Consider the following 115,343-nt stretch of genomic DNA (forward strand, 5'->3'; position numbering starts at 1 on the left):
GGACAGCCGCGGCCACCGGCGCGTTCGCCTGCCTCGTGCCGGGTGACTGGGAAGGCTTCCCCCGCCGCCACGAACTCACCCTGCTCGACACGAAGGACCCGGTCAGCCGCTAACCTCCGGATTTCCTGCCGCCTGCTCCCGGCGAAGACGTGGAGTGCCTTCGCCATCCGCAAAAACAGAGGCAGCCTGCCCTTAGCCACGAGCCACACCCCAACCAGAGGCGAAGCCAGTATGAATGAACCCCAGCACCGCAGCGGCACAAAATTCTTCGTGGGAGCCTATGCCGCCGCCCCCAGCCTGCAGGGCTGGAACCCGGCCTCCGAAGGCAAGTTCCTGGCAGACGTGCTCGCGCTGGACGGTGTCGCCGGGCTGGAAATACCGTTCACCGGTGCGCTCCACAAAAACGATGAACCGTGGTTCCTGCAGCAGCTTCCCGCCACTGCCGAATATATCGTGACCACGATTCCCGGAACGGCGGCCCGGCTCCAAGCCGACCCGGCCTTCGGCCTTGCCTCGACATCCGCCGCGGGGCGCAAAGCCGCCGTGGAGTTCGCAGGCGAGGCGCTCGACGCCGCACACCGGCTCAGCGCCCATACCGGCGGGTCCGGAGTTCGAGCCCTGGAACTTCATGCGGCCCCAGTCGCGGACGGCGGCCGGACCTCTGTGTCCGCGCTGGCAGACTCGCTCACGGAGATCTCGGCCTGGGACTGGCAGGGCGTACAAATCGTCCTTGAACACTGCGACGCCTTCACTCCCGGCCGTCCTTTTGCCAAGGGATTCATGACACTGGAAGCTGAAGTCGAAGCCGTCAGCCGGGCCAACGATCTGACCGGGCGCTCCGTGAGGCTGGGCATCAATTGGGGCCGTTCGGTCATTGAACAGCGGAGAGCCGGCGCCGCCGTCGAACACATCAGGTTCCTCCGACGGGCTGGCCTGCTCGGCGGCCTCGTCCTGTCAGGCTGCTCCGACGCCGAGACCCGGTTCGGGCCCGCCTGGGCAGACGTACACGTGCCGCCTGCTCCGCCCCAAACGGGCGGGAGTGAACCCGGCGCCTACGCTTTGTCCGGGGTCCTCGAACCCGCCTCGCTGATGACCGCTGACAGCATCAGGGAGTGCCTGGCGGCGGCCGGGACGGACCATCGAACGGGCGTCCGCGGCATCAAAGTCGCTGCCCCGCCGCACGCCACCGTGGACGAACGGGTCGACGTCATCGCCCAGACGCTGGCCATCGCCCGCCAGTGCGCATGAACATGCCATCCAGCGATTAGGGACAGCGACCAGACTTACGCTTGGCCACCGGCCTTACGCTTGGCCACCGGCGAAAATCGCGGATCTGGTCTAATGGCACGTGAGAATCTGCGATGCTGTAGCCATGGGGACTGCAGCATGAAACGCCTGGACACGGCCGGCGCGGCCGACTTCGGTTCCTGGCGCCCGGGCTCACAGCCATGACGGTGAACGAAATAGTACGGGACGCAGTACTCGCAGGGGCCGGGCTTCCAATCCCTTCGGGGCCGGACGCGCGAATTATGGTCCCGATTCCATCGGAAAGGTTGCAAAACCTGGTGGAGCTGGCCCGGACAGTCTGCGGGCAGCCCGTGACGGCGATCAACATCATCACCGAGGATCTGCAGTATCAGGTCGCGACAGCAGGCATTGACCCGCACATGTGTGCCCGCGAAGACTCGATGTGCGCGGTCGGCTTTCTCAGCGGGGCACCGACCGTTCTCGAAGACGCCTCCCTTGACCCCCGGTACAGCGGCAATCCCTACGTTGACGGCCGGCGTGGCCGGGTCAGGTTTTACGCGTCCATACCGCTGATAACGGATGACGGGTTTGTCCTGGGCACGTTGTGCGCCGGTTCCCGCGAAACCGGCCGGATCAGTGACGAACAACTCCGCGGCCTCGAAATTCTGGCAGCCCAAGTAGTTGACGTCCTGCACCTGGAACACCGGGCCCGGCAGCTCGCCGGCGCGCTGGCCGAGGCCGAACGCAGCAACGGTCTACTCGCGGAGTTCGCCGGCCGGATCAGCCATGACCTGCGCAACCCCCTGACCACCATCCTCGGATACGTGGAACTGGCCGAGATGGACGCCGAAGCCGGCCACGACGGACATTCGTCCGACTACCTGGGCATTGTCGGCAACACCGGACGCAGAATGCTGTCCATGGTCGAGGACGTCCTCGCGTTCGCAACTATCGGCGGCGATCTGCACCCGGCACTCGTCTCACTTCCCGAACTTGTCCAGGACGTCGTGGAAGACCTGGCCGCCATTCTGGAGGAGTCCGGAGCGTCAATCGACTGCGGGGAACTAACATTCACCGCGGATCCCGGCCAGACGCGGGTGCTGCTGCAGAACCTGATCCACAACGCCGTCGCCTATCGCCGACCGCGCGTCCCGCCGGTGATTCACATCACCGGGCACCGCGGCGAGGAGGGTGCAGTCTTGCGGGTGATCGACAACGGAAAAGGCATCGGCCTGGCCGACCGTGAACGCGTTCTGGATCCCCTGGTGCGCCTGCACCGCGAGGGCGACCCGCCCGGATCCGGGTTGGGCCTTGCGACCTGCGCCCGAGTAGCCGCCGCGGCCGGCGGAAGACTCGAGATAGGTCCGATCCCCGACGTCGGGACCATCGTGACTGTCCACCTCGGGCCCCACAGCTAACACCGAATGTCGCGGGCCAGAACAGTCGTGCCCGCCCACTCAGTGCCGGTGGTGTATTTCAGCCCGATGTTCGGGCACCTGCTCGGCTACATGCCGCCCGGGTTTCCGGGCGCGGCCTGGATCCCGCCAGTCCTGGGCACGGTGATCTTTGTCTACGGCGGTATGCCGTTCCTGAGGGGCGGACTGCATGAGCTGAAAGCCCGGCAGCCGGGGATGATGCTGCTGATCGGCGTGGCCATCAGCGTCGCATTCGCCGCTTCCTGGGTCACCAGCCTGGGGATCGGCGGGTTCGACCTGGACTTCTGGTGGGAGCTGGCCCTGCTGGTGGCCATCATGCTGCTGGGCCACTGGATCGAAATGCGCGCCCTTGGCTCCGCCCGGGGAGCCCTCGATGCCCTCGCGGCACTGCTGCCCGACGAAGCGGAACGCATCACCGAAGCAGGCACCGAAACCGTTGGCGTCACCGAAGCCGACAGTGAACACCCGGTCGCTCGCGCCGTCGTCCGGGCGGCCCGGCAGCAGGAACTGCAGATCCCCCATGCCACGGCTTTTGATTCCATTACAGGCCGGGGCGTCCGCGCCACTGTGGGTGGGCGAACCGTCCTTGTAGGCGGCCCTGCCCTTCTGCGGGAAGCCGGAATCACCGAACCCGACGATCTGGCTGCTTCCACGCGGGCTTGGAAGGACCGCGGCACGGCTGTGCTGCACGTCATCGAGGGGAGTCGGATCCTTGGCGCGGTCAGCCTGGAGGACGCCATCCGCGAGGAATCGCGGATGGCCGTGGCCGCCCTGCAGCACCGAGGCATCAAGGTCGCCGTGATCACGGGCGATGCCCGCCAGGTCGCCCGGGCCGTGGCCTTGGAGCTGAACATCGACGAGGTCTTCGCCGAAGTTCTCCCAGCGGACAAGGACAAGAAAGTCGCGGAGCTCCAGGCCCGCGGGCTGAAGGTCGCCATGGTCGGCGACGGCGTCAACGACTCACCGGCGCTGGCAAGAGCGGAGGTCGGCATTGCGCTCGGCGCCGGCACCGACGTCGCCATTGAATCAGCCGGGTTATCCTTGCCGGTAACGACCCCCGGGCCGTGCTCTCCATGGTTGACCTTTCCCGCGCCAGTTACCGGAAGATGTGGCAGAACCTCGTGTGGGCCACCGGCTACAACATCATTTCCGTCCCGCTGGCCGCCGGCGTGCTCGCCTTCGCGGGGGTCGCGCTGTCCCCGGCCGCCGGGGCTGTGCTGATGTCGGCCTCGACCATCGTCGTCGCACTGAACGCCCAGCTACTTCGCCGCGTGAAACTGAATCCGGCCCGGATTGATTGAACCGGGAGGCAGCGACGTGGGATTGAGTAGACCGGTGCCGGCAACAGACTGGCATGTTGCGACGGAGTTCCTGTGCCGCGCGGGACGGCTCGCCGCGATTATGGGCCTGATCGCCGGGATCCTCGGCATGCACGTGCTCACCGTCAGCCATTCGATGCACTCCCCAGCCGACGCAATGGCATTACCCGCAGGCGCCGCCAACGTATCATCTGCTGTTGATGCCCCCGCCGGGCACCGGGCGTCTGACGGACATTCACACCCGGTGTTCGTCCAGGACACGACCGGGCAACCCTCGGATCCATGCCCGGGCAGCTGCCACAGCATCCAGGCAACGACGGCGTGCTGCGCGCTGTCAGCAAAGGCCGGCTCCCTGACGGCTCCGCTCCCCGGCACCACGATGTTCGGCGCCGTTCCCGCCGCCGATCCCCCAGGCTCGATCCCGCCGCGATATTCCTACCTTCCCGGAAGCCCGTCGCCGGGTGAGTTGTCCGTCAGTCGGACGTAAACCGGAGCGCCCTGAGGATTCGACGCGCGCATGACCACACGCCCCAATCCGGGTGCGTCCGCCGCATCCAAATGATGCACACTCTCTGCCGGCGGTGCCTTGCGGCCCCCTGATATTTTTCGAAGGAACGGTTTTTCATGATCAAGAAGTTTCTGCCCCTTTCGGCCACCGCGATCGCTGCGGCAATCGCGCTGGCCGGCTGCACCACCGGAACCGGACCCGGTTCCTCCGGCACGTCCATGCCAAACATGGATCACGGTAGCTCCAGCGCCGCCCCGGCCAGGAGCACTCCGGCGTCTGCCGCGGATCACAACGCCGCCGACGTTATGTTCGCCCGGATGATGATCCCCCACCACGCCCAGGCGGTGGAGATGAGCGACGTGATGCTGGCCAAGAAAGACATCCCCGCGGACGTGACTGCCCTCGCCACCAGGATCAAGGCCGCGCAGGGACCGGAGATCGATACGATGACCGGCTGGCTCAAGAGCTGGAACGAGTCCATACAGGAACCCAACGCCCATGACATGTCCACCCATAGCGCCGGCGGCATGGAAGGCATGATGAGCGACGCGGACATGACCAAGCTCGACGCCGCCCAAGGCAGCGAAGCGGCCAGGCTCTTCCTGAACCAGATGATCGTCCACCACGAAGGCGCCATCATCATGGCCAAAACCGAAAGCACCGCCGGGAAAAACCCCGAGGCCGTTAAACTCGGCCAGGCCATCGTCACCGCACAGGAAGCAGAAATACAGGAAATGCAGGCCATGCTGGCCAAGCTCTGACGTCACCAGGCTTCCCCCGCCCGGCACCGTTGCCCTACGGTGCCGGCCGTCCTGTCCCTGCGCAAGAAATGCGGGCTTCCCCGTTCACGGTCAGTAACAGCAGTATCGTTCCAAAAGTTGTGGGACTAACCTAATGCCAGATGGCCCGCTCAGCGGCCCGTCACGTCTCTACCTTGGAGTTCCGCCATGCCGCTGCGCAGCTTCTCCCGCCGCACCCGTTCATTCCCCGATCACACACAGTCCCGTCAGAAACGACGAGGGCGACGACTCCGGGCAGCGGGCATTGCCGCGCTGACAATACTCGGGTTGGTGCTTGGGTCAACCTCGGCAAACCTCATCATGGAAAGTGTTGAACGCTCCAAGACCGTGCCGTATGGGGAGAAAATCCAGATCGCCCAAGGGACCATCAACGTCGCCCGAACCGGAAAGACCGGCCCGACCCTGGTGCTGCTCAGCGGATTAGGCACGCCGGCGCCGGCGCTGGACTTTGCCCCGCTGATCAGGGAATTGGCCGGATACCAGGTCGTCGTTGTAGAGGGGGTCGGCTACGGCTTCAGCGATATGACCGCCAGACCGCGGACCATCGAGAACATCTCCGAGGAACTGCATGAGGTGCTCGCCAAACTCGCCATCGGTGGTCCCTACGTCCTTGTCGGTCACTCGATCGCAGGCTTCACCACTCTTCACTACGCCAACAAATACCCGGAAGAAGTATCCGGGGTTATCGGGATCGACCCCACGGTACCCGCCGCCAAGACTGCCGCGGCCGAAGCTCCTGCACCCGCCGACATGCCCATGTCAGGCAACTTCTGGGAACGGATTCCTTCGACCACCGGCTTGGTCCGCTGGGCCGGCGCTCTTGGTCTCGCAGACCCGGCAGGCGACGGCTATACGACGACGGAACGCGACGAAATGCGTAAGTTACTGAGCTGGAACTTTGGCAACGCGGCACTGACCGACGAAACGAACCGAATCGGGGAGAACGCCCAGAAGCTCCAGAACCTCAGCTACCCCGAGGCTCTTCCCGTGCTGGAGTTTCTGTCCCAGGAAACCATGAACCAGCAACCGGAATGGCTCCCGGCGCATGAACGCCGACTGCTCAAGGTCAAGCACCATGAGCTGGTCATTCTGGACGGCCCGCACTACCTGCACTGGACCCAGTCCAGGGCCATGGCGGAAAAGATCCATGCGTTCCTGAACGCCGGCGGCAGTGGGCCCTAGCTTCGGAGACCCGGCTGAGCACACCAGGCTCAGCTACCGCTTTGGACGAAGACCTCAACCGCCACAACATGCGCTTCGGTCAGGCCTTCAGCCGGCAGGGGCCGCACCAGCAGTACCTGCCGCCGGAATCCGCGCGCCCACTCGCGGGCGTCCGGTCCAAGGACGTCATCAATCCACACGACCGAGTCCCAGGTGGCCTCGCCCGAAAGTTCCATCCTGGCCAGCCACCGGGTCACCGGCCGGAGCTTCGGTGTAGGTGACTCGGATTCGTTCAGGGCACGTGCGGGCAATGGCACTCGTAACGCTTCGTTCCCCAGCCGCAACTGAGACTCGAGCCCGGCGGTCTGCTCGGCCGGCCACGTCGATACCCAAGCGATCCTGCCGAACACCGCGAGCCTATTGACCAAGGCAACTTTCGCGTCCGAGAGCACGAGTTCCAGTGAGCCGTCGGGGCTTGCCACCCGGGCACGTGGGTTGAGGACCCCGTCAATGTCGAGAAGGATCAACGGCTTCATAGTCGCGTCAGGCATCACCCGATGGTCGCTGCTTCCTCCAGCGTATGCGGTTCGAAATGCTCCAGCATTTCCCGCATGGCCTCGTATCCCTGGACGAACGCGGCTGAGGCCCGCCAGCGTTCAATCTGCTCGATCGACTCCCACGGTCCGGTGCTGATGAACCTGTTGGGAACGTCGCGATCGCGCATCAGAACTGCCTTTGCCCCGGGAAATTCTTCTTGGGTCTTGTCAGCAAGGCTGCGCCAGGCCTGCACAAAATCGTCCTCCCTGCCGGGTTTAACCAACCAGATTCCGAGCGTGTAAACAGACATCGCCAACGCCTCCAATCACGTACGGGTGGGATAGTCCCGATTATCGTCCGGTTGAGCGAAGCAGGGTAGGGCCGATGGTCATGGGGCCTGCTCCCCTGCGCCCATCCGGCCCCCATCCGGCCCTCTCTCGGCTCCCCGGACGGTCAGGAACCGTCAGGAACCGTCAGGAACCGTCATAGGCGGCCTGGAGTTCTGCGATCTCGAGCTTCCTCATGCCCAGCATCGCCTGCATGGCCCGCTGCGCCCCCTCCTGGTCCGGACCTCCCAGCAATTGGCTCAGGACGGAGGGCACAACCTGCCACGAAACCCCGAACTTGTCCTTGAGCCAGCCGCATTGGCTCTCCGAGCCACCCGCCGTCAGCGCCGACCAGTAGCGGTCCACTTCCTCCTGCGAGGAGCAGTCGATCACGAAGGAAACCGCCTCGCTGAAGGAGAAAGCCGGGCCACCGTTAAGCGCAAGGAACTTCCGGCCCTCAATCTCGAATTCGACCGTCATGACCTGTCCCGCGGGTCCGGGGCCGTCGTCGCCATAGCGAGCCTCGTTGAGAATTTTGGAGCCGTCAAAAACCGAGATGTAGAAGTTGGCGGCTTCCTCGGCCTGGGTGTCGAACCACAGGCAGGTGGTGATCTTTTGGCTCACGTTGGTCCCTCATCTCACTGGCTGCGCCGGAAACGGCTCCCGACGGCGTTCCTTTGGTTGCGCTTGCGAGCCTAGCCGGGCGTGATTCCCGACACAATGGCGCGGCCGCGGCATCCGGTGCCACGTCGCTGCCGCCTGCCCGGCGGGAAGGGGACCCAGGCCTGATTATCATCGAGTATGTCCGTCCCTGAAGCCCTTCTCCAGTTCGCCATGGTCGCCGCCCTGCTGACCGTGATTCCCGGGCTCGACACCGTGCTGGTTCTCCGCACGGCGATCAGCCGGGGGCGCGGTCCGGCTTTTGCGACGGCGGCGGGAATCTGCACCGGCACGGTGGCGTGGGGCGTTGCGGCCGCGCTGGGTGCGTCCGCGCTCCTGGCTGCCTCTGAAACGGCCTTCACGGTGCTGAAGATCGCGGGCGCCTGCTACATGGCATTTCTCGGAATCTCGATGTTCATCAGGACCTTCAGAAGAGGACCGGCAATGCCCACGGAACTGGTGGCTGCCGGAAGCGCACGTGCGCCCTTTCTGACAGGTGTGACCACGAGTCTGCTGAATCCCAAAGTGGGCGTTTTCTACATGGCCATGATCCCGCAGTTCCTGCCGCAGGATGTTCCGCCCCTCTTAATGGGGGTGCTGCTGCCTCTCGTGCACAACGTGGAGGGCATGCTCTGGTTCGCGGGAATCATCGTGGCCACCCACTATGCCCGGCGCTGGCTGCAGTCCCCGGCGGTGGGCAAAGCCACGGACCGTATTGCCGGCGTCGTACTTGTGGCCTTTGCCGCGAAGATCGCGGCAAGCAAGGCCTGACTCCTAGCGCGGCAACTGGCTGACGAGGCCCACGGTGTTGCCCTCGCTGTCACGGATGAATGCCATCCATTCATCCGTCCCTTCCGGGCCCAGGCGGTCATGTGTGTGGCTGAAGATCACCTGTGGTTCGGCCACGATCTCCACTCCCCTGTTCCGGAGCTCGGTCACGGATTCCCTGACGTCGGGAACTGCCAGGTAGACCAGGGACGACGGCGCCCCTGACTCCAGCAGCAGCCGGACGCCGTCCAGGTCAAAGAACAGGAGCCCGGGCGGGTCGAACACGGCCAGGGCCTCGGTGCCGAGCAGCGCGGTGTAGAACCCTGCAGCCCGCTGCAGGTCACTGGCATGTTGCGCGATCTGGACAAGTCTCATGCTGCCGTCCGGGGTGTAGTAACGGGAACGCGATGTGCCGGGGAACGGCCCGGTCACAGTGTACGGCCGCTGCGGGCAATCGCGTCAGGCGGTCATGCCAGGTCGTAGCAACGAAAATCCTTTACTAGTCTGGAGGCATGCCTTCCCGCACCGACACCGCCTCTGTCCGCGCAGCCGCCAGGAGTTCCGTGGCCGTTGCCGCCCTCGCCGACGCGGCGCTGATCCTTACCTTCGCCGCCATCGGCCGTGACGCACACCAGCGCGGGGATGTGATCGCCGGGGTCCTCCTGACAGCCTGGCCGTTCCTGGCAGGAGCGGCAATAGCCTGGCTTGGGCTGCGGGTGTGGCGGGCGCCGTTGCGCGTCTGGCCGGCAGGGGTCTGCGTGTGGATTGGAGCCGTGGCCCTGGGCATGCTGCTCCGTGCATTGACCGGCCAGACGGTGGTAGTACCGTTCGTCATTGTGGCATTGCTCAGCCTGGGCGTGTTCCTCCTCGGCTACCGGCTCATCGTGGCCGGATTCCGGCGGCTGGCGGGGCGCCGGCAGCGCCGCTGAAGCACCCTGATGTACTAGGCTGACAACACACAGCAACGCCTGCCGTTTCCGCAACGGCGCACCCGATCCGAAAGGTCAAGAGTGATCACCGCATTCGTCCTGATCAAGACAGACGCCTCGCGCATTCCGGAAACGGCAGAGGAGATTTCGGCGATTCCGGGCATCAGCGAGGTCTACTCCGTAACCGGGGAATGGGACCTGATTGCTGTTGCGCGGGTGGCGAAGCATGATGAGCTGGCCGACGTCATCGCGGACAAGCTGTCCAAGGTCCCTGCCGTTGTGCACACCACAACGCACATCGCCTTCCGCGCTTACTCCCAGCACGACCTCGATGCGGCCTTCGCCCTCGGTTTCGAGCAGTAAGGCCGGGCACACCGCCTAGCCCTGGGTCAGGGCCACCCACTTTTCCAGAACGGCAGCTGCGGCGCCGGAGTCAATGGACTCTTCGGCGCGCTTCAACGCTGCCGCCATGCGGTCCGTCAACGGACCCTCGGCCCGGATATCGAACGCCACCAGTCCTGCGGCGGCGTTCAGCAGGACGGCGTCGCGGGCCGCTCCGGCCGCTCCGGCCAGAACCTCACGCACGACGGCGGCATTCGCTGCGGCGTCACCGCCACGAAGCTCCTCCACCGTCGCCGGACGGATGCCCAGCGCCTGCGGATCAAAGGCCTGTTCGCTGACTTCCCCGTCCCTGATCTCCCAGACCGTGGACGGCCCGGTCGTTGTCAGCTCGTCCAGTCCGTCGCTTCCCCTGAAGACCAGTCCGCGGCTTCCGCGCTTGGCAAGCACTCCGGCAACCAGGGGCGCCATTCGTGCGTTGGCAACACCAACTGCTGAGGCCTGCACCCGGGCGGGGTTGGTCAGCGGTCCGAGGAAGTTGAACGCCGTGGGTATGGCAAGTTCGCGGCGGGGCACGGCGGTGTGCCGGAAGGAGGGGTGGAACACCTGGGCGAAACAGAAGGTGATTCCGGCCTCTTCGGCGTTCCATGCGACCCGATCGATGGGGAGGTCCAGCCGGACGCCCAGGGCTTCCAGGACGTCCGCTGAGCCCGATGACGACGAGGATGCCCGGTTACCGTGCTTGACCACCTTCGCACCGGCTCCCGCACAGACAAGCGCCGCCATGGTGGAGATGTTAACCGTATTGAGCTGGTCGCCGCCGGTGCCCACGATGTCCAGCTTCTCGCCGCCGATGTCCACGGGGTTTGCGTGGGCCAGCATCGCTTCGACAAGGCCGGCAATCTCATCCACCGTCTCGCCCTTCGCGCGCAGCGCCACGAGGAATCCGGCAATCTGGGCGGGGGTGGCTTCGCCGGACATGATCGTGTCCATCGCCCACTCCGTATTGTCAGCCGTGAGGTCCGTGCCGTTGATCAGAGCCGAAATGAGCCGCGGCCAGGTGTTGCCGGCCGGCTGTGCTGATGCCTGTGAAGTCACCTCCCGATGCTATCGAGGCACCCGCCCTGATGACCAATGTGAACCGGCCCGGGAACTTTTCCGCGCGAATTCGCGTCTTTGTAGAAAAAGTCCCCGCAAAAGGCGGTTTGCATTGGGCAGGAGGAACTTTTACAGACATAATGTCTATGTGACATCTGCGACCCATGCCCCCAGTACCCCGGCGCACCCGACGCTGAACCGCCCGAATATGGTTTCCGTAGGAACCGTTGTTTGGCTGTCCAGTGAGTTGATGTTCTTCGCCGGTCTCTTCGCCATGTACTTCACACTCCGTTCGACTTCCGGACAGATGTGGGCTGAAGAGACAGCAAAGCTCAACTTCCCCTTTGCGCTCGTAAACACGATCGTCCTCGTGGCAAGTTCATTCACTTGCCAGATGGGCGTCTTCGCCGCTGAGCGGCTCCAGCCGCGCCGCGCCGGCGGCCCCCTTGCATTCACTCGTTGGGGGATGAACGAATGGTTCACCCTGACGTTCATCATGGGTGCCTTCTTCGTTGCCGGCCAGGCAACTGAATACGCCATGCTCGTTTCGGAGCATGTGTCGCTTTCGTCGAATGCGTACGGCTCGGCCTTCTACATGACCACCGGGTTCCACGGCCTGCACGTCATCGGCGGCCTCATCGCCTTCCTCTTTATCATCGGCCGTTCGTTCGCCGCCAAGAAGTTTGGTCACTTCGAAGCCACGTCCGCGATTGTCACCTCGTACTACTGGCACTTCGTCGACGTCGTGTGGATCGGCCTCTTCCTGGTCATCTACGTCCTCAGGTAGCCCTGACTTGACTCTTTTTCTACAAGAGGCAGAATTTCAAGAAGCGGCTCCCGGAGCCGACGCACGATCGAATAAAGGAACCACCACGTGAAGGCACTCTCGCAGAAGCGACGTCACCCCCTGGCAGCCATTGCGCTGCTGCTGATGGGCCTCCTCCTCACTGGTGGGCTGTACGCCGTTGCCACCACCGTCAACGAGGCCAAGGCTTCCACCACCAGCTTCAGTGCGAACGACACTGAAGAGGGCGGGAAGCTTTTCGCCGCCAACTGCGCCACCTGCCACGGCATGGGTGCGAGCGGAACCCAGGACGGACCCTCACTTGTAGGCGTCGGTGCTGCCGCCGTTGACTTCCAGGTAGGCACCGGGCGTATGCCCATGCAGATGAATGGCCCGCAGGCTTACAAGAAGCCCGCACAGTTCAACGACGAACAGACCCACCAGTTGTCCGCTTACGTCGCTTCGCTCGGGCCCGGCCCGTCCATCCCCGAAGAGCACCTTCTGGACGCACAGGGCAACGCCGCGGAAGGCGGCGAGCTCTTCCGCGTGAACTGCGCCATGTGCCACAACGCAGCAGCTGCCGGCGGCGCACTGACCCGGGGCAAGTTTGCTCCCGCCCTCGCGGACGTTTCCGAGAAGCACATCTACGAAGCAATGGCCACCGGACCGCAGAACATGCCCGTCTTCAACGACGCCAATGTCTCTCCCGAAGGCAAGCGCGACATCATTACCTTCCTCAAGCAGATCGAAGCCAACGGCTCACCCGGCGGAGCCGATCTCGGCGCGCTGGGCCCGGTTTCTGAAGGCCTGTTTGTCTGGATCGCCGGCCTGGGCGTCATCATCGCCTTCACCATCTGGCTGACCTCCCGGACGTCCTAGCAGCGTCCGCAACTGTAAGAACTCCTGCTGACGAGTCAGCAGTATGGAATTGAAAACTAACCCGGCACTGGCCGGGACGAGAGAAGGATGAGGCGAATTATGGGCAACCATAGTGACGGCAGTCCGAACCACTCGGGCACCGTAGCTACGGCTGGTCAGAATGAGGTGGAGAAGTTCCAGGATCCTGGAATCCCTCCGCATCGTTTGCGCCTGGCTGACACGGACCCGAAGGCCGCAAAGCGCGCAGAACGGCAGGTTGCCGTTCTCTTCGGCAGCTCCGTTGTGGGCACCGTGATCTTCCTGGTGGCGTACTTCGCCATCGATCTTGGACCCGACTCCACGATCGCCACCATCCGGCTGCAGAATGCCCTGCTGGGCATCGGCACTGCCTTTGCCATGCTCGGCATCGGCACCGGCATCGTCCACTGGGCCAAGGCCCTGATGCCGGACCACGAGGTTTCGGAAGAACGCCACGCAGTCCGCACCGAGGACGACCGCCAGGCGGCAGTCCGCATCGTTGACGACATCGTCGAGGAAACCGGCATCAAGCGCCGGCCGCTGATCCGCAACACCCTTCTTGGCGCCGTCGCTCTGGCACCGCTGCCTGCACTGGCCGTCTTCGGTGACCTCGGTCCCCGTCCGGACGACACACTGGCCCACACCATGTGGGCTCCGCAGGAGGGCAAGCTCAAGCGCCTCACCCGTGACCCCGACGGCACGCCCATCAGGGCTTCGGACGTGACCATCGGCTCTGCCTTCCACGTGATTCCGGAAGGCCTGAACGAACTGCATGAAGGAAAGCTGAACGAAAAGGCCAAGGCCGTCGTCCTGCTCATGCGCCTCAACCCCGAGTCCCTCAAGCCCTCCGCGGGCCGCGAGGACTGGAGCTACAACGGCATCGTTGCCTACTCGAAGATCTGCACCCACGTTGGTTGCCCTGTTGCCCTGTACGAGCAGCAGACCCACCACCTGCTGTGCCCGTGCCACCAGTCGACCTTTGACCTGACCCAGGAATGCAAGGTTATCTTTGGCCCGGCCAGCCGGCCTCTCCCCCAGCTGCCCATCGCAGTTGACGCCGAGGGCTACCTGGTCGCTACCAGCGACTTCAAAGAACCCGTAGGACCGAGTTATTGGGAGCGTGATGAGCATGAGCGCAAATTCAACAGCTAATGCCCCCGCCTTCGTCGCCAAAACCAAGGGCGGCCGCATTACCGACTTCGTTGACCAGCGTGTTGGCGGTTCGGGGATGCTGCGCGAGTTCGGCCGGAAGGTCTTCCCGGATCACTGGTCCTTCATGTTCGGCGAAGTTGCCCTGTACTCCTTCGTCATCCTGCTGCTCTCCGGCACGTTCCTGACGTTCTTCTTCGATCCGTCCATGGCGGAGACGCACTACAACGGCTCGTACACGCCGCTGAAGAACGTCGAAATGTCCGTGGCCTACAGCTCCTCGCTGGACATCTCCTTTGATGTCCGCGGCGGCCTGTTCATGCGCCAGGTGCACCACTGGGCCGCGCTGCTGTTCGTGGCTTCCGTTTCCGTGCACATGCTGCGCGTCTTCTTCACCGGTGCGTTCCGCAAGCCCCGCGAACTGAACTGGGTGGTGGGCGGTGTCCTGCTCATCCTCTCCATGGCCGCAGGCTTCACCGGCTACTCACTCCCCGATGACCTGCTCTCCGGCAACGGCCTGCGCATCATCGACGGCGTCATCAAGTCGATCCCCGTCATCGGTACCTACATCTCGTTCTTCCTCTTCGGCGGCGAGTTCCCGGGTACTCTCATCATCAGCCGGCTGTATATGCTGCACATCCTCCTGGTACCGGCCCTGATCCTGCTGATGATCGTGATCCACCTGTTCATGGTGGTCGTGCACAAGCACACTCAGTACCCCGGCCCGGGACGCAACGACGGCAACGTCGTCGGCTACCCCCTCGGCCCGGTCTACGCGGCCAAGGCCGGCGGCTTCTTCTTCATCGTGTTCGGTGTCATCGCCCTCATGGCGGCGTTCTTCACCATCAACCCGATCTGGAACTACGGCCCCTACGACCCCTCACCCGTTTCGGCAGGCACGCAGCCTGACTGGTACATCGGCTGGGTCGACGGAGCTCTGCGCCTCATGCCGGGTGTCATCGGAGACTTCCACTTCGAGTACGTCATCTTCGGCTATGTCCTGACACTGAACGTGCTGCTGCCCGCCCTGGTGCCGGCTGGCCTCGTGTTCACCGTGCTGTTCATGTACCCGTGGATCGAACGCTGGATCACCAAGGACGACCGCGAGCACCACGTCCTGGACCGCCCGCGCAACGCACCCACCCGTACCGCCATCGGTATGGCCGGCTTCACGTTCTACTGCGTGATGTGGGCCGCGGCAAGCTCCGACCTCATTGCAACGCACTTCCACGTGGCGCTGAACGACGTGACCTACTGGCTGCGCGCACTGTTCTTCATTGGCCCGATCATCGCGTTCGTCGTGACCAAGCGTGTGGCCCTCGCCCTCCAGCGCAAGGACCGCGAAATTGCCCTGCACGGCCGCGAAACCGGCCGCATCGTGCGCCTGCCGCACGGTGAGTTCATCGAGGTCCATGCACCGCTGGATGACTACAAGCGCTACAAGCTGGTCGGCTTTGAGTCGCCGGTCCCGCTGCCTGCAGTCCCCAACGAACACGGCATCGTGACGCGTAAGGAAAAGCGCCGCGCCGCGCTCTCGCAGTGGTTCTTCGAAGACCGCGTTGCACCTGCTTCGCCCGCTGAACTTGAGGCGGCCCATGGCCACCACGGCCAGCATGAAGCCGTCGAATCGGCTGAGTCCCAGAAGACGCTCAGCCACTAGTTCGAGCATTACCGCAACAAGCAAAAGAGGCCCCGTCCGACAGGACGGGGCCTCTTCGTTGTTCCTACGGGTTTCGGTAGCCTGAGGCGTAGTTGCGCGTCGGCCTGACGCCGGGACGCTGCAGCGGGACCCACAGCTTGTAGCGGTCCGCGCGGTAGTAGGACACCGAGTAGTCCACCATGGACCGGGCCACAAAAGCGTGCCGCTGGATCTTGAGCAGCGGCGATCCGACTTCAACGTTGAGAAGGCGTGCCGTGGACGGTGAGGCTGCGGTGGCCTCGATCATGTCCTCCCCCCACTCCATGACCAGGCCGAACCGTTCGCTCAGGACGTTGTACAGGGATGTCGGAGGTTCGCCGTCGAGCAGCCCGGGAACCCGGTGTGCGGGGATGAAGTTTTCATCCACACTCATGGGCTCGTTATCTGCCAGGAGAAGACGCCTGAAGCGCACCAGGGGCGTGCCCTCGTCGAGCTGGAGCTCACGGGCCAGGAATGCACTGGCGCCGATCTGCTCGAAACTCAGCACCTTGGCTGCCGGAACCATTCCGCGGCGCTGCATTTCCTCACTGTACGAGGTGAGCTTCACCTGCAGGTCGAGTTTTGGCTTGCGGACGAACGTTCCGAGGCCCACGACCCGTTCGATGACTTCCTCGCCCACGAGGGCGTCGATGGCCTGCCGGACCGTCATACGGGCCAGGCCAAACCTTTCGGCGAGGTCCCGTTCCGAGGGCAGCGAGGAACCGGGCGGGCACGAGGCCGCAATGTGGGCCCGCAGGAGTTCCCTCAGCTGGACGTAGATGGGGACGCCGCTTTCGCGGTCGATCTCCCCCACCATTTTGTTTGCGTCAGAGGCCGCCATGGCAATGCTCCAGATTAACTTTCATGGTTTAAGCGTAGGGCACCGGCGCTGCAGGTCTAGACCACCCGTGCAACAGTTGCAGCGTCGGGTCACGCCGCGGCTACGCTTGATCAGGAATGCAGTCATGACGGCCGAGTCCCGTCGGAACAAAGGAGTCCCGTTGCCAGTGCGTAAGGCAATTGTTCAATCACCCATCGGCCTGCACGCCCGGCCGGCCGCTATCTTTGTTCGGGCTGTCACGGAGTCCGGTCTGCCGGTCAGAATAGGCAAGGACGGGGTTCCACCCGTCGATGCGAGGTCCCTGCTCGAGGTGATGACGGCTGATTTCTACTGTGGCTGCGAAGTGGAACTCTCCGTGGACTCCGAGGCGCTGCCCGCCCGCTACAGCGTTGAATCAGCCGAAGCGGCACTGGAGGGCCTGACGCTGCTGCTGGAGGCCGGCGCGGCCGCCTAAGGGTTCCTGCCGGCCGCAGCGGGCGCTCCCGGCCCGCCTCGATTTCAACCCGCCCTCAGGGCCCCCTTGAAGCAACGAAGACGAACACAAAACAAACGACGGCGGGCCCCACCAAATGGTGGGGCCCGCCGTCGTTGTCAGTAGAGCAGGTAAGGCTAGTGGGCGTGATCGCCGCGGCTGTACTCGAAGACCCAGCCAACGAGGGCTATGGTCGCGAGTCCGGCCGCAATGTACACAATCCAGAACCCTACAGCCAGGCCGAGGAAGCCTGCTGCGCAGGAAAGGCCCAGGACCAGCGGCCACCAGCTCCAGGGGCTGAAGTGTCCCTGCTCACCGGCGCCTTCGTGGACCTCGGCGTCACTGCGGTCTTCGGGGCGCAGTCCCACGCGCTTGCCGGTGAAGCCGAGGTAGGCGCCAATCATGCCGGCGAGTCCGCCTACGAGCAGGATGCCAAGGATGCCGACCCATTCAGACCAGTGGGTCAGGAATCCGTAAACCACGGAGACCGGTACGAAGAAGAAGACTCCGGCTCCAAAAATCCATGATTCGATCTTCACTTGGCGGTGTCCTTCTGATCGGCGTTGCCGAGCACGGCTGCTGCCGGTGCCGGTGACTCAACGGTGTGCGACTGGGCGAGCTCCGGGTGGTGGAGGTCCAGGGCCGGGCGCTCCGAACGGATACGCGGCAGCGACGTGAAGTTGTGGCGCGGCGGCGGGCAGGACGTGGCCCACTCCAGCGAAGCACCAAAGCCCCAGGGATCGTCCACCTCGACCTTTTCGTTGCTGCGCCAGGTGATGTAGACGTTCCAGAAGAACGGGATCAGCGATGCACCCAGGACGAACGAGGAGATCGTGGAGAACTGGTTCATCCAGGTGAAGTTGTCCTGCGGCATGTAGTCGGCGTAGCGGCGGGGCATGCCCTCGACGCCGAGCCAGTGCTGGATCAGGAAGGTTCCGTGGAATCCGAGGAACAGCAGCCAGAAGTGGATCTTGCCGAGGCGCTCGTTGAGCATCTTGCCGGTCCACTTCGGCCACCAGAAGTAGAAGCCGGCGAACATGGCGAACACCACGGTGCCAAACACCACGTAGTGGAAGTGGGCCACCACGAAGTAGGAGTCCGAGACGTGGAAGTCCAGCGGCGGGGAGGCCAGGATGATGCCGGTCAGGCCGCCGAAGAGGAAGGTCGCGAGGAAGCCGATGCTCCACAGCATGGGGGTCTCAAAGGTGATGGAACCCCGCCACATGGTGCCGATCCAGTTGAAGAACTTCACACCGGTCGGGACCGCGATCAGCATCGTCATGAAGGAGAAGAACGGCAGCAGGACCGAGCCGGTCACGTACATGTGGTGTGCCCATACGGTCACGGACAGCGCCGCGATGGCGATCGTCGCGTAGACGAGGCCCTTGTAGCCGAAGATCGGCTTGCGGCTGAAGACCGGGAAGATCTCCGAGACGATGCCGAAGAACGGCAGCGCGATGATGTACACCTCGGGGTGGCCGAAGAACCAGAACAGGTGCTGCCAGAGGACGGCGCCGCCGTTCTCGGGGTCGAAGATGTGCGCACCGAAGCGGCGGTCGGCGCCGAGGGCGAACAGCGCTGCTGCCAGCGGCGGGAAGGCCATCAGGACCAGGATGGCGGTAACCAGCGTGTTCCAGGTGAAGATCGGCATGCGCCACATGGTCATGCCCGGGGCGCGCATGCAGATGATGGTGGTGATGAAGTTGACCGCACCAAGGATGGTGCCGAAGCCGGACAGCGCCAGGCCGAAGACCCACAGGTCACCGCCCACGCCGGGGCTGAAGGTGGTGTTGGACAGCGGCGCATAGGCAAACCAGCCGAACGACGCGGCACCCTGCGGGGTGATGAAGCCGGAGACGGCGATCGTGGAACCGAACAGGAAGAACCAGAAGGCCAGCGCGTTCAGTCGCGGGAAGGCGACGTCGGGGGCACCGATCTGCAGCGGCATGATGACGTTGGCAAAGCCCGCGAACAGCGGGGTGGCGAACATCAGCAGCATCACCGTGCCGTGCATGGTGAACAGCTGGTTGTACTGTTCCTTGGTCTGCAGGATCTGCATGCCGGGCTCGAAGAGCTCGGCGCGGATCAGCAGGGCCATAACGCCGCCGAAGCAGAAGAACACGAAGGACGCGATCAGGTACATGTACCCGATGGTCTTGTGGTCGGTCGAAGTGATCCAGTTGACGACGATGCGTCCCTTGGATTTTGGTACTACGGGCGCCCCGAGGGTCCCGACAGGTGCGGATTGAGTGTAAGTAGCCACGTCGCTCCCCTTACTTAATTTCGTTCAGGTTCGGGTTGCGGTCGTACTCTTCGCCGAGCAGTCCGGTGTTACCGTCCTGGCGCAGCTGGTCCATGTGGGCCTGGAACTCCGACTCGGAGACAACCTTCACGCGGAACAGCATTTCGGAGTGGTATTCGCCGCAGAGTTCGGCGCACTTGCCGTCATACGTTCCCTCTTTGGTGGGGGTGAACCTGATGTAGTTCGTCTTGCCGGGGATCATGTCGCGCTTCTGCAGGAAGGCGGGAACCCAGAAGGAGTGGATGACGTCGCGCGAGTTCAGTTCCAGGTCAACTGACTTGTTGACGGGGAGGTACAGAGTGGGCAGCTTTTCCTTGTCCACATCAGCACCGGTGAGGTGCGCCTGCACGCCGGCTTCGTGGACATCCTCGGTGATGACCTCGCCCTGCTTGTAGTTGAAGTCCCAGGCCCACTGCTTGCCGCGGACATCTACAACGACGTCGGCCGGCTCGGAGCGGTTGTCAATCGCCTGCTGGTCGCGGTCGGTGAAGTAAAAGAACACCAGCACCATGAACAGCGGGATGGTCAGATAGAAGACCTCGAGGGGAAGGTTGAAGCTGGTCTGCCGCGGGAATCCCACCGTGCCCTTACGACGGCGGTAGGCGACAATGCACCAGACCAGGAGTCCCCAGGTAATGATGCCCACGACCAGTGCGGCAATCCATGAGTTGACCCAGAGGTCCATGATGCGGTCAGTGTGATTGGTGGTGCCACGCTCGGTGGGCAACCAGCCTTTCTGTACCTCTGGTGAACATCCAGTCAAAGCCAACGCGCCGGCTAGTGCCAAGCCAGTGATCGTAGTGATCTGTTTGCGTCGGCTGCCGGTTCGGTTCTGCGAACTCACAGACGGCCCTTCCTACTTGTTGCTGTTGCCCGGGCCGTAGATGGCTCCCCGGGCACACTAAAAGTTTTACTACTCGATGTAGAGCTTACCGCTCCCCGGGGGTTTTCGCCCACATGTCGGCACCGTGCGTCGGCACCGGTTAAAACCGGTGCCGAATGCAAGCTGTCACGGGGCAGACAGCCAGGTTAGTGGAATGAATCTCCGCATGCGCAGGAACCGCCGGCGTTGGGGTTGTCGATGGTGAATCCCTGCTTCGAGATGGTGTCCTCGAAGTCAATGCTGGCGCCGCTCAGGTACGGAACGCTCATTTTGTCCACTACGACCTCGACGCCGTCATAGTCGCGCACGGCGTCTCCGTCGAGCAGCCGCTCGTCGAAGTAGAGCTGGTAGATCAGCCCGGAGCAACCGCCCGGCTGGACAGCAACGCGCAGACGAAGGTCGGTACGGCCTTCCTGCTCCAGCAGGCTGCGAACCTTGCCGGCGGCGACGTCGGTCAGCTTGACCTCGTGCGTGGCCAGATCCTCGCTTGCGGTGCCGGTGGCTGCGTTGCTGTTTTCATTGGTTGTAGTGCTCATTGGCCTACCTTCTTACGACGGTGGTGGCGACTCGGCTTTCGCGTTGCCCGCCCCTACGGAAACGGTATGGGCTATAGCTACATGCTACGTCGATCCTGCGTGTAGCTCTAACTCCTGACGTAACCGTGGCCATACCCTGAATGTTCCCTGACGAATTCGGAACGGACCCGCCGGGGAACAGCCGACTGCCGCCCCGGAGGTCCAGGTATCAGCCAAGGCCCTCATGGTTTAGCCGCGCCAGCAGGAGCGCTTCGGCCACGACGGCATTGCGGAAGTCCTCCAGATGAAGTGACTCGTTGGCGCTGTGGGCCCTGGAATCCGGGTCCTCAACACCGGTTACCAGGATCTGCACTTCCGGGTAGGCCTCCGTGAGGTCCGCAATAAAGGGAATTGAACCGCCAATGCCCATTTCCACGGCAGGAACGCCCCAGGCCTCCCCCAGCGCCCACATTGCCATCCCGGCAGCCACAGAATCCGTGTCAGTCAGGAACGGGTTTCCGCTCTCCCCCGGCGTAAACACCACCTTGGCGCCGAACGGCGCATTGGCCTCTACGTGCTTCCGCATGGCGGCCATCGCGTCGGCCGGGTCCTGTCCCGGGGCCAGCCGCAGGCTGAACTTGGCCCGTGCCCGCGGCAGCAGGGTATTGGAGGCCATGTCCACGGCGGGAGCGTCGAAGCCGATGATGGAGAGGGCCGGCTTGGTCCAGAGCCGTGAGGCAATGGTCCCGGTACCGGCCAGTCGGACGCCGTCGAGCACTGATGCGTCGGCCCGGTATTCAGCTTCCGTCAGGTCGACGGCAACATCGTCCCTGCTGACCAGGCCCTGGACCGCGACGTTGCCGTCGTCGTCGTGGAGCGTGGCGATGAGGCGGGACAGCAGCGTCGGAGCGTCAAGCACTGCCCCGCCGAACATCCCGGAGTGAACGGCGTGCTCGAGGACCTGGACCTCGATCGTCCCGTCGACCAGGCCGCGGAGGCTGGTGGTCAGGGCTGGGATGCCGACCTTCCAGTTACTGGAGTCCGCCACGACAATGACGTCGGCGCGCAGCAGTTCGCGGTGGGTGTCGAGGAAGGTGCGGAACGTCGGCGAGCCGGCCTCTTCCTCGCCTTCGAAGAAGAACGTCACCCCCAGGCCCAGTTCGTCGGCAAGCACGTCGGTGACGGCGGCATAGGCGGCAATGTGGGCCATGATGCCTGCTTTGTCATCGGCCGCGCCCCGCCCGTAAAGCCGGCCGTCACGTTCGACGGCGGTGAACGGTTCGGTCTCCCACAGCGCCAGGTCTCCGGTCGGCTGGACGTCGTGATGGGCGTACAGCAGGATCGTTGGCTTTCCCGCGGCCGCGGTCCGGCGCGCCACGACGGCCGGCCCGCCCGGGGTGCCGTCCTCTTTGTTGCACCGCAGGATCCGGACATCCTCGATTCCCGCAGCCCGCACCAGCTCGGCCACAGCCTCGGCGCTGCGGTCCAGCGGGGCAGGATCGAAGCTTGGCCAGGCGATTCCGGGGAGCTTAACAAGGTCCTTCAGGTGTCCAACTGTGGTGTCAAAGGACGCGTGTACGGCTCGGCGCAGGGCATCGACGTCGATCTCGCCGGATCCTGCGCTGAATTTTTGCGGGGTCCCCGCCGGTGATGAAGTCATGGCCAAAACCCTACCTGTGTCGGGGACCACAGGAAACACTCCGGATGCCTCCCGCCGGCTCCCCCGTTCCGTCGCCGGCGGGGCAGTGTGACGCAGGACTTTTCGCAGGCGGGTGCAAGGTATTCTGTAGGGGTGTTTGGACGTAAAAAGGAAGCGCCGGCGGCGCAGGACGTAGTTGACCAGCAGGCGGCCGAGGCTTTGGCCCGGCAGGATGCAGCCCTTGGCAAGGGCGCGCCCACGCCCAAGCGCAAGGCCCAGGAAGCGGCGCGGAAGCGTCCCCTGGTGCCGGAGGATCGGAAGGCCTCCAAAGCAGCAGAACGGGCGGCAGTCCAGGAACAGCGGATTAAGATGCGCCAGGCCTTGGACACCGGCGACGAGAAGTTCCTGCCCCTTCGGGACAAGGGTCCGCAGAAGCGCTACGCGCGCGACTATGTGGATGCCCGCTTCAGCCTGGGCGAGTATCTGATGTTCGGAGCCCTGGTGTTCGTCATCGTCTCGCTTCTGGTGCCGTCCACCAGCGAGTCAATGATCTATGTCCTGGGCGGGTTCTGGGTCATGTTCCTTGCTGTGTTCGTTGACGTGTTCATCCTGTCGCGGAAGCTCCGGAAGCGGCTGACCGAGAGGTTCGGCGAGGTGGAACGCGGCACCGTCTGGTACGGATCCATGCGCTCGCTCCAGTTCCGTAAGCTGCGGCTTCCCAAGCCGCTCGTAAAGCGCGGAGAATTCCCCGCCTGATACAGGCCGCAAAAGCCCCCGGCAGTCCGACTGCCGGGGGCTTTTCTGTCGTCTGGCGCCGTTCGCCGACGTTCGGGCTTAGCGCCGGACGGGGTGCTTGGCCAGTTGCCGGTTGATGCGCGCTGCCCAGAAGGGTCCTTCGTAGAGGAACGCCGTGTAGCCCTGCACCAGCGTGGCCCCGGCATCGAGCCTTTCCTGGACATCCTTGGCAGTCTCCACGCCGCCCACGGACACCAAGGTGAGTGAACCGCCGGTTGCTTCCCTGAGGCGGCGCAGGACTTGCAGGGACCGTTCCTTCAGGGGGGCGCCGGACAGGCCGCCGGCTCCGCAGTCCTGGATTTTTGCCGGGTCGGCGGTGAGCCACTCGCGGCCGATCGTCGTGTTCGTGGCGATGATTCCGTCCAGCATCAGGTCCAGGGCCAGCCGCGCGACGTCGTCGATGTCCTCGTCCGTCAGGTCCGGGGCGATCTTCACCAGCAGGGGGACGTGCCTTCCGGCGGCCTTGTCTGCCTCCTCCCCTACTGCCTTGAGCAGGGGCCGGAGGGTTTCCACGTTCTGAAGCAGGCGGAGCCCCGGCGTGTTGGGAGAACTGACGTTGACCACCAGATAGTCGGCTGCGGGCGCAAGGTTCCGGGCGCTGATGAGGTAATCGCCGACGGCGTCTTCGAGCTCCACCACCTTGCTCTTGCCGATGTTGACGCCAATCACCGGACGGACGGCAGAGTGCCGGCGCTGCAAGGCAGCCCTCGCGGACTTGAGCCGTGGGGCGACGGACGTGGCGCCGTCGTTGTTGAACCCCATCCGGTTGATGACTGCCTTGTCCTCGACGAGGCGGAACAGCCGGGGCTTTTCATTGCCAGGCTGGGCCTGTCCCGTGATGGTACCGACCTCCACATGGCCGAAGCCAAGCTCGGTCAGCGCCTCGATGCCGTGCCCCTCCTTGTCAAAGCCCGCGGCGAGGCCGAACGGCGAGGGGAACGTCAGGCCGAAAGCGGAGGTCTGCAGCGACGGCGCGGGGGCCGTGAACTTCGCCAGAACCTTGCCCGCCCCTGAGGTGTGGGCCAGCCTGATGGCCCGAAAGCCGATCTTGTGGGCGCGTTCGGCGTCCATCCATGAAAAGGCCAAGCGGAAGAAGGTGGGATATACGCGCATGACTCCAGTTTTCCGGTTCCGGCTGCGCAGACCAAACCGGCGCGCAGGTCCGGCCGCGGTGTGACGCATCCTGCAGGCACTGTGGTTGCTCGCTGCTGCCGCGTGCGTTGTCTAGGCTGGGCAGATGAAGTGGCACACAGATATCCTGGGGGATGATTTCGAAGCCTTGACCTACCAGGCGACGGGCGCCGACAGCGTGGAGCGCACGGCAACCCTGGTGCGGCACGTGCCAAAAGGCGGAACGGACCGTCAAGGTCAAGGCCACACGGTTCCCCGGCCGCTCCCCCGCCGGTCCATCCTGTTCCTGCACGGTTGGAGCGACTACTTCTTCAATGTGGAGCTGGCCGAGTTCTGGACAAACAAGGGCTTTGAGTTTTTTGCGCTGGACATGCACAATCACGGGCGGAGCCTGCAGCCTGATACCCACGGCGGCTTCGTGGCCGATCTCGATGACTATGACGCAGAGATCAGCAAGGCGATCGGACTCATCAGCTCCCTCTGGCCGGAGGAAGCCGGCAGGCCGTCGCTGACCCTGATGGGCCACTCGACCGGAGGGCTTGTCGCCGCCCTGTGGGTCAGCCGCCATCCGGGCGTTGCCGCCCAGCTGGTCCTTAACAGCCCGTGGCTCGAAATGCACGGCAGCTCGCTGGTCCGGCGGGCAGCCCGGTCAATGGTCGGCCCGCTGGCGCATTACCGGCCGGAAGCGGTGCTGCGCCTGCCGGAGCGCGGATTTTATTGGCGGAGCATCAGCAGCGAGGCTGAGGGAGAGTGGACGCTGGACGCCAAGTACCGGCCACCCATGGCTTTTCCCGTGCGGGCCGGTTGGCTTAGGGCCGTGCTGGCCGGGCATTCCAGGGTGGCCCGCGGGCTCCGGATCGACATCCCCATCCTGGTGCTCCTGTCCGGGGCCAGCGAAACCGGAATGTTCTGGACCGAAGCGATGCGCAGGACTGACGCCGTGCTGGATGTGAACACCATCGCCATCCGGGCCATGGCCCTGGGCCGGTCGGTCACGCTGGAACGGATCGACGGCGCACTCCACGACGTCTTCCTGTCTCCGGCCCACGTCCGGGCCGATGCCTACGCCCGGCTGAGCCGCTGGATCCGGGGATACATCCCGGACGATGGCGGCACGGAATGAACGGGGCCGTGCCGAACCCGCCGGCGTGGCGGCCTGACCAGCTCGGTGACGGGTTCGACCGCGCGGAGCTTCCGTTGGCCGACGATGACGAAGGCGCCGTGTGTGCCACGCTGGTGCGGTACGTGCCCGCCGCCCCGCCGGGTCCGCCGGCCTTCCTCGCCGCCCTGCGCAAGAACATGTTCCACAACCTGGAATGGCCGGGATCGGAAGCGCGGACACACAACGGATCCGCACGCCCCGTAGCCGTCCTCTACCTGCATGGCTGGGCGGACTACTTCCTGCAAGCAGAACTTGCAAAGCACGTCGGCGCACACGGGCTCCATTTCTATGCCCTCGACCTGCGGAAGTTTGGCCGCAGCCTGCGGAGCTGGCAGACACCCGGCTACACCACCGACCTGGGCGTCTATGACGAAGACATTGCGGCCGCGATGGCAGCGATTAGGGCGGACGTGGCACTGCGTACCGGTTTGGCTACGGACCCTGCCGTCCACATGCTGGCGCATTCACTGGGCGGGCTGATCGGTGCGCTCTGGGCCGACCGCCATCCCGGCGCCCTGGGGACACTCATCCTGAATGCTCCCTGGCTGGAGCTCCAGGGCAGCAGCCTGATACGGAACATCGCCATGCACCTCGTGGAGCCGTTCGCGCGCACGGATCCCAAGAGGCCCTTCCGTTTCCCGGAAATGCCGGGCTATTGGCAGAGCGTCAGCGACCAGGCGCACGGGGAATGGTTCCTTGATCCGCAGTGGCGCCCGACGGCGTCGTTCCCCGTCCGGGCCGGCTGGACCCGGGCAGTCCTTGCCGGACACTCCACCGTCGAACGGCGGCTGGACATCGGTGCGCCGGTCCTGGTGATGCTCTCGGACCGCACCAGGATCCAGGCCGAGTGGTCCGAGGAGCTGATGCGGGTGGACGCCGTGATTGACGTCGAGCAGACCGCCCGCCGCGCCCTGGGCCTCGGCCGGCGCACGGCCGTCTTCCGCTACCCGGGGGCCATCCACGACATCTTCCTCTCGCGCCGCGAGGTGCGGCAGGAAGCGTACCGCGACCTGGTCGCCTGGCTGCATTCCTATCCGGGCTGACCGCCTGCCGGTGCCGCGGCATCCACGGCACCGCCGTACCGGCGGTCACGCCGGGCATAGACTTCGACGGCGTCCCACAGGGTCCGGCGGTCGACGTCGGGCCAGAGCGTGTCCATAAAGACGAACTCCGCATAGGCGGACTGCCACAGCATGAAGTTGGAGAGCCGCTGCTCGCCGGAGCTCCGGAGGAAGAGGTCGACGTCGGGAAGGTCGGGTTCGTCCAGGTACTTCTGAATGGTCCGCTCCGTGATGGCACCCGGTTTGAGCCGGCCGGCCGCCACGTCTTCGGCAATCGCCGTGACCGCATCCGCGATTTCGGCGCGGCCGCCGTAATTAACACACATGGTCAACGTGCACGTGGTGTTGCCCCGGGTGTAATCCTCGGCCTCTTCCAGTTCCCGGATCACCGAGCCCCACAGCCTGGGCCGACGCCCCGACCAGCGGATGCGCACGCCCCACTCATCCAGCTGGTTCCGCTGGCGTCGTAGCACATCCTTGTTAAAACCCATCAGGAAGCGAACTTCCTCCGGGGACCGCCGCCAGTTCTCCGTGGAGAACGCGTACACGGTGACGTACTTGATGCCCAGTTCAATGGCGCCGGCAACAACGTCCAGGAGCGCCGGCTCACCGGCCTTGTGGCCCTCGATCCGGGGCAGCCCCCGCTGGTTGGCCCAGCGGCCGTTGCCGTCCATTACGATCGCCACATGCTGGGGAATGAACTCGTCGGGAATGGACGGCGGCACGGCCCCGGAACTGTGCCGGTACGGTGCGGTCACCGGCGTGGTCCGCTGCCGGACGGGAGTTTTCTTCTTTCCAAGGGCCACTGTCAGCTACGCTCCACATGTTTGAGGGATTTCAGCACACGTTCAAGATGCCATTGCAGGTAGCTGGCCACCAAACCGGCAGCTTCCCGCCGGTGGACTGCCACGGAGGCGTCCGCCGTCGTCCAGTCCCCTGTCAGCAGTGCCCCGAGAAGGAAGACTGTTTCGGCTGCGGGTGCGGGCGATCCCGGCGGACGGCAGTTGGCGCATACCATGCCGCCCAATGGCGCCGAAAACGCCGTGTGCGGTCCCGGCGCGCCGCAGCGGGCGCACGACGTGAAGCTTGGCGCCCACCCCCCGGTGGCCAGGGCACGCAGCAGATATGAATCAAGGATGAGTTCCGGGGTGTGCTCGCCCCTGCTCAGCGAAGCCAGAGCCCCTACCAGGAGGTTGTACTGCGCGGTGCCGGACTCGCCGTCCACGTCCGTCAGCTTCTCGGCTGTCTCGGTCATGGCGGCCGCAACCGTGTAGCGGCCGTAGTCCGCCGCGATGCTGCCCCCGTAGGCGCCCTTGGCTACGGCCTGGGTGACGATGTCCAGTGTCCGGCCCGAAATCAGCTGAAGGTCCGCCACCATAAAGGGTTCTAGCCGGGCGCCGAAGCGGCTGCTGGTGCGGCGCACGCCCTTGGCCACGGCACGGACCTGTCCGTGGTGTTTGGTGAGGAGCGTGATGATCCGGTCGGCTTCGCCCAGCTTATGGGTGCGCAGCACGACGGCATCATCCCGGTACGCGCGCGCAGAAAAAGAGGATTGTTGGGCCACAGTTAATCTTCGCACTGACCTTCCGGATAACGCGGCTGCTGCGCCCCCGGATTGAACGGGTGCGCAGCAGGTCAGCGGAACGGGTGATGGGTTTAGGCCTGCGCGTCCCGGACCGCGCGGTTGACGGCCGAAATGACGGCCTTCAGCGAGGACGTGGTGGTGTTGGAGTCGATGCCAACGCCCCACAGGACCCGCTCGCCGACTGCGCACTCAACGTACGCCGCGGCACGGGCGTTGCCGCCTTCCGAGAGAGCGTGCTCGCTGTAGTCCAGGACCCGGACATCCACGCCGTCCTGGCCCAGGATCGCCAGCAGCGCCGCGATCGGGCCGTTGCCGGAGCCGGTTCGGCGGACCTGGACGCCGTCCACGGTGACCGTCGCGTGCAACGTCATGGCGCCGTCGTCGTCCGTTTCCGTGCTGAACGATCCCAGCGAATAGCGGCCCCACTGGCCGTCCTCCTTGCTGGAGGGCAGGTACTCGTCCTGGAACGTCTGCCAGAGCTGGGCGCCGCTGACCTCGCCGCCCACGGTGTCCGTCCGCGTCTGGATCACGCCGGAGAACTCGATCTGCGCACGGCGCGGCAGGTCCAGGCTGTGCTCGTTCTTCAGCAGGTAGGCCACGCCGCCCTTGCCGGACTGCGAGTTGACCCGGATGACGGCTTCGTAGCTGCGGCCCAGGTCCTTGGGGTCCACCGGCAGGTACGGAACCTGCCAGGTGTAGTCGGCCACATCCTTGCCGGCGGCAGCGGCGTCCTTCTCGAGGGCTTCGAGGCCCTTCTTGATGGCGTCCTGGTGCGAGCCGGAGAACGCCGTGAAGACGAGGTCGCCGCCGTACGGCGAACGCTCCGCCACCGGCAGCTGGTTGCAGTACTCCACGGTGCGGCGGACGTCGTCGATATCGGAGAAGTCGATCATGGGATCGATACCCTGGACGAACATGTTCAGGCCCAGGGTGACCAGGTCCACGTTGCCGGTCCGCTCGCCGTTTCCGAACAGGCAGCCTTCAATCCGGTCCGCGCCGGCGAGGTAGCCCAGCTCCGCGGCGGCAACGCCGGTGCCGCGGTCATTGTGCGGGTGCAGGGAGAGGATGATGCCCTCGCGGGGGTGCAGGTGGCGGCTCATCCACTCGATGGAGTCGGCGTAGACATTGGGGGTGGCCATTTCGACCGTCGCCGGCAGGTTGATGATGACCTGGCTGTCGGCGGAGGCCTCGAAGACGTCAGCCACGGCGTTGCAGACGCGGACGGCGTATTCGAGTTCCGTTCCGGTGAAGGACTCCGGCGAGTACTCGTACGTGATGTGCGTGTCCGCCAGCGTTTCCTCGTACTTCTTGCACAGGCGGGCGCCCTGGAGCGCGATGTCCAGGATGCCGTCCTCGTCCTGGTTGAAGACGACGCGGCGCTGCAGGACCGATGTCGAGTTGTACAGGTGGACGATGGCCTGCTTGGCGCCGACCAGGGACTCGTAGGTCCGCTCGATCAGGTGCTCGCGGGCCTGCGTCAGCACCTGGATGGTGACGTCGTCCGGAATGTGGTTGCCCTCAATCAGCTGGCGGACGAAGTCGAAGTCAGTCTGCGAGGCGGACGGGAAACCGACCTCGATCTCCTTGTAACCCATGCGGACCAGCAGGTCGAACATCTTCATCTTGCGGGCCGGGCTCATGGGGTCGATCAGGGCCTGGTTGCCGTCCCTGAGGTCGACGGCGCACCAGCGCGGGGCCTTGGTGATGACTTTGTCCGGCCAGGTCCGGTCCGGCAGTTCAACGTTGATCTGGTCCTGGAACGGGACATAGCGGTGGACCGGCATTCCTGAGGGCTTCTGTGCGTTTCGCATTACAATCGGGGCCTTTTCTGTGGTTCCTGTTTGAAAGGTGGCCGGGCAACACTAACTCCGCGACGAGGATGGGCCTTGCGCTAGATCGCGTCTGAGGCCTCGCCGCGGCAGCTAAGAAGAAGCAGTTCTGCGCGCACCATTTCACAGTAACACGGGTGCGTAAGATGAAGGAGCAACACCTCCAGCAACGTCCACTATGCAGACGCTGCCACCGGTGCCAGCGCCGGAGGCAGCCCTCACCTGAAGGAGCACTTGTGCCAAACTCGGGGATCGACCTGTCCAATATCGACCACACCGTGCGGCCGCAGGATGACCTGTACCAGCACATCAACGGCGCGTGGCTGAAGAGCACGACCATCCCGGACGACCGCCCCCTGGAAGGCACCTTCACGGCCTTGCGGGACGGCTCCGAGCTGGCGGTCAGGGAAATCATCGAAGAAGCCGCAGGGCGCGGCGATGACGCCAGCGGCATCGAGCGCAAGGTCGGCGATCTCTACAGCAGCTTCATGGATGAAGCCACCGTGGAAGCGAAGGGCATGGACCCCATCCGGGAACGGCTTGCGGCAGTCTTCGCCACCGCCTCCGCCCGGGATGTCATCGAACTCGCCGGAAGGCTGTTCCGCTCCGACGTGTCCGGGCTTTTCTACATCTACCCGGCCCCCGACGCAGGCAACCCGGACCGGATCCTGCTGTACACCGGGCAGGGCGGCCTCGGCCTGCCGGACGAGTCGTACTACCGCGAAGAGAAGTTCGCCCCCATGGTCAAGGCCTACGGCGAACATGTGCGGACCATGCTCAGCCTCGCGGGGACTGCCGATCCCGACGGCGCCGCGGAGCGCGTGGTCGGGCTGGAGACGGCCCTGGCCGCCCACCACTGGGACAACGTCACACTGCGGGATCCGCAGAAAACGTACAACCTGAAATCCGCGGCAGAGGCCGTGGAGCTTTTCCCCCTGATGAACGCCTGGTTCGAGGCCGCCGGAATCACCCCGGAAAAACGCGAAGAGGTAGTAGTCAGCACCCCTGATTTCTTCGCCGGAGCTGCCGGTCTGCTCGAATCCGAACCGCTGGCAGCGTGGCAGGACTGGCTGGCCATGCGGGTTGTCAGCTCCGCAGCGCCTTACCTCTCCTCCGGATTCGTGGACGCGAACTTCGCCTTTTACGGCACCACCATCAGCGGAACGCCGCGCAACAAGGACCGGTGGAAGCGGGGAGTCGCCGTCGTCGAAGCCTCCCTGGGCGAGGCCGTCGGCCAGATCTACGTCTCCCGGCACTTTCCCGAAACGCACAAGGCGCACATGCAGACGCTGGTGGCCAACCTCATCGAGGCGTACCGGCAGAGCATCACCGGACTCGCCTGGATGGGCGAGGACACCAAGCTGGAGGCCCTGAAGAAACTCGACGCGTTCCGCGCCAAAATCGGCTACCCGGATGAGTGGATCGACTACTCCGCAGTGGAGATCGACCCCTCGGACCTCCTGGGGAACGTCGAGCGCGCCCACAATGCCGACGTCGACCGTCACCTCGACGAGGTCGGCAAGCCGGTTGACCGAAACAAGTGGCTGATGACGCCGCAGACGGTCAACGCGTATTACCACCCGCTGCTCAACGAGATCGTGTTCCCGGCGGCAATCCTCCAGGCGCCGTTCTTCACGGCGGATGCCGACGACGCCGTCAATTACGGCGGAATCGGCGCCGTGATCGGGCACGAGATCGGCCACGGCTTCGATGACCAGGGCTCGCAGTTCGACGGCGGGGGTACGCTCCGCAACTGGTGGACCGAGGATGACCGGACGGCATTTGAGGCACTGACGTCCAAGCTGGTGGCCCAGTTCGACGCATTGTCGCCCACCGCGGCGCCGGGCCACCATGTCAACGGCAAGCTCACGCTCGGCGAAAACATCGGCGACCTGGGCGGGCTCACCATTGCGTACAAGGCGTATCTGATCAGTCTGGACGGCGCCGAACCGCAGGTGCTGGACGGCCTGACCGGGCAGCAGCGGTTCTTTGCCTCCTGGGCGGCCGGCTGGCGGCAGGTGATCCGGAACGAGGAGGCCATCCGCAGGCTCGCTACGGACCCGCACTCCCCCAACGAGTTCCGCACCAACGCCATCGCCCGCAACCTGGATGCCTTCCACGAAGCATTCGGCGTCGCGGAGAACGACGGGATGTGGCTGACCGCCGAACAGCGCGTCAGCATCTGGTAGAGGCCGGCTGCGAATAAGGCCTGCGGGGCCGGCCAGGAAAAGTGGCCGGCCCCGCAGGCCTTCAGTTTTTGCCGACGCGCTAGCGGGTGATCAGCTCCGGGTTGGCCTGCTGGCACACAGTGTCCCCGGCCGTCTGGTTCACGATGTCGGTCGGGAGGGCCACGCCCATCTTGGTGCCGGACATGAAGTCCGTACCCAGGTAGACCTGAACGCCGCTAACGCCGGCCGCGGGAAGGACCTGCGTGGCCGGAATATCCATCAACGCCGCGACGTCCGCCGCCACGTCCTCAAAGCCTGGCCCGTAGTAGACCGCCGTCTTTTCGATCGGCTGCGCCACGAGTTCAGCCGCCTGGGTGAAGCCGCCGGCAATGATCGCCTGGGTGATTTCCTGGGCCCGTGCCGGAACGCCCGTTCCGTTTGCAACGGTCACTGGCTGCAGCGCCTTATCGTAGGCGGGCGGCGCGGTCTCCGCCGGTGTCGAAGGCGAGGGCGCGGGGGCTGACTCGCTCGGTTCGGCCGTGGGCGTCGGGGGTGCCGTCGGGTCGGTCAGGTCAATGTCCTTGCGCAGCGCGGCGAAGAGCTGGGATGCGGCCGGTTCGGCAACGGCCAGCCTGTTGGGGTCGGTGGGCGCCGGGGTGGTCGGCACGGCCGCAAACGCGACCTTGCTGATGTCGATGTTCTTTAGCCGGTTGCCGATGGTCAGCAGCGACGGAACCGACGCCAATCCATCGTCAACGGTGAGGTTCTGCGTCACGACGTCGGCAATTTTCAGCATCTTCTGGGGATCGGACAACGTGCCGTCATCCTTGATCTTCCGGGTCAGCGACGACAGGAAGCCCTGCTGCGCCTTGATGCGGCCCAGGTCGCCGCCGTCCGCGAAGGCATGCCTGGTCCTCAGGAATGCCAGCGCCTGTTCACCCTGCACCTGCGAATTCCCGGCGGGGAGGCGGAGCCTGGAGTCGGGGTCGTAAACCGCGTCGCTGATGCAGACTTCCACGCCGCCCACCGCGTTGGAGAGCTCCTTGACCGCGTTGAAATCCGCCATCATGAAGTGGTCGATTTCCAGTCCCGTAATTTTGTTCACCGTATCCACGGCACAGCCGATGCCGGCCTGCTTCATGGCTTCGTTGATCATCACACCGCTCTGGGCAGGGAACACCTGTTTGGTCTTCTGGTCGGTGCACTCCGGAATGTCCACCAGCAGGTCACGCGGGAAGCTGATCACGTTGACCCGCTTGTTATCCGCTGAGATGTCCATCATCATCATGACGTCCGACTGGCCATAGCCCGTGGAATCCTCAGAGGTGCCGTAGTCCGAGTTCTTGCCGTCGCGGGTATCCGAGCCGAGGATCAGGATCTGCATCCGGTCCTTGGAGTCGTTGACCGGCTCCTCCGTCCGGTTGCTTCCGGCCCCCAGCGGTGCCTTGCTGATGTTCATCTGGAAACGGACCACCCAGAAGGCGGCAAAGGCCAGGCCGCCCACCAGGACGAGGGCAAGGAGGGCAGTTGCCACCTTGAACCAGGCAGGCCGGCCGCGCATGGCGCCCAGGTGCCGGGCGGGGCCCATGGCCTTGTTATCCGAGTGCCGGGCGGCGGCGTCGGACACCGGCGAACCAGCGCCTTGTCCGGGTGTGTCTCGGCGTCGCACCACGTGGTGTTACCTTCCTCTAAAAAATGGGGTTCGGTCCATTTTAGTGGCCGAGACTGGGAGAATGCCCGATGCACCGGAACGGCAGCCCTGCAGGGCAGGCCGCCGGCGGTGGACCGGCGGGCTGCCGGGAACCGCCGTCGGTGCTAGAAACCGAGCTTTACCAGCTGCTTTGGATCCCGCTGCCAGTCCTTGGCTACCTTGACGTGCAGGTCGAGGTAGATCCTCGTTCCGAGCAGCGCTTCGATCCCTTTGCGGGCGGTGGTGCCGACCTCCCTCAGCCGGGCGCCGCCCTTGCCGATGATGATGGCTTTCTGGGACGGCCGCTCGACGTAGAGGTTCACCCGGACGTCAAGGAACGGGCTGTCTTCCGGCCGGCCCTCGCGGGGCACGATCTCCTCCACCACTACGGCCAGGGAGTGCGGAAGTTCGTCGCGGACGCCCTCAAGGGCGGCTTCACGGATGAGCTCGGCCACCATAACGGCTTCGGGCTCGTCCGTCAGGTGCCCGTCCGGGTACAGGGGCTGCGACGGCGGCATGTGGCTGATGAGGACATCCGCCACTGTGCCCACCTGGAAACCGTCCGTGGCGGACACCGGAACAATGTCCTTCCAACCGTCCTCGCCGAGGACTTCGCGGCCGAGGGCTGCTACCGCAAGCAGTTGCTCGGTGAGTGCCTGCCGGTCCACAAGGTCGGCCTTGGTGACGATGGCGATGATGGGCTTGTTACCGACGGCGGCCAACTGGGCGGCAATAAAACGGTCACCGGGGCCGATCTTTTCGTTGGCAGGCAGGCAGAAGCCGATGGCGTCCACTTCGGACAACGTGTCGGCAACAAGATCGTTAAGGCGTTTGCCGAGCAGCGTCCTGGGCCGGTGCAGGCCCGGGGTGTCGACCAGGATCAGTTGGGCGTCATCCCGGTGGACGATCCCCCTGATGGTGTGGCGCGTGGTCTGCGGCTTCGCCGACGTGATGGCCACTTTTTTGCCCACCAGGGCGTTCGTCAGTGTGGACTTTCCGGCGTTGGGCCTGCCCACGAGGATCGAAAATCCGGCACGGAAGCCGCCAAAGGCCTCGCCGCCGTCCGCTTTATTCTGCTTGCTCACGTGGAACTCCCTGTTGCGTTGTTTCGGCCTCGTCGAGTAGGTCTTCAAGGTCAGTTTCTTCTGGAACGGCGCCCTTTGCAACGGGCGCTGCGATGATATGGCTGACCCTGTTGCGGCGGCCTTCCAGGCGCTCCGCGCGCAACGAGACCCCGTGAACCTCAACGGTGCTCCCTACGATGGGAACCCTGCCGAGGGCTTTGGCCAGCAGGCCGCCAACGGTGTCCACTTCGTCGTCGTCGAGTTCCATATCAAAAAGCTCACCGAGGTCATCGATGCTCATCCGTGCACTGACGCGGTAGCTGCCGTCACCAAGGGCAACGGCCTCGGCGCTTTCCGTGTCGTATTCATCCACGATCTCGCCGACGATTTCCTCGATGAGGTCCTCGAGCGTGACCAGGCCCGCCGTTCCGCCGTATTCGTCGATCACGATGGCCACGTGCGTGGATTCCTTCTGCAGTTCGCGGAGCAGTTCACTGACCTGCTTGGACTCCGGCACGTAGCGGACTTCGCGGGCAAGTTCGTCCACAAGGGGCGGTTCCTCACCCGGGCCGAGGCTGTGCAGGGCCGCGGCAACATCCTTGAGGTACACGATGCCCAGGATCTGGTCCGTGTTGTCGCCGATGACGGGGATCCGGGAGTACCCCGACCGCAGGAAAAGGGACATGGCGCGGTGCAGGCTCGAACCGGCGTCAATGCTGAGGATGTCCGTCCGGGGCACCATCACGGCCCGGACCAGGGTGTCGCCGAAGTCGAACACCGACTGGATCAGTTCCGCCTCGTTGTCTTCGATCATGTCCGATTCCGTGGCGCGGTCCACCAGTTCGCGGAACTCCTCTTCACTGAAGGCAGCCTCATCGCCGCCGCCGGCGCCCGGAGCCACCACACTTCCCAGGGCGACAAGCCACCCCGGAATGGGGCCCAGCACCCAGCACAGGAAGCGGATGACCGGTGCGGTGAACCCGGCGACGCCGGATGCATGGGCGCGGCCCAGCTGCCGCGGTGAAACCCCCACAATCACGAAGCCCACCAGGGCCATGATGCCGGTGGCGGCAAGCCCGGCGAGCCACACACTGTCCAACAGGCTGTGCAGGAGGACGGCGACTGCCACTGCCGAGGCCATTTCGAACCAGATCCGCCAGAACCTCAGGGAACGCATGTGCGCCACGGGCTGGTCCAGAATACGTTTCAGTGCTTGGCCGTTGCCTCGGAGAATGGCTTCTTCGGCGTCGTGCCGGGGCAAAAAGTTAAAAGCGGACTCGGCCGCGGTCAGCAGGGCTGCGAAACTTAGGAAAACCAGCGCCATGCCAACAAGGATCAGTGGGGTCACTGAATCGTCTCAGACGGGGCTTCTTTACCGGTGAAGCCCTCAAGCAGTTCCCGCTGGAGGCCGAACATCTCTTCTTTTTCCTCGGGGTCGGCGTGGTCATAACCCAGCAGATGCAGAATTCCATGCGTGGTCAGCAGCAGCATCTCGTCCTGGGTGGAATGGCCGGCGTTCTTAGCCTGGACCTCAGCCACCTGCGGGCAGACGGCAATGTCGCCAAGCATGCCCTGGGGAGTCGGCTTGTCCGGTGTGCCCGGTGTCAGTTCGTCCATGGGAACAGACAGAACGTCCGTGGCTCCGGGTTCGTCCATCAGTTCAATGTGGAGCTTTTCCATGGCAGGTTCGTCCACCAGCAGGATGGACAGCTCGGCCTGGGGATGGATGTACAGGCGTTCGAAAACGAACCGGGCCAAGGCAACCAGCTGGGCTTCATCAACCTGGACGCCGGATTCGTTGTTTACTTCGATGCTCATGCGTGCTCTCCCCGCTTCTCCCGGGTCACGGAATGCTTCACCCGGTTCCTCTGTGCCTCGTCCCAAATGCCGTAGGCATTGACAATGTCGCCGACGAGCCGGTGGCGGACCACGTCCGAGGCATCCAGGACGCTGAAGTTCACGTCGTCGATGCCCTGAAGGATTTCCTCCACGATCCGGAGCCCTGAACGGGTGCCGAAGGGCAGGTCCACCTGGGTGACGTCCCCGGTGACCACCATTTTGGAGCCGAACCCGAGCCTCGTCAGGAACATCTTCATTTGTTCCGGCGTCGTGTTCTGGGCCTCATCGAGGATGATGAAGGCATCGTTAAGGGTGCGCCCGCGCATGTACGCCAGGGGGGCCACTTCGATGGTGCCTGCCGCCATCAGCCGGGGAATGGACTCGGGATCCATCATGTCGTGGAGGGCGTCGTAAAGCGGCCGCAGGTAGGGGTCGATCTTGTCACTGAGGGTCCCGGGCAGGAAGCCCAGCCGTTCGCCGGCCTCGACAGCGGGCCGGGTGAGGATAATGCGGCTGACTTCCTTCTGCTGCAGGGCCTGGACAGCTTTGGCCATGGCAAGGAAGGTCTTTCCGGTACCGGCGGGGCCGATTCCAAAGATCACTGTGTTGGCGTCGATCGCGTCCACGTAGTTCTTCTGGTTCAGCGTCTTCGGCCTGATCGTCTTGCCGCGGCTGGACAGGATGTTGTAGGTCAGCACCTCAACCGGGTTTTGGAGCGACTGGCTCCGGAGCAGGGTCGCAAGCTGTTGGAGGACTGCCGGCGTGATGACCGTTCCCCGGTCTACGAGCCCCCGCACTTCGTGGAGGAGGCGCATGATCCGGGGAACGTCCGCGGAGGGGCCGCTGATGGCCAGTTCGTTGCCGCGGACATGGAAGTCGACTGCCGGGAACTGTTCCTCAATGAAACGGAGGGCCTCGTCGTGGCTGCCCAGGGACTGAACCATCTGTTCGGAGTTGTCAAAAATGACCACCTCCGTCCGGACACCGGGAAGACTATGGGGAAATTCACCTGTGGTGCGCTCACCGGAGCTGAACCGGGGCCTTCCGTTTGTTGCTTCAGTCATGGTGCCGGCCTGCGGGCCTCTGGTCCCCTCCAGTTAGGAAATTTGTCGCTCTGCCTCATCAGTTCGCCTTCGCTGCGTCAGCGTCGGGCTCCGTGCCGGGCCGAGTCCTTCCATCTTACGCCAGTACACCGCGCGGGGACCGCGGACCAGTGCCGTCCGGCGTGCGGCCTGCAACCGTTTCGTTGCAGGTTCCCGTAATTAGGTATCAACTTCGTATCGGCCTCATATCGTTCCCGTTGCAGTTCGGCCGACCGTCCGTAAACGCCGCGGAGGGCCGGAGACTCCATGTAATGCTGGAATCCATTGCAGAGTGCGACACAAAAACGTTTACACGGACAGGGCGGAGGAACCCGGAAGCACCATGGAGATCTGGAATCCACGACGCCGGAACACAGCGGGAGGCAGTCGGGCACGTTCCGCAGCGCTCCTGTTTGTGCTGCCCGCCGCCATGGTGCTCTCCGGCTGTGTGGCCACTCCGCAGCCGCCCGAAACGACCGCGGCCAGCACGCCCCAGGCCATGACCGGGTCCGCCACGGCCGGCGTTCCCAGCACGAGTGCTCCGCTGGAGACCACGCAGGCTTCGAACAAGGCTCCTGTGTACTGGATCGGCCGCAGCAACGAAAACGTCTTCCTTTACCGTGAATTCCGGGAGGTCCCCGAGCAGGAAAACCCTGTCACGCGGGCGCTGCGTTCGATGATGTCGCAGAAGCCGCTGGATCCGGATTTCTTCACCCCGTGGCAGAACCCGAAGAAGCTTGCCACCTCAATCTCCGGCAAGAACGTGATCACGGTGGATGTCTCGCCGGATGCCTTCAACAGCAATCTCGACGAAGACATGGCAAAGCGGGCCATCCAGCAGCTGGTGTACACAGCGACGGCTGCCGGTGCGAGCTCGGGGCTAGTGGACTCCGGCCAGCAGATCCAGGTGGTGATCCTCGTCGACGGCCACACTGATTACCTCGCGTTCAACCACGTCAGGCTGGGTGCGCCTACTCCACGCGGCGCAGGCATGGTGGCGCCGGTCTGGATCATTGATCCACAGGAAGGTGTGGGCGTTGCTGACGGCAGCGTCAAAATCAGCGGACGAAGCACGCTCCCCGGGGCCAAGCTCCGGTGGAAGATCCTGAAGGTCGAAGGCAGCACCGACAAGGCGGCCTATCTGAGCGGAGACGTCACGGCCTCGGCCGAGGCGACGCAGTCCGGGCTCTTCTCCCTGAACGTCAACCTCGCACCGGGAAACTATGAAGTCCGCGTTTCCCAGATCGACCCCGGGACGCCCGACCGCGAAATGAACGTGGACACGCGCGGCTTCACGGTTGAGTAGCAGCTGAGCGTTTCAGGGCAACACGCCTGATTCAGCGGACGCCGTTACCAGCGTCCCAGGATATCGCTGGCGAGTACCGTGGCGGCCGGTCCCGCAGTGGAAGACCTGAGTACGTGGTGGCCCAGCAGCGCCGTCACCGCACCGGCGCTGCACAGCTTGGTGACCTCCCGCGGACTGATTCCGCCTTCCGGCCCGACGATGAGCAGGATTTCACGCGGCCCCGGACCGCCCGTCATGCTGTCGCCGTCGCGCCAGGACTCCAGAACCGCGCGGAGCGGCCGTACGGCATCCTCATGGAGGATGATGGCCAGGTCCGCCGCGGAGACGGCGGCCTGCAAACCTGCACCGTCGACGGCGGCACGGACCTCGGGAATCCAGGCCCGGCGCGCCTGTTTGGCCGCTGCAGTCACCACGGACTGCCACTTGGCATGCGCCTTGGCGGCCCGCTCACCTTTCCACCGGACGATGGAGCGTTCCGATTGCCACGGGATGACCGCATCGATTCCCAGTTCGGTGGCGGTCTCAGCGGCAAGTTCGTCGCGGTCGCCCTTGGCCAGCGCCTGAACCAGGACGAGGCGCAGGTCCGGGCGCTCTTCGGTTTCGAGCGCCGCGCACTCCACGGTCAGCTCGCCCTGGCCGACGGCGGCGACGGTCCCGGTCAGCCTTTTGCCGGCGCCGTCGGCTATGTCAACGGATTCCCCTACGGAAATCCGCTTGACGGTGACGGCATGCCGGGCTTCGGCGCCCTGAAGGACGTACTGCGACCCGGGAACCTGCTGGTCCAGTGCTCCTGGGGTTGCGAAAAAGACCGGGTTGCTCACCGCTACAGGTTACCGAACCGGTCCCGCAGCTTGGCGAACACACCGCCGCTGGCGGTGAGTTTCCCCTCGGTGTACTGCTCGCCCCGGAGTTTGGCCAGCTGCCGAAGGAGGTCTTCCTGTGCGGCATCAAGCTTGGCCGGGGTCTCGACCTGCAGGTGGACCTTCAAGTCGCCGCGGCCGTAGCCCCGGAGATGGGTGACGCCGAGCCCGCGCAGGGTGATGACCTCACCGGACTGGGTGCCCGCCTTGACGTCGATTTCCTGCTGTCCGTCGAACGTGTCCAGGCTGAGTTCGGTGCCCAGGGCTGCGGCGGTCATCGGGATGTGCAGGGTGGCGTGAAGGTCGTCGCCGTCACGCACGTAGGTGGCGTCATTGTTGACCCGGATCTCCACGTACAGGTCGCCGGAGGGGCCGCCGGCAGGCCCGGCTTCGCCCTGGCCGCCCAGCTGGATGCGGGTTCCGGTGGCTACGCCGGCAGGGACCTTGACCGTCAGCGAACGGCGGCTGCGGATGCGGCCCTGCCCGTTGCACTCGTTGCAGGGATCCTTGATGACGGTTCCGAAGCCTTCGCAGGAGCCGCAGGGGGCGGCCGTCATGACCTGGCCCAGGATGGAGCGGACCGCCCGCTGTACCTGGCCGCTGCCGCCGCAGATGTCGCAGCGCTCGGGGTGGGTTCCGGGCTGGCAGCAGGAACCCTCGCAGGTGGGGCACGTTACGGCAGTGTCGACCTCAAGCTTCTTGTTGACGCCGAAGACGGCGTCGCGAAGGTCGATGCGGACACTGATGAGGGCGTCCTGGCCGCGGCGGACGCGCGAAGCGGGCCCGGCTGAGCCGCCCGCTCCGAAGAACGTGTCGAAGATGTCCTGGAAGGCGAAGCCCTGGCCCGAGTAGCCGGCACCGCCGAAGCCGTTGTCCGTGCCGTTCTCGTTGCCGGTGGTGTCGTAGACACGGCGTTTCTGCGGGTCGGACAGCACTTCATAGGCGTGCGTGACAGCCTTGAAGCGGTCCGAGGCATCCTCGCCGGGGTTAACGTCCGGGTGCAGGGTTCGCGCAAGCTTTCGGTAGGCTTTCTTGATCTCTTCGCCCGTCGCTTCGGGTGAGACTCCAAGAACGTCGTAGTGGCTGCTCAAAGTTCGTATCTCTTCCTGGTTGTACTGCCTGTGATGCTGCTGCCGCACCCCGCAAGACGGGACACGGAGGCCTGGTTGGCTGATGAAGGACCGGTCAAGGTCCGAGGATCCTGGAAAGGTAGCGTGCCACGGCACGGACCGCGGCCATGGTGGTGGGATAGTCCATCCGGGTGGGGCCAAGGACGCCAACCTTGGCACTGGAGCCTGGGCCGTAGCCGGTAGCCACCACCGAGGCTTCGGCGAGTCCGTCGTACGGATTCTCGCGGCCGATGCTGACGGTGACGCCGCGGGGGTCCTCCGCCATTTCGCTGAGCAGGCGGAGCATGACCACCTGTTCTTCGAGTGCCTCGAGGACCGGGCCGATGCTCAGCGGGAAGTCAACATTGGATCGTGCGAGGTTGGCGGTTCCGGCCATGACCATCCGCTCCTCGCGGGTGCTGTTGGCCAGGGCGTCCAGGCCTCGCGCCAGCGCCTGGGCGGCATGCCGGCGTGACGGTTCACACGCGGCGACGACGGCGGGCAGCGCCTGCGGGAGAAGGCTCAGCGGTGTGCCGGAAAGGCTCTTCAGGAACCGTGTGCGAAGGCCGCCGAGGGCGTCATCGCCGAGGTCCTGCCCGACGTCTATGACCCGCTGTTCGACTTTTCCGGTGTCCGCAATCAGCACGATCAGGACCTGCCGCGGTGCCAGCAGCACGAACTCGATGTGCCGCACCATGGCACGGCTAAGGTGTGGATACTGCACCACGGCCACCTGGTTGGTCAGCTGCGACAGCAGCCGCACAGTGCGTTCCAGGACATCGTCCAGGTCGTCCGACCCTTCCAGCAGGGTCTGGATGGCCCGCCGTTCTGCCTGCGACAGCGGCTTGACCGCGGAGATCTGGTCAACGAAGAGCCGGTAGCCCTTGTCCGTGGGGATGCGGCCGGCGCTGGTATGCGGCGCCGTGATCAGGCCCTCGTCCTCCAACGCTGCCATGTCGTTGCGGATGGTGGCACTGGAGACACCCAGATGGTGCCTTTCCACCAGCGCCTTGGAGCCCACGGGTTCGCGGGAATGGACGTAGTCCTCCACGATGGCGCGCAGTACTTCAAGCTTGCGTGGTTCGCTCATTCTCCACCTCCGATCGGCTTTCCCGGGCCACGGCCCGGCATTGCGCCAGGCGCATATCCCGTCACTGGTTAGCACTCGTCATGTCTAAGTGCTAACCAGTCTAATATGAGTCGCCGCGTTGTTAGCATTGGTACCGCTCCGGGCGAAACTCCGGCGCGGAACCGGACGTGCAGATAAATGAAGGCACGGCCGCCCTGGTTCCCTCCTCCAAGTGCAAGGCAGTGTGTATCGGATGTCGTACCAGAACTGGGGCCCGCAGGACATCACGGCGCCCCGGAAATCCGAGCTTCCCGAAGTTCCGGTTGAACGTGGCATGGTGCTCGAAGACGTGCAGTCCGGCTGGGTGGGCGCTGTCACGAGGGTGGAGAAGTCGGGCGGCATGCATGTTGTGGCCCTGGAGGACCGGCGCGGCAAGTCGCGCACCTTCCGCCTCGGCTACGGGTTCCTCCTGGAGGGTCTGCCCATCCGGCTGATGCCGCCCGCTCCCCGCGCGCAGGCATCCCCTGCCGGATCCAACCGGACGGCCTCCGGGTCGGTGCGGGTGGCCGGCCAGCGCGCGCAGGTGGCCAAGGCAAGCCGCATCTGGGTGGAAGGCAAGCACGACGCCGAACTCGTGGAAAAGGTCTGGGGTGACGACCTCCGCGTGGAGGGCATCGTCGTCGAGCCTTTGCACGGCATCGACGACCTCACGGCGGCGGTTGCCGCGTTCCGGCCGGGACCCGGCCGGCGGCTGGGTGTGCTGGTGGACCACCTCGTTGCCAACTCTAAGGAGTCGCGGATCGCCGACGCCGTCATGGCGTCCCCCGGCGCCGCGGGCAACGTGCTGATCGTCGGCCACCCCTACGTGGATGTGTGGCAGGCGATCCGGCCCGCCGTGCTCGGCATTGACGCCTGGCCGGTTGTTCCGCGGGGCATCGACTGGAAAACCGGAATCCTGACGGCTTTCGGCTGGCCCCACGAGACAAAGGAAGACATTGGCCTGGGCTGGCAGAAGCTGCTGGGGGCCGTCCGCAGCTACGCAGACCTGGAACCGTCCCTGCTGGGCCGGGTGGAAGAGGTCATCGACTTCCTCACCGTGCCGTAAGGGGCTGTTGGACTCTCCGAATGCACCCCGGACCCAGTATTCTTGATACGGCGGTTGTTGCTGTTGTGGCAGCGTCCGCTTTCCGGGAACCACCGCACCACTGCAATCCGAAGGACGAAACCGTGGCAGAAGACGCACGTGAACAAAGGGACAACCAGGCCGGCCATGGCCAGCCCCAGTATCATGGTGTCCCCGCCAACGCACTGCCGCTGACGGCCAACGAGGACCGGCAGTGGGCAACGCTCGCCCACTTCGGCGGCATTCTTGGATGTATCCCGTCGCTGCTGATCTACCTGATCTTCAAGGAGCGCGGGCCGTTCACGGCGCAGGAGTCCAAGGAAGCACTGAATTTCACCCTGCCTCCCACCATCGCGGCGGTCCTCTGCAACATCCTCGTGATGCTTCCGGTCGTGGGAAACATCTTCGCGGTGCTGGCCACACTGATCTGGATCGCCGTGACCTGCTTCTCGGTCGCGGCCGGCATCCATGTAAACCGGGGCCAGCCGCACCGGTACGACTTCAACCTGCGCTGGATCAAGTAACCGGCTGAGGCCGGGCCGGACGGGGCGAAGCCGGTTCAGTCCGGGAGGATCCTTCTGACCACGGCGTCGGCGAGGAGCCTGCCCTTGAGGGTGAGGACGAGCCGGCCCTTGAACGCCAGGACGGGGTCTACCAGGCCATCGGCGATCAGCCCCGCGACGGCGTGCCGTCCCGACGTGCCCAGCCCGGCAACCTCGAGTCCGCTACTCAGCCTGGCCTCCAGCATGACCCGTTCAACGTTCCGGGTTTCGGCGTCGAGCGTTTCCCTGCCGGCTGCCGGCGACGCGCCGCCGGCGAGCCTACCCGCGTAGGCAGTGGGGTGCTTGACGTTCCACCAGCGGACGCCTCCGACGTGCGAATGCGCGCCGGGGCCGATCCCCCACCAGTCGTCCCCGCGCCAGTACGCCAGGTTGTGCCGGCAGGCCTGTTCCGGCGTGCGCGACCAGTTGCTTACCTCATACCAGCCGAGGCCGGCGGCGCTGATGATTTCGTCCGCGAGTTCGTACTTGTCGGCGTGGTCGTCGTCGTCAATTCCGGGAACTTCGCCGCGGCGGATCTGGGCGGCCAGCTTGGTGCCGTCCTCGACGATGAGCGCGTAGGCGCTGATGTGGTCCGGCCCGTAGGACAAGGCGGTTTCGAGTGAGTACCGCCAGTCCTCCAGGGACTCGCCCGGGGTGCCGTAGATCAGATCCAGGCTGACCGCGAGGCCGGCGTCCCGTGCCCACTGCACCACCTGCGGCACGCGGCTGGGCGTGTGGGTGCGGTCGAGTACCTTCAGCACATGCGGGACTGCGGACTGCATGCCGAAGGACACACGCCTGAAGCCTGCGTCAGCCAGCAGCTGGAGGGACTCCGGGGTGACTGAATCCGGGTTTGCTTCGGTGGTGACTTCGGCGCCGGGCTCCAGCCCCCATTCCGCAACAGCAGCGGTGAGGATGCGGGCCAGGTCCTCCGCGGGCAGCAGCGTGGGCGTGCCGCCGCCGAAAAAGACCGTGCCCAGCCGGCGGTCAGGCAGTCCGCTGGCCTGCAAGGCCTTGGCGGCAAACTCCACTTCGGCGATAGCCGTGGAGGCATAGGCGTCCTGGGACGCCCCGCCGCCGAGTTCCGTGGCAGTGTAGGTGTTGAAGTCGCAGTATCCGCAGCGGACGGCACAGAAGGGGATGTGGACGTACAGCCCGAATCCCCGCCCGGCAGCGCCGTCGGCGGCCTGCGCGGGAAGCAGGCCGTCCGACGGCGCGGGGTCGCCGAGTGGGAGAATGCTAGGCATTGCGGGGGCGTCCGGTGTTGCCGGCCACTGTCGTCACTACTTCTTGGCCTTGTCCTTGGACTCGTCGGTGGTCAGCGCGGCGATGAAGGCTTCCTGGGGAACCTCAACGCGGCCCACCATCTTCATGCGCTTCTTGCCTTCCTTCTGCTTTTCCAGAAGTTTGCGCTTACGGGAAATATCGCCGCCGTAGCATTTGGCCAGTACGTCCTTGCGGATGGCGCGGATGCTTTCGCGGGCGATGATCCGGGACCCGATGGCGGCCTGGATGGGAACCTCGAACTGCTGGCGAGGGATGAGCTCGCGCAGCTTGCCGGTCATCATCACACCGTAGGCGTAGGCCTTGTCCCGGTGGGTGATGGCGCTGAAGGCGTCCACCTGTTCGCCTTGGAGCATGATGTCAACCTTCACGAGGTCGGCAACCTGGTCGCCGTCCGCTTTCCAGTCAAGCGAGCCGTAGCCGCGGGTCTTGGACTTGAGGATGTCGAAGAAGTCGAAGACGATTTCAGCCAGCGGCAGGCGGTACCGGATTTCCACCCGGTCCTCGGACAGGTAGTCCATGCCGCCCATGATGCCACGGCGGCTCTGGCACAGTTCCATGATGGCTCCGACAAAGTCATTCGGCGCCAGGATGGTGGCGGACACCATCGGCTCCCGGACCTCAGCGACCTTGCCGGTGGGGTATTCACTGGGGTTGGTGACGTGGACAACCTTCTTGTCCTCCAGCGTCACCTCGTACTCGACGTTGGGTGCTGTGGAGATCAGGTCCAGGTTGTACTCGCGTTCGAGCCGTTCACGGGTGATTTCCAGGTGCAGAAGCCCCAAGAAGCCCACCCGGAAGCCGAAGCCCAGGGCGGCCGAGGTTTCCGGCTCGTAGATCAGGGCGGCGTCGTTGAGCATCAGCTTCTCCAACGCATCGCGGAGCACCGGATAGTCGGTGCCATCCAGCGGGTAGAGGCCGGAGAAGACCATCGGCTTGGCGTCGGCATAGCCGGGCAGCGACTGCGCGGCCGGCTTGGCCAGGTTGGTGACGGTGTCGCCCACCTTGGACTGGCGGACGTCCTTCACACCGGTGATCAGGTAACCCACTTCGCCGACGCCCAGGCCCTTCGAAGGCGTGGGTTCCGGGGAGCTCACGCCGATTTCGAGGAGTTCGTGCGTGGCGCGGGTCGACATCATCTGGATCCGCTCACGCGGGTGCAGCATGCCGTCAACAACGCGGACGTAGGTGACCACGCCGCGGTAGGTGTCGTACACGGAGTCGAAGATCATGGCACGGGCGGGGGCATTGGGATCGCCCACCGGGGCCGGCAGGTCGCGCACGATCTTGTCCAGGAGGACCTCGACGCCCGCGCCGGTCTTGCCGGAGACCCGCAGCACCTCGTCCGGGTCGCCGCCGATCAGGCTGGCGAGCTCAGCCGCGTACTTCTCGGGCTGGGCCGCGGGAAGGTCGATCTTGTTCAGGACCGGAATGATGGTGAGGTTGTTCTCCATCGCCAGGTACAGGTTGGCGAGGGTCTGGGCCTCGATGCCCTGGGCCGCGTCAACAAGCAGAACCGCGCCCTCGCAGGCGGCCAGCGAACGGGAGACCTCATAGGTGAAGTCGACGTGGCCGGGGGTGTCGATCATGTTCAGGGCGTAGCTGGTGCCGTCAACTTCCCAGGGCATGCGGACAGCCTGGGACTTGATGGTGATGCCGCGCTCACGTTCGATATCCATACGGTCCAGATACTGGGCCTTCATGTCGCGGGACTTAACGACGCCGGTGTACTGCAGCATGCGGTCGGCCAGAGTGGATTTACCGTGGTCAATGTGCGCAATGATGCAGAAGTTCCGGATGATGGCCGGCTCTGTTGCGGCGGGCACCGGGGCGGTGCGGGCCATGGGAGACACGCAGGGTCCTTACTGTTGGCATTTCGCGGCTGTGATCAGGAAGGCCGAAGCCATCGCGGGACCTGCCGCACGTGAACTTATAGTGTCCCACGTCCGGCCGCCAGTCGGTGCATTGTTTGCGTGCCCGGCCTGCGGCACCGCTCAGCGTCCGTCCCGGCAGTCGCAGTATCGTTGCAGCATGGCACTGAACCTACGCTCCCTCGGCAAGGCCGTACGCGCCGCAATTCGCTTCCTGGAAGGGCGCCCGGCCAAAGACCGTCCGGGCGGGCAACCGCACGTCCGCGCGCCGCGGGCCAGCGCTACGCCGCGCGGAGCTGCCGGCGGAATAAGCGGAAAGTATCCCGGCGACTTCAAGGGCGTCGCGAGCGTGAAGTACGCACCCTCCCCCAACGGCAAGCCGGAACCGGGTGAGGTGGTGTGGACCTGGGTCCCGTATGAGGAGGACCACTCCCAGGGCAAGGACCGGCCCGTGCTGCTAATCGGGAGCCGCGGGCGGTACCTGCTGGGACTCATGCTTACCAGCAAGGACCACGACCAGGACCGCCGAAATGACGACAGCTACGTGGACATCGGCACAGGCAGCTGGGATCGGCAGCGCCGGCCCAGCGAAGCGAAGTTGGACCGCATCCTCCAGATCAGCCCTGCTGACATCCGCAGGGAGGGCGCCGTCCTTGACCGGAAGCGCTTTGACAGTGTTTCGTCGGCACTCCGTGAGCTGCACGGCTGGAGCTGACGGAAACCCCTCCGGAAGACCACGGGAACAACCGGAGGACCAGCAGCAGTGCCGTGTGTCTGCTATCATTGACAGCTGTGTGTCCGTGCAGGTCGACGGCCACTGATGGTTGGCCGCCATAGGTATCCCCACGCCGCTCAGTCAATGGCCAATCTGAAAGCCCTCTAGACCATTTTCCGCTTTAAAAAGAGAGTTCACACGTGGCTAATATCAAGTCCCAGAAGAAGCGCATCCTCACCAACGAGAAGGCTCGCCTGCGTAACAACGCAGTCAAGTCCGAGCTGAAGACGGCCATCCGCGCCGTCAACACCGCCGTTGAGTCCACCGACAAGGATGCCGCTGCTGCTGCGCTGGTTGCTGCAGGCCGTAAGCTGGATAAGGCTGTCAGCAAGGGCGTTCTTCACAAGAACAACGCTGCAAACCGCAAGTCGGCGATCTCCAAGAAGGTCAACGCACTCTAAGGTTTTCCAGTTCAACTGAACTGATGATCGTGGCCGGCACCCCTCGGGGTGCCGGCCACATCCATTTAACGACTGCGTGCGCCTCTCGCGATGCGGCTCTGCACACTAGCCGCGGCGGACCGACGTTGCGATGACGGTGACGGCGTGCTCCACGGCGTACACGGGATCGCGGGAGAGGCCCTTGACCTGGGCGTCCGCCTCGGCCGTCACCTGGATGGAGCGGACCAGGCCCTCGGGCGTCCAGCGCCGGACGTCACGCTGCGCCTGTTCCACCAACCACGGCTGCATGCCGAGCTGCCGGGCGATCTGGGCCGAGGAGCCCTGCGCCCCGGCCACTTTGGCGACAGTCCGAAGTTTGGCGGCCAGCGCGGCCACTAGGGGCACGGGGTCCGCTCCCGTGGCGAGGGCGTGGCGAAGGGTGGAAAGTGCGAGTGGGCCGTTGCCGGCCAACGCGGCATCAGCGACTTTGAACGCCGTTGCCTCGATCCTGCCGCCGTAATACCGGTCCACCATGTCCGTATCCACGGCCGTGGCTGCGTCCGCGATGAGCTGGCTGCAGGCGGCAGCGAGTTCCGAAAGACTGGCGCCCACCGCATTGACCAGGGCGTGGACGGCCTCCGGCTCGATCCGTCGTGAGGCGGCCTTGAACTCCGCTGCAACGAACGCCGACTTGTCTGCGTCCTTTTTGAGGGGCTGGCAATCGACCACCGGCCAGCCGGCGGCTTTGATGGCATCAAGCAGCTTCTTGCCCCGGACCCCGCCGCCGTGACGGACCACCAGGACAGCGTCTGGTTCGGGGTTCGCCAGGTATTTGAGGGCGTCTGCCAGGAAAGCGTCATTCATTGCTTCCGCGGACTCGATTTCGATGAGCTTCGATTCCCCGAACAGGGAAGGGCTCACGTTCATGGCGAGCGACCCGGGTTCGTAGCTGCCGGCGTTGAGCCTGGTGATTTCCACATCCGGTTCGGCTGCGCGGACCTGTGACCTGACCCGGTCCATGGCACGGATGCCCAGGTATTCTTCGGGCCCACCGATGAGCACGACACGGGCGGGGGTCACATCGCGCCAGGTGGCCGTCGCTGACGTCGCCGGCTTGGATCGGGCTTTTTGCGCAGCGGCCACTCTTTGTTCCTCCCGGAAATTGGATTATTACCTCTAAGATTCCCACGGCGGCGGCGCTCATCCAAACCAGTAAACCGGGGCCAAAGCTCCAGCAGATCCACGGTCCGTCGATGCGCCGCCAGGACCAGTGCCCACACGGCCCGCGGGTGCAGAATGAGCCACATGGCAAGAATGGTGCAGGCGGACAGCACCACCATCGTCGCCGCGCCGAACGGTCCCTCCGGCCACGGCAGGGCCGCGCCGGGCAGGGCAGAGAAGAACCTGGCAACGCCCGCCACACCGGCGGCGCAGGCCCCCGCTACCGCCATAGGAACGATAGCTGCCCACGGGGCCAGGGGCACCAATGGGACGGCTGCGGTGCCGAGGATGGTTACCGGCGCCACGAGCGGCGCCGCCACCATGTTCGCCAGCAGCGCGAAGGACGAAAACTGGGGCTGCAGCAGGACAATCACCGGCCCGCAGAACAGCTGGGCCGAAAGGGGAACCGCGAGTCCGGCGGCCAGCCAGCGCGGAACGGCAGGCGGAAGCCACTCCATGATCCGCGGGCCGGCCACCACGATGCCCAGCGTTGCCAGCACGGACAGGAGGAAACTGAAGCTGGTCCCGAGTGCGGGATCCGCCATGAGCAGTCCAATCACCGCAAGCGAGAGGAAGCTGAGTCCGCGCCCGGTCCGGCCTCCGGACAGGGATACCAGCCCGATCGCCCCCATGAGCGCGGCCCGAAGGACGCTGGCGTCCGGGCCGACCATCAGCACGAACAGTGCCAGTCCCGCCAGTGCAGCCGCTGCAGCGGGCGCCCGGGGCAGGCGTAGAGATCGGGCAGCCAATAACAGTGCCCCCAGGATAAGGCTGCAGTTCGCGCCGCTGACTGCGGTCAGGTGGGTCATTCCGACTGTCTTCATGGCGGTTTGAAGCTGTTCATCCAGAAAGCCGGTGTCACCCGTCACCATTCCAGGCAACAGGCCCCTGGCATCTCCGCCGATCCAATCCGCGGCGGCGGCAAACCCGCCGCGCAGCGCGGCCGGCCCCTCCTGCCATCCCGAGGGGGCAACGATGGTGGTCGGGCCGGTACTGGCGGACAGGATTCCTGCCTGCGCTTGGCCGTCGTCGGGAGGCCTCAGCTTGCCGGTTGTCCGGATCCGCTGGCCGGGGACCACACGCTGCCAATCAGCACCGCCCATGATCAGCAACTGGGCCTCCCCGCGGATCAGGTTACCCCTGGCGATGATCGTAGACGCGGTGGCCGGGACTGCCCAGCGGTCCGCCCCGGCACGGCCAGGCGACTTGAGCTGTCGCGGCGGTCCCGCAATCTCCAGTTCAATCACGACGGCGGACCGCGAGGAGACTGCCTCGGCCACGGCCCCGCCGTGCTTCTGCGATGTGGCTACCGCTGAGTGGGAGGCGACGGCTGCCGCCAGCACGAGTGCAACGATGAGGGTGGTCAGGAAGCTCCGAGGCACAGGTCCTGCCCGTTTCCTGGACCGGCGGCGGATCGCGGCAAGCAGTACAGCCGCACCCAGGAGCAGGCCGCCTATCACCAGGCCCAGCGCCGGCAGCTGCAGCCATACGCCGGCGACCGCGGCGGCCCAGACGAGGAGGGCGGGCGGCGCCAGGCGCAGGTCGGTCCGGCGCCGCGGCCTGTCCCCGGTTCCGGTTCCGGTTCCGGTTCCGGCCGAAGCCTGCTTGCCCGCTGCCTGTGGCCTGGCCGCGGGGGCAGGAAGGAGGCGGGCCACCAGCAGCGCCTGCAGGCCTCTCGCCATGCGCGGCACAATACCGCGGACGCCCGTGGAGTGGACGTCCGGGTTGGTGCGCACACCGGACGGCGGTCCTGCAGGGGCCGGCGCCGGCACCTGAGGGCTATCCCGTACAGCCGAATCGACAAAGCGTTGCCACGGGCTGGGCCTGCCCATCTCAGGACACCCGCACGAGTGGCAGCAGCGTTTCCAGCATCTTGGGTCCAACACCGTCCACGGCGTCGAGTTCCTCAACTGTGCTGAACCGCCCGTGCTCTTTGCGCCAGTCGACAATCCGCTGGGCCAGGACCGGACCCACCCGCGGCAGTGCCCCCAGCTCCTCTGCCGTGGCGGAGTTCAAGTCGATCCTGGCGCCGGCCGCCGGTCCGCCGGAGGCTGCTTCGCCGGCTGAAGGACCGGCGGGCGGGACCCCGGCCGCCTCATCCACAACCTCGCCATGCGCTGGAACGTGGATCTTTTGGCCATCGATGAGGACAGCGGCCAGGTTCAGACGGTTCAGGTCCGCTTCCGCCGTGCTGCCCTCAGCCGCCGCGATGGCCTCGTGGACGCGGCTTCCCTGCGGCAGCTCGACCACGCCGGCCCTATTGACGGCGCCTGCGACATGCACCACGATTTTCGCGCCGCGTGTGCCGCCCGTGGCCGGGCCTCCGCCGGCCGGCCCACCGGGGCCTTCCACCGGAGCACCAGTGCCGTCGTCCCGCTGCGCGCTGCCTTCCGTGCTGCGGACGTCGCCCAGGGGAGTTACTTGGGGACTGCCGGCGGCAACGTCCCACCAGAACCAGCCCCCAAGGAGAAGACCCAGTATCCCCACCACTACGGCCACACGCACTCCGGTGCGCCACCTGAATCTCGAGGGTCCGTGCGCCGCGCCACCGGAAGGCGAGTCGACCTCGTCACGGGCCGGCTGCGCACCGCCGTCGTACCTAAACGGCTCCCCGCCCGCCGCCGCGTTGCCGTGCCCCAAAAGGCCCGGACCTGATACCGCACCGCCGGTCCCGTGCCCGCCGGTGCCATCACCGCCCCCGGCCGGTCCCAGCGAAGCAGTCAGGCGGCGCCTTGCACGGCTGGCCGCGGCAGGTTCTCCCGCTTCCGCGTTCCGGCGTGACATACCCCCACGCTAGGAGAACGGGCGTGGAACAGACAGCGCGAAGGAGCGTATGTGGATAGCGGGCTGGCGGCAAGGCCCCGCGGCAGGCTACTTCTGGTAAGTGATGTACGCCTCGTACTGGACCCGCCAGGCCTCCGGCGCCTTGGGATCCGGAACCGTCGTGGTCAGGAACTGGACGCTCGTCACCTGGCCCTTGAGATACTTCAACCAGTTGGTCACTTCTTCCGACACGTCCTTGTCGAACTGCGCAACGTGGTGGACCTGCATTGACATGGGAGCCTCCTTGCCCGGTGGAGAGACTGTACTACCAGCGCCGGGATTGAACCAGTGGTGGCTGGCGGCCGGCCCCTGCGGAACGGGTCAGCCGGAGCCGCCCACCGGATCCCTCGCCGGCGTGCTGCTCTCCCCCACGATGACGGCAAGCACTCCCAGTCCCGCGTGTGCCGCGAGCACCGCAGGGAGCGAACTGATCTGCGCCGGCGGTGCCTCGGGGAGCGAGGCGGCCAGACGGCCAGCGAGTTCCGCGGCTTCGGCCGGGTTGCCGAAGTGGTGGACCGCCAGCCGGGCCTGGCCCGAAGGCCGCGCCGCGGCGTCCGCGACCACGATTTCCTCGAGGCGTGCCACCGCCCGCGCCGCCGACCTGACTTTTTCCAGCGGGACGATCTTCCCGTCGTCCACGGCAAGGATCGGCTTGATGGCAAACACAGTTCCCCACAGGGAAGCCGCTGCTCCGATCCGGCCGCCGCGGCGCAGCTGCTCGAGGCTGGGAACGTAGAAATACACTTTGGTGCGGGCCAGCCGCTCCTCGGCAAAAGCGCGCACTTCCGCTGCCGGGCGTCCGTCCGCGGCGGCCACTACCGCGCTCTGCACCGCCATGCCCAGCGCCATGCCCACGGTTTTCGAATCAACCACTTCCACGGGGATGCCGACACGGGATGCCGCGAGCCTGGCGGAGTCGGCAGTGCCGGACAGCGCTCCGGAGATATGCACGGAGACCACGGCTTCGTAGCCGTGGCGCAGCGCCGCCAGATAGGCCTGCTCGAACTGGCCGGGCGACGGCCGTGATGTCTTGACCGGCCTCCCGGTGGCCAACGCCACCGCGATCGTGTCGGTGATGTCGTCTTCGCCTTCGCCGTAGATCTCCTCCCCCACCATCACGGGCATGGGAACCACGGTCAGCCGCCCGTCGGCGGTGAAGTCCCTGACCCAGTCGGCGGGAAGTGCGGCTGCGGAGTCGGTAACCACCGCGGTGCGTACGACGGCGCCCGTCACCACTGCTTCCGGAGCAGCTCCCTGCCGGGTGGCCTGCCGTAGGCGGACCAGCCGCTCCCTCAGCCACGGCCAGCCGGCCGGCTCCCGGTCGTTCACGGCATCCCCCTGCTGTTCCGGTTAAACATCATGGCCGGCCGCCGGCAGTACCGGCGGCCGGTGCCCCGGCTAGGCCGGGACGATGTTGACCAGTTTAGGGGCACGCACGATGACCGTGCGGATACCGCGCCCGTCAAGGGCGCGCTGCACATTCTCGGACGCGAGTGCCAGTTCCCGCAGCTCGTCCTCGCCGATCCCGGGAGAGACCTCGAGGCGGTCGCGGACCTTGCCTTGGACCTGGACCACTGCAGTCACCGTCTCCTGCACCAGGAGCGCTTCGTCATGCCCGGGCCAGCCGGCGTTGGCCACCGACGCGGGGTGCCCCAGCACGTTCCACATGTCCTCGGCCGTGTAGGGCGCGAAGAGGCTCAGGATGACGGCCACGGCTTCGGCTGCTTCACGGACGGCGGGATCCGACCCGCCGGCCCCGGAGGCTGCATCGATGGTTTTGCGGGTTGCGTTGACCAGCTCCATCAGCTTGGCCACCACCACGTTGAACTTGTTGCTGTCCAGCAGCGCGGCGGCGTCCACGATGGTCCGGTGCGTGACTGAGCGCAGCGCCCGGTCTCCCAGGGCGGCGTCCGTTCCGGGCGCGCTGGTGACGTCCTGCGCCAGCCGCCACGCACGGGCCAGGAACTTCGCGGAGCCCGACGGCGAAACATCCGCCCAGTCGACGTCGTCCTCCGGCGGGGAAGCGAAGATCATGGTCAGGCGCACGGCGTCCACACCGAACTTGTCCAGCTGCTCGCCGAGGTCAACACCGTTGCCCAGCGACTTGCTCATGGCCTTGCCCCCGTTGAGGACCTGGCCCTGGTTGAGCAGGGCGCTGAACGGCTCGTCGGCGTCGATCATGCCCAGGTCGTGGATGACCTTGGTGAAGAACCGTGCGTACAGCAGGTGCAGGATGGCGTGCTCCACGCCGCCCACATACTGCCCCACCGGCATCCAGTCGTTGATCTTCTCGGGGTCGAACGGGCCGCCGGTGTACTGCGGGGAGACGAAGCGCAGGAAGTACCAGGACGAGTCAACGAAGGTGTCCATGGTGTCGGTGTCCCGCTTGGCGGGGCCGTGGCAGTTGGGGCACTCAACGTTGACCCACGCCTCGGCGGCAGCCAGCGGCGAGGTGCCCTTCGGGGACAGGTCTTCGCCGCGCAGGTCAGCCGGCAGCCTGACAGGCAGCTGCTCGTCCGGGACGGGAACTTCACCGCAGGCCGGGCAGTGGATGATGGGGATCGGGGTTCCCCAGAACCGCTGGCGGCTGAGCAGCCAGTCGCGCAGCCGGAAGTTGACGAACTTTTCGCCCGTGCCCTGCTTCTCCAGGATTTCGATCGCGGCCGGGATGGCTTCCGCCTTGGGCAGTCCGTCGAGCACGCCGGAGTTGATCAGGGTGCCCTCGCCCGCCGTGGCCGTTCCGGTCACAGCGGGGTCGTCTTCTCCCGTGTCCAGCACAGCGCGGACGGGCAGGTCGAAGGTCTTGGCGAAGTCGAGGTCGCGCTGGTCGTGGGCAGGGACGGCCATGATGGCGCCTGTGCCGTAGTCCGCCAGCACGTAGTCCGCCGCCCAGACCGGGAGCTTCTCGCCGTTCAGGGGGTTGACTGCGTACCGGCCGGTGAAGACGCCCGTCTTCTCCCGTTCAGTGGACTGGCGTTCGATTTCGGAGAGCGCCTTAACCTGTTCGCGGTAGGCGTCCAAGGCTGCCGCGTGCTCGTCCGTGACCAGCTCCACTGCCAGCGGCGCGTCAGCAGCCACCACGAAGAAGGTGGCGCCGTACAGGGTGTCCGGCCGCGTGGTGAAGACGGTGACGTCCTTGGCGGGCCGGCTGCCGTCGGCCTCGATGACGAAGTTGACGTGGGCGCCTTCGGACCGGCCGATCCAGTTCTTCTGCATGGCCAGGACGCGCTCGGGCCAGTGGCCGCGCAGTTCGTCCATGTCATCCAGCAGGCGGTCGGCGTATTCGGTGATCTTGAAGTACCACTGGTTCAGGGACTTCTTGGTCACGGGCGTGCCGCAGCGTTCGCACGCACCGTTGACTACCTGTTCGTTGGCCAGCACGGTCTGGTCCTTGGGGCACCAGTTGACCGGGGAATCCTTGCGGTACGCCAGCCCGCGCTCGTAGAAGCGCTTGAACAGCCACTGCGTCCAGCGGTAGTACTCCGGGTCCGAAGTGTGCACGCGCCGTGACCAGTCAGCCGAGATGGCGTAGCGCTTGAAGGACGCCGCCTGGGTCTCGATGTTGGCGTACGTCCACTCGCTGGGGTGCGCGTTGCGCTTGATGGCGGCGTTCTCCGCAGGCAGGCCGAAGGAGTCCCAGCCGATCGGGTGCAGGACGTCGTAGCCCTTCTGGCGCAGGTACCGCGCGACGACGTCGCCCATGGCAAACGCCTCCGCGTGGCCCATGTGCAGGTCGCCTGAAGGGTAGGGGAACATGTCGAGGACATAGCGGCGCTCGCGCGAGCCGTCGTCGACGGGGGTGAACACCTTGAGGTCTTCCCACACCTGCGGCCATTTGGCCTCCATCGCGGCGAAGCTGTAGGTGCCCTCCTCCGGGCCGTCCGTCGCGACTGTTGCTGTTCCGGTCTCTGTCTCCGGCTGAACGCTCACTGCTGCCCTCTTCTGTTCTGTACCGCTTTTCGTACGGCCCTGGCGTCCTGTCCCGCCCAGGCCCCCTGATCCCCTGCTTGCGGCCGGGAGATAACCCCAGACACACAAAAGCCCCTCGACATGGAGGGGCGGCCGCTCGGCAATCCGTATTTGGTCGGGATACCGGGCGGCTAGCTAAGCAGAAGGATCGCACGCATAGAACTACTTTAGCGCACCCGCACGTTCACCTAAACGTAAGTCGCCACGAGCGGCTGAATAGCTGACGGATGAGTTGATGGCAGCCGCGCCTCGCCCGGGTGTGGTGGGCACCGCGAAGCGGGCGGGGCAGGTGCGGCTGCCATCAACGACAGGTCAGACTACTTCACGTCCTCGTCGACCCAGTCCATGGCCTTCGTGACAGCCTTCTTCCAGAGGCGCATCTGGCGGTCCCGCTCATCCTGTTCCATCTGCGGTTCCCAGCGCTTGTCCTCGGACCAGTTGGCCGAGCATTCCCCCAGGTCCTTCCAGAACCCGACGGCCAGGCCGGCAGCATAGGCCGCACCCAAAGCGGTGGTCTCCACAACCTTGGGCCGGATCACAGGCACGCCCAGGATGTCCGCCTGGAACTGCATCAGCGCGTCATTGGCAACCATGCCGCCGTCGACCTTCAACTCCGTCAACGGAACTCCGGAGTCCGCGTTGACGGCGTCGAGGACCTCACGGGTCTGGAAAGCGGTGGCTTCCAGCGCCGCGCGGGCAATGTGGTTCTTGTTCACGAAGCGGGTCAGGCCCACAATCGCGCCGCGGGCGTCCGAACGCCAGTACGGTGCGAACAGTCCGGAGAACGCCGGCACGATGTAGACGCCGCCGTTGTCCTTGACCGAGGCGGCGAGCGTCTCCACCTCCGGGGCGCTGCTGATCAGGCCGAGGTTGTCCCGCAGCCACTGGATGAGGGATCCCGTGACGGCGATCGAGCCCTCCAGCGCGTAGTGCGGGGCGGCGTCCCCCAGCTTGTAGCCCACCGTGGTGAGGAGCCCGTTCTTGGAGTGGACGATTTCCTCGCCGGTGTTGAAGATCAGGAAGCAGCCCGTTCCGTACGTGTTCTTGGCTTCGCCGGCCTCAAACGCCGCCTGGCCGAACGTCGCTGCCTGCTGGTCGCCGAGTATGCCGGCAACCGGCACTTCCCGGAGCAACTGGGAGGTGTGGACGGTGCCGTAGACCTCGGAGGAGGACTTGATGGCGGGCATCATCGAAGCAGGGACGCCGAAGGCATCCAGGATCTCCTGGTCCCAGGACAGCGTTTCGAGGTCCATGAACATGGTCCTGGAGGCGTTGGTGACGTCGGTGACGTGCACTCCGCCGTCCACTCCGCCGGTGAGGTTCCACAGCACCCAGCAGTCCGTGTTGCCAAAGACCAGGTCGCCGGCCTCGGCCTTGGCCCGCGCGCCCTCCACGTTGTCCAGGATCCACTTGATCTTCGTGCCGGAGAAGTACGTGGCCAGCGGCAGGCCCACCTTCTGCTTGAAGCGTTCCGGGCCGCCGTCCTTCGCCAGTTCATCCACAATGTCCTGGGTCCGGGTGTCCTGCCAGACGATGGCGTTGTAGACAGCCTTGCCCGTGGTCTTGTCCCACACGACGGCGGTTTCGCGCTGGTTGGTGATGCCGACGGCGGCAATGTCGTGCCGGGTCAGGTTCGCCTTGGACAGGGCCGAGGCGATGACCTCGCGGGTGTTGTCCCAGATTTCGGCGGGGTCGTGCTCCACCCAGCCGGCCTGCGGGAAAATCTGCTCGTGTTCCATCTGGCCGGAGGAGACAATGCTGCCGCTGTGGTCGAAGACGATGGCGCGCGTGCTGGTGGTGCCCTGGTCGATGGCGATTACGTACTGGTTCATGTTGACGTCCTTGTCTGTTGTGTGAAGGGCTTGGTCAGTGTGTTGGTGCGGGGCGGGGATCAGGAAGCTGCCGTGACGATGATCGGCACTACTGCCGCGACGACGCCGGCCAGGGTACCGCCAACAAGCGGCCCGACAACCGGGATCCAGGAGTAGCTCCAGTCGCTGGAACCCTTGCCCTTGATGGGGAGCAGCGCGTGCGCGATGCGGGGGCCAAGGTCACGGGCGGGGTTGATGGCGTATCCGGTGGGACCGCCGAGGGATACGCCGATGCCGACAACCAGCAGGGCCACTGCCAGCGGGCCGAGGCCGGAAGGGGTGCCGCCGAACGTCAGGATGACGAAGACGAGCACGAACGTGCCGATGATCTCGGTGATCAGGTTCCACGGGGTGGAACGGATGGCCGGGCCGGTGGAGAACACGGCGAGCTTGCTGGCGGGCTCCGGTTCGGCGTCAAAGTGCTGCTTGTGGGCAAGCCACATGACTACTGCGCCCAGGAATGCGCCCAGGAGTTCACCGCCGAAGTATGTCAGCGTGGAGGCGAAGTCGACACTGACGCCGGGAGCATACTCCGCTTTTCCGTTGATCAGCAGGCCCAGGGTTACGGCGGGGTTCAGGTGCGCGCCGGACCGGGCGGCGACATAGACGCCGGCGAAGACTGCGATGCCCCACCCCCATGTGACCATTAGGAATCCGCCGTTGTTGCCCTTGGTGCCCTTGAGCGCGACGTTTGCCACCACGCCGCAACCCAACAAGGTCAGCATCCCGGTTCCGAATACTTCGGAAAGAAAAACAATTCCAAGAGACATCTTTGACTCCTCTATTTTCTGTTGTCAGCCCTTCGCGAGTTTGAAGGGCTGTTGGGCCGGCAATGTTGTTGAAATGCCGGCCGGCTGCTGCGCCGGCTGCTGCTCCAGCGGAACCGCGCAGCCCTTGCGCCCGGGCATCACTGCCCGGGCACGCAAGCCTGCTAAGCGACCAGGCTGTGGACCTGGACGCCGTGGAAGCGTTCAAGCACCTCCTGGGCATTGTGGATTTCGGCGGCACGGGTCGCGACGTCCCAGTCCAGCGGACCAGCGAGGACGTCGGCCACCTCGTTGAGGAGTTCGCCCGTCACCAGGCCGCGGAAGGCCAAGGAAGTGCGCCGGATCAGCACGTCAATAAGGTGTCCCACCTGTTCGTGCCGGGCCATGAATTCCACTTCGCGGACACTGAGTTCCCGGGTGGAGTGCAGGAGCCGGTCCGGGCCGGCGTCGAGGAAGCGCAGGACCTCTTCGGCGCGGGTTCCATAGCGGGTCAGCAATCCGGAAATTCGGTCGGCATCGCGGCCTGCGGACATATGGGCCTTGATCCACTGCTGAACACCGGCCTGCGTGTCCGGGAAGCCGGCACCGCCGCCGATGGCGAGTTTCGCCGTCGAGATTTTGCGTTCCATCCCCAGCTCCCTGAGCACGTCATTCGTCAGGTGTTCGGCCAGCGCACGGAACGTGGTCCACTTACCGCCGACAAGGCTGAGTACGACGGCGCCGCTGCCGCCCGCGGCCGCTTCCTGCCCGCCGGCCCAGCGTTCGATCCGGTAGTCCCTGCTGACGAAGCCAGGCTGGGTGGCATCGTGTTTGGGCAGAGGACGGACACCGGAAAAGGTGTAGACAATCTGGTCCCGGTCCACGCTGACGTCCGGGAACACGTGGCCGATCAGGTCGAAGAAGTAGTCGATCTCAGCGTCGGTGCACACGGCGTCCTCGGCCATGTCAGCATCGACGTCGGTGGTTCCCACGAGGACGCGGTCGCCCATCGGGTAGATGAGGACGATCCGCCCGTCGGTGTGTTCGAAGAAGATCTCACGGCCGTTGCAGGCTTCGAGGAGTTCGGGGTGGTCCAGCACGATGTGCGAGCCCTTGGTGCCGCCCATAAAGGTGGACGCTGCGCCCATGGCCCCGTTGGTCAGGTCGACCCAGGCACCTGTGGTGTTGACGATGACGTCAGCCGTGAAGTCGAAGACCCCGCCGCTGAGTTCATCGCGCAACTGGACTGTGCTGCCGCCGGTGGAGCCGGTACGGGTCCCGGCCGCTCCACCCATGGAGACGAGCGAAAGGTAGTTGCTGGCCCGCGCATCGCTGGGGCCGGCCGTGCCCGCCTTCTCTCCGTCCTGCAGCACATCCAGGGTGAGCCGCTCCGGGTTGTGGACCGAGGCATCGAAGTAGGTGGCCGCGTACTTGATGCCCGGGTGCAGCCGCGGCAGCTCGGCCAGGGCGCGCTTCCGGCCGCGGAACTGGTGGCGCGGAACGGTGCCGCCGTCGCGAGAGAAGAAGTCGTACATGCTCAGGCCGAGCTTGATGAGGAAGGCTCCGCGTTCCTTCGGTTTGCCCTGCTGCTTGTGGGTCAGGAACCGCAGCGGCGCCGAGAGTACTCCGGAGAAGGTGCTGAAGATGGGGATGGTGGTCTGGAGCGGCTTGACGTAGTGGGGTGCGATGCGCAGGAGCCTGTTGCGTTCGACGACGGACTCCTGGACCAGCCGGAACTCACCGTTTTCCAGGTACCGGATTCCGCCGTGGATCATGTGCGACGATGCACCGCTGGCTCCTTGGCAGTAGTCGCCCCGTTCGACGAGCGCGACGTCCACACCCTGCAGTGCCAGATCGCGGAATGTACCTACTCCGTTGATCCCGCCGCCGATGATCAGGACTTGGGCGCGGGGACGCCGGCGCAGGCTTTGCACTGATGTCCGCGGGATGCTGGTGGCCGGATGGCCGGATGAATCCTTGGTTCCCAAAACTGCTCCTTTGGGGTTTGGTCCTGTGCGGCGCGCCTCACAGCGCGGCGCCGTTCACCACTATTGTTTGGAGTAATGGAAAATGGAGTCAAGCACTATGCACAAACGTGCAGGATGGGACCGGAATGCCTCGCTCACGCCACTCAGAAGCCCTCAGAGCTGCACAACTGTATTACCTGCAGGACCTCACGATGGACGCCATAGCCAGGGAACTCCGGACCTCCAGATCCACGGTTTCACGGCTACTTTCGGCTGCCCGGGAGACCGGGCTGGTCCAGATCCAGATCCGCAATCCGCTCGACACCGGGCCGGAACTGGAGCACATGATCCGTGCCCAATATCGGGTGGATGTCCACGTCGTTCCGGTCGTCGACACCCTGAATGAGGCGGAGACACTTGACAGAGTGGCCATGCAGGCTGCACGAACCATCGGACCGCTGGTTGACTCAAACGCCATCATCGGCGTCGCCTGGGGATCCACGCTCAGCGCCGTCAGCCGGCACCTCACCCGCAAGATCACCCATGACAGCGTGATCGTCCAGCTCAACGGCGCCGGCAACATGCAGACCACCGGCATCACCTACGCGAGTGACATCATGCGCAGGTTCGGCAGCGCCTATGGCGCACGCGTTGAACAGTTTCCGGTTCCGGCCTTCTTCGACCACGCCGCCACCAAAACAGCCATGTGGAATGAGCGCAGCGTCCAGCGCATCCTTGAGCTCCAGTCACGCATGAGCATCGCCATCTTCGGCGTCGGTTCGGTGGACGCCGACTACCCCAGCCACGTCTATGCCGGCGGCTACCTCGACGAGAGCGACCTGAACATTTTGGCCACCTCGGACGTGGTGGGTGACGTCGCGACCGTGTTTTTCCGCGGCGACGGGTCATCCGACGGCATCACGCTGAACGAAAGGTCCACCGGTCCCGCGCTGGCTCAGCTGCGGCAGGTCCGGCGCCGCATCTGCGTCGTCTCGGGGGCCTCAAAGATCAAAGGACTGCGCGGCGCGCTCGCCGCCGGGCTGGCCACGGACCTGATCCTCGATGAAGCCATGGCGCGGCGCCTGGTCAGCTTTGACGGACTGTCCTGACGCCTCCGACGACCGCCCGACGGCCTGTCCCCGGGAGCGCGCGGCGCCGAGTCGGTAGAGTCAGTGCTATGAAAACCTCGCCGCGGCTAAGCCTCAACAACGGTGTGCTGATCGACCAGCTGGGCTTCGGGCTCTACAAGGTCCCCTCGGCCGACGCGGCCGGGCTGGTGACCATGGCCCTCGAAGCCGGCTACCGGCACTTCGACACCGCGTCCATGTATGGAAATGAAACCGGAGTAGGCAAGGCCATTGGCGCGCTGTCCGGGTTCGCGGGCAGCGGTGCCGGCGGAGGCTCCGGCGAGGCATCCCCGTCCCTCTCCCGCGAGGACCTGTTTGTCACCACGAAGGTGTGGAACGACGACCATGGCTACGACGCCACGATGCGCGCCTTCGACACGTCCATGTCCAACCTGGGCATGGAGTACGTCGACATGTACCTCATCCACTGGCCATGCGCCGGCCGCGGACTCTTCACCGAAAGCTACCGGGCCATGGAAACCCTTTACCGCGAGGGCAGGATCCGGGCGATCGGCGTGTCCAACTTCCAGCCCGCCCACCTGGAGCGCCTGCTCGAGACCGCTGAAGTGGTCCCCGCCGTGAACCAGATAGAACTCCACCCTTGGCTCCAGCAGGACGAACTCCGCCGGCTGCACGACCGGCTTGGCATCCGCACCGAGGCGTGGAGCCCGCTGGGCCGGGGCCAGGTGCTTGAGGACCCGGTGGTTCTGGAGCTCGCAGCGGCGCACCGCCGGACCGCGGCGCAGATCATCCTGAGATGGCACCTGCAACTGGGGAACGTAGTGATCCCGAAAGCCAGCTCCTACGTCCGGATCCGGGAGAACCTGAACGTCTTCGGGTTCACCCTGGACGCCGCAGACATGGCCGCCCTTGCCGGCCTGGAACGCGGCCACCGCACAGGCTCCCACCCGGACAACGTCAACTAGGATTCGAAACCATGGAACAAGTGGACACGGGACCGGCACAGGCCCCGCCCCTCTTCAGCGGGCAACTCGACGCCAGGACGCGGGCCGGCAGCGTGGACCTGCAGGGCAGCAATGTCGACTACTGGGTGTACGAGCCTGTGCGGGTGACTCCCGAAACCAGGACCATCCTGGTGATCCACGGCTTCCGCGGCGACCACCACGGCCTGCTCAGGATTGCGGACCAGCTGCCCGAAATGCGCCTCATCATGCCCGACCTCCCGGGCTTCGGCAGCTCGGATGCCTTTGCTGACGGTGAGCACAGCGTGATGCGGTACGGACAGTTCATCAGCGACTTCATGGCTGCCCTTGGCCTTGGGCCGGAAACGGTGCTGCTGGGACACTCCTTCGGATCGATCATTGCCAGCCATTTCGTGGCGGCCAACCCCCGTGCCGTGTTCCCCCTTGTCCTCATCAACCCGATCGCAGCACCGGCCCTCGAGGGCCCCAAGGGCATCATGACCAAACTGGCCGTCCTCTACTACGAGGCCTCCGCCAGGCTCCCCCGCGCCCTGGGGCTGTTCCTGCTGCGCAGCCGGCTCATCGTCAGGGTCATGAGCGTGGCAATGGCAAAGACCCGGGACAAGCAGCTCCTGCGGTTCATCCACGGGCAGCACAACGCCTATTTCTCCGCCTTCGCCAACCGGGACAGCCTGCTTGAATCCTTCAAGGCATCCGTCGGCAGCAACGTCTCCGAGGTTGCCCGGGACCTCACCCTGCCGGTGCTTCTGGTGGCCGGGGAAAAGGACGAAATCGCGATGCTCCCGGACCAGCACAAACTGGCGGCGCTCCTGCCTGACGGCACCCTCCATGTCATTCCCGGCGTCGGCCACCTCATCCACTACGAGACGCCCGAACCGGCCGCCGGCTTCATCAGACGCTTCCTGAAGGACCATCCCGCGTGAAAATCATTATCGATGCCCGCTTCACCCGCCTGGACCACCACGACGGCATCAGCAGGTACGGCGCCAGCCTGATCGCGGCCACGGCCAGGATTGCGGACGTCTCGATGCTCATTAGCGACCCCCGGCAGCTTGCCTTGCTGCCGGACGTCCCCTACACGCTGATCAACAGCCCGCTCTCCCCCGCAGAACTGTTTGTGGCTGCCAAGGTCAACAAGCTCGGCGCCGACGTGGTGGTGTGCCCGATGCAGACGATGGGGACGCTTGGCCGGAAATACGGCCTGGTCCTGACCCTTCACGACCTGATCTACTACGAGCACCCCGCGCCGCCAGGATTCCTGCCGGGTCCCGTCCGGGTGCTGTGGCGCCTCTACCACAAGGCCTACTGGCCGCAACGGATGCTCCTGAACCGGGCCGACGTGGTGGCCACGATCAGCCACACCACTGAGGCGCTGATCGCGAAACACAGCCTCACCAAACGGCCCGTCCGGATTGTGGGCAACGCACCGCAGCACGGCCACACGCCCCGCGATCCCGGGGCGGGCGCGGACAAAACCCTTCTCTACATGGGTTCCTTCATGCCGTACAAGAACGTCGAAACCATGGTCCGGGGAATGGCCGAACTGCCGGACATGACTCTTCACCTCCTCAGTCGCATCACTCCGCAGCGCAGGGCGGAGCTCGAGGCCCTGGTCCCGGACGGCGCCAACATCGTCTTCCACAACGGCGTGACGGACGCGGAGTACGAGGAGCTGCTGGCCCGGACTACCGCGTTGATCAGCCTGTCCCGCGCGGAGGGCTACGGCCTGCCCCTCGTGGAGGCGATGTCCCACGGCACGCCCGTCATCGCCAGCGACATTCCGATTTTCCGCGAAGTGGGCCATAACGCCGTGAGCTATGTCCATCCGGATTCCCCGTCGGAGTTCGCCGAGGCCGTCCGGCGGCTGGAGCAGCCGGACGTGTGGAAGGCGCAGTCACGGCGTTCCGTGGAACGCGCGGCGGAATTCAGCTGGGCGCACTCCGCACGGCAACTGGTCCAGCTGGCCGAAGAGGCTGCCCGGATCAACAGGCGCTAAGGCCAGCCCCGCGGGCGCACGTCAGTTGGGCGCACGTCAGTTGGTGCACGTCGCTAGAGCACATCCACGCCGTCGAGCCTCAGCTGCACGGGATCATCGCTGCGCCTGGCCGCTGCGGCTGCCTTGACGGCCCTCATCACCCGGGTGGCTTCGGCCGCCCGGGCATACGGAATGAACAGCAGGGTCCGGACGTCCTCGCCGGACTCCCGCTGGCCGGGACGTGCGTCCGACAGCAGCAACGGCGCCGGACCCGCTGTGCGCAGGGAAATGTCCTGCCTGGCCAGCTGCTTTTCAATCGCCTCGGTAAAGTGCCCGACGGCGGTCCGGCCGCCGGTCACGGAGGCAATCCGGACTGCCGGTGGCAAGTGGAGCTCTTGGCGCAGGGAGAGTTCGCGGCGTGCATATCCCCCGGCGTCCCAGCGAAGCAGTGCGCCGACCCCCGCCGTGTCATCGGCGGTGATGACAACAAGGCCGCCCTCGCGGGCAGGTTTTACCAGCGCCGCGGCGTTGAACCAGCGCCGGACGGCGTCCTCCCCCGCGCGGAGGTTTTCACGACGCAGCAAGGAGTCCCCGTCCAACAGCAGTGCGGCGGCATACCCGCCGGCTGCTACGGGCTCCGCTCCCACGGTGGCCACCACGAGGGCCTTGGTGTCCGGGACTGTGGCCTTGACGTGGTCCCCGGACGAGGTGATGACCGGCTTGCCGGGGAAGGCCCGGCCCAGTTCTTCCGCGGTCCGCAGCACGCCGGTGGCGGAGCGGCGCAGCCGCGGGCTGCTGCAGTGGCTGCAGCGCCAGGCCGGCGCGGGAGCGGAACACCAGCGGCATTGGGGCACGGCTGAACTGCCGGCGGCGCCGGCAACAGCGAGCGGTCCGCTGCAGGCGGTGCAACGGGCCGGTTCCCGGCAGGAATCGCAGACCAGCGACGGCGCATAGCCGGAACGGGCCACCTGGACCAGGACGGGGCCGCGTTCCAGGCCCTCCTTGGCGGCGCGCCAGGCCGCACCGGGCAGCCTGGCGATCCGGGCGAGGGGGTCGCGTTCCTGTTCAAAGCTGTCCGCCGTGTTCAGGACCCGGGGCACCGTCCGGCGCACCTCCGGCCGGTCGGCCTCGACCGCCCGGGCCCAGCCGGCATCCACCAGCCGCTGCAGTTCAGTGCTGCGGGTGTGTGCGGCCATCAGGCAGGCAGCACCTTCCTGTTCGGCCCGCAGGAGGAGGACTTCCCGGGTGTGCGCATAGGGCGACCGCTGCTCGATGTGGAGGTCGTCGCCGTCGTCCCAGCACACCGCCAGGCCAAGGTTGTGCACGGGGGCATACGCTGCCGAGCGGGTGCCGACGGCAACCCCGGCAGTGCCGGCGAGGATCCGAAGGTAGCTGCGGTAGCGGGGTGTCGGGCCGTCGTCAGCGGTGAGCCGGGCAATGTCCTCCCGTGGCAGCAGGGCGGCCAGGGCCTCCTCCACCCGGTCCAGGTCGCGGTAATCCGGAACCACCACCACTGCGCCGCGGCCCGAGGCGCGGACGGCCGCCACGGCTTCGGCAATAAGCGCGGGCCAGCCGGCGGGGCCGAAGCCCTGGAGTGCGCTCAGGACCGCACGCGGCGACTCTCCGGCCCCAAGATGCTGGAGGAACGCAGCACCGTTGACGTAGCGGGCCCAGGGTACTGCTGTGGCGGGAACGCGGCCCCCAGCCGGTTCCCGTTCCCCGGCTGCGGCCTCCGCTGCGGCGGCAGGCGGGCCTGCGGAGAGCGTTCCTTCCGCGGCCAGTTCCTTCTCCAGTTTGGCGACCCGCGGCGGAATGGCCACACGCAGCACGTCACTCAGCGTGCCGGCGTAGCGTGCGGCGACTTTGCCTGCGAGTTCGGCCAGTTCCGGCGTGAGCACCTGAACGGCCGACACCACCTTATGGAGCGGTACGAGGGTGTGCCCGGCGTCGGATTCAGCGAGCCGGTCCAGGATGAAGCCGCTAAGTTCCTGGCCGTTGAACTTGACCTTGACGCGGACGCCCGGCTGCGCGGCGTCGTCAAGCGAAGCCGGCACGCTGTAGTCGAACGGGCGGTCCAGGTGGGGCAGCGAAGACTCGATGAGAACCCGGGCAACCGGCAGCAAGTGTGCGAGGGCGGGTCCGCCGGGAGATTGCGGGCGGCCCGCCGGGAATCCCTGGAGCAGTGACAGCTGGAGCGGTTCTTCGGTGGCGGAACCATCGCCGGGAAACGAAGCCACGGGACCAACCTCCATTCAGCATCCTGCCAGTAGTGGTGCCGGCGGTTCAGGGGCAGCAGCTCGGGCGCCATCAGCCGGAAAGCACTGTAGCAGGGCCGCCCGGTCGGGGGCCCTGCTACAGCCAAACACATGGCACCGACAATTATTTCCAGCGACGTACGCCTTCGTGGCTTGCCGGCATTTGGGTTTGCGGACGGGCGGTGTTTCTCAGGCGTTGAAGAAGGCCTTGAGCTCGTCCACCCGGTCCAGCCGCTCCCAGGTGAAGTCGGGATCGTCGCGGCCGAAGTGTCCGTGCGCCGCGGTCTTGGCGTAGATGGGCCGCTTAAGGTCCAGCGCGTCGATGATGGCCCGGGGACGCAGGTCGAAGATCTCCGCAATCGCCTGGCTGATGCGATCGGGATCCACTGTTTCCGTGCCGAAGGTTTCAACGTAGGTGCCCACGGGCCGTGCCTGGCCGATGGCGTAGGCGATCTGGATCTCGGCCCGCTTGGCGAGTCCCGCGGCAACCACGTTCTTGGCCACCCAGCGCATCGCGTAAGCCGCGGAGCGGTCAACCTTGGACGGGTCCTTGCCGGAGAAGGCACCGCCGCCGTGGCGAGCCATGCCGCCGTAGGTGTCCACGATGATCTTGCGTCCGGTCAGCCCGGCGTCGCCGACGGGGCCGCCGATCACGAACGCACCGGCCGGGTTGAGGATGTTGCGTGTGCGGGAGATGTCCAGGTTGGCTGCCGCCAGGACGGGATCGATCACGTGCGTGGCGAGGTCAGCGCGCAACTGCTCAAGGCTGGCGCCTTCCGCGTGCTGGCTGGAGATCACGATGGTTTCGACGGAAACGGGCCTGTCGCCGTCGTAGCCGATCGTGGCCTGGGTCTTGCCGTCCGGGCGGAGGTAGGATAGCTCGCCGTTCTTGCGGACTTCAGTGAGGCGTTCGGAAAGACGGTGCGCAATCCAGATCGGGACGGGCATGTATGACGGCGTCTCGTCGCTGGCGTAGCCGAACATGAGGCCCTGGTCGCCGGCTCCCTGGAGATCGTAATCGTCTTCCTGGCGTCCTTCGCGGGCCTCCAGGGAATTGAACACACCGCCGGCGATGTCGTTGGACTGCTGGCCGATGGATACGGAGACGCCGCAGCGGGCACCGTCGAACCCGTTCGCCGAGGAGTCGTAGCCGATCCCAAGGATGGTTTCGCGCACGATCTGCGGGATCTCAACGTAAGCGTCGGTGGTGACTTCGCCCGCTACGTGCACCAGCCCGGTGGTGGCCAGGGTCTCGACTGCCACGCGGGACTCGGGGTCCTTCGCCAGCAAGGCATCCAGGATCGCATCGCTGATCTGGTCGCAGATCTTGTCCGGATGGCCTTCAGTCACGGACTCCGACGTGAAAAGACGAAGGGACGGCGGCGTCGCGCCGTGGGATGCGGGAATGTGCAGCGGTAAAGTCACTCAACTACCTTACTGGTTGGGATTCGGTCAGGCCTCAGCATGTGTCCCCCTGCTAAGGAGGCCTTGCACACGCCGGCCGTTCAGGATCGTGGAAAAACGCGGCTCAGCTCGGAGCTGATGCGGTCAATGACGGCGGCCGCGACTTCATCCTTCGAACCGGACGCTGCCTGTGGTTCGGAGCCGGAGCGGGAAAGGATGACCACGGAGTTGTGGTCCTGCCCGAACACCAGGCCCTCACCGACATGGTTGACCACCAGCAGGTCGCACCCCTTCCGACGCAGCTTGGCCTCGGCGTAGGCGAGCACGTCGCCGTGGGCGTCGCCGGTTTCGGCTGCGAACCCCACGATCAGCTGCCCCGGCCTGTTCGCTGCCCGGACCTCCACGAGCTCCTGCAGGATGTCCGGGTTGCGCAGCAGGCTGATGACCGGATCGGCTGTGTCGTCCCGCTTCTTGATCTTGGTGTCCGAAACCTCGGCGGGACGGAAGTCCGCCACCGCGGCGGCCATGACCACGACGTCGGAGTCGGCGGCCGCGCGCAGCGCAGCTTCGCGGAGCTGCACCGCTGTTTCCACCCGGACCACCTCGACGCCGGCGGGAACCGGTACTTCCATGTGGGCGGCGATCAGCCGGACGCTGGCGCCCGCGTTGCGGGCGGCCACGGCCAGGGCAACGCCCTGCTTCCCGGACGAGCGGTTGCCGAGGAACCGGACCGGGTCCAGCGGCTCACGCGTGCCGCCTGCACTGATGGTGACTGTCCGGCCGGCCAGCGGCAGCTCCGCGGGGACACCGCCGTCCTGCATCAGGGCAAGGGCAGCTTCGAAAATGGCCTCCGGCTCGGGCAGCCGGCCGGGACCTGAGTCGGAACCGGTGAGCCGTCCGCTGGCGGGTTCGAGGACCGCCACGCCACGGTTCCGCAGCGTCTCCACGTTGGCCTGGGTCGCGGCGTGGAGCCACATTTCGGTGTGCATGGCCGGAGCCATCAGCACGGGACCGCTGGCCATCAGCAGCGTGTTGGTCAGGAGGTCGTCGGCGTGGCCGCCGGCGGCCCGTGCCAGGAGGTCAGCGGTGGCCGGAGCCACGACGATGAGGTCCGCCTCGTGGCCCAGGCGTACGTGGTTGACCGAGGGGACGTCATCAAAGACGCTGTTGCTGACCGGGTTTCCGGACAGTGCTTCCCAGGTCGCCACTCCGACGAAGCGGTTGGCCGCCTCGGTGGGAATCACCGTGACGTTATGGCCGGCTTCAGTAAAAAGCCGGAGGAGCGATGCCACCTTGTAGGCGGCAATCCCTCCCCCGACTCCGAGGACTATGCGCACGTGACCTCCGTCAACAGGCAGTCTGTAGTCTGATGAGATCTGGGCTGAAGAGTTCTACTCTGCAGGTTCGATCGGCGTCGAAACGAGCTTGCCTTCGTTGATCTCGCGCAGGGCGATGGAAAGCGACTTCTCGTTCAGCTTGGTGTCGACCAGCGGGCCCACGTATTCGAACAGGCCCTCGTGCAGCTGGGCGTAGTATGCGTTAATCTGACGTGCACGCTTGGCACCGAAGATCACCAGGCCGTACTTGGAATCAGCTGCCTTCAGCAGTTCGTCGATCGGCGGGTTGATGATGCCTTCAAGGTTCGTGGACACGAATTCTCCAAATTCTAGCGGGCCGATCCGACCCGGCTGCTAATGCGGGTGCGGGGTCAGCCCCATGAGTGAAACAAGTTCGTCCGCTGCGCGTCGAACGTCATCATTGATGACTGTGTGATCGAACTCCGGCTCAGCGGCAAGTTCTAGTTTAGCGGTTTCCAGTCTCTGCTGCTGTTCCTCGGCCGTTTCCGTGCCGCGGCCCACCAGGCGGCGGACCATTTCCTCCCAGCTGGGAGGGGCAAGGAAGACGAACTGGGCCTGCGGAACGGCCTGCTTGACCTGGCGCGCGCCCTGCAGATCGATCTCCAGCAGCACTGACCGGCCATCGGCAATGGCTGCGTCCACGGTGCTGCGGAGCGTGCCGTAGCGGTTGCGGCCATGGACCACGGCCCACTCCAGCAGCTCCCCGCCAGCCACGAGCGCGTCGAATTCGTCGGCCGACTTGAAGAAGTAGTGCACCCCGTCCTGCTCCCCCGGGCGCGGCGGACGCGTGGTGGCTGAGACGGAAAGCCAGACTTCGGGGTAGTTGTCCCGGATGTAGGTGGACACGGTGCCTTTGCCAACAGCCGTCGGGCCGGCGAGGACTGTCAGTCCCGGTTTCTTGCTCACATATTCCTTTGTGCGGTATTCGGATGGACCTGTTTCTCGTTCATAAAATCTACCAGCGCCCGGCGCTGGTGAATGCCGAGCCCCCGCAGCCTGCGGGACGCGGCAATGCCCAGCTCATCCATGATGGCGGCCGCCCTGACGCGGCCAATGCCGGGCAGGGCCTCGAGCATCTCGGAGACCTTCATTCGTGCCAGGGCGGAATCGCCGTCGCCGGAAATGATGAGATCAGCCACCGAGAGAGATCCCGACTTCAGCTGTTCCTTGGCCTCCGCCCGGGCTGCCCGTGCCACTGCCGCTTTGCCCAGGGCTTCCGCGCGTTCCTGCTCCGTCAAGGGCCGTAAGCTCACTTCCGTCACCCCCGAATCGTCAGTCGGATCCAAGGCATCGGCCGTTGGATTCCCCCTGAACCTACCCTTTGCCTGTCGCAGAAATCAATGGCGACGAAATCAACGGATCAGCTGGTCAGCAGCGGTTCCAAGGTACGCAGTGCAGCCTCGCGGAGCCCGCCGACGGCGGGACCGGCTGAGAGGATGTCCCTGCTTGAGGTTCCAAGAACCTGCGAGTAGGCGGCACCGAACGTTGCCCTCAGGTCAGCGGCCGTGGCGCCCTGTGCACCGAGCCCGGGTGCGAGGATGATTCCCCGCACGGCCTCCAGGTCAAGCTGCAGGTCCTGCAGCGCCCCGCCCACGGTGGCGCCCACAACGAGGCCGACCGAGCCGAAGGTTCCCGCATACCGGCGGTTCTCCACAGCTGCCGCCTCGGTGATCCTGCGGGCCACCGAATCAGCGCCGCCCACGTGCTGGACGGAGGCGCCTTCCGGGTTGGACGTCAGGGCCAGGACGAACACGCCGCGGCCGTAGTCCGCCGCAAGGTCCAGCGCGGGGCGCAGGGACTCGAAGCCAAGATACGGGCTCAAGGTGACCGAATCCGCTGCCAGGGACGAGCCGTCCCGGAGCCAGGCATCGGCGTAGGCGGCCATGGTGGAGCCGATGTCACCGCGTTTGGCGTCCGCGATGGTCAGCACGCCGGCATCAGCGGCGGCTGCGAGGGTACGTTCCAGCACCGCCATACCCGCAGAACCGTGCCGTTCGTACAAGGCCACCTGCGGCTTCACGGCGGCAGCGAGCGAACCCACTGCCTCCACGACGGTGAGCGAGAAGCGCTCCAGGCCGGCGGCGTCGTCGTTCAGTCCCCATGCCTTCAGGAGCGCGGGGTGCGGATCGATCCCGACGCATAGCGGACCGCGGTCCGCCATGGCCTGGCCGAGCCGGGAGCCGAAGGACTCCCGGCCGGCCGTTGCTGCAGCTTCCGGCTCAGGCATGCTGCGCTGCTGCTTCCTGGGCGGCCCTGTTTTGCGAGGCCACCAACGCAGCGGCGTGCTCCTGCAGGCTGGTCACGGACCATTCGTAGGTGCGCAGCGCTTCGATGGCCTGGACCGCGGCATTGAACTCAGCCACCGTGGTGATGCACGGGATGCCGATCGAGGTGGCCGCGGCGCGCAGCTCGTAGCCGTCGATGCGGGCTTCGCCGCCGGAGGGCGTGTTGAAGACCATGTCGATCTCGCCGGCGATGATGAGGTCGGCGATGGTGCCTTCGCCTTCGGCGCTGCTGCCCTCGGCGACCTTCCGGACCGGGGTGGCCTGGATGCCGTTGCGGCGCAGGACGTCGGCGGTGCCGCCGGTGGAGACGATCTCGAAACCGAGGTCGGAGAGGCGCTTCACACCCATGATCACCGAGCGCTTGTCCCGGTTGGCCACGGAAACGAAGATCTTGCCTTCGGTGGGCAGCGCGTTGTTGGCGGCCGCCTGGCTCTTGGCGAACGCCGTGTCGAAGTGCTTGTCGATGCCCATGACCTCGCCGGTGGAGCGCATTTCCGGGCCGAGGAGCGAGTCCACAACCTTGCCCTCCGGGGTGCGGAAGCGGCTGAACGGCAGCACGGCTTCCTTGACCGAGACGGGGGCGTCGAACGGCAGGGTGGAGCCGTCACCGGTTTCCGGCAGCATTTTGTAGGCGCTGCGGAGCTGGTTGATGGTCACGCCGGTGCCGATCAGGGCAGCCGCCTTGGCCATCTGGACGCCCGTGGCCTTGGAGACGAAGGGCACGGTGCGGGAAGCCCGTGGGTTGGCTTCGAGGACGTACAGGACGTCGGAGGCCAGTGCGAACTGGATGTTGATCAGGCCACGGACGCCCACGCCTTCGGCGATGGCCAGGGTGGCCGTCCGTACGCGCTCGATCACGTTGTTGCCGAGCGTGATCGGAGGCAGCACGCACGCGGAGTCGCCGGAGTGGATGCCGGCCTCTTCGATGTGCTCCATGATGCCGCCGAGGTACATCTCGGTTCCGTCGTAGAGGGCGTCGACGTCGATCTCGACGGCGTCCTCCAGGAACCGGTCGATCAGCACCGGGTGTTCGGTGGTGATTTCCGTCGCGTTGGCGATGTAGCGGGAGAGGTTGGGCTCGTCGTAGACGATCTCCATGCCGCGTCCGCCCAGCACGTAGGACGGCCGCACCAGTACCGGGTAGCCGATTTCGTCGGCGATCTTCTTGGCGTCCTCGAAGGACACTGCTGTGCCGTTCTTGGGCGAGATTAGCCCGGCTTCGTCCAGCACGCGCGAGAACGCGCCGCGGTGTTCGGCGAGGTCGATCGCTTCCGGTGACGTGCCAAGGATCGGCACGCCTGCGTCGGCGAGCTGCTGCGCGAGCTTGAGCGGGGTCTGGCCGCCGAGCTGGACGAACACGCCCATGACGCCGCCGGTGCGCTCCTCCGCCGCGATAACTTCGAGCACGTCCTCCAGGGTCAGCGGCTCGAAGTAGAGGCGCGTGGAGACGTCGTAGTCGGTGGAGACGGTTTCCGGGTTGCAGTTGACCATGACGGTCTCGTAGCCGGCCTTGCGGAGGGCCATCGATGCGTGCACGCAGGAGTAGTCGAACTCGATGCCCTGGCCGATGCGGTTCGGGCCGGAACCCAGGATGATGATGGACGGCTTGGCGTGCAGCGCCACCTCGTCCTCTTCGTCATAGGACGAGTAGTGGTACGGGGTGTAGGCGGCGAACTCCGCAGCGCAGGTGTCCACGGTCTTGTAGACCGGACGGATGCCCAGGGCCTGGCGGACGCCGCGGACCACGGCTTCCTGGTTGTTGGTGAGAGCGCCGATCTGCTCGTCGGAGAAGCCGTGGCGCTTGGCGCGCTGCAGCATTTCCTGGGTCAGGGCGGTGGACTTGCGGATCTCCTGCGAGATCTCGTTGAGCAGCTGGAGCTGGTCCAGGTACCACGGGTCGATCTTAGTGGCCTCGAAGAGCTGCTCCACCGTGGCGCCGCCGAGGAGGGCGCGCTGCACCTGGTGCAGGCGTTCGGTGGTGGGCCGCTTGGACTTTTCGATCAGTTCGGCAACTTCCCATTCGGGAACGTGGCTGAAGTCCAGCTGCGAGCCCTTCTGTTCCAGGGAGCGCAGCGCCTTCTGGAGTGCCTCGGTGAAGTTGCGGCCCATGGCCATGGCCTCGCCGACGGACTTCATGGTGGTGGTCAGGGTGGGGTCCGCGGCCGGGAACTTCTCGAAGGCAAAGCGCGGAACCTTGACCACGACGTAGTCCAGGGTCGGCTCGAAGGACGCCGGGGTCTTCTGCGTGATGTCGTTCGGGATCTCATCCAGCGTGTAGCCGAGGGAGAGCTTGGTGGCGATCTTGGCGATGGCGAAGCCGGTGGCCTTGGAAGCAAGCGCCGAGGACCGGGAGACGCGGGGGTTCATCTCGATGACGACGACGCGTCCGGTGTCCGGTTCGACGGCGAACTGGATGTTGCAGCCGCCGGTGTCCACGCCCACTTCGCGGATGACCGCGATGGAGATGTCGCGCAGGCGCTGGTATTCGCGGTCCGTCAAGGTCAGGGCGGGGGCCACCGTGATGGAGTCGCCGGTGTGCACGCCCACGGGGTCGAAGTTCTCGATGGAACAGACAACAACCACGTTGTCGTTCTTGTCCCGCATCATCTCAAGCTCGTATTCCTTCCAGCCGAGGATGCTCTCTTCGAGCAGCACCTCGCTGGTGGGGCTGTACTGCAGGCCCTGGCCGACGATCCGGCGGAGGTCGCCCTCATCGTAGGCGAGGCCGGAGCCGAGGCCGCCCATGGTGAAGGAGGGCCGCACGACCATGGGGTAGCCCAGGTCTTCGGCTGCGGCGAGGGCCTCGTCAATGGTGTGGATGATGTGGCTGCGGGCGGACTCCGCGCCGCAGCGTTCCACGACGCCCTTGAACTTTTCGCGGTCTTCGCCGAGTTCGATCGCTGCGATGTTCGCGCCGATCAGTTCCACGTTGTACTTTTCCAGCACGCCGTTCTTGTCGAGCGCGATGGCGGTGTTGAGGGCCGTCTGGCCGCCCAGGGTGGGCAGGAGCGCGTCGGGGCGTTCCTTGGCGATGATCTTCTCCACCACCTCGGGGGTGATGGGCTCAACGTAGGTGGCATCGGCGAACTCGGGGTCCGTCATGATGGTGGCCGGGTTGGAGTTGACCAGGATAACGCGCAGGCCTTCCTCCTTGAGGACGCGGAGAGCCTGGGTGCCGGAGTAGTCGAACTCGGCAGCCTGGCCGATCACGATGGGGCCGGAACCGATGACCAGGACGCTCTTAAGGTCAGTTCTCTTGGGCATTACTTCTTGTCCTCAGTCTTGGAATCGGTGGAAGGCTTAGGGTTGGCGTCAGCCGTGGGAGACTTGGCCGCCTTTTTCGTGTCCGCCATCAGCTCGATGAAGCGGTCGAAAAGGTAGGCGGCGTCGTGCGGTCCGGAGGCGGCTTCCGGGTGGTACTGCACCGAGAAGGCCGGGATGTCCAGGCAGGAGAGGCCTTCCACGACATCGTCGTTGAGGCTGACGTGGCTGACTTCGACGCGGCCGTAACGCTCCTCGGGAGCCTGGGTGGCGCCGTCGAGCGGGGCGTCCACGGCGAAGCCGTGGTTCTGCGAGGTGATTTCCACCTTGCCGGTGCGGCGGTCCATCACGGGCTGGTTGATGCCGCGGTGACCGTAGCGGAGCTTGTAGGTGCCGAAGCCCAGGGCGCGGCCCAGGATCTGGTTGCCGAAGCAGATGCCGAAGTACGGCAGCTTCTCGTCCAGCACCGAGCGGAGCAGCTTGACCTGGTTGTCGGCCGTGGCGGGGTCACCCGGTCCGTTGGACATAAAGAAGCCGTCCGGGTTGACTGCCTGGACGTCCGCCAGGGTGGCCGTCGCGGGCAGGACGTGGACGCGGACGCCGCGTTCGGCGAAGCGGATGGGGGTCATCCGCTTGATGCCGAGGTCGATCGCGGCGATGCTGAACAGCGGCTCGCCGTCCCAGCCCCAGTCCTTGGGCTCCACGATGTAGGACTCGTCCACGCTGACTTCCTCGGCGAGGCGGGCACCTTCCATCGGCGCGCTGGCCAGTACCGTGTCCACCAGTTCCTTGTCGGTGGCCCGGGCAGCCTCGCCGGAGAAGATCCCGGCGCGCATGGTCTTGTGTTCGCGCAGGTGGCGGGTGATGGCACGGGTGTCTACGCCCTGGATGCCAACGATGCCCTGTTCCACGAGTTCGGAGTCAAGGGACCGTTCCGAACGCCAGTTGGAGGGCCGGCGCGCGGCGTCGCGGACAATGTAGCCGGCCACCCAGATGCGGCGGGACTCGGCGTCGTCGGCGTTCACTCCGGTGTTGCCGATGTGCGGTGCCGTCTGGACCACCAGCTGGCGGGCGTAGGAGGGGTCGGTGATGGTCTCCTGGTAGCCGGTCATGCCGGTGGCGAAGACGGCCTCGCCCAGGGCGGTTCCGGTGGCGCCGTAGCTGCGGCCCCGAAAGATGCGGCCATCCTCGAGCACCAGCACCGCGGGCGTGGAAATTTCCGTTTCAGGTGCGGTACCTGCGTTTGCTGTTACTTCTGTCTCTGTCACGTTGTTACTTTCCACTATCGGCATCTGCCTGAGGGGCTGCGGAGATCAATTCTTGAAAGGCTTCGAGGAGGGCCGGCTTGTCGTCTGCGCGTCGGGACCGGAAACCGGTGTCCAGTTCGCGGTTTCCCAGTGTCCAGCTGACCACCAGGAGTCCGTCTTTTTCGACGAATTTCCCGGCCATGCCGCTGTCCTGGCGGACTCCGGTGAGTTTCGCTGCCGGGATGAAGACAGGCGCCGCGCCGGAACGTTCGAACAGCACGCCTTCCGGGTGGACGGTGAGTTCAGCGTTGGTGCGGATGCCGAGGCCCTGGACGGCGATGCGGTCCAACCAGTCGCCGGCCGTGGTGGTGGCGACGTACTGGCCCTCTGCTGCGGCCAGCGGCAGGCCCAGTTCCGCGGGAACGGCGGGCAACTGTTCGACGTCGGACTGGCGCCGCAGGCGGTTCCTCCAGCCGGTGCCCAGCATCACGAACAGGACGCCGATGACCGCCACTGTGGCGAATCCGGCAACTACCTTATCCATCAGTACCCGCCGGCCGGGGCGGCAGCAGGCGCATCGGCCGGGTACCTGTACGGAGTGTTGAGGTGTCCGTCGAGGACCGTGGGGTGGCCCTTGAAGAAGGTCGCCACGACCTTGCCCGGGAGTTCCCTGCCGGCGAACGGAGAGTTACGGCCCATGGTTGCCATCTTAGAAGGGTCCACGGTCCAGCGCGCAGCCGGATCCACCAGTGTGACGTTGGCGGGTTCGCCTGCCTCCAGCGGACGTCCCTGGTCCGCCACCCCGCCGATCGCGGCGGGAACGGTGGACGTGACGCGGGCGAAGTCCTCCCAGCCCATGAGGCCGGTTTCGATCATGCTGTCCTGGACGACGGACAGGGCCGTTTCGAGCCCGGTCATGCCCATGGCCGCCTGCGCCCATTCGCATTCCTTGTGTTCGCTGGGGTGCGGGGCGTGGTCCGTGCCGACGACGTCAATGGTGCCGTCGGCCAGGGCGGCACGCAGCGCCTGGACGTCGGCGTCCGTGCGCAGCGGCGGGTTGACCTTGTAGACGGGGTCGTAGCTGCGGACCAGTTCGTCGGTGAGCAGCAGGTGGTGCGGCGTCACTTCGGCGGTGACATTGATCCCCCGCGCTTTGGCCCAGCGGATGATTTCCACTGACCCTGCCGTGGAGACGTGGCAGACGTGGAGCCTGGAGCCGACGTGCTGGGCCAGCAGGACGTCCCGGGCGATGATGCTTTCCTCGGCCACGGCCGGCCAGCCAGTCAGGCCCAGCACAGCCGAGACGTCGCCTTCGTTCATCTGGGCGCCGGCGGTGAGCCGGGGTTCCTGCGCGTGCTGGGCCACGACGCCGTCGAACGCCTTCACATATTCCAGCGCACGGCGCATGATCACGGGGTCGTGGACGCAGATGCCGTCATCGGAGAAGACGCGGACCTTGGCGCGGGAGTCGGCCATGGCGCCCAGCTCGGCCAGCTGCTCGCCGGCGAGGCCCACGGTCACGGCGCCAACGGGGCGTACGTCCACCCAGCCTGCGGCGCGTCCCAGGGTGTGGACCTGTTCCACCACGCCGGCGGTGTCAGCCACGGGATTGCTGTTGGCCATGGCGTGCACGGCCGTGTATCCGCCAAGCGCGGCGGCGCGCGTGCCGGTTTCCACTGTTTCGGCGTCTTCCCGTCCGGGCTCGCGGAGGTGGGTGTGGATGTCCACCATGCCGGGCAGCGCTACCAGGCCGGCGGCCTCGATGACGGTGGCGCCGTCTGCTGCCAGGCCCTTGCCCCGTTCGGCGATGATGCCGTCGCGGATCAGGAGGTCTTCGGCCGCTCCGCCGAGGATGGCTGCGCCGCGGATGAGGTAGGCCCCGGTGTTGGCTGCGTCCTGTTGTTCGTGTGCCATCAGTGGCTCTCCTTGGTGGAATAGGCGGCGTTGGAATAGGCGGCGGTCGGGGTTGCGGCTGGTTCGCGGGTGTCCCCGGAAAGAAGCAGGTACAGTGCGGCCATCCGGACGGACACGCCGTTCCGCACCTGTGCCAGGACGGTGGACCGGGGTGAGTCCGCGGCCGCCGAGGAAATTTCGAGCCCGCGGTTCATGGGGCCCGGGTGCATGATGATGGTGTCCTTCTGGCCCAGCTCGTCCAGGGCGCGGAGGCGGTTGTCGTCGAAGCCCCAGCGGCGGGAGTATTCGCGGGTCGTGGGGAAGAAGGATGCGTTCATCCGTTCGCCCTGGACGCGCAGCATCATGACGGCGTCGACGCCCTTAGCCAGGGTCTCGTCCATGTCGTAGCTGACGCTGCAGGGCCATTGTCCGACGCCGATGGGCAGCAGGGTGGGCGGCGCCACCAGCGTTACCTCCGCGCCGAGGGTGCGGAGCAGCCAGACATTCGAGCGCGCCACTCGGGAATGCAGGACGTCGCCGGCGATGGCGACCCGCATGCCTTTCAGGTCCGCCCCGGCGGACGGTGTCCCGTTGAGCCGGGCCCAGTGCCGGCGCATGGTGAAGGCGTCCAGGAGCGCCTGGGTGGGGTGTTCGTGGGTGCCGTCACCGGCGTTGATGACGGCGGCGTCGATCCAGTCCGTGGCTGCCAGCCGGTGCGGCGCACCGGAGGCCCAGTGGCGGATGACGACGGCGTCGGCGCCCATCGCGGCCAGCGTCTGCGCCGTGTCCTTGAGGGACTCGCCCTTGGAGACGGAGGATCCCTTGGCGGCGAAGTTGATGACGTCCGCTGACAGCCGCTTGGCGGCCGCTTCAAAGGAGATTCGGGTGCGGGTGGAATCCTCGAAGAACAGGTTCACGACCGTGCGTCCGCGCAGGGCGGGGAGCTTTTTGACTTCACGGTCCCCCACTGCCGCCATTTCCTCGGCGGTGTCGAGGATGCGGATGGCGTTGCCCAGGCTGAGGTCCTCGGTGGAAAGCAGGTGTTTCATGCGCCTGCCTCAATGACCACTTCGTTGACCGGAGCTCCGTCAACGGAGTCGGTCTCTTCGAGCCGGACCCTGACCTTTTCGGAGGACGAGGTGGGGAGGTTCTTGCCGACGTGGTCGGCGCGGATGGGCAGTTCGCGGTGGCCGCGGTCGATCATGACGGCGAGCCGGACGATGCGCGGGCGGCCGAGGTCCACGATGGCATCGAGCGCCGCGCGGATGGTCCTGCCGGAGTAGAGGACGTCATCGATCAAAACGACGACCTTGTTGTCGATGCCGGTACGCGGCAGCTGCGTGGGATACGGGGGCCGCGTGGGCTGGTGCGAGAGGTCGTCCCGGAACATGGTGACGTCAAGCTGGCCAACGATGGCGGCGGCGTCCACGGTGGGATCGGCGGCGGCGATTTTCTTGGCCAGACGGACGGCCAGCGGGTAACCGCGGCGCGGAATGCCGAGCAGCACCAGATCCTGGGAACCCTTGTTGGCCTCGAGGATCTCATGGGCGATACGAGTGAGTGCACGGTCAATGTCCGCAGAGTTGAGCACAACCCTGGCCGGAACCGGTGCTTCTGTGACTGAAGTCAACGCTCGTCTCCCCTTTCCCCGCCTCACGGGACGGAATTAAAAAAGGAACATTTGCTCTTCAAAATTACCACACGCAGCATCCCGGCCCGGCTGCCCGCCCGGGGCATCGAAGGCGTTTAACATCACACCCCTGGGGCCGGTGAGGACCCGCCGTTTCAGCAGGAGTGCCGCCTTGGAAGCGGCGGCGCCGGGGACATAGGCTCAGTCCCATGACATCGAACGAGCCCTGGCCGCAGCACGATCCCCCTGGCGGCCACCGCTACGGGCACCAGACCCCGTGGCCTGGGCAGCCCCTGCCCCGGCAGGCCAATCCCACATGGATGGGCCAGGTCCGGCCCGATCACTACCGTGCGGCACCCGCCAACACCTTTGCACCCGCCGCCCACACGGCCATGCCGGCCGCAGTCGCAGGCAGCCGGCCGGGTGCGGGGGTCATGGGACTCGTAGTCGGCGGGGGCTTCCTTGCCTTCGCCAGCCTCTTCCTGGTCCTCCCCTACCTGGTGGGCAACACGGGAATCACTGGATTCGTGATCGGTTTCATCGCGTCCCTGATTCCGCTCAGCGCCGTGTTGCTGGCCGTCTACGTCATCGACCGCTGGGAGCCCGAGCCCAAGCGCCTGATGCTGTTTGCCTTCCTCTGGGGCGCCGCCGTCTCCATTTCCGTCACGCTGCTGATCCAGCCGTTCTTTGCACTGGCGGCGGCACCACCTGTCGGCATGGACTACCGGACCTTTGCCGTGACCGTGCAGGCCCCGGTGGTGGAGGAATTCGCCAAGTCCCTGGGCCTGCTGCTGCTCCTGGTCTTCGCGCGGAAGCACTTTGACGGTCCCGTGGACGGCGTGGTGTTCGCTTTCACCATTGCCGGCGGCTTCGCCTTCACGGAAAACATCCTGTACTTCGGCCGGGCCATCGCCGAATCCAGCACGCCGGGCGCCGACCTGGCGATGGTGTTCTTCCTGCGGGGCGTGATGTCCCCGTTTGCACACGCTATTTTCACCGGAACCACGGGGCTCATCCTCGGTTTGGCGGCCCGTCGCTGGCACACGGGAATGTCCGTTGTGGCGTTCTTCGTCGGCCTCGCGCCGGCGATGTTCCTGCACAGCATGTGGAACAGCATGGGCCAGGACTTCCTGGTCCAGTACATCGTGGTGCAGGTGCCCATCTTCGTTCTGGCCGTCGTCGTAATTGTGCTGTTACGCGTGGCGGAATCCCGGCTGACGCGGCAGCGGCTCCAGGAATATGCCGCCGCCGGCTGGTTCACGCCGCCGGAAGTGGAGATGCTGTCAACGGCCGGCGGCCGCCGGTCCGCGGTGCGCTGGGCAAAGCAGTTCGGCCGGGGGCCGCAGATGAAGTCATTCCTCCGCTCGGCCACCCAGCTTGCCTTCATCCGGCAGCGGATCCTCAGCGGCCGGGACGTTCCTGGCCACCAGTTCGACGAGCACCGCCAGCTGGCGGAAATCGTGGCCCGTCGGGACGCCGTGCTGCGCTGATGCGTGGCAGATGCAGGAAAGGGCCGGCGCCCGCCGTGAGGCGGGCGCCGGCCCTTTCAATGCTTCGCACCTGCTGCGACTAAGCCAGCAGCGACGGCTTCAGCTGCTGGAGCCGGCCCAGCAGGCCGTTGATGAACGACGGCGACTCGTCCGTCGACAGCATCTTGGCCAGGGCGACGGCCTCGCTGACCGCCACGCCGTCGGGAACGTCGTCGTTGTAGAGCAGTTCCCACGTGCCTATGCGCAGGATGATGCGGTCCACCGAAGGCATGCGTTCCAGTGTCCAGCCCTGCGAGTAAGTCTCCAGGAATTCGTCGATGGCAACCTGGTGGGACACCACGCCTTCGACAATTTCGAGGGTGTAGGGGTTGACGATCTGGTCGGTTTTTTCGCGGCGGGACCGCAGCACATCAAAAGCCGAGAGGGAGCGCTGCTCCGCCTCGAAGAGAACATCCAGGGCCCGATTACGGGCCTTACCGCGGGCGCTCACTAGTCGTTGACCCGGCCGAGGTAGCTGCCATCGCGGGTGTCGACCTTGACCTTGGTGTTGTTCTCAACGAACAGCGGCACTTGGATCTCGTAGCCGGTTTCCAGCGTTGCCGGCTTGGTGCCGGCCGAGGAGCGGTCGCCCTGCAGGCCCGGCTCGGTGTAGGTGATCTCGAGCACGACGCTCGGCGGGAGTTCGATGTACAGCGGGGTGCCTTCGTGGATGGCGATGTTGACCATCTGGTTTTCCAGCATGAAGTTGGTGGCGTCGCCTACCGTGGCGCCGGAGACGGTGATCTGGTCGAAGTCCTGGGTGTCCATGAACACGAAGTCAGCGCCGTCCTGGTACAGGTACTGGTAGTCTCGGCGGTCAACCGTGGCAGTCTCAATCTTGAGGCCGGCGTTGAAGGTCTTGTCGACCACTTTGCCGGACATGACGTTGCGCATCTTGGTGCGGACGAAAGCGCCGCCCTTGCCCGGCTTGACGTGCTGGAACTCGATGATGTTCCAGAGCTGGCCCTCAAGCTTCAGCACGGTTCCGTTCTTGATGTCGTTTGTGGTTGCCACTGATATCCTCTGGTTTCTATCTGACTGCTTCTAGCTGCCAGCCGGTTATGTCAGGCAGGCACGCCAAAAGGCCGCCAGCGAGTATTTGTCAAAAATCCAAGAACCATTCTACCGGTAATGGCGGCGGGCTCGCGCGGCGGCCGCTAGGACGCCATTTCCAGGACGTTCCGTGCCCGCTGCAGCGCAACGGTGGAAGAGTAGATCAGCGCGGCGTCCGCAGCCCCTGCGACCCTCAGGTCCAGGGCTTTCGCGAACTCGTCAACGGCGGCCGCGGTGTTGCCGCCGGCGTAGTACGCCCGGCCCAGGTGCTGGTGCGCCAGGGCCTCCAGCTCGGTTCCCTGGACTTCGCCCAGGAGCTGGCGGAAAAGGTCGACTGCCCGGTCAAAGCGCTTGGACACCCGCAGGACCTCGGCTTCGAAGGCGCGGAGCCGGAACGACTCGGGATCGCTGTAGCGTGCCTCGGCCAGGAGCTCCGCTGCGTCGGCGGCGTGGCCTTCCACCAGGAGGACCATGATGCGGTCCGCCGGATCGGAGGATGCCTGGAGCGCGGAGCTGCATGCTTCTTCGTTGACGATTCCCGGCATCAGGGTGTCCGGGTTGATCTTGATTCCCGGGAAGCCCGCGTCCGGCCACTCACTTGTGCCGCCCATGGAATCCATCATGACGTCGCTCCTCATCAAGAGGCAATCTCCTGGTAAGCGGCGAACAGCAGGGACGTGTCCGGGACGTCCAGGATCCCCGGCCGCGCAATGCCGTCGAGCACCACGAAACGCAGCAGGTCGCCGCGGGACTTCTTGTCCCGGCGCATGCCGTCGAGGAGTCCCTGCCAGCGGTCCCGGCGGTAGGTGATCGGCAGCCCGAGGGTTTCCAGGATGGTGCGGTGACGGTCGGCGTCGGCGTCGCTGAGACGCCCCACGCTGCGGGCGAGTTCCGCGGCGAACATCATCCCTACGGACACCGCAGCGCCGTGGCGCCAGGAGTAGCGTTCCACCAGCTCGATCGCGTGACCCAGGGTGTGCCCGTAGTTGAGGATTTCGCGCCGGCCGGTTTCCATGAGGTCCTCGGACACCACTTCGGCCTTGACCGCGATGGCGCGTTCGATCAGTTCCCGCAGGGCCGCGGACTGCGGATCGGTGACCGCGGAAGGATCCTTCTCCACGAGGTCCAGGATTGCGGGATCGGCGATGAACCCGCACTTGATGACCTCTGCCATCCCCGAAATGAGTTCGTTCCTGGGCAGCGTGCCCAGCGTGTCCAGGTCGGCGAGCACGGCAGCCGGCGGGTGGAAGGCGCCCACGAGGTTTTTGCCTTCGGCCGTGTTGATGCCGGTCTTGCCGCCGACGGATGCGTCCACCATGCCGAGCAGGCTGGTAGGCATGTGGATGACCTTGACCCCGCGAAGCCACGTCGCGGCGACAAACCCGGCGAGGTCCGTGACAGCCCCGCCGCCGACTGCCACGACGGCGTCGGACCGGGTGAAGTCGTTCTGTCCCAGGACCTGCCAGCAGAACGCGGCAACCTGGATGTGCTTGCCTTCCTCGGCGTCCGGGATTTCGGCGGTCAGCGCTGTAAAGCCGGCCGAGGCCAGTTCATCGCGCACGGTATCGCCGGTGAGCCGCAGGGCACGCGGGTGGATGACCAGGACGCGTTTGACGCGCTCCCCCAGCAGCTCCGGAAGGCGTTCGAGCAGGCCGCGGCCCACAACGACGTCGTAGTTGTCAGCGGCAGACTTGCCGGTGACTTTGATGACGGTTGATTCGCTACTCACTTTTCAACTTCCTTTGTGGCGGCCACTGGCTCCGCCGCCGCGGTCTGTGCCGCCGCGTACTCACGCAGCGCTTCTTCCAGCCGATGTCCGAGGTCCGCAACGGATCCGTTGCGGACATCGAAAACGAGATCGGCAAGCCGTTCGTACACGGGTTGCCGGGTGGCAAACAATGCGCGCCAGCGGCCCATGGCATCCCCCGCGAGGAGCGGACGGCCCGAATTCCGGGCGATGCGTTCGGACACCGTCTCGGCGTCGCACTCCAGGTAGACCACCGTGCAGCGGCCCAGCAGCTGCTGGGTGCCGGAGTCAAGGACCGCCCCGCCGCCCAGCGAAATGACAGTGCTGGCGTGCTGGGCGTCCTCGATCACTCGGGCCACGGTCCGGGCCTCAATCTCCCGGAACGCAGTCTCGCCGCGGGCGGCGAAGATGTCCGCAATGGTGCCGTGGGTTTCCACAATCACGATGTCGGTATCGACAAACGCCGCCCCCAGCTGCTGCGCGAGCTGGTGCCCGATTGCCGACTTGCCCACGGCCATGGGCCCGATCAGCGCGATGGGCCGCCGTGGCGCTGCGCCGTTCCTGCTGCTGACCGGCACTACTGGCCGATCGAGTCCAGGGACGCCGGAATGTTGTCCAGGTAACCCTTGATGTTGCGGGCCGTCTCCGCGACGGAATCACCGCCGAACTTCTCTGCCACAGCCTCGGCGAGCACCAGCGCCACCATGGCCTCGGCCACGACGCCCGCGGCCGGGACGGCACAGACGTCCGAGCGCTGGTGGTGGGCCTTGGCGGCCTCCCCGGTACTCACATCGATGGTCTTCAGGGCGCGGGGAACGGTGGCAATGGGCTTCATGGCTGCACGGACGCGCAGGACATCGCCAATGCTCATGCCGCCTTCGATGCCGCCGGCCCGGTTGCTGGTGCGGATGATCCGGCCGTCGGAATCCTTGACGATTTCGTCGTGGGCGGCGGAGCCGCGGCGGGAGGCCGTGAGGAAGCCGTCGCCAACCTCCACACCCTTAATCGCCTGGATACCCATCAGGGCAGCGGCAAGGCGGGAGTCCAGGCGGCGGTCCCAGTGAACGTAGCTGCCGAGCCCGGGCGGAAGGCCGTAGGCGAGGACCTCCACCACACCGCCGAGGGTTTCGCCTTCCTTGTGGGCGGCGTCAACCTCGGCCACCATGGCGTCCGAGGTTTCCCGGTCGAAGCAGCGGAGGGGATCTGCGTCAAGGGCTATCACGTTGGCCGGCACGGGCAGCGGGCGTCCCTCGGGCACGGAGACGCTCGCGATGGAAACTGTGTGGCTGACAAGTTCGATGCCCAGCTGCTTGAGGTACTGGGACGCCACGGTGCCCAGGGCGACACGGGTGGCGGTTTCGCGGGCGCTGGCACGCTCCAGCACCGGGCGGGCCTCGTCGAAGCCGTACTTCTGCATTCCCGTGAAGTCGGCGTGGCCGGGACGGGGCCGCGTCAGCGGTGCGTTGCGCGCCTGGTCGGCGAGGATGTCGGGGTCCACGGGATCTGCAGCCATGATCTGCTCCCACTTGGGCCATTCGGTGTTTCCCACCTGGATGGCCACGGGGCCTCCCTGGGTGAGGCCGTGGCGCACGCCGCCGAGGACGGTCACCACGTCCTGCTCGAACTTCATCCGGGCTCCGCGGCCGTAGCCGAGGCGCCGACGGGCTAGGGCATCGGCGATCTGGCTGCTGGTGAGTTCAACACCGGCAGGCACGCCTTCAATTATTCCGACCAGTGCCGGACCATGGGATTCACCGGCAGTCAACCAACGCAACATACAATCCATCCTGCCACGTAGGGCGGTTAGAACACTCGTCGGGGTGCCCCGACTGCGTCACACATCACATCTATGACATCGGCCGTGACGTCGTCGCCGAGGCCGCTGAAAAACCGGACCTGCTCCACCGCTTGGTACAGCAGCATCTCCAGCCCGGGCACCACAGCACCGCCGCCGTCCTGCCAGACGGAGGCAATCCGGCTGGGCCAGGGATCGTAGGCGACGTCCAGCAGCACTCCTGGCGTCGCGGCGCGGAGGCCGGCGAGCTCATCCGCCAGGGCATCGGCCCCGCGGGGCGGCAGGGTGGAAATTACGACGTCGGCAGCCGCCATTGCGGCGGCGGCGCCGGACAGCGGGAGGACGCGGATCGGGAGTCCGACGCCGTCGGACGCCGCGCGGGCCTCGGCAGCACGTTCAACGTCGCGCACGAAGACGTCAGCCGACGGCGCCCCCAGATCCTTCAGGGCCGCGATCGCTGCGGCGGACGTTCCGCCGCCGCCAAGGATCACGGCGGTCGGTGCGGCCACCACGCCGGCATGCCGCACGGCGTTGACGATGCCCGCGACGTCGGTGTTGTAGCCGATCCGGCGGACGGACGTCCCGTCAGCTTCGAACGCCACGGTGTTGACGACTCCGAGGATGCCGGCCACCCCGCGGACCTCGTCAACCTCCAAAACCATGGCGGTCTTGAGCGGCATGGTGACGGACAGTCCCCGCCACCCGGGCTCGCCGCGGACTGTCTCCATGAACGCCGGCAGGTCCGGAACGGTCACATCGATGGCGGTGTAGTCGATGTCCACACCCAGCCGGGCGTAGGCTGCGCGGTGAAGGGCCGGGGACTTCGAATGGCTGATCGGATGCCCAAGAACGGCAGCCCGGAAGGTCACGTGCAACGTCCTGCGTTTGCGGCGCACCAGGCGTTGTACTGCTCCACGTAAACGTTGTGCTCAGCCAGCGTCTTGGAGAACTTCGTTTCCTTGGTATCCAGGTTGATGGTCACCCAGTACATGTACTCGTTGGCCGTCGGCTTGGCAGCCGCATCGATGGCGTTCTTGCCCGGTGATCCGATGGGTCCCACCGGAAGGCCCTGATTGGCGTATGTGTTGTACGGGTTCGACTTGTCGGCCTTCTGGTCCTCGTCGATGTGGAAGCTCTTGATGCCCAGACCGTAGGTCACTGTGGCATCGGACTGGATCAGGCCGGCGGTCTCGGTGTTGTTCGGCTTGAGCCGGTTGTAGATCGCCCCGGCGACGTCGCCGTACTCGGCCTGCCCGCCTTCGGCCTGGACGATGCTGGCGACCGTCACGACGTCGTACTGCTTCTCCGGATCGGTGACGCCCTGCGCCTTGAGCTCGTCAACGGTGGCGGTGACCAGGGTCTGGAGGATCTCCTTCGCCGGTGTTCCCAGAGGGAAGCGGTGCTCACCGGGAGCCAGGTAGCCTTCAAGGTTTTTGGCCTTCGCCGGGAGCCCGAACTGGGCGGGGGCGTCGCTGAGCGCTTTGAGTTGGGTAACGGGAATGCCTGATCCCTCGGATATGGACTGCAGCGACTCGCCGATCCGCAGCCCTGCGCTCAGGGCGAAGTACATCACTTTGCCTTCACCCTTGCCCAGCAGGACGGCGACGGCATCGGAGTTCTTCATCTCCTGTCGGAACTGGAACTCGCCCGGCGCAATAGTGCCGCCGGATGCGGTGAGCTCGTGCAGGAACGTGTCCGGGTTGGCAATGACCTTCTGATCCGCGAGCTTGGTGGCAACAGACCTGGTGCCTTCGCCGGGCGCAACGGACACGTTCACTTGCCCGGTGCCGGGGCCGGGGTAATCGGCAATGGTGTCTCCGCCCAGCAGCGGCTTCAGGAACTGGGCCCCCACCACCAGCGCGGTGACGAACACCGCGAGCGTCAGCAGCAGCGCGAGCCAGCGGCGCCGGCGGCGGACCTTCTTGGACTTGGCCGGGACCACTGCCACCGAGGAGCCTGCGCCCATCAGCGGGTGCCCCGGCTCGTCAAAGTGATGGTCGGGATGGTCTCCCGCGTCATAGGCGTCGGCGTCATCGTAGACATGGTGCGCCTCGTCCTCGTGGTGGTCCGCATAGTGGTGCTGACCGGGCTCCGCCGCATGGTCGCCGTGTGGATCGTAGGCGTGGGGGTGGTAGACCTCGGGTGCTTCAGGGTGCAACAGCGCCTGGTGCACCGGTTCCTCGTGGTGGACGGGTTCCTCGTGCACGGGTTCCTCGTGATGGACCGGTTCCTCGTGGCGCACGGGCACTTCGTGCTGCTGGACCGTGGGCGGAGCGTCGGGCATCTCGGGGGCTGCCTCATGCACTGACGGCGGTGCGGGCGGCACGCGGGGTGCTTCCGCGGGCACATCGGCGGACTGCGGGTCGGTGAGGCCCGTCGGGCCGGCAGCGCCGGCGCGAAACTGCGGCGAGTGGCCGGTTTCAAATGCCTGCGGTGGGACGACGTCATGGCCTTCGGTCGCCAGGGACTTCTCCCTGGCCCGAATTTCCTTGCGCGTCAGCTGACGTCCGGAGTCACTGAATTCGTCACCTGAGGACTCGCCGCTGTTGACCGGGCTCACTGTAGCCTTCCATCGTCTGAAGATTGCACGTCGTTTCCGGAGACAGCCTGCTCAGCGCCTTCCGCTGCGGCGTCCCCGGAAAGCCCCGGCTGGGAAACCGCGAACACGCGGCTTCCAACATCCGTTCCCCTGGCTTTTTGCATATCGATTGCGTGCTGGAGAATTCCCGCAGCGGCAACCTGATCCACTACCTTACGGTGATTCCGGCTGCTCATGCCAGCTTCGTGCAGGTTGCGGTGCGCTGTCACTGTGCTCAAGCGTTCATCAATCAGCTGCACCGGAATGGCCGAGCCACGGCTCTCCAGCGCGGCCACCAGCAAATGCGCGTAGTCCGTCGCCATCCGGGCCGAAGCGCGCTCTTCGCCCTTGAGCGTGCGCGGCAGGCCAACGAAGATCTGGACGGCGCCAAGCTCGCCGGCCAGGGCCGCCAGCACACGCACGTCCGTGTTCTTCTTGGCGTTCCGCTCCAGCGTTTTCAAGGGTGTGGCCAGGATGCCGTCGCGGTCGCAGACCGCGACGCCCACGCGGACGGTGCCCACGTCCACCCCCAGTTTGATGCCCTGGGGGTAGACGCCGGGTGCAGCAGATTGATTCACAGTTCGGTTATCGCCTCGTGATGGCGTCCACGACGGCGGTGAGCGCCGCCGGTACCTTCGTGGCGTCCGTGCCGCCGCCCTGGGCTACGTCGTCCTTGCCGCCGCCGCCGCCGCCGAGGATTCCGGCCGCCAGACGGACCAGGGCACCGGCCTTGACGCCCGCTGTGCGGGCTGCCTCGTTGGTGGCGACCAGGATCACGGGGCGGTCGTTGCTCACACCGGCAACCGCCACGGCGGCCGCCTCGGAGCCGAGACGGGTGCGCAGGTCGAGTGCGAGTCCGCGGAGGTCGTCAGCGCCGCTGACCTGTCCGGCGTCGTGCGCAATGACCTTGACCCCGGCGGCATCCTTGGCGGTGCCGACCAGCTGTGCTGCGGCTGCGGTCAGCTGCTCCTTGCGCAGGCGCTCCAGTTCCTTTTCAACGGTCTTGAGCTTGGTGAGGGTGGTGGCGATGCGGTCTGCAAGCAGGCCTGACGGCACCTTGAGCATTTCGGTGAGCTCCGTGACGAGCGCACGTTCGGCAGCGAGGTGCCGGAATGCCTCCATGCCCACAAAGGCCTCCACGCGGCGGTTTCCGGAACCCACGGACTGGTCGCCCAGCAGGGACAGGCTGCCGATGAGCGAGGTGTTGGCCACATGGGTGCCGCCGCAAAGCTCGCGGGACCATGCGCCGTCGATCTCCACGACCCGGACTTCGTTGCCGTAGTTCTCGCCGAAGAGCGCCATGGCGCCGAGCGCCTTGGCCTCGGCAAGTGCCATGACCTTGGTATCCACCTGGAAGTTGTTCCGGATGGCGATGTTGGAGACTTCCTCGATCTCGGAGCGCGTTGCGGCGCTGAGGCCCTCGCCCCAGGCAAAGTCGAAGCGCAGGTAGCCCGCTTTGTTGTACGAGCCGCGCTGCAGGGCCTCCGGGCCGAGGATCTGGTGCAGGGCAGCATGCACGATGTGCGTCCCGGTGTGGGCCTGCTCCGCCGAGTGGCGCCGCTCGCGGTCCACGGCGGCCTGCACGAGGGAGTCAGCACCGATTTCGCCCTCGCGGACAATTGCCTTGTGCACGCTCAGGCCCTTGACGGGCCGCTGGACGTCCAGGACCTCGACGACGAATCCGTCGCCCGTGATGAGTCCGGTATCGGCTGCCTGGCCGCCGGCCTCGGCATAGAACGGGGTCTCGGCGAGCACGAGCTCGATCTCCTCGCCCGTAGACGCCTGGGAAACCTTGCGGCCGCCGGCAAGGATGCCGCGGACCTTGGATTCGCCGGCAAGCTCGGTGTAGCCGGTGAAAACGGTCTCGCCCTCGGCCAGCAGCTCCTGGAAGGCACTGAGGTCCGCGTGCGAACCCTTCTTGCCCTTGGCGTCGGCCTGGGCGCGCTGGCGCTGCTCCAGCATGAGCTTCCGGAATTCGGGCTCGTCAACCTTAAGGCCGGCTTCTTCCGCCATTTCCAGTGTCAGGTCGATCGGGAAACCGTAGGTGTCGTGCAGGGCAAAAGCGTCGGCGCCGGACAGCGGCTGGCCGGCTGCCTTGGAATCCTTGACCGCGTCCTCGAGGCGGGCCGTGCCGGATGCGATGGTCCGCAGGAAGGCCTTCTCCTCGGCGTAGGCGATGGGGCTGATGCGGTCGAAGTCGGTCTCGACCACCGGGTAGACGCCCTTCATCGCGTCGCGGGATGCCGGGAGGAGGTCGGGCAGGCAGGCCTTTTCGACGCCGAGGAGCCGCATGGAGCGCACGGCACGGCGGATCAGGCGGCGCAGCACGTAGCCGCGGCCTTCGTTGGAGGGGGTCACGCCGTCGGCGATCAGCATCAGCGCGGACCGGATGTGGTCGGCCACCACCCGCATCCGGACGTCGTCCGTGTGGTGCGGATCGTCGGCGGACTCGGCGGAGGTGTACTCCCGGCCGGACAGTGCCGCGGCCTTGTCGATCACGGGGCGGACCTGGTCGGTCTCGTACATGTTCTCGACGTCCTGCAGGATCATTGCGAGGCGTTCCATGCCGAGGCCGGTGTCGATGTTCTTCTTGGGCAGTTCGCCGGTGATGTCGAAGTCCACCTTGGAGCGGACGTTGTCGATCTGGTACTGCATGAACACGAGGTTCCAGATTTCGACGTAGCGGTTCTCGTCGGCGATCGGTCCTCCCTCGACGCCGTACGACGGGCCGCGGTCGTAGTAGATCTCGGAGCAGGGGCCGGCCGGGCCGGGCTGGCCGGTGGACCAGTAGTTGTCTGCCTTGCCCATCCGCTGGATCCGTTCGGCGGGCATGCCCGTGTTGGTGAGCCAGAGCTGCTCGGCCTCGTCGTCCTCTTCATAGACGGTGACCCAGAGCTTCTCGGGCGGCAGGCCGTAGCCGCCGTCGTCAACTCCCGTGGTGAGCAGTTCCCAGGCGAACTTGATGGCGTCTTCCTTGAAGTAGTCGCCGAAGGAGAAGTTGCCGCACATCTGGAAGAAGGTGCCGTGGCGTGCCGTCTTGCCGACTTCCTCGATGTCGCCGGTCCGGATGCACTTCTGCACGCTGGTGGCGCGGTTGTAAGGCGCCTCTTCGCGGGCCGTCAGGTACGGAATGAACGGCACCATGCCGGCCACCGTGAACAGCAGGGAGGGGTCGCTGGAGACCAGGGATGCGGAGGGCACCGCCGTGTGTCCCTTGCTGACAAAAAAGTCGATCCAGCGCTTGGTGATCTCCTGCGACTTCATAACCTGGTTACTTACCCTTCTTGGTGTACTGCGTGTAGTTCTGATGCGTATGGGTCAGATGCGTGAGGTCACGCAAACGCGTGGCTGCCTGGGCATCTGCGGTGGCGTCTGCCGGGGCTGCCAGTTTAATTCTCCCCCACTGGGGGCGGTGCGATGTCCGCGCCCGGACACCGGACTGGCTGCTGGCTGGTCCTGGTGGAGGGAGCTAGCGCCGCGCCACGTCCTGGCTGTCGATGCCCAGGGCCGTCCGCAGCTCGGTTTCGCGCTCCTGCATTCCGTCCCGCACGGCGTCCGCGAAATCGTAGATGCCGTCAGCCAGGCGGCCCACCGCCCGGTTCAGGCCTTCGGGCCCAAGGGTGGACTGCGCCTCGGTGATTTTGCGGAACGCGATGACGCCGATGGCGACGCCGATTCCCATCCAGAGAATTCTTTTCATTGAGTGCTCTCCGTCTGGATTAGCGGCTGCGGCGGCCGGTGGCGGGTTTCTTGCGGGCTGACAGGGCGGAGCGGACACCGTAGCTGAAGGCTGCCACCTTTATCAGCGGGGATCCCACCGTCGCGGCCACGAGTGACGAGAGCGCGGAGATGTTGGCTGAGGCGTCCGAGACGTTGGACGAGATGCCGTCAACCTTTTTCAGCTGCTGGTTGGTGGTGGAAACCGTGGCCGTGACTTCGTCCATGAGTGGCGTGGCGCCGTCGCTGATTGCGCGGATGGACGTCCGGACTTCGTCAAAAACCCGTCCGAGCTTCAGGATCGGCACGGCGAGGATCAGCACGAGGAGCGCAAACACCCCTGCCGCGATCAGGCCGGCAATATCGCCACCAGACATAGACGTTCATCTCCTTGTGATTCCGTGGACTGCTGCGGGTTCCGCGGCGGCATCATGGCCGCTGTCGCGGAAGTCCCCCCAGTACCTTACATACAAAGAAGCCCGCGGCGCTTGCCACGGGCTTCTTTGTATACGCTGCTGGTATTTAGCGTGCGTAGAATTCGACGACGAGCTGCTCTTCGCAGGTTACGGGAACCTCGGAGCGCTTCGGGCGACGAACCAGGCGTGCCTGCAGGGCGTCAAGCTTGACGTCTAGGTAGGCCGGAACCTGGGGCAGGACGTCGCGGTGTGCGCCGGCCGCTGCAACCTGGAACGGAGGCATGGTTTCGCTGCGGCTGTGAACGTGGACCAGCTGGCCCTCGCCGACGCGGAAGGACGGGCGGTCAACGCGGATGCCGTCAACCAGGATGTGGCGGTGCACAACCAGCTGGCGGGCCTGGGCGATGGTGCGGGCGAAGCCGGCACGCAGCACGAGGGCGTCGAGACGCATTTCGAGCAGTTCGATCAGGTTTTCACCGGTCAGGCCCTTGGTGCGGCGTGCTTCTTCGAAGGCACGGGTCATCTGGGCTTCGCGGATGCCGTACTGGGCGCGCAGACGCTGCTTTTCGCGCAGACGTACGGCGTAGTCGGAGTCCTGCTTCTTGCGGGCACGGCCATGCTCACCGGGGCCGTACGGGCGGCGCTCCATGTACTTGGCGGCCTTGGGGGTCAGAGCAATGCCGAGTGCACGCGAAAGGCGTGCGGTACGGCGAGCACGAGTGTTGTTAGCCACTTGTGTCCTTCCAATATCTGCGGTGTGTCAGTGTTACTGGCCTCCACGATGGAGAGCATCGGCCAACCGCTGCCTTTTGCTACTGGGCACAGGGCATAACCACACCACAGCATGAAATGCTGAAAATCAGTGGATTGTGCGTCCGTGCCTTGCCAGACAACGAACAATCCTACCACGATGAGGCCTGCGGCCTGATCGGCCGGAGCCAGGTCAGGGCGCTACGGTCAGGCCACTGTCAGATGCAGGCGCAGTCAGATCCGGGCATGGACACCGCGGCTGGACGGCCGGCCAAAGGAGGCGGTGCCCAGGAACTCCACGGCAACGAACGGCTCCGATCCCACCACCCACTCATCGTGGCCGGGCGGAAGCGTGTAGGTGTCGTTGGCGTGGATCGTGGAACGGACGCCGTCGGCGGTTTCCACTTCCAAGACACCGGAGACACAGAATCCGAGATGGTTGTGCTGGCAGAAGTCCGTCTTCTCGAAGGGCTTGCTGCTCTCCGACCACCGCCAGCCCGGATTGAGAATCAGACGGGCCACCGAGTAGTCGTTGACGGTGACAAGATCAAACTCAGCCTTGTCGGGGCAACGCTTCTTGTCCGGGATGTCAAAGGATTTTACGGACAGTGCTGTGACGAAATTTACGGACATAGGACACTACCTGGGAACTGGGAAGAGGGCGCATGGGGGTGGTGCCGGGCTTGTGTTGTGCCAGCCCCGACCTGGGGCCTGAGTGTCCGAACAACCGGCATTTTTGCTGATGTCCCCCCTCAAGGCACGCACGTTCAACAGATCCATGCTGACGTAATTCAACGTTAGCCCTCCGCCGCCGGAAGTCAACGGGTAACGCCCGGGAGCGTTCGGACGGGGCCGGTCAGCCGCCGCGGATGATCTTCCGCAGCCGCTCCAGCCGGGTGGAAATCTCGCGTTCGGCACCATTGGCGGTTGGCTGGTAGTAGTCCCGGCCCACCAGGTCATCCGGCGGATATTGCTGCGTGGCAACGGCATGCGGGGCATCGTGCGCGTACTTGTAGCCCTGCCCGTGCCCGAGCTGTTTGGATCCCGGGTAGTGGGCGTCCCGCAGGTGGGCGGGGATGCCGTTGCCCAGGCCGGCCCGGACGTCTGCGGTGGCTTTGTTGATGCCCATGTACGCGGCGTTGGACTTCGGGGCCGTTGCCAGGTGGACCACGGCTTCAGCCAGCACGATGCGACCTTCGGGCATGCCGATCAGCTGCACGGCCTGGGCAGCGGCAACGGCGGTCTGCAAGGCCGTGGGGTCGGCCATGCCAACATCCTCCGCGGCCGAAATCACAATGCGGCGGGCGATGAACCGGGCGTCCTCCCCCGCTTCCAGCATGCGCGCCAGGTAATGCAGCGCGGCATCGACGTCGGAGCCCCGAATGGATTTGATGAAGGCGCTGGCTACGTCGTAGTGCTGGTCACCTGCCCGGTCGTACCTGACGGCTGCAACATCGAGGGCGCGTTCGGTGTGCCGCAGTTCCACGGTGACGGGGCCGTCGTCGGCGTCGTCGGCATCACCGAAAGCCACGCCCGCCGCCGCTTCCAGCGCCGTGAGAGCGCGGCGCGCGTCGCCGCCGGACAACCGGACCAGGTGGGCCAGCGCTTCATCGCTGAGCTCCACTTTCCCGTTCAGCCCGCGGGCATCGGTCACTGCCCGCTGGACCAGCCCCTCAACGTCCGCATCCGTCAGCGGGCGGAGCGTCAGCAGGAGCGACCGGGACAGCAGCGGCGAGACGACGGAAAAGGACGGATTCTCCGTTGTGGCGGCGACCAGCACCACCCAGCGGTTTTCGACGCCGGGCAGCAGCGCGTCCTGCTGGGCCTTGTTGAACCGGTGGATCTCGTCGAGGAAAAGGACAGTGGTGGTTTTGTAGAGGTCCCTCGCGGTGAGCGCTTCGTCCATGACGCGCCGCACGTCCTTCACGCCCGCGGTGATGGCGGAGAGCTCCACGAACTTCCGGCCGGGGCCCTTGGCGATCACATGGGCCAGCGTGGTCTTGCCGGTTCCCGGCGGACCCCACAGGATGAGCGACGTCGGTCCGGCCGGTCCGGCGGAGTCGGCCCCGGCGCCGGCCGCCAGCTGCCGCAACGGGGACCCCTGTCCCAGCAGGTGTTGCTGGCCCACTACGTCATCGAGGGTCCGGGGCCGCATCCGGACCGCCAGGGGGCTCCGGGGCCGCGTCCGGCCGGCGTCCGGCCCGGAAACCGCCGAACCGGACGGCGCCGCTGTCCCGCCGTCGTCGTCGTTATCCGGCCCTTGGCCAAAGAGATCATCCACATAGATAGGCTACTTCTTGTTCAATGACCGCACAGACAACGGAGACCACGCGATGCCCACCCCAGAGTCCCGAGTGGCGTTTGTCTCCGGCGCCCGGCTGCCGGGGTGGGTGGAGCGCTTCGCCGCAAGCCACGGCACCCTCACGGAGGAAGAGCCCGACGGCGGCCTCCGCCTCGCCGCGGACGACGGCGCCGTGGCGCTGCTGCAGGCCCCTTGGCCGGCGGACGGCCGGCCCGGGACAGGAACCGACGCGGTGTCGCGGCTCGCGTCGCTGGCGGCGCAGTCCCGCACGCTCGGGTTGGTGCTTGTCCGCCGCGGCGGCTATTCCGTGGCGGTGGTCCGTGACGGCGCCGCCCTGGCATCCAAGACGGGCACCCGCCACGTGCAGTCCAGGACTGCGGCCGGCGGCTGGTCCCAGCAGCGCTTCGCCCGGCGGCGCGCCAACCAGGCGGATGCCCTCGTGGAGGCGGTCGCGGAGCACGCCGGCCGGATCTTCGGCGGCCACCGGATCGAATACCTGGCGCTTGGCGGCGACCGCACGCTGGCGGAGCAGGTCCTCGCCGAACCCGTGCTGAAACACTACGCGGCACTGACCCGGCTTTCGTTCCTGGACGTCCCGGATCCCCGTGCCTCCGTGCTCAAGCGGGCGGCCGCAGACCTGTGTTCGGTGCGCATCCTGGTGACCGACCCGCCGGCCTAGGCTTGCGGGCCCGTTACTCCTCGGGAGCCAAAGTGACGGTGGCTCCGTTGAGGTTCTGGCTGAAGCCCAGCTGGCAGGAGAGCCTGGAGCCGCACTCCCGGTAGCCCTCCGCCTCGACGAGCAGTTCCAGTTCATCCTCGCTGCGCTCCCCCAGGGTGTCGAAGACCTCCTTATCGAGGAAGACGTGGCAGGTGGCGCAGGAGGCAGTGCCGCCGCAGGAGGCGAGGACCGGAAGGTCGTTGTCACGCAGGGCCTCCATCAGGGTCTGGTCCGGTTCCCATTCGAGCTTGTGGGTGGAGCCCTCGCGGTCGACGACGGTGAGTTTGTTGTTGCTCATGGCGGTTCCTTAGATTCGGGCCGCTGCAAGGGCAGCGTCAGCGGGAGTGGGGTCGGCGGGAGTGGGGTCGTTGAGAATGGCGTTGGTAAGGGGGATGCCGGGATCGGCTGCCAGCGTCGGGTCGATTCGCGTCCCTTGGGCAATCAGTTTCCTGGCCGGCCGGAAGTCGGCGAGGTTCGCGATGGTGTCGGCGGCGGCGAGCCGGCCGTCGCGGAGATAGACCACCGAGAACTTGCCGGTAGCGGGGTCGCCGCGCACGATGACGTCGTCGTCGGGGTGGCGCACCCCGGCAGTCTGCAGCCGGACCCCGTGCTGGACGGTCCAGAACCAGGGGATTTCCGGAGCTGCGGCGTCCTGGCCGGTGATGTGGGCGGCAACCCTGTCGGCCTGCGCCAGCGCGTTTTGGATGCATTCCAGTCGCTGGCTGGCGCCGTCAGTCGGGCTGGTGAACCGGGTGACGTCACCGGCGGCGTAGACCGCGGGGTCGGAAGTCCGGCCGTCCCCGTCCACCAGGATGCCGTCCCGGCACTCGAGCCCGGCGTCTGCGGCCAGCTCCTGGTTGGGCATCACCCCGATCCCGGCCAGTACGACGTCGGCGTGGAAGACGGTGCCGTCCGCCGTGATTACACGCTCCGCCCGTCCGTCTCCTTCAATCGCTGTCACGGCGGCGCCAAAGACGAACCGGACGCCGTGCTGTCCGTGGAGCCGTTCGAAGTGGCGCGAGACCGGGGCGGAGGTCACGCGGCTCATCACACGGTCCTGGAACTCCAGCACCGTGACCTGGCAATCCCGGGCGGCCGCCGCGGCCGCTACTTCCAGTCCGATGTACCCGGCGCCGATGATGGCGACGCGGGTTCCCCGGACCAGCAGGCGCTTGAGTTCGAGGGCGTCGGCCCGTGTTCTCAGGGACTGGACGCCGGGAAGACCCGCGCCGGGTACCGTGAGGGGCCGCGCCCGCGACCCTGTAGCGATGACGAGCCTGTGGTAAGCGGGCTGGCTGCCGTTGGACAGCAGGACCCTGCGGTTCTGCCGGTCGATGGAGTCCGCGGTGACGCCTGGCAGCCGGTCGATGCCCTTGTCCTGGTAGAACTTCTCCTTGCGCAGGACGGCAGACTCATCCGGCGCGCCGTCCTTGAGGAGTTCCTTGGAAAGCGGCGGACGTTCGTAGGGCGTCTCCTTCTCCGCGTCGAGCAGCAGAATGCCGCCTTCCCAGCCCCGGGCACGGAGTCCCGCGGCGACGGCAACGCCGGCGTGTCCGGCACCCACGATGATCACCGGAGGAGTGGCTCCGATCTTCGGTTCCTGTTTCATCGGCTCACGCATTGGCCTGCTCCAGGTTCACGTGGAGGTGCTCCGGTCCCGAGTTCGTCAGGTTGTTTCCACGCACGTATTCGATCGGCTTCCTGGGATCGACAGCGAGGGATCCCAGCTTTTCGGCGAGGAGCTTCACGGTGACCAGGACCTCAAGCCGCGCGAGGGGAGCCCCCAGGCAGCTGTGGACGCCGTGGCCGAACCCGAGGTGGCCCTCGGTGTTGCGGTCGATGTCGAAACGCTCACCGTCGGGATACTTGCTGCTGTCCCGGTTCGCGGCGGCGGGCAGGAGGCGCACGATGGCGCCGGCCGGAATCGTCACCCCGGCGACCTCCACTGCCTCCTTGGTGATCCGGCTGGCCCGCTGCACCGTGCCGCGGTAGCGGGCCAGCTCCTCGACAAACAGGTTCGCATCGTCCGGGTTCCGGCGGATCCGGTCCAGCAAGTTAGGCTGTTCGCTGAAAACGCGGAAGGCGTTGGCCAGCAGGATGGTGGTGGTGTCGTGACCGGCGACAAAGACGAAGGCGCAGAGTTCCTTGGCTTCCTTCTCGCTGAGCAGGCCGTCCTTCCACATCCGGGCGATATGGCCGCCGACCGAGTCGCTCTCCTCCCGGTAGAGGCGCTCCATGGTGTCCTTCAGGTAGGCGAAGAACTCGAAGGTGCTCTGCTCGTCGGTGCCGGTGCCCTGGGCGTTGCGGGCGAGCCGGCCGAAATAGCTGAAGGTTTCGTCGGACCAGAATTTCATCTTGTCGAAGTCCTCGGCGGGCACGTCGAGCAGGGCGCTGATGGTGGACATGCTGAGCGGGATGGCGTAGTCGTCCACGGCGTCGCCGCCGCCGGCGGTTAGCATCGGGGCCAGGTACTTTTCGGCGTTTTCGCGGACCCGGTCCTCGAAGCGGGCGATCGCCTTCGGGATGAAGGCCTGGGCCACGACCTGGCGCAGCCGGGTGTGGTTGGGGGCGTCAAAGAGGGTGAGGAAGGTCAGCGGGACCGGGTCCACAACCTGGGAGGAGAAGACCTTGGGGGCCCGCATTGCCTTGCGTACATCGTCATAGCGGGAAATGAACCACACATCCGATACGGGTGAATGTGCACGGAGCACAGGGGCGTTCTCCCGCATCCACTCATAGTGGGCGTAGGGATCACCCTGCGTCCCGTCGTCGACGACCTTGAACGGAGCCATGCCCTCGGGCCAGCTCAGGTCGTGGGAATACGGGGGCAGTTCCGGGGCCTCGGCGGTCCGCGGATCGGCGGCAGGTGCTGCTGAAAACTCTGTCGTGGCAGGAGACATCATTGTCCTTTTGTCGAAGTTGGAGAACGTGATCCACGTCTCACACAACCATGCCTACCGATCCCACGCCCGCCCCATAGGACTTCCGTTCATCGGTTGTGAAAGTCTGCGCAGCAGCATTCGACGCCGGCACTGCAAGGAAAACGGTTAGCGCCCGGGCGCCTGGGCAGCCTTTAGCGCCCGGGAAATCCCGTGGGCGGCCGTCAGTAGCGCAGGGACGGTCAGCGGAACGGCGGCTTCCCGTCGCGGCACGATGGCATTGAGCGCTGCAGCGACAGTGTTGTCCGGGCCAAAGACGGGCACGGCGATGCCGGTCCACTCCAGGACGCCAATACCTGGCGGTGCCACGTAGCCGCGCTGCCTGATGTCGGCCAGTTGCTTCCGGATGAGGGCCGGGTCGGTATTGGTCTCGGCGGTCACCGCCTCCAGTGGTCGTGACAGCACCTCGTCCTGGAAGGCAGGCGGGGAGAAAGCCAGCAGCACGAGGCCGGACGAGGCGGCGTGAATCGGCATCCTCTGGGCAATGTGGGCCGCATCCAGGCTGGACTCAGGCGCGGACAGGCGCTCCACGTAGAGCACCGTCCCGTGGTCCAGCACGGCCAGCGTGGTGTGTTGGTGCACGGCCGCCTGGACATCGCCCATAAAAGGCAGCGCCAGCTCTTGGAGAGTCAGCGCACGCGAGCCCCGTGCGGCCAGCTCCCACATCCGCATCCCGGAGCGCAGGCTCCCATCCGGCAGCCGCTCGATCAGGCCGTGAACGACCAGATCGTCCACGAGACGGTGGGTGGTTGTCAGGGGAAGGCCTGCGCGGTGGGCGAGGCCCGAGAGCGTCATGGTGGGCAGGTTCCGGTCGAATGCACTCATGAGCCGCACGACGCGGCTGATCACCGATTCTCCGGATGGTGAGTTGGCCATGAACGTCCCGGCCCTGCGCCCTAGCCGGCTTCCACAGTGGCGGCGCGTTCCACGCCCCTGCTAGCTGCGAGCTTGGCGATGTCGCGGCCCGCCCGGTAGCCGAACACGAGGGCAGGCCCAATGTGCGAGCCGTAGCCCGGGTAGCCGCCGCCGAAAACGCTCACCGCGGCTGCGCCAACGGCAAGGAGGCCCGGAATGGCCGTTCCTTCGGCGGTGACAGCTTCGGACCGTTCGTTGACGCCGACTCCGGCGAAGGTGCCCAGGTCGCCCATCTGGATCTTCGCGGCGTAATACGGGCCCTTGCCGACCGGGGCGAGGTTCGGATTCGGCTTGTGTTCAAGGTCGCCCCGGAAGTGGTTGTACAGCGTGGAGCCGCGGCCAAATGCCGGATCCTCACCGCGCTCCGCTGCCGGGTTGAATTCAGCCACGGTCGCTGTGAGGCCCTCGGGATCGATTCCGAGCTTTCCGGCCAGTTCCGCCAGGGTGTCCGCCTTGACCAGGTATCCGGTTTTGTAGAAATAGCCGCGGGGCATCGGCCAGGGCTTTGCGTAGCCAATGCCATATTTGTGCATCGTCTTCGCGTCTCCGATCACGTACCCGTAGGTTTTGTCCTCGTCCTTGTTGTGACCGATCATAGCCCCGCCAAAGTCGTGGTAGCTGAGGGCCTCGTTTCCGAAGCGCTTGCCGTGACGGTCGACGGCGATCAGGCCAGGCAGGCCGATGGCCCGCAGGTGCGGAAAGAGCCTCTGCTGGCCGTTGAGGTACTTGAACACCGTCACCGGCGCCCAGGAACCCACGCTGAAAACGGAATCGTCGATGTGCCCGCCGGCACTCAGCGCCAAAGTCGCGGCGTCCCCGCCGTGGCCAACGGTCGGTGTGTAGTGGTCGTCGCCGTCGGCGTCGTGTGGGAAGTACTGCTGCCGAAGTTCCTTGTTGCCGGAAAAGCCGCCGGCGGCGAGGATGACCCCCATGCGAGCTGTCACAGTGGCGGCGTGCTCGCCGCCGAGTACTGCGCCTGTGATGGTTCCGGCGTCGTCCCGGGTCAGCGAAAGCGCGGGTGAGGAGTTCCACAGCCGCACGCCCAGGTCGTCGGCGCTCTTGACCATGCGGGTCATCAGGGCGTTGCCGTTGGAGCGCAGGACGGGACGCTTGTAGCGGGCGGCGTCGGCCCACGTGCGGAGCAGCTTCTTCGCCACATAAACGAAGGATTTCACCGACTGGTTAACGTGGAAAAACTCATTGATGTCGGGTCCCACCTGGGGCATGTAGCCGAACACAGTGTAGGAACTCATGTAGGGCTGCATCAGGAGACGCTTGTCCCCAAGCACGCGCGCATCAACGTCCTGCGGCAGGATGGCCCGGCCGGACAGTTTCGCGCCTGGCAGGTCCATCTGGTAGTCGGGGGACTTTTCCGGGTAGGTGAACTTCACCTCGGTTTCGTTCTCAAAAAAGGAAATCGCCTCAGGGACGGTGTCCAGGAAATCCCGGACGCCCGCTTCGTTGAACGTCTCCGGGGCAAGGCTTTTCAGGTACGTCTCGGCGTCCTCCCGGGTGTCCCCCTGCGCCACGCCCTGCTTGTTGCCGGGGACCCATGCCCAGCCAGCCGAAATCGCCGTCGTTCCGCCGAAGTACTGTTCCTTCTCCGCAACAACCACGGTCAAACCCTGCGAAGCGGCTTTCAGCGCCGCGGCCATCCCGGCCACACCGGAGCCGATAATGAGGACATCACAGATTGTCGTGCTCATGGTTGGTGCGTTGCTCATTGTTCTTGTCCTGTTCATGGTTACTGCTCCGTTCAGTCGGCTGCCCGCATCCTCGCGGCAGCCGGGTGCAAGGCTAAAGCCCCAGTAGAGCCGGTGGCACCGGCACCCGGGAGGAGGATTACCATTGAGCGGGAATCCTGAGGAGGAAGCGTGGCCAATTCCGCATCGGGCGAGTCGATCATCGGCCGCTTCGTTAAGATCGTGAGCGCGTTCGATGACCGGCACACCTCCATGAGCGTCGCCGAACTGGGGCGCCGGACAGGACTGCCCGTGACCACGACCTACCGGCTTGTCAACGATCTGCTGCTCGAACGGCTCCTCGAACGCGAACCCGGCGGTGATATCCACATCGGCACCCGGATGTGGGAACTTGTTTCCCGCGGATCCAAGATGCTGGGACTGCGGGAGGCTGCCCTGCCGTTCATGGAGGACGTCCAGGCAGTAGTGCAGCACTCCACCACCCTGGGCATCCTTGATTCGGACGAGGTCCTGTACATCGAGCGGCTGGGCTCCGACAAGACCATCGTCGACATCACCAAGATCGCCGGCAGGCTGCCGGTGCACGCAACGTCCTCGGGCCTGGTTCTGCTGGCACATTCCCCCGCCGCCTATCAGGACAGCTTCCTGGCCCGGCCCCTGACGAAGTTCACCGAAACCACCCTGACCGATCCAGCTTTGCTTCGCCGCCATCTGGCCGAGATCAGGCAGCGCGGGTTCGCTGCCATGCCGGGCGTGATCGTGCCCGAATCCAGCGGCATCGCCGTCCCCGTCTTTGGGACCGACAACACCGTCCGCGCCGCCCTCAGCGTGGTGGTGCCGCGCAACGAGGAGAACGCGGCCGCCCGGGTCCCCGTCCTGCTGGCCGCCGCCCGGGGTATTTCCAGGGCACTCGGCTGGCGGGGCGAGCTGAAGGGCACTCTGAGGCAGAGTCACTGATCAGAGTCTGAATGTTGGCTTTACCGTTCATCGGCAATCGTGTGGTTCCGGTCACAGCTCCCCTGCCACTCTGGCTAGGACGCAGCGAAGAGGCTGCAGGAGCACGAGGAGCACCCCATGAATCCCACACCGAACAGAGTGGCCGGAAAGACCGCCATCGTCACCGGAGGCCGCGGCGACCTGGGCAGCGCCACCGCCGCCCTCCTGGCTGAGCACGGCGCGGTCGTTGCCAGCCTGGACGTTGCCGGCATCCCGGCCGCCGCGGCCCACGCAAACATCAGTGAATACGACGTCGACGTCACGAGCGAGGACAGCGTCGCCGATGCCATCCGCCGGGTCCGCGACGACCTGGGCGCGCCGGACATCCTGGTCAACGCCGCCGGAATCATCGGCCCCGCCGGCGCCTCCCACACCGCCTCCGTCACGGACTTCGACCTGATCTTCAACGTCAACGTCAAGGGCGTCTGGCTGATGACCAAGCACGTGGTTCCCGGCATGATCGAAAAGGGGGCCGGCAGCATCGTCAACTTCTCCTCCATCCACGGTCTGACCGGAGGCAGGAATGTGCCGCTCTACCACGCCACCAAGGGCGCCGTCCGGCTCCTGAGCAAGTCGGACGCTGCGGCCTACGGAAGTTACGGCATCCGGGTGAACTCCATCCACCCCGGATCGATGAACACCCGGATGAGCCGCCGCTCGGCCGAACAGTCCGACATCGGCGCCGAGGCCTACTACCAGCAGCTGGTCGGCTCCAACCCGCTGCCCCGCCAGGGCCAGCCGGACGAGATCGCCTACGGCGTGCTGTACCTGGCGTCCGACGAATCGCGCTTCACCACGGGCTCCGAGCTCGTGATCGACGGCGGCTACACGGCTGTCTGACGCCACACCCCAACTGCAGCTGCGACCATCTTCCTCTTGAAAGGCAACACCCCATGAAATTCGTCAACGGCGCCCCCGCGGACACTTACGACGTCGTCGTCGTCGGTTCCGGTGCGGGCGCGCTCACAGCGGCGGCCACTGCCGCCCGTGCCGGCAAGTCCGTCGTCGTCCTGGAGAAGAGCGGCCTGCTGGGCGGGACCTCCGCCGTGTCCGGCGGCATGCTCTGGGTGGCGGACAACCACCACGCCCGGAAGGCCGGGATCACCGATTCCAAGGAGGCAGCCGCCGAGTATGTGCGCGCCGTAGCCCGCGGGCGCGGCCGTGGGGAACTCCTGGACGCAGCCCTGACCTTCGGGGACCGGATGCTCCGCTTCGTGGAGGAGGAATGCGGGGTCCGCTTTATCTTCCTCGACAACTTCCCGGACTACCGGCAGGACCTGCCCGGCGCTCTGGAGGGCGGCAGGACGGTGGAGCCAGAGCTGTTCAACAGCACCGAAGCCCTGGGCGATCTCAAGGTACACGTGCGCAGCGACGGCCGGGCGCCGTTCACCATGCAGGAATACGAAGAGTGGGGCGCCTTCACCAAGTTCCCGTGGGACGAACTGGCCGGCCGCCAGGAGGAAGGCCTGGTGGCCAAAGGCCAGGCTCTCGTCTCCATGCTGCTGGCCAGCCTGGTCCGCGATGGTGCTGCCCTGGCCACCGGGGCAAGGGGGCACCGGCTGCTGACGGACAGCGGCCGGGTGACCGGCGTCGAACTGGAATCCGGCGAAACCTTCCGGGCAAACGACGGTGTGGTGCTGGCCACCGGCGGCTTCGAGTGGGACAAGGCACTGGCCGACTCCATGCTCGCGTCCCGGCTGTACACGATGTGCTCGCCGCCCTCGAACACCGGCGACGGGCTGCGGATGTCGCAGCGCATCGGCGGCCAGACCCGCGGCACCCGCGAAGCCTGGTGGGCGCCGATGTCCGTCACCGGTGACACACGCGACGGGCAGCCCGTGGGCACCCTGCTCCGCTTCGAACGCCAGGGCCCGGGCTCGATCATGGTGAACCGCCATGGCCGCCGGTTCGCCAACGAGTCGCAGAACTACAACGACCTGGCCCGATGCCTGCAGTCCTGGGACTCGGCCGCGAACCGGACGCTCAACACGCCGGCACACGTAGTGGTGGACCACGCCTACCTGGAGCGCTACGGCATCCTGGCGCACCGCGCCGGCAAGCCCACGCCGGACTACCTGATCGAGGCGGCAACCCTCGAGGAACTGGCCGCAAAAATCAACGTTCCGGCAGAAAACCTCACTGCGACCGTGGCCCGGTTCAACGCCTTCGCCGTCAAGGGCGAGGATCCGGACTTCGGCCGCGGCGAGAGCGCTTACGACAAGTACTGGGGCGACGACGACAACCCGTGGCCGAACCCCTCGCTCGGCCCACTCCGGTCCGGACCGTTCTACGCCCTGGAGGTGGTCAACGGCGCCTTCGGCACCAACGGCGGCGTGGCAACCGACGGGCTGGCCAGGGTGCTCGACGTCGACAACCAGCCCATCCCGGGCCTGTTCGCCGCCGGCAACACCACGGAAAATGCCTACGCCGCAGGCTACCCGGGCGCCGGGGCCACCCTTGGACCGATCATGACCATGGGCTACCTCGCCGGACGCACCATCGCCGGCCTGTCACCGGAGTACCGCTCCGCGGAACAGCCCGCCGAACAGGCTGGGCCCACCGTGGAACTGGTGGGTGCCTGAGATGATCCGCCACACCGTGCTCTTCAAGTTCAAGCCGGGCTTCCCGCCCGCCGACAAACAGGCCTGGATCAACGGCCTCAACAACATGACCGGCAAGATCCCCGGCATGCTCAGCCTCAGCCACGGCGCGGATGTCCTCAACACCGAGCGTTCCTTCGACTACGCCATTGTGGCCGACTTCGAAACGGTCGAGGACATAGCGGTGTACAACACGCACCCGCTCCACGAGCCGCTGAAGGCGTACTCGTTCCCCAACAGCCAGCAGGTCCTTTCGGTGGACTTCCACCTCGGGGAGACCCCTGCGGCCACCACTAAGACAACGCAGTCTTAAGGAGATCCCCATGCAGTCTGCATCCACAACTCAGCCCGCAACGCAGTCGGCCGCGCAGTCGGCCCCACGGAAAACGCCGGGCAAGGCAGCCCTGGCATCCTTCCTCGGCAGCACGCTGGAGTACTACGACTTCTTCATCTACGGAACCGCCGCAGCCCTCGTGTTCCCGCACCTGTTCTTCCCTTCCGCCGACCCTGCCATCGGCCTGATCGGCGCCTTTGCCACCTTCGGCGTCGCCTACGTAGCGCGGCCGGTCGGAGGCCTGGTGATGGGCCACTTCGGCGACAAACTGGGCCGGAAGAAGATCCTGCTGCTGACCCTGGGCATCATGGGCCTGGCATCGCTGGGCATCGGGTTCCTGCCCACCTACGAGCAGGTCGGCGTCTGGGCGCCGATCCTCCTGGTGGCCGGGCGGCTCGCGCAGGGCTTCTCCGCCGGCGCGGAATCGGCCGGCGCCTCCACCCTCACCCTGGAACACTCGCCCGAAGGCAAACGCGGCTTCTTCACCAGCTTCGTGATGACGGGATATGCCTCCGGCATGGTTCTGGCCACCCTCGTGTTCATTCCGGTCACGGCCCTGCCGCAGGAAGCGATGATGAGCTGGGGCTGGCGCATCCCGTTCTGGCTCTCCATCGTGGTCCTGGCCATCGCCTACTGGGTGCGGACGCACCTGGACGAAACACCGGTCTTCGAAGAGGCCCAGGAGCACCAGCAGGTCGCCCCGATGCCGCTCAAGGAAGTACTCAGGTTCCAGGGCGCCGATGTGCTGCGCGTTGTGGGCATGTCGATCATGTCCGTCATGCAGACCATCTTCACGGTCTTCGGACTGGCGTACGCCACCTCCACCGCAGGCTTTGACCGCGCTTCCATCCTGACCGTCAATGCAGTAGCCATCGGGCTGTCGATGTTCGCCATGCCGCTGGCCGCGAAGCTCTCGGACCGGGTCGGACGGCGCCCCCTGCTGCTGACCGCCGCAATCGGCTGCTCGATCACCATCTTCCTGTACTTCCTTGCACTGTCCTCCGGCAACATCGTCCTGGTCTTCCTGGCCGCTTTCCTCAATATGACGGTGCTGTACTCGGGCTTCAACGGCATCTGGCCCTCGTTCTTCGCCGAACAGTTCGCCGCCCCGGTTCGCTACACCGGCATGGCGATGGGAAACCAACTGGGACTCGTCCTTGCCGGCTTCGCCCCGATGATCGCCGGGATGCTCCTGACCCCGGGCGTCATCGGCTGGGTTCCCGTGGCTGTCTTCGGGACGGTGTGCATGCTCGTCGCAGCAGCCTCGGTGTACTACTCCCGGGAGACGTACAGGACGCCGATCGAGGAACTGGGTGCTCCTTACCTCACCGGTACCGCCCGCCGCCGGGAGCTGCAAAACCTGTGACTCCGACCGACAGCCCGAAAGGAACCATCATGCCGCTGGAGGCAACCCCAGCAGCCGCGACAACCGTTGACGGCGGCGAGTTGGCCGCCTCCCCGTGGGTCGGACTGCACTACGCCACCGAAAGCTACGCGACCGAACGAACCTAGCAGCCGGTGAGGTGCCGCTTCGGCCGCTCCTGCCGGTAAAGGTAGCGGCCGGCTTCCCGGAAGCCGGCCCGGGCATACAGTTCCCGGGCACCGGAATTGGCCGCTGTCACCAGCAACCAGTACCCGTCCAGCCCTTGCGCCGCCCCCGCCCCCAGCAACGACCGCAGCACCCGGTTTGCGTAGCCGCGGCGCCGGGCATCCGGACGGGTTGCCATGCAGTACAGGCCGCCCCTGCTGTCTGCCCCGCCGGGAGGAACCGCAAGGCGTCCGACGGCGGCGGGCACGCCGTCGTCGTCCCTCACCAGCGCGTACAGCGACCGGCAGCCTTCGAGGATTCCGCGGGCAGTGGCGAGGGATTCCCTGTCACCGCGGCCGTCAACGCTCCACCAAAGCCGCAGCCACTCCTCCGTCGGCTGTGCCGAGAGCTCGACGCCGGCGTCAGGTGCCGGCGCATCCCCGCCGGCACCTCGCACGAGGATCAGGGTCTCGGACTGGCGGGTGAAGCCTTCCTCATCGAGGACCGCATTCAGCGCGGAGCTCCGGGCATCGTCGAAGACCTGGAAGATCACGGGCAGCCGGCGGTTGCGGTACCAGGCGCGCGCATCCCGGAGCAGGGCCAGCCGTTCGTGCGGGGTTCCCTCCGGCTCCGAGCGGGGCCAGATGGAGTTTGCACGCTGGGTCACGCCGCTGGCGGCGCGAAGAACCCACCCGCCGGATTCCTCCCGGTCGGGAGCGGGCCAGGCGGCGTCCATCAATGCTTCCAGGGCGGGGGTCGTCTGCCGTTCCATCGGCCTCCTTTAACGGCTTGGGGACAGCAAAGGCTCCCCGGTTTCCCGGGGAGCCTTGCTGACGATCAGTTAAGTCTATTTGGCTGCGTCGTCGGCCTTCTTGGGGGCCTGTTCCGCCTTCTTGGCCTCGGGCTTGAAGTCGACGCCGGCCTCCTTGCGCTGCTGCGCCGTGATCGGCGCCGGAGCTGCCGTCAGCGGGTCGTACCCGCCGCCGGATTTCGGGAACGCGATGACGTCGCGGATTGACTCCACGCCGGCCAGCAGGGCTACAACGCGGTCCCAGCCGAAGGCGATGCCGCCGTGCGGCGGAGCGCCGAACTTGAAGCCCTCCAGGAGGAAGCCGAACTTCGTCTCGGCGTCTGCCTTGTCCAGGCCCATGAGTTCGAAGACGCGTTCCTGCACGTCACGCTCGTGGATACGGATGGAGCCGCCGCCGATTTCGTTGCCGTTGCAGACAATGTCGTAGGCGTAGGACAGGGCCGATTCCGGGTCCTGGTCGAAGGAGTCCATGAACTCGGGCTTGGGCGAGGTGAAGGCGTGGTGGACGGCAGTCCACTGGCCGGCACCAACGGCCACGTCGCCCGAAGCCACTGCGGCGGCGGCGGGCTCGAACATCGGGGCATCCACAACCCAGCAGAATGCCCAGTCGGAGGGGTTGATCAGGCCGGTGCGGTGTCCGATTTCGACACGGGCGGCACCGAGGAGTGCACGGGAGGGGGTCTTCTCGCCGGCGGCGAAGAAGATGCAGTCCCCGGGCTTGGCCCCGACGGCGTCGGCCAGGCTGGCGCGCTCGGTGTCGGTGAGGTTCTTGGCCACGGGACCGGCCAGTTCGCCGTCCTCCTTGTAGAGCACGTACGCGAGGCCCTTGGCGCCGCGCTGCTTGGCCCATTCCTGCCAGGCGTCCAGCGCACGGCGTGCCTGCGATGCACCGCCCGGCATGACTACGGCACCGACGTAGGGTGCCTTGAACACGCCGAAGTTGGTGTCCTTGAAGAATTCGGTGAGTTCGGTCAGTTCCTGGCCGAAACGGAGGTCCGGCTTGTCCGAGCCGTAGCGCGCCATGGCGTCGGCGTACGTGATGCGCTGGATGGGCGTCGGGATTTCGACGTCGATCAGCTGCCACAGGGCTTTGACGATGCTTTCGCCGAGCGAAATGATGTCATCCTGCTCCACGAAGCTCGCTTCGATGTCCAGCTGGGTGAATTCCGGCTGGCGGTCGGCGCGGAAGTCCTCATCGCGGTAGCAGCGGGCAATCTGGTAGTACTTCTCGAAGCCGCCCACCTGAAGGAGCTGCTTGAAAAGCTGCGGGGACTGCGGCAGGGCGTACCAGGAACCCGGCGCGAGGCGTGCAGGGACCACGAAGTCGCGGGCGCCTTCCGGCGTCGAACGCGTCAGCGTGGGGGTCTCGATCTCAACGAAGCCGTCCTGGTGGAGCAGCTCGCGTGCCACACGGTTCGCTTCCGAGCGCAGGCGCAGGTTGCGGGCGGGGCCAGGGCGGCGCAGGTCCAGGTAGCGGTGCTTCAGGCGTGCTTCCTCGCCCACCTCGACGTGCTCGTCGATCTGGAAGGGCAGCGGATCGGAGGTGTTGAGGATGGTCACCTTCTCGGCAATGACCTCGATCTCACCGGTGGCCAGTGCCGGGTTCTCATTGCCCTCGGGGCGCTGGGAAACCGTACCGATGATCTGGAGCACGTACTCGTTGCGGAGCCCGTGGAAGACCTCTTCTTCGCGGACTACCACCTGGGCGACGCCTGAGGCATCGCGCAGGTCAACGAATGCCACACCACCGTGATCACGACGCCGGCCCACCCAGCCGGCCAGGGTAACGGTTTGTCCAATGTGCTCGGAGCGAAGGGATCCGAGGTCATGTGTGCGCAGCACAGCTTACCTTTCAGAAGGAAGACAGAGATGATGTTGAATGGGACCGTTGCGGGAACAGCCCCGTTCGAGTTTACCCGTTGGAAAGGCTTACCTTCCGCCATGCAGACCCACCAACGGCTTCAGCGCCGGCTCGGCGTGTTTGACGCTACCGCCATCGGACTCGGCTCCATGCTCGGCGCCGGCGTGTTCGTCGTCTTCTCCCCCGCCACGGCGCTGGCCGGCCCGCTGATGGTTCTCTCGGTCCTGGTCGCAGGCGCCATTGCCTATTGCAACGCTGTGGCGTCGGCCCAGTTGGCCGCCAAGTACCCGGCCAGCGGCGGGACCTATGTCTACGGCCGCAAGCAGCTCGGCGAATGGCCCGGCTTCATCGCCGGCTGGGGATTTGTCACGGGGAAGACGGCGTCGTGCGCGGCCATGGCCCTGACCTTCGGCCATTATGTGGCACCGGGCTTCGCCACGCCGCTGGCCGTCGCCGCCGTCGTGGTGCTCACGGGTGTCAACCTGATGGGCATCACCCGCACCGCCCTGTTGACAAGAATCCTGCTCGCCATCGTCCTTGGCACCCTGGTGTTTGTGACGGTTGCGGGCATTGCGGGGCCGCATCCGGAACCGGCCGGTCCCGTCGCAGGCCCGGGCGGCGCCTGGGGGATCCTCCCGGCCGCCGGCCTGATGTTCTTCGCCTTCGCCGGCTACGCCCGGATCGCTACGCTAGGCGAAGAGGTCAAGGATCCCGCCCGCACCATTCCGCGGGCCATCCTGGCCGCGCTGGCCGCAGCCTTCACGATCTATCTGGCACTCGCCGTGCTGCTGCTCTGGCACCTGTCCCCGGGGCGGCTGGCGGAATCGCTGTCGCCGCTGCTCGACGCCGTGACGTCCTCCGGTCTGGCCGAAGGCGCTCCGGTGGTGCAGGCGGGGGCAGCCGCGGCCTGCCTGGGCGCGCTGCTCGCACTGATCACCGGGGTCGGCCGTACTGCGATGGCAATGGCGAGGGAGCGGGACCTGCCCTCTCCCCTGGCCCGGGTGGGCGGGCAGGATACGGTCCCGTTCGTCGCGGAGCTGTCGGTGGCAGCAGCCGTGGTTGTGCTGCTCCTGACGGCGGATGTGCTGACCGTTGTGGGTTTCTCGAGCTTCGGCGTGCTGATCTACTATTCGGTCACGAATGCCGCCGCATTCACCCTGGCCGAACGGCCGCGCACCGCGCCCCGGTGGCTGAATGCGGCGGGTTTCGTTGGTTGCCTGATTCTTGCCGTCACGCTGCCGTTGGCCTCCGTGGCGGGCATGGCGGCCGTGCTGGCGGCCGGTGTTGCCGGCCGGTTCCTGGTGCTGCGGCTACGGAAGCTGCCGCCTAGGACTTAAGATGCGGACGTGCAGGTCCTCGGCCGAGGGCGTCCAGGTCGCGGGATCGGCGTCTGTCTGCTCGCCTGAACGGATGTCCTTGACCTGGTGTTTGCCGTCGTCGTCCGTGAACCAGACGAACGGGATGCCCCGGCGGTCGGCGAACTTGATCTGCTTGCCGAATTTTTCCGCCTTGGCGGCAACTTCGGTGGATATCCCCCTGCTGCGCAGCTGTGCCGCGACGTCCTGGGCACCACCCCAGCTGCCGTCGTTGTTCAATGCGACGAGCACTGCCGTGGGCACCGAACGGGTTGCCTGGGCCAGCTCCTGGCTCAGGATCCTGGAGACGAGACGCGTGACGCCGATGGACAGGCCGACGCCCGGGAATTTGCGGTTGCCCTTGCTCGCCAGCGCGTCGTAGCGCCCGCCGGAGCAAATGGAGCCGAGCTGTTCGTGGCCCACCAGGACGGTTTCCACCACGGTTCCGGTGTAGTAGTCCAGGCCACGGGCGATGCTGAGGTCCGCCACTACCTTGCCCGGAACACGCTGCACGGCGGCCGCAATGACCTGCTCGAGCTCGTTCAGGCCTTCCTCGAGCAGCTCGTCCTTGACGCCCAGCGCGCGGACCTTTTCCACGAACGACGTGTCCTCAGTGCGGATGCCGGCAAGGCTCAGGGCGGCCTGCGCCTGGTCCTCGGTGGCCCCCAGCTCTGTTTTGAGCAGCTCGGCCACCTTTGCAGGGCCGATCTTCTCGAGCTTGTCGATGCTCCGCAGCACCCCGGCGGTGTCCGTCAGGCCGATCCCGCGGTAGAAGCCTTCCGCTAGTTTGCGGTTGTTGATGCGCAGGCGGAAGTCGGGAATGGGCAGGGCGCTCAATGCTTCGGCGATCACCAGCGCGATTTCGACGTCGTAACGGAACGGCAGATCGCCGTCGCCGACGATGTCGATGTCCGCCTGGGTGAACTCGCGGGCGCGGCCCTCCTGCGGACGTTCTCCGCGCCACACCTTCTGTATCTGGTAACGGCGGAACGGAAACGCGAGGTAGCCGGCGTTCTCCACCACGTAGCGGGCGAACGGCACCGTCAGGTCAAAGTGCAGGGCCAGGGAGTGGTGGTCGCCCTTGGCAGCCTTGGATTCTTCGCCTTCGTCCTCCTGCAGGCGGCTGAGTCCGTACACTTCCTTGTCGATCTCACCCTTGCGGAGCAGCTGACCCACGGTTTCCACTGCGCGGGTTTCGATCGAGGAGAAACCGTGCAGCTCAAAGACGCGCCGCAGGGTGTCCAGCACATGCAGCTCCACCAGCCGCTCCTCGGGAAGCCACTCGGGGAAACCGGACAGGGAGGCGGTGCGGGCCATGGTGGATTTTCTCCTCAGGTAACAGAAGGCTGGAGTCCGCTGCGCGGTCATCCGATTCCGCCATGTGATCAAAAAGCGGCGGTAAAGGCGGGAGTCCAGCCAGTCATGCATAAACTATGTGCGGCAGTCAGTTTATGCTTTCGGCGCCAGCAACTCTAATGGAGCGGGCCCGGAGCATCGTCTGCCGCTTGCTGCCGGACACCGGACGTCGCCCTTGGCCCGTTTGGCGGCCCGGCCCGACAACCAGGAGGACTTTTGGCGGCCAGTTCACGGAGCGCCCGCGAAGCAAAGCGGCGCATCCTGCAAATGGAAGCGAAACGCGAGCTGCGGCGGCAGCAGGAGAAGCGCCGCAAACGCGACAATCTCCTTGCTGCAGGGGCGGGTGCCGCGGCACTGGTGCTCGCCGTCGTCCTCCAACTCACCGTCTTTGCCAGCAACCCGACCGAGGACGAGTACGCTGCTGCACAGGCCGGGCTGACCAGTCCGTCGGCAACGCCGACAACGCCGGCCACCAACGCCGCGAACATCCCGAAACCGGAGACAGCGGCAGGCAAGGTTTTCACCGGTGAGCTTAAGTTGAACAGCGGCGCGCTTGGCGTTGAGCTGGACGGAACCAAGGCTCCCCAGGCGGCCGCGGTCTTCAAATCGCTGGCAGACGAGAATTACTACAACGGAATCAGCTGCCACCGGCTGACCACGGGCGCGACCTTTGGAGTGCTGCAATGCGGTTCCAAAACGGGTGATGCCCAGGGCGACCCTTCCTACACCTGGGGACCGCTGGAAAATACTCCGGCTGACAACAAATATCCGGCTGGATCCATTGCTGTGGCGCGCATTAGCGGCAACGCCTACGGTAACGGCACCCAGTTCTTCATCGTGTACAAAGACACTGTCATTCCGGCTGATGAGGCCGGCGGGTACACGATCGTGGGCAAGGTGACGTCCGGACTTGACGTGGTAACGAACATCGCGGCCGCCGGTATTAAGACGGGCGGAAGCGCAACAGACGGCGCTCCTGCGGAACCAGTCACGATAGACTCGTTCTCTCTGAAGTAACCAGCCCCCGGCCTCCACGCGGCGGGTGCAGGTATTTCCCTCCAAGCGAAAGACTTTTAGCGGTGACAGACAGTCAGAAATCCGACGAAACAGTAACAGCAGCTGCCGACGAGGCCGGGACCGAGGCTCAGGTGGTTGACGGCGCGCAGGCGGCCGGCAACGACGCAGAGGCCGAGGCCTCGGCAGACGCACAGTCAACAGCCCAGGAAAGCCCCGAAGCGGAGGCTCCCGCGGCTGTCGACGCACCCATCGAGGCACCGGCCGCCGAGGAGGCGCCTGCAGCCGAGGAGGCGCCTGCAGCCGAGGAGGCTGCGGCTGAGGAAGTACCGGCAGCTGAGGCACCTGCGACTGAAGAGGCTGCAGCGGCTGAAGAGGCGCCGGCAACTGAGGCACCCGCCGCCGAAGAGGCTGCGGCTGAGGAAGTACCGGCCGCTGAGGATGTTCCCGCCGCTGCGCCGCGTCCTGCACCGCGTCCGGCCCCGTCGCCGGCCGCATTTGCGACGAGGCCCAAGGCTGCTTCTTCTCCCGTGGCTCCGGTCTCCGCCCCCGTGTCTTCGGCGGTGTCGCTGGCGGAGGCTGCACGCTGGGGCCGGGTCGAAGGGGACGGACACGTCTTCCTGACTATCGACGGCGCCGAACACCCCGTGGGCCAGTACCCGGACGTCAGCGACGACGAAGCGCTGGGTTACTTTGCCCGGAAGTACGACGACGTGGTGGCCCAGATTGTTCTCCTGGAACAGCGCGTGACCTCCAAGGCGCCCACGACCGACATGCAGAAGACCGTGACGCACCTGCGCGAGCAGCTGGCGGAACGGAACATGGTGGGTGACCTCCGCGCGGCCGAAGCCCGTCTCGAAACGCTGTCCACCCAGATCACGGAGCTCGAAAAGGCCGAAAAGGCTGAACACGACGCCGTGCGTGCGGCCGAGCTGGCCGCCCGCGAAGCAATCGTGGCGGAAGCGGAAGAAATTTCCGGACACGATCCTGCGCAGATCCAGTGGAAGACCTCCAGCGCCCGCATGAACGAGCTCTTCGAAAGCTGGAAGACAGCGCAAAAGAACGGCGTCCGACTGGGCCGCAGCAACGAGGACGCCCTCTGGAAGCGGTTCAGGGCAGCACGGACGGTCTTCGACCGCCACCGCCGGGCGTACTTCTCGCAGCTGGACAGCAACAACTCCGCAGCCAAGGCTGCCAAGGAAAAGCTGATCACTGACGCCGAGGCACTCTCCTCCTCCACCGACTGGGGCTTCGCCGCCGGCGAATACCGCCGCCTGATGGACGAATGGAAGGCCTCACCGCGCGCCAGCCGGAAGGACGACGACGCACTGTGGGC

Annotated in this window: 107 protein-coding genes and 1 pseudogene (2 of these 108 running past the window's edge); 38 read left to right on the forward strand and 70 right to left on the reverse strand. The window is 65.9% G+C overall.

Features of this window, described 5'->3' with window-relative positions:
- The 7 genes and pseudogenes from J7I79_RS05890 to J7I79_RS05920 form a co-directional block, all read left to right on the forward strand.
- Positions 1-113, forward strand: the final stretch of a protein-coding gene (locus J7I79_RS05890; protein WP_311380528.1) for a sugar kinase. Its footprint begins 844 nt before the window's first position; only the last 113 of its 957 coding nucleotides appear in the window; its start codon lies off the left edge, out of view; the stop codon is at positions 111-113.
- Between the two features lie 118 nt (positions 114-231).
- Positions 232-1,248, forward strand: coding sequence for a DUF4862 family protein (locus tag J7I79_RS05895; RefSeq protein ID WP_214951331.1), 1,017 nt, complete (start codon positions 232-234; stop codon positions 1,246-1,248).
- A 281-nt stretch (positions 1,249-1,529) separates the two neighbouring features.
- Positions 1,530-2,666 carry an ATP-binding protein gene (locus tag J7I79_RS05900; RefSeq protein WP_251042424.1) on the forward strand — a complete coding sequence of 379 codons (1,137 nt, stop codon included), beginning with the start codon at positions 1,530-1,532 and terminating at the stop codon, positions 2,664-2,666.
- A 33-nt stretch (positions 2,667-2,699) separates the two neighbouring features.
- Positions 2,700-3,985: pseudogene (locus tag J7I79_RS05905) on the forward strand (HAD-IC family P-type ATPase); the annotation flags it as partial.
- Positions 3,986-4,019: 34 nt separating this feature from the next.
- Positions 4,020-4,490: a hypothetical protein gene (locus J7I79_RS05910; protein WP_214951335.1), complete on the forward strand. Its 471-nt coding sequence runs from the start codon at positions 4,020-4,022 to the stop codon at positions 4,488-4,490.
- Between the two features lie 137 nt (positions 4,491-4,627).
- Positions 4,628-5,272 (forward strand): DUF305 domain-containing protein, encoded by a 645-nt coding sequence (locus J7I79_RS05915; protein ID WP_214951337.1) that lies wholly within the window; start codon positions 4,628-4,630, stop codon positions 5,270-5,272.
- Positions 5,273-5,581: 309 nt separating this feature from the next.
- The gene (locus J7I79_RS05920) at positions 5,582-6,493 is read left to right on the forward strand and encodes an alpha/beta hydrolase (RefSeq protein ID WP_311380529.1); all 912 of its coding nucleotides are present in this window, start codon (positions 5,582-5,584) and stop codon (positions 6,491-6,493) included.
- Positions 6,494-6,522: 29 nt separating this feature from the next.
- Here J7I79_RS05920 and J7I79_RS05925 read toward each other — a convergent pair whose 3' ends face one another.
- The 3 genes from J7I79_RS05925 to J7I79_RS05935 form a co-directional block, all read right to left on the reverse strand.
- A complete protein-coding gene (locus J7I79_RS05925) occupies positions 6,523-7,023 on the reverse strand; it encodes an HAD domain-containing protein (RefSeq protein WP_214951341.1) in 501 nt (166 codons plus the stop codon).
- Positions 7,023-7,319, reverse strand: coding sequence for a putative quinol monooxygenase (locus J7I79_RS05930; protein ID WP_214951343.1), 297 nt, complete (start codon positions 7,317-7,319; stop codon positions 7,023-7,025). The genes J7I79_RS05925 and J7I79_RS05930 overlap by 1 nt, the downstream gene beginning before the upstream one ends.
- A 163-nt stretch (positions 7,320-7,482) precedes the next feature.
- Entirely contained in the window at positions 7,483-7,959 is a 477-nt protein-coding gene (locus J7I79_RS05935; RefSeq protein WP_214951345.1) for a VOC family protein, read from the reverse strand.
- A 177-nt stretch (positions 7,960-8,136) separates the two neighbouring features.
- Between J7I79_RS05935 and J7I79_RS05940 the strand changes: the two genes are divergently transcribed.
- A complete protein-coding gene (locus J7I79_RS05940) occupies positions 8,137-8,766 on the forward strand; it encodes a LysE family translocator (protein ID WP_214951347.1) in 630 nt (209 codons plus the stop codon).
- A 3-nt stretch (positions 8,767-8,769) separates the two neighbouring features.
- On the opposite strand, the gene J7I79_RS05945 is transcribed toward J7I79_RS05940, so the two are convergent.
- The gene (locus J7I79_RS05945) at positions 8,770-9,138 is read right to left on the reverse strand and encodes a VOC family protein (protein ID WP_214951349.1); all 369 of its coding nucleotides are present in this window, start codon (positions 9,136-9,138) and stop codon (positions 8,770-8,772) included.
- Positions 9,139-9,275: 137 nt separating this feature from the next.
- Here J7I79_RS05945 and J7I79_RS05950 point away from each other — a divergent pair, with 137 nt between their 5' ends.
- Positions 9,276-9,692, forward strand: a complete 417-nt coding sequence (locus J7I79_RS05950) for a DUF3054 domain-containing protein (protein ID WP_214951351.1) — start codon at positions 9,276-9,278, stop codon at positions 9,690-9,692.
- A gap of 81 nt (positions 9,693-9,773) precedes the next feature.
- Complete coding sequence (locus J7I79_RS05955; RefSeq protein ID WP_028269180.1) at positions 9,774-10,055, forward strand: Lrp/AsnC family transcriptional regulator; 282 nt, start codon at positions 9,774-9,776, stop codon at positions 10,053-10,055.
- A gap of 15 nt (positions 10,056-10,070) precedes the next feature.
- Here the strand turns inward: J7I79_RS05955 and trpD are convergent, their stop codons facing one another.
- A complete protein-coding gene (gene trpD, locus J7I79_RS05960) occupies positions 10,071-11,129 on the reverse strand; it encodes an anthranilate phosphoribosyltransferase (RefSeq protein ID WP_214951353.1) in 1,059 nt (352 codons plus the stop codon).
- A 112-nt stretch (positions 11,130-11,241) separates the two neighbouring features.
- Between trpD and J7I79_RS05965 the strand changes: the two genes are divergently transcribed.
- The 4 genes from J7I79_RS05965 to J7I79_RS05980 all read left to right on the forward strand — a co-directional run bounded on the left by J7I79_RS05965 (position 11,242) and on the right by J7I79_RS05980 (position 15,619).
- Entirely contained in the window at positions 11,242-11,916 is a 675-nt protein-coding gene (locus J7I79_RS05965) for a heme-copper oxidase subunit III (protein ID WP_231510979.1), read from the forward strand.
- A gap of 87 nt (positions 11,917-12,003) precedes the next feature.
- Positions 12,004-12,792: a c-type cytochrome gene (locus tag J7I79_RS05970; RefSeq protein ID WP_214951355.1), complete on the forward strand. Its 789-nt coding sequence runs from the start codon at positions 12,004-12,006 to the stop codon at positions 12,790-12,792.
- A 99-nt stretch (positions 12,793-12,891) separates the two neighbouring features.
- Positions 12,892-13,962, forward strand: a complete 1,071-nt coding sequence (locus J7I79_RS05975) for a ubiquinol-cytochrome c reductase iron-sulfur subunit (protein ID WP_214951357.1) — start codon at positions 12,892-12,894, stop codon at positions 13,960-13,962.
- Positions 13,940-15,619, forward strand: coding sequence for a cytochrome bc complex cytochrome b subunit (locus J7I79_RS05980; protein WP_214951359.1), 1,680 nt, complete (start codon positions 13,940-13,942; stop codon positions 15,617-15,619). Before J7I79_RS05975 ends, J7I79_RS05980 begins: the two co-directional genes overlap by 23 nt.
- A 64-nt stretch (positions 15,620-15,683) precedes the next feature.
- Here the strand turns inward: J7I79_RS05980 and J7I79_RS05985 are convergent, their stop codons facing one another.
- Positions 15,684-16,478 (reverse strand): GntR family transcriptional regulator, encoded by a 795-nt coding sequence (locus J7I79_RS05985; protein WP_214951362.1) that lies wholly within the window; start codon positions 16,476-16,478, stop codon positions 15,684-15,686.
- Between the two features lie 160 nt (positions 16,479-16,638).
- Between J7I79_RS05985 and J7I79_RS05990 the strand changes: the two genes are divergently transcribed.
- Entirely contained in the window at positions 16,639-16,932 is a 294-nt protein-coding gene (locus J7I79_RS05990; RefSeq protein WP_181038790.1) for an HPr family phosphocarrier protein, read from the forward strand.
- Positions 16,933-17,087: 155 nt separating this feature from the next.
- On the opposite strand, the gene J7I79_RS05995 is transcribed toward J7I79_RS05990, so the two are convergent.
- The 5 genes from J7I79_RS05995 to J7I79_RS06015 form a co-directional block, all read right to left on the reverse strand.
- A complete protein-coding gene (locus J7I79_RS05995; protein WP_214951364.1) occupies positions 17,088-17,489 on the reverse strand; it encodes a cytochrome c oxidase subunit 4 in 402 nt (133 codons plus the stop codon).
- Positions 17,486-19,213 carry a cytochrome c oxidase subunit I gene (gene ctaD, locus J7I79_RS06000; protein WP_214951366.1) on the reverse strand — a complete coding sequence of 576 codons (1,728 nt, stop codon included), beginning with the start codon at positions 19,211-19,213 and terminating at the stop codon, positions 17,486-17,488. Before ctaD ends, J7I79_RS05995 begins: the two co-directional genes overlap by 4 nt.
- 10 nt (positions 19,214-19,223) lie before the next feature.
- Positions 19,224-20,096: a cytochrome c oxidase subunit II gene (gene coxB, locus J7I79_RS06005; RefSeq protein ID WP_214951368.1), complete on the reverse strand. Its 873-nt coding sequence runs from the start codon at positions 20,094-20,096 to the stop codon at positions 19,224-19,226.
- Positions 20,097-20,281: 185 nt separating this feature from the next.
- Positions 20,282-20,671: an iron-sulfur cluster assembly accessory protein gene (locus J7I79_RS06010; protein WP_104172951.1), complete on the reverse strand. Its 390-nt coding sequence runs from the start codon at positions 20,669-20,671 to the stop codon at positions 20,282-20,284.
- Between the two features lie 208 nt (positions 20,672-20,879).
- Positions 20,880-22,310, reverse strand: coding sequence for a dipeptidase (locus tag J7I79_RS06015; protein ID WP_214951370.1), 1,431 nt, complete (start codon positions 22,308-22,310; stop codon positions 20,880-20,882).
- Positions 22,311-22,442: 132 nt separating this feature from the next.
- Here J7I79_RS06015 and J7I79_RS06020 point away from each other — a divergent pair, with 132 nt between their 5' ends.
- Positions 22,443-23,045: a DUF3043 domain-containing protein gene (locus J7I79_RS06020; RefSeq protein ID WP_214951372.1), complete on the forward strand. Its 603-nt coding sequence runs from the start codon at positions 22,443-22,445 to the stop codon at positions 23,043-23,045.
- A 78-nt stretch (positions 23,046-23,123) separates the two neighbouring features.
- Here J7I79_RS06020 and J7I79_RS06025 read toward each other — a convergent pair whose 3' ends face one another.
- Entirely contained in the window at positions 23,124-24,197 is a 1,074-nt protein-coding gene (locus J7I79_RS06025) for a quinone-dependent dihydroorotate dehydrogenase (RefSeq protein WP_214951374.1), read from the reverse strand.
- 124 nt (positions 24,198-24,321) lie between these two features.
- On the opposite strand from J7I79_RS06025, the gene J7I79_RS06030 reads away from it, so the two are divergent.
- Both J7I79_RS06030 and J7I79_RS06035 read left to right on the forward strand, forming a co-directional pair.
- Complete coding sequence (locus J7I79_RS06030; protein WP_214951376.1) at positions 24,322-25,338, forward strand: alpha/beta hydrolase; 1,017 nt, start codon at positions 24,322-24,324, stop codon at positions 25,336-25,338.
- Positions 25,335-26,420, forward strand: coding sequence for an alpha/beta hydrolase (locus J7I79_RS06035; protein WP_214951378.1), 1,086 nt, complete (start codon positions 25,335-25,337; stop codon positions 26,418-26,420). Before J7I79_RS06030 ends, J7I79_RS06035 begins: the two co-directional genes overlap by 4 nt.
- Here J7I79_RS06035 and J7I79_RS06040 read toward each other — a convergent pair.
- The 3 genes from J7I79_RS06040 to leuA all read right to left on the reverse strand — a co-directional run bounded on the left by J7I79_RS06040 (position 26,408) and on the right by leuA (position 29,834).
- A complete protein-coding gene (locus J7I79_RS06040) occupies positions 26,408-27,244 on the reverse strand; it encodes an isoprenyl transferase (protein ID WP_214951380.1) in 837 nt (278 codons plus the stop codon). The two genes, J7I79_RS06035 and J7I79_RS06040, sit on opposite strands and share 13 nt — an antisense overlap.
- A gap of 2 nt (positions 27,245-27,246) precedes the next feature.
- Positions 27,247-28,017: a DNA repair protein RecO gene (gene recO, locus J7I79_RS06045; protein WP_181038791.1), complete on the reverse strand. Its 771-nt coding sequence runs from the start codon at positions 28,015-28,017 to the stop codon at positions 27,247-27,249.
- Positions 28,018-28,094: 77 nt separating this feature from the next.
- Positions 28,095-29,834, reverse strand: a complete 1,740-nt coding sequence (gene leuA, locus J7I79_RS06050) for a 2-isopropylmalate synthase (protein ID WP_214951382.1) — start codon at positions 29,832-29,834, stop codon at positions 28,095-28,097.
- Between the two features lie 254 nt (positions 29,835-30,088).
- On the opposite strand from leuA, the gene J7I79_RS06055 reads away from it, so the two are divergent.
- Positions 30,089-32,041, forward strand: coding sequence for a M13-type metalloendopeptidase (locus J7I79_RS06055; RefSeq protein ID WP_214951384.1), 1,953 nt, complete (start codon positions 30,089-30,091; stop codon positions 32,039-32,041).
- A gap of 79 nt (positions 32,042-32,120) precedes the next feature.
- On the opposite strand, the gene J7I79_RS06060 is transcribed toward J7I79_RS06055, so the two are convergent.
- The 5 genes from J7I79_RS06060 to J7I79_RS06080 form a co-directional block, all read right to left on the reverse strand.
- On the reverse strand, positions 32,121-33,692 hold the full coding sequence (locus J7I79_RS06060) for an LCP family protein (RefSeq protein WP_214951386.1): 1,572 nt from the start codon (positions 33,690-33,692) through the stop codon (positions 32,121-32,123).
- A gap of 143 nt (positions 33,693-33,835) precedes the next feature.
- Complete coding sequence (gene era, locus J7I79_RS06065) at positions 33,836-34,795, reverse strand: GTPase Era (RefSeq protein WP_214951388.1); 960 nt, start codon at positions 34,793-34,795, stop codon at positions 33,836-33,838.
- The gene (locus J7I79_RS06070; RefSeq protein ID WP_214951391.1) at positions 34,779-36,122 is read right to left on the reverse strand and encodes a hemolysin family protein; all 1,344 of its coding nucleotides are present in this window, start codon (positions 36,120-36,122) and stop codon (positions 34,779-34,781) included. The genes era and J7I79_RS06070 overlap by 17 nt, the downstream gene beginning before the upstream one ends.
- The gene (gene ybeY / locus J7I79_RS06075) at positions 36,119-36,592 is read right to left on the reverse strand and encodes an rRNA maturation RNase YbeY (protein WP_214951393.1); all 474 of its coding nucleotides are present in this window, start codon (positions 36,590-36,592) and stop codon (positions 36,119-36,121) included. The genes J7I79_RS06070 and ybeY overlap by 4 nt, the downstream gene beginning before the upstream one ends.
- Positions 36,589-37,677, reverse strand: a complete 1,089-nt coding sequence (locus J7I79_RS06080) for a PhoH family protein (protein ID WP_214951395.1) — start codon at positions 37,675-37,677, stop codon at positions 36,589-36,591. Before J7I79_RS06080 ends, ybeY begins: the two co-directional genes overlap by 4 nt.
- Positions 37,678-38,038: 361 nt before the next feature.
- Here J7I79_RS06080 and J7I79_RS06085 point away from each other — a divergent pair, with 361 nt between their 5' ends.
- Entirely contained in the window at positions 38,039-39,001 is a 963-nt protein-coding gene (locus J7I79_RS06085) for a GerMN domain-containing protein (RefSeq protein ID WP_214951551.1), read from the forward strand.
- A gap of 44 nt (positions 39,002-39,045) precedes the next feature.
- Here the strand turns inward: J7I79_RS06085 and J7I79_RS06090 are convergent, their stop codons facing one another.
- The 3 genes from J7I79_RS06090 to hrcA all read right to left on the reverse strand — a co-directional run bounded on the left by J7I79_RS06090 (position 39,046) and on the right by hrcA (position 42,060).
- On the reverse strand, positions 39,046-39,822 hold the full coding sequence (locus J7I79_RS06090; RefSeq protein WP_214951397.1) for a 16S rRNA (uracil(1498)-N(3))-methyltransferase: 777 nt from the start codon (positions 39,820-39,822) through the stop codon (positions 39,046-39,048).
- 2 nt (positions 39,823-39,824) lie between these two features.
- On the reverse strand, positions 39,825-40,952 hold the full coding sequence (dnaJ, locus tag J7I79_RS06095) for a molecular chaperone DnaJ (protein WP_104172966.1): 1,128 nt from the start codon (positions 40,950-40,952) through the stop codon (positions 39,825-39,827).
- A gap of 94 nt (positions 40,953-41,046) precedes the next feature.
- Entirely contained in the window at positions 41,047-42,060 is a 1,014-nt protein-coding gene (gene hrcA, locus J7I79_RS06100) for a heat-inducible transcriptional repressor HrcA (RefSeq protein WP_214951399.1), read from the reverse strand.
- Between the two features lie 232 nt (positions 42,061-42,292).
- Between hrcA and J7I79_RS06105 the strand changes: the two genes are divergently transcribed.
- Both J7I79_RS06105 and J7I79_RS06110 read left to right on the forward strand, forming a co-directional pair.
- Positions 42,293-43,144: a DUF3097 domain-containing protein gene (locus tag J7I79_RS06105; protein WP_214951401.1), complete on the forward strand. Its 852-nt coding sequence runs from the start codon at positions 42,293-42,295 to the stop codon at positions 43,142-43,144.
- A 122-nt stretch (positions 43,145-43,266) separates the two neighbouring features.
- A complete protein-coding gene (locus J7I79_RS06110; protein WP_214951403.1) occupies positions 43,267-43,686 on the forward strand; it encodes a DUF4870 domain-containing protein in 420 nt (139 codons plus the stop codon).
- A 35-nt stretch (positions 43,687-43,721) separates the two neighbouring features.
- On the opposite strand, the gene hemW is transcribed toward J7I79_RS06110, so the two are convergent.
- Complete coding sequence (gene hemW, locus J7I79_RS06115; protein WP_214951405.1) at positions 43,722-44,951, reverse strand: radical SAM family heme chaperone HemW; 1,230 nt, start codon at positions 44,949-44,951, stop codon at positions 43,722-43,724.
- Between the two features lie 36 nt (positions 44,952-44,987).
- A complete protein-coding gene (lepA, locus tag J7I79_RS06120; protein ID WP_214951407.1) occupies positions 44,988-46,841 on the reverse strand; it encodes a translation elongation factor 4 in 1,854 nt (617 codons plus the stop codon).
- 178 nt (positions 46,842-47,019) lie between these two features.
- Between lepA and J7I79_RS06125 the strand changes: the two genes are divergently transcribed.
- Both J7I79_RS06125 and rpsT read left to right on the forward strand, forming a co-directional pair.
- Complete coding sequence (locus tag J7I79_RS06125) at positions 47,020-47,574, forward strand: type II toxin-antitoxin system PemK/MazF family toxin (protein ID WP_214951409.1); 555 nt, start codon at positions 47,020-47,022, stop codon at positions 47,572-47,574.
- 200 nt (positions 47,575-47,774) lie between these two features.
- Positions 47,775-48,035, forward strand: a complete 261-nt coding sequence (gene rpsT, locus J7I79_RS06130; RefSeq protein ID WP_090581023.1) for a 30S ribosomal protein S20 — start codon at positions 47,775-47,777, stop codon at positions 48,033-48,035.
- Between the two features lie 105 nt (positions 48,036-48,140).
- Here the strand turns inward: rpsT and holA are convergent, their stop codons facing one another.
- The 9 genes from holA to J7I79_RS06175 all read right to left on the reverse strand — a co-directional run bounded on the left by holA (position 48,141) and on the right by J7I79_RS06175 (position 60,632).
- Positions 48,141-49,157, reverse strand: coding sequence for a DNA polymerase III subunit delta (gene holA / locus J7I79_RS06135; protein ID WP_104172973.1), 1,017 nt, complete (start codon positions 49,155-49,157; stop codon positions 48,141-48,143).
- Complete coding sequence (locus J7I79_RS06140; RefSeq protein ID WP_311380531.1) at positions 49,091-50,971, reverse strand: ComEC/Rec2 family competence protein; 1,881 nt, start codon at positions 50,969-50,971, stop codon at positions 49,091-49,093. Before J7I79_RS06140 ends, holA begins: the two co-directional genes overlap by 67 nt.
- Before the next feature lie 97 nt (positions 50,972-51,068).
- Complete coding sequence (locus tag J7I79_RS06145) at positions 51,069-52,019, reverse strand: helix-hairpin-helix domain-containing protein (RefSeq protein ID WP_214951413.1); 951 nt, start codon at positions 52,017-52,019, stop codon at positions 51,069-51,071.
- A gap of 87 nt (positions 52,020-52,106) precedes the next feature.
- Positions 52,107-52,292, reverse strand: a complete 186-nt coding sequence (locus tag J7I79_RS06150; protein WP_104172976.1) for a hypothetical protein — start codon at positions 52,290-52,292, stop codon at positions 52,107-52,109.
- An 87-nt stretch (positions 52,293-52,379) separates the two neighbouring features.
- Positions 52,380-53,387 (reverse strand): DegV family protein, encoded by a 1,008-nt coding sequence (locus J7I79_RS06155; protein ID WP_214951414.1) that lies wholly within the window; start codon positions 53,385-53,387, stop codon positions 52,380-52,382.
- Positions 53,388-53,456: 69 nt separating this feature from the next.
- The gene (gene leuS, locus J7I79_RS06160; protein WP_214951416.1) at positions 53,457-55,988 is read right to left on the reverse strand and encodes a leucine--tRNA ligase; all 2,532 of its coding nucleotides are present in this window, start codon (positions 55,986-55,988) and stop codon (positions 53,457-53,459) included.
- A gap of 356 nt (positions 55,989-56,344) precedes the next feature.
- Positions 56,345-57,859: a glycerol kinase GlpK gene (gene glpK / locus J7I79_RS06165; protein ID WP_214951418.1), complete on the reverse strand. Its 1,515-nt coding sequence runs from the start codon at positions 57,857-57,859 to the stop codon at positions 56,345-56,347.
- Positions 57,860-57,918: 59 nt separating this feature from the next.
- On the reverse strand, positions 57,919-58,668 hold the full coding sequence (locus J7I79_RS06170; protein ID WP_104172980.1) for an MIP/aquaporin family protein: 750 nt from the start codon (positions 58,666-58,668) through the stop codon (positions 57,919-57,921).
- A gap of 161 nt (positions 58,669-58,829) precedes the next feature.
- Positions 58,830-60,632 (reverse strand): glycerol-3-phosphate dehydrogenase/oxidase, encoded by a 1,803-nt coding sequence (locus tag J7I79_RS06175; protein WP_214951420.1) that lies wholly within the window; start codon positions 60,630-60,632, stop codon positions 58,830-58,832.
- Positions 60,633-60,757: 125 nt separating this feature from the next.
- Here J7I79_RS06175 and J7I79_RS06180 point away from each other — a divergent pair, with 125 nt between their 5' ends.
- From J7I79_RS06180 to J7I79_RS06195, 4 genes are all read left to right on the forward strand, one after another.
- A complete protein-coding gene (locus J7I79_RS06180) occupies positions 60,758-61,720 on the forward strand; it encodes a sugar-binding transcriptional regulator (RefSeq protein WP_104172982.1) in 963 nt (320 codons plus the stop codon).
- Between the two features lie 68 nt (positions 61,721-61,788).
- Complete coding sequence (locus tag J7I79_RS06185; protein ID WP_214951422.1) at positions 61,789-62,664, forward strand: aldo/keto reductase; 876 nt, start codon at positions 61,789-61,791, stop codon at positions 62,662-62,664.
- Between the two features lie 11 nt (positions 62,665-62,675).
- Complete coding sequence (locus J7I79_RS06190) at positions 62,676-63,605, forward strand: alpha/beta fold hydrolase (protein WP_214951424.1); 930 nt, start codon at positions 62,676-62,678, stop codon at positions 63,603-63,605.
- Positions 63,602-64,678, forward strand: coding sequence for a glycosyltransferase family 1 protein (locus tag J7I79_RS06195; protein ID WP_214951425.1), 1,077 nt, complete (start codon positions 63,602-63,604; stop codon positions 64,676-64,678). The genes J7I79_RS06190 and J7I79_RS06195 overlap by 4 nt, the downstream gene beginning before the upstream one ends.
- A 53-nt stretch (positions 64,679-64,731) precedes the next feature.
- On the opposite strand, the gene J7I79_RS06200 is transcribed toward J7I79_RS06195, so the two are convergent.
- The 13 genes from J7I79_RS06200 to pyrR all read right to left on the reverse strand — a co-directional run bounded on the left by J7I79_RS06200 (position 64,732) and on the right by pyrR (position 79,990).
- Positions 64,732-66,894 carry a primosomal protein N' gene (locus J7I79_RS06200; RefSeq protein WP_311380532.1) on the reverse strand — a complete coding sequence of 721 codons (2,163 nt, stop codon included), beginning with the start codon at positions 66,892-66,894 and terminating at the stop codon, positions 64,732-64,734.
- A gap of 207 nt (positions 66,895-67,101) precedes the next feature.
- Positions 67,102-68,337: a methionine adenosyltransferase gene (gene metK, locus J7I79_RS06205; RefSeq protein ID WP_214951429.1), complete on the reverse strand. Its 1,236-nt coding sequence runs from the start codon at positions 68,335-68,337 to the stop codon at positions 67,102-67,104.
- 80 nt (positions 68,338-68,417) lie between these two features.
- Positions 68,418-69,653, reverse strand: a complete 1,236-nt coding sequence (coaBC, locus tag J7I79_RS06210) for a bifunctional phosphopantothenoylcysteine decarboxylase/phosphopantothenate--cysteine ligase CoaBC (protein WP_214951431.1) — start codon at positions 69,651-69,653, stop codon at positions 68,418-68,420.
- Between the two features lie 54 nt (positions 69,654-69,707).
- The gene (gene rpoZ / locus J7I79_RS06215) at positions 69,708-69,968 is read right to left on the reverse strand and encodes a DNA-directed RNA polymerase subunit omega (protein WP_011692102.1); all 261 of its coding nucleotides are present in this window, start codon (positions 69,966-69,968) and stop codon (positions 69,708-69,710) included.
- 39 nt (positions 69,969-70,007) lie between these two features.
- On the reverse strand, positions 70,008-70,580 hold the full coding sequence (gene gmk / locus J7I79_RS06220; RefSeq protein WP_214951433.1) for a guanylate kinase: 573 nt from the start codon (positions 70,578-70,580) through the stop codon (positions 70,008-70,010).
- Positions 70,577-70,927 (reverse strand): integration host factor, actinobacterial type, encoded by a 351-nt coding sequence (mihF, locus tag J7I79_RS06225; protein WP_214951553.1) that lies wholly within the window; start codon positions 70,925-70,927, stop codon positions 70,577-70,579. The genes gmk and mihF overlap by 4 nt, the downstream gene beginning before the upstream one ends.
- Positions 70,928-71,034: 107 nt before the next feature.
- Entirely contained in the window at positions 71,035-71,901 is an 867-nt protein-coding gene (gene pyrF / locus J7I79_RS06230; protein WP_104172991.1) for an orotidine-5'-phosphate decarboxylase, read from the reverse strand.
- Positions 71,894-75,223 (reverse strand): carbamoyl-phosphate synthase large subunit, encoded by a 3,330-nt coding sequence (carB, locus tag J7I79_RS06235; RefSeq protein WP_214951435.1) that lies wholly within the window; start codon positions 75,221-75,223, stop codon positions 71,894-71,896. The genes pyrF and carB overlap by 8 nt, the downstream gene beginning before the upstream one ends.
- Entirely contained in the window at positions 75,223-76,512 is a 1,290-nt protein-coding gene (gene carA / locus J7I79_RS06240; RefSeq protein WP_214951437.1) for a glutamine-hydrolyzing carbamoyl-phosphate synthase small subunit, read from the reverse strand. Before carA ends, carB begins: the two co-directional genes overlap by 1 nt.
- A complete protein-coding gene (locus tag J7I79_RS06245; protein ID WP_214951439.1) occupies positions 76,493-77,011 on the reverse strand; it encodes a hypothetical protein in 519 nt (172 codons plus the stop codon). The genes carA and J7I79_RS06245 overlap by 20 nt, the downstream gene beginning before the upstream one ends.
- Complete coding sequence (locus tag J7I79_RS06250) at positions 77,011-78,381, reverse strand: dihydroorotase (RefSeq protein ID WP_214951441.1); 1,371 nt, start codon at positions 78,379-78,381, stop codon at positions 77,011-77,013. The genes J7I79_RS06245 and J7I79_RS06250 overlap by 1 nt, the downstream gene beginning before the upstream one ends.
- A complete protein-coding gene (locus J7I79_RS06255) occupies positions 78,381-79,409 on the reverse strand; it encodes an aspartate carbamoyltransferase catalytic subunit (RefSeq protein ID WP_214951443.1) in 1,029 nt (342 codons plus the stop codon). The genes J7I79_RS06250 and J7I79_RS06255 overlap by 1 nt, the downstream gene beginning before the upstream one ends.
- Positions 79,406-79,990 (reverse strand): bifunctional pyr operon transcriptional regulator/uracil phosphoribosyltransferase PyrR, encoded by a 585-nt coding sequence (gene pyrR, locus J7I79_RS06260; protein ID WP_104172997.1) that lies wholly within the window; start codon positions 79,988-79,990, stop codon positions 79,406-79,408. Before pyrR ends, J7I79_RS06255 begins: the two co-directional genes overlap by 4 nt.
- A 209-nt stretch (positions 79,991-80,199) precedes the next feature.
- Here pyrR and J7I79_RS06265 point away from each other — a divergent pair, with 209 nt between their 5' ends.
- A complete protein-coding gene (locus J7I79_RS06265; RefSeq protein WP_214951445.1) occupies positions 80,200-81,480 on the forward strand; it encodes a PrsW family intramembrane metalloprotease in 1,281 nt (426 codons plus the stop codon).
- Positions 81,481-81,559: 79 nt separating this feature from the next.
- Here the strand turns inward: J7I79_RS06265 and nusB are convergent, their stop codons facing one another.
- The 15 genes from nusB to J7I79_RS06340 form a co-directional block, all read right to left on the reverse strand.
- Complete coding sequence (nusB, locus tag J7I79_RS06270; protein WP_214951447.1) at positions 81,560-81,970, reverse strand: transcription antitermination factor NusB; 411 nt, start codon at positions 81,968-81,970, stop codon at positions 81,560-81,562.
- Complete coding sequence (gene efp, locus J7I79_RS06275; protein WP_028267136.1) at positions 81,970-82,533, reverse strand: elongation factor P; 564 nt, start codon at positions 82,531-82,533, stop codon at positions 81,970-81,972. Before efp ends, nusB begins: the two co-directional genes overlap by 1 nt.
- A 143-nt stretch (positions 82,534-82,676) precedes the next feature.
- Entirely contained in the window at positions 82,677-83,195 is a 519-nt protein-coding gene (locus J7I79_RS06280; RefSeq protein ID WP_104173183.1) for a lipopolysaccharide assembly protein LapB, read from the reverse strand.
- 14 nt (positions 83,196-83,209) lie between these two features.
- Positions 83,210-84,301: a 3-dehydroquinate synthase gene (gene aroB / locus J7I79_RS06285; RefSeq protein WP_214951449.1), complete on the reverse strand. Its 1,092-nt coding sequence runs from the start codon at positions 84,299-84,301 to the stop codon at positions 83,210-83,212.
- Complete coding sequence (locus tag J7I79_RS06290) at positions 84,298-84,897, reverse strand: shikimate kinase (RefSeq protein WP_396020170.1); 600 nt, start codon at positions 84,895-84,897, stop codon at positions 84,298-84,300. The genes aroB and J7I79_RS06290 overlap by 4 nt, the downstream gene beginning before the upstream one ends.
- The gene (gene aroC / locus J7I79_RS06295; protein ID WP_104173000.1) at positions 84,897-86,096 is read right to left on the reverse strand and encodes a chorismate synthase; all 1,200 of its coding nucleotides are present in this window, start codon (positions 86,094-86,096) and stop codon (positions 84,897-84,899) included. The genes J7I79_RS06290 and aroC overlap by 1 nt, the downstream gene beginning before the upstream one ends.
- A 26-nt stretch (positions 86,097-86,122) precedes the next feature.
- Entirely contained in the window at positions 86,123-86,983 is an 861-nt protein-coding gene (locus J7I79_RS06300; protein WP_214951451.1) for a shikimate dehydrogenase, read from the reverse strand.
- Positions 86,980-88,674, reverse strand: coding sequence for an endolytic transglycosylase MltG (mltG, locus tag J7I79_RS06305; RefSeq protein WP_214951453.1), 1,695 nt, complete (start codon positions 88,672-88,674; stop codon positions 86,980-86,982). The genes J7I79_RS06300 and mltG overlap by 4 nt, the downstream gene beginning before the upstream one ends.
- A complete protein-coding gene (gene ruvX, locus J7I79_RS06310; RefSeq protein WP_214951455.1) occupies positions 88,671-89,270 on the reverse strand; it encodes a Holliday junction resolvase RuvX in 600 nt (199 codons plus the stop codon). The genes mltG and ruvX overlap by 4 nt, the downstream gene beginning before the upstream one ends.
- 7 nt (positions 89,271-89,277) lie before the next feature.
- Positions 89,278-91,956, reverse strand: a complete 2,679-nt coding sequence (alaS, locus tag J7I79_RS06315; RefSeq protein ID WP_214951457.1) for an alanine--tRNA ligase — start codon at positions 91,954-91,956, stop codon at positions 89,278-89,280.
- A 205-nt stretch (positions 91,957-92,161) separates the two neighbouring features.
- Positions 92,162-92,392: a DUF6167 family protein gene (locus J7I79_RS06320; RefSeq protein WP_181038795.1), complete on the reverse strand. Its 231-nt coding sequence runs from the start codon at positions 92,390-92,392 to the stop codon at positions 92,162-92,164.
- Positions 92,393-92,411: 19 nt separating this feature from the next.
- Positions 92,412-92,786 carry a DUF948 domain-containing protein gene (locus tag J7I79_RS06325; RefSeq protein ID WP_028269108.1) on the reverse strand — a complete coding sequence of 125 codons (375 nt, stop codon included), beginning with the start codon at positions 92,784-92,786 and terminating at the stop codon, positions 92,412-92,414.
- Positions 92,787-92,931: 145 nt separating this feature from the next.
- The gene (gene rpsD / locus J7I79_RS06330; RefSeq protein ID WP_011692125.1) at positions 92,932-93,558 is read right to left on the reverse strand and encodes a 30S ribosomal protein S4; all 627 of its coding nucleotides are present in this window, start codon (positions 93,556-93,558) and stop codon (positions 92,932-92,934) included.
- A 251-nt stretch (positions 93,559-93,809) separates the two neighbouring features.
- A complete protein-coding gene (locus tag J7I79_RS06335) occupies positions 93,810-94,208 on the reverse strand; it encodes a cupin domain-containing protein (RefSeq protein WP_214951459.1) in 399 nt (132 codons plus the stop codon).
- Positions 94,209-94,431: 223 nt separating this feature from the next.
- On the reverse strand, positions 94,432-95,856 hold the full coding sequence (locus tag J7I79_RS06340) for a replication-associated recombination protein A (RefSeq protein ID WP_214951461.1): 1,425 nt from the start codon (positions 95,854-95,856) through the stop codon (positions 94,432-94,434).
- Between the two features lie 52 nt (positions 95,857-95,908).
- Here J7I79_RS06340 and J7I79_RS06345 point away from each other — a divergent pair, with 52 nt between their 5' ends.
- Entirely contained in the window at positions 95,909-96,556 is a 648-nt protein-coding gene (locus J7I79_RS06345; RefSeq protein WP_214951463.1) for an acVLRF1 family peptidyl-tRNA hydrolase, read from the forward strand.
- Positions 96,557-96,569: 13 nt separating this feature from the next.
- Here J7I79_RS06345 and J7I79_RS06350 read toward each other — a convergent pair whose 3' ends face one another.
- The 5 genes from J7I79_RS06350 to J7I79_RS06370 all read right to left on the reverse strand — a co-directional run bounded on the left by J7I79_RS06350 (position 96,570) and on the right by J7I79_RS06370 (position 102,173).
- Positions 96,570-96,893 carry a 2Fe-2S iron-sulfur cluster-binding protein gene (locus J7I79_RS06350; RefSeq protein ID WP_214951465.1) on the reverse strand — a complete coding sequence of 108 codons (324 nt, stop codon included), beginning with the start codon at positions 96,891-96,893 and terminating at the stop codon, positions 96,570-96,572.
- Positions 96,894-96,902: 9 nt separating this feature from the next.
- A complete protein-coding gene (locus J7I79_RS06355; RefSeq protein WP_214951467.1) occupies positions 96,903-98,216 on the reverse strand; it encodes an NAD(P)/FAD-dependent oxidoreductase in 1,314 nt (437 codons plus the stop codon).
- Entirely contained in the window at positions 98,209-99,495 is a 1,287-nt protein-coding gene (locus J7I79_RS06360; protein WP_214951469.1) for a cytochrome P450, read from the reverse strand. Before J7I79_RS06360 ends, J7I79_RS06355 begins: the two co-directional genes overlap by 8 nt.
- Before the next feature lie 147 nt (positions 99,496-99,642).
- Positions 99,643-100,410 carry an IclR family transcriptional regulator gene (locus J7I79_RS06365; protein ID WP_214951471.1) on the reverse strand — a complete coding sequence of 256 codons (768 nt, stop codon included), beginning with the start codon at positions 100,408-100,410 and terminating at the stop codon, positions 99,643-99,645.
- Positions 100,411-100,430: 20 nt separating this feature from the next.
- The gene (locus tag J7I79_RS06370) at positions 100,431-102,173 is read right to left on the reverse strand and encodes an FAD-dependent oxidoreductase (RefSeq protein ID WP_251042429.1); all 1,743 of its coding nucleotides are present in this window, start codon (positions 102,171-102,173) and stop codon (positions 100,431-100,433) included.
- 150 nt (positions 102,174-102,323) lie between these two features.
- Between J7I79_RS06370 and J7I79_RS06375 the strand changes: the two genes are divergently transcribed.
- The 5 genes from J7I79_RS06375 to J7I79_RS06395 all read left to right on the forward strand — a co-directional run bounded on the left by J7I79_RS06375 (position 102,324) and on the right by J7I79_RS06395 (position 107,448).
- Complete coding sequence (locus tag J7I79_RS06375; protein ID WP_214951473.1) at positions 102,324-103,109, forward strand: IclR family transcriptional regulator; 786 nt, start codon at positions 102,324-102,326, stop codon at positions 103,107-103,109.
- Between the two features lie 117 nt (positions 103,110-103,226).
- A complete protein-coding gene (locus tag J7I79_RS06380) occupies positions 103,227-103,988 on the forward strand; it encodes an SDR family NAD(P)-dependent oxidoreductase (RefSeq protein WP_214951475.1) in 762 nt (253 codons plus the stop codon).
- A gap of 53 nt (positions 103,989-104,041) precedes the next feature.
- Positions 104,042-105,730 (forward strand): FAD-dependent oxidoreductase, encoded by a 1,689-nt coding sequence (locus J7I79_RS06385; RefSeq protein WP_214951477.1) that lies wholly within the window; start codon positions 104,042-104,044, stop codon positions 105,728-105,730.
- A gap of 1 nt (position 105,731) precedes the next feature.
- Positions 105,732-106,061 carry a Dabb family protein gene (locus tag J7I79_RS06390; RefSeq protein ID WP_214951559.1) on the forward strand — a complete coding sequence of 110 codons (330 nt, stop codon included), beginning with the start codon at positions 105,732-105,734 and terminating at the stop codon, positions 106,059-106,061.
- Positions 106,062-106,071: 10 nt separating this feature from the next.
- A complete protein-coding gene (locus tag J7I79_RS06395) occupies positions 106,072-107,448 on the forward strand; it encodes an MFS transporter (protein ID WP_214951479.1) in 1,377 nt (458 codons plus the stop codon).
- Between the two features lie 142 nt (positions 107,449-107,590).
- Here the strand turns inward: J7I79_RS06395 and J7I79_RS06400 are convergent, their stop codons facing one another.
- Positions 107,591-108,382, reverse strand: coding sequence for an N-acetyltransferase (locus J7I79_RS06400; protein ID WP_214951481.1), 792 nt, complete (start codon positions 108,380-108,382; stop codon positions 107,591-107,593).
- A gap of 75 nt (positions 108,383-108,457) precedes the next feature.
- Positions 108,458-110,263, reverse strand: a complete 1,806-nt coding sequence (aspS, locus tag J7I79_RS06405; RefSeq protein ID WP_214951483.1) for an aspartate--tRNA ligase — start codon at positions 110,261-110,263, stop codon at positions 108,458-108,460.
- 99 nt (positions 110,264-110,362) lie between these two features.
- Between aspS and J7I79_RS06410 the strand changes: the two genes are divergently transcribed.
- Positions 110,363-111,619 carry an APC family permease gene (locus J7I79_RS06410; protein WP_214951485.1) on the forward strand — a complete coding sequence of 419 codons (1,257 nt, stop codon included), beginning with the start codon at positions 110,363-110,365 and terminating at the stop codon, positions 111,617-111,619.
- Here the strand turns inward: J7I79_RS06410 and hisS are convergent.
- Positions 111,593-112,954, reverse strand: coding sequence for a histidine--tRNA ligase (gene hisS, locus J7I79_RS06415; RefSeq protein ID WP_214951487.1), 1,362 nt, complete (start codon positions 112,952-112,954; stop codon positions 111,593-111,595). The two genes, J7I79_RS06410 and hisS, sit on opposite strands and share 27 nt — an antisense overlap.
- Positions 112,955-113,209: 255 nt before the next feature.
- Here hisS and J7I79_RS06420 point away from each other — a divergent pair, with 255 nt between their 5' ends.
- Together J7I79_RS06420 and J7I79_RS06425 are read left to right on the forward strand one after the other, a co-directional pair.
- Complete coding sequence (locus J7I79_RS06420; RefSeq protein WP_214951489.1) at positions 113,210-114,010, forward strand: peptidylprolyl isomerase; 801 nt, start codon at positions 113,210-113,212, stop codon at positions 114,008-114,010.
- Between the two features lie 62 nt (positions 114,011-114,072).
- Positions 114,073-115,343, forward strand: the 5' portion of a protein-coding gene (locus tag J7I79_RS06425; RefSeq protein WP_214951491.1) for a DUF349 domain-containing protein. The gene runs 484 nt beyond the window's last position; only the first 1,271 of its 1,755 coding nucleotides appear in the window; the start codon lies at positions 114,073-114,075; its stop codon lies off the right edge, out of view.

This window comes from Arthrobacter sp. ISL-69 (genome assembly GCF_018613775.1).
Lineage (GTDB): Bacteria > Actinomycetota > Actinomycetes > Actinomycetales > Micrococcaceae > Arthrobacter.

Coding starts and splice junctions, on each gene's coding strand:
- J7I79_RS05895 (WP_214951331.1), top strand. CDS start 232: ATGAATGAACCCCAGCACCGCAGCGGCACAAAATTCTTCGTGGGAGCC.
- J7I79_RS05900 (WP_251042424.1), top strand. CDS start 1,530: ATGGTCCCGATTCCATCGGAAAGGTTGCAAAACCTGGTGGAGCTGGCC.
- J7I79_RS05915 (WP_214951337.1), top strand. CDS start 4,628: ATGATCAAGAAGTTTCTGCCCCTTTCGGCCACCGCGATCGCTGCGGCA.
- J7I79_RS05925 (WP_214951341.1), bottom strand. CDS start 7,023: ATGCCTGACGCGACTATGAAGCCGTTGATCCTTCTCGACATTGACGGG.
- J7I79_RS05930 (WP_214951343.1), bottom strand. CDS start 7,319: ATGTCTGTTTACACGCTCGGAATCTGGTTGGTTAAACCCGGCAGGGAG.
- J7I79_RS05940 (WP_214951347.1), top strand. CDS start 8,137: ATGTCCGTCCCTGAAGCCCTTCTCCAGTTCGCCATGGTCGCCGCCCTG.
- J7I79_RS05945 (WP_214951349.1), bottom strand. CDS start 9,138: ATGAGACTTGTCCAGATCGCGCAACATGCCAGTGACCTGCAGCGGGCT.
- J7I79_RS05950 (WP_214951351.1), top strand. CDS start 9,276: ATGCCTTCCCGCACCGACACCGCCTCTGTCCGCGCAGCCGCCAGGAGT.
- J7I79_RS05975 (WP_214951357.1), top strand. CDS start 12,892: ATGGGCAACCATAGTGACGGCAGTCCGAACCACTCGGGCACCGTAGCT.
- J7I79_RS05980 (WP_214951359.1), top strand. CDS start 13,940: ATGAGCGCAAATTCAACAGCTAATGCCCCCGCCTTCGTCGCCAAAACC.
- J7I79_RS05985 (WP_214951362.1), bottom strand. CDS start 16,478: ATGGCGGCCTCTGACGCAAACAAAATGGTGGGGGAGATCGACCGCGAA.
- J7I79_RS06010 (WP_104172951.1), bottom strand. CDS start 20,671: ATGAGCACTACAACCAATGAAAACAGCAACGCAGCCACCGGCACCGCA.
- J7I79_RS06015 (WP_214951370.1), bottom strand. CDS start 22,310: ATGACTTCATCACCGGCGGGGACCCCGCAAAAATTCAGCGCAGGATCC.
- J7I79_RS06025 (WP_214951374.1), bottom strand. CDS start 24,197: ATGCGCGTATATCCCACCTTCTTCCGCTTGGCCTTTTCATGGATGGAC.
- J7I79_RS06030 (WP_214951376.1), top strand. CDS start 24,322: ATGAAGTGGCACACAGATATCCTGGGGGATGATTTCGAAGCCTTGACC.
- J7I79_RS06035 (WP_214951378.1), top strand. CDS start 25,335: ATGAACGGGGCCGTGCCGAACCCGCCGGCGTGGCGGCCTGACCAGCTC.
- leuA (WP_214951382.1), bottom strand. CDS start 29,834: ATGCGAAACGCACAGAAGCCCTCAGGAATGCCGGTCCACCGCTATGTC.
- ybeY (WP_214951393.1), bottom strand. CDS start 36,592: ATGAGCATCGAAGTAAACAACGAATCCGGCGTCCAGGTTGATGAAGCC.
- J7I79_RS06080 (WP_214951395.1), bottom strand. CDS start 37,677: ATGACTGAAGCAACAAACGGAAGGCCCCGGTTCAGCTCCGGTGAGCGC.
- J7I79_RS06085 (WP_214951551.1), top strand. CDS start 38,039: ATGGAGATCTGGAATCCACGACGCCGGAACACAGCGGGAGGCAGTCGG.
- hrcA (WP_214951399.1), bottom strand. CDS start 42,060: ATGAGCGAACCACGCAAGCTTGAAGTACTGCGCGCCATCGTGGAGGAC.
- J7I79_RS06105 (WP_214951401.1), top strand. CDS start 42,293: ATGTCGTACCAGAACTGGGGCCCGCAGGACATCACGGCGCCCCGGAAA.
- hemW (WP_214951405.1), bottom strand. CDS start 44,951: ATGCCTAGCATTCTCCCACTCGGCGACCCCGCGCCGTCGGACGGCCTG.
- J7I79_RS06125 (WP_214951409.1), top strand. CDS start 47,020: ATGGCACTGAACCTACGCTCCCTCGGCAAGGCCGTACGCGCCGCAATT.
- J7I79_RS06145 (WP_214951413.1), bottom strand. CDS start 52,019: ATGTCACGCCGGAACGCGGAAGCGGGAGAACCTGCCGCGGCCAGCCGT.
- J7I79_RS06150 (WP_104172976.1), bottom strand. CDS start 52,292: ATGTCAATGCAGGTCCACCACGTTGCGCAGTTCGACAAGGACGTGTCG.
- glpK (WP_214951418.1), bottom strand. CDS start 57,859: ATGAACCAGTACGTAATCGCCATCGACCAGGGCACCACCAGCACGCGC.
- J7I79_RS06170 (WP_104172980.1), bottom strand. CDS start 58,668: ATGTCTCTTGGAATTGTTTTTCTTTCCGAAGTATTCGGAACCGGGATG.
- J7I79_RS06180 (WP_104172982.1), top strand. CDS start 60,758: ATGCCTCGCTCACGCCACTCAGAAGCCCTCAGAGCTGCACAACTGTAT.
- J7I79_RS06185 (WP_214951422.1), top strand. CDS start 61,789: ATGAAAACCTCGCCGCGGCTAAGCCTCAACAACGGTGTGCTGATCGAC.
- J7I79_RS06190 (WP_214951424.1), top strand. CDS start 62,676: ATGGAACAAGTGGACACGGGACCGGCACAGGCCCCGCCCCTCTTCAGC.
- pyrF (WP_104172991.1), bottom strand. CDS start 71,901: ATGCCTGAGCCGGAAGCTGCAGCAACGGCCGGCCGGGAGTCCTTCGGC.
- carB (WP_214951435.1), bottom strand. CDS start 75,223: ATGCCCAAGAGAACTGACCTTAAGAGCGTCCTGGTCATCGGTTCCGGC.
- carA (WP_214951437.1), bottom strand. CDS start 76,512: ATGCCGATAGTGGAAAGTAACAACGTGACAGAGACAGAAGTAACAGCA.
- J7I79_RS06245 (WP_214951439.1), bottom strand. CDS start 77,011: ATGGATAAGGTAGTTGCCGGATTCGCCACAGTGGCGGTCATCGGCGTC.
- J7I79_RS06250 (WP_214951441.1), bottom strand. CDS start 78,381: ATGGCACACGAACAACAGGACGCAGCCAACACCGGGGCCTACCTCATC.
- J7I79_RS06255 (WP_214951443.1), bottom strand. CDS start 79,409: ATGAAACACCTGCTTTCCACCGAGGACCTCAGCCTGGGCAACGCCATC.
- J7I79_RS06265 (WP_214951445.1), top strand. CDS start 80,200: ATGACATCGAACGAGCCCTGGCCGCAGCACGATCCCCCTGGCGGCCAC.
- J7I79_RS06280 (WP_104173183.1), bottom strand. CDS start 83,195: ATGATGGATTCCATGGGCGGCACAAGTGAGTGGCCGGACGCGGGCTTC.
- aroC (WP_104173000.1), bottom strand. CDS start 86,096: ATGTTGCGTTGGTTGACTGCCGGTGAATCCCATGGTCCGGCACTGGTC.
- alaS (WP_214951457.1), bottom strand. CDS start 91,956: ATGAAGTCGCAGGAGATCACCAAGCGCTGGATCGACTTTTTTGTCAGC.
- J7I79_RS06320 (WP_181038795.1), bottom strand. CDS start 92,392: ATGAAAAGAATTCTCTGGATGGGAATCGGCGTCGCCATCGGCGTCATC.
- J7I79_RS06325 (WP_028269108.1), bottom strand. CDS start 92,786: ATGTCTGGTGGCGATATTGCCGGCCTGATCGCGGCAGGGGTGTTTGCG.
- J7I79_RS06335 (WP_214951459.1), bottom strand. CDS start 94,208: ATGTCCGTAAATTTCGTCACAGCACTGTCCGTAAAATCCTTTGACATC.
- J7I79_RS06345 (WP_214951463.1), top strand. CDS start 95,909: ATGCCCACCCCAGAGTCCCGAGTGGCGTTTGTCTCCGGCGCCCGGCTG.
- J7I79_RS06350 (WP_214951465.1), bottom strand. CDS start 96,893: ATGAGCAACAACAAACTCACCGTCGTCGACCGCGAGGGCTCCACCCAC.
- J7I79_RS06355 (WP_214951467.1), bottom strand. CDS start 98,216: ATGCGTGAGCCGATGAAACAGGAACCGAAGATCGGAGCCACTCCTCCG.
- J7I79_RS06360 (WP_214951469.1), bottom strand. CDS start 99,495: ATGTCTCCTGCCACGACAGAGTTTTCAGCAGCACCTGCCGCCGATCCG.
- J7I79_RS06365 (WP_214951471.1), bottom strand. CDS start 100,410: ATGGCCAACTCACCATCCGGAGAATCGGTGATCAGCCGCGTCGTGCGG.
- J7I79_RS06370 (WP_251042429.1), bottom strand. CDS start 102,173: ATGAGCAACGCACCAACCATGAGCACGACAATCTGTGATGTCCTCATT.
- J7I79_RS06380 (WP_214951475.1), top strand. CDS start 103,227: ATGAATCCCACACCGAACAGAGTGGCCGGAAAGACCGCCATCGTCACC.
- J7I79_RS06385 (WP_214951477.1), top strand. CDS start 104,042: ATGAAATTCGTCAACGGCGCCCCCGCGGACACTTACGACGTCGTCGTC.
- J7I79_RS06390 (WP_214951559.1), top strand. CDS start 105,732: ATGATCCGCCACACCGTGCTCTTCAAGTTCAAGCCGGGCTTCCCGCCC.
- J7I79_RS06395 (WP_214951479.1), top strand. CDS start 106,072: ATGCAGTCTGCATCCACAACTCAGCCCGCAACGCAGTCGGCCGCGCAG.
- J7I79_RS06400 (WP_214951481.1), bottom strand. CDS start 108,382: ATGGAACGGCAGACGACCCCCGCCCTGGAAGCATTGATGGACGCCGCC.
- J7I79_RS06410 (WP_214951485.1), top strand. CDS start 110,363: ATGCAGACCCACCAACGGCTTCAGCGCCGGCTCGGCGTGTTTGACGCT.
- hisS (WP_214951487.1), bottom strand. CDS start 112,954: ATGGCCCGCACCGCCTCCCTGTCCGGTTTCCCCGAGTGGCTTCCCGAG.